Here is a 103,388-nt window from a genome sequence, read left to right as displayed (position 1 = left end):
TGGAGGACCGGGCCGCCGTCGCCCGCGGAGCCAGCCTGGACGCTGAGGGAACCGCCCCTGCCGACGCCGCCGAGCCGGGCGCGGCGCTGGCGCGACGACCGGCTGGGGCAGCTGGTGGCCGGCCGGCTCCACCTGGAGATCGGCCAGGAGGATGTGCTGGTGGGGCGTGCGGGGCTTGAACCCGCGACCAAAAGATTATGAGTCTTCTGCTCTGACCAGCTGAGCTAACGCCCCGGATCGGTCACCCTTCCCGACGCCTGGGCGTCGGGCGGAACCGAGGACATCCTATCGGGTGCGCCGGCGGCGCGGGCGGCGAGCCGCCGGACGCCACCCCTGAGCCTTGCCGTACTGCCCGGGGTCCACCCAGTCGGCACCGCGATAGAGCTGCTCGAAGGCCTCCATGGTCTTGGTGATGCTGTGGCGCGAGGCGATCTCCCGGCTGCGCCGGCCCATCGCCTCCCGCTGCTCTGAGCTGCGGGTGACGATGTCCTCCAGCTTCGCCGCCAGGTCTGCGGCGTCCCCCGGGGCGAACAGGTGCCCGTTGACGCCAGGCTCCACCAGATGCGGCAACGCCAGGGCGTCGGCCAAGACCACCGGGCGGCCGGCCGACATCGCCTCCAAGGAGACCAGCGACTGCAGCTCGGCGGTGCCCGGCTGGCAGAAGACGTCGGCCTCCAGGTACGCGAGGCGCAGCTGGTCCTCGTCGACGTGGCCGCGCATGCGCACCCGGTCCTGCAGGCCCAGCGCCAGGATCTTCTCCGCGAGCACATCACGCTGCTCGCCGTCGCCGACGATCTCCAGTCCGATGTCGAGGGCAGGATCGGTGGCGGCGACCGCGTCGATGAGCACATCGACGTTCTTCTCCACGGCCAGCCGACCCACGAACAGCACGGTGGGCCGCTGCCCAGGTGCGATCTCCTCGCCCGGCCGCAGCTGATAGTGGTCCACGTCGATGCCGTTGGACAGCGGCAGCACGTGGTCGAAGCCGGCACGCTCGCGCATGGTCTGCGCGGCCAGAGGCGTCGGGGTGGTCACCACCGAAGCCTTGCCCATCAGCCGGCCCATGTCCCGCCAGGAGTTCTCGGCCACGATGCGGCAGAACCAGTCGGGGAACGGCAGGAACGGGTCCAGGTTCTCCGGCATGAAGTGGTTCGTTGCGATCGTGCGGATCCTCCGCCGCTCAGCGGCCTCGATCGCGGCCTTGCCGATCATGTAATGGCACTGGACGTGGACGACGTCGGGCTGGACCTCCTCCATCAGCCGGTCCATGGCGGGTTCCACCAGCCAGGGCAGGCACAGCCGGTAGTACTCGTGCGTGGGAGCCTTGAAGGACCGGAACCGGTGGACCGTCGCATCCTCGGTGTGCTGGACCAGGTCCGGTCCGGAGTCGTTCCGGGCCGCTGCGATATGGACCTCGTGACCCATGCGGGTCATATGCCGAGCCAGCCGATGACAGAACACGGCCGCCCCGTTGACGTCCGGCGGGTAGGTGTCCGCCGCGATGAGGATGCGCAGCGTGTCCTGGGTCCTGGGCATGAGCCGCTCGTGTCCTCCTGGGATAGTCACCCGCCCGACTCCCGCGCCCACTGGGCACGATCGCGGGGCCTGATGCCCCGGCTTCGGAGCTGGCGCGCTTTGCGGTGCGCCTTCACAAGATAATCGATGGACGCCAGGATGTGCATCAGACATCCTGCCGCGAGCACTAGCTCCGCCGTGATGACCAGCACAGTGCCCTCCAGCTGCGGTGTGCGGCCCAGGAGGATCAGCGGCGCCCCCACCAGCAGGCAGGCGGTGCGGATCTTGCCCAGCACCGAGACGGTCAGCTGCGGGGAGCCGGAGAAGCGCACGGCCGCGTGGACGAACAGCACCAGATCAGGGATCACCACAGCGAGCACCACCCACAGCGGCGCCACCGAGAACACCACCAGCGTGATGGTGACGATCACCAGCGAGAGCCGGTCCGCCAGCGGGTCCAGCCACTGCCCCACTGTGCTGAGCTGGTCGAAGCGCCGCGCGATGTACCCGTCCACCCAGTCGGTAGAGCTCAGCACCGCCAACACCCAGAACGCCCCGAGATAGGAGCCGGTGGCGACCAGCCACACGAAGACCGGAAGCAGCAGAAAGCGCACGACCGTGACGACATTCGGAACGGTCCAGAATGTCTCATGCAGGGTGTACTCGAAACCCTCCCGGGTTCCGGCACCGATGAATCTCACAGGGTCCTCTGCTGGTCTCGGCGGGGAACCCCGTCGACGATCGCCGACGGGGACGGGTCGTGTGAAGTTGTGGTCAGAGGCAGCGCGACCGTGTCACGCGAGCTCGAGTCTGCCAGGTCCGCCTCAGCCGAGTCCCGAGCTCAGCGCTTGGTCAGTTCACGCAGGAACACCGCGCCGGCAGCCGCGGAGGCGCCCAGCACCGCCAACGGCTTCCACCGGGCCGCGACGAAGTCTCCTGCCGACGGTCCCTCGTGGCCGGCGCCCGAGCCCTGTGGGGCGTCACCGGCATCGGCGTCGCCCGCGGAGCGGCCGGCGCCGCGCAGCTTCTCCTTCAGGCCGGCCACGCCGCCCTGGGCCTCGGACTTGAGCGACTCCTTGTCGCTGCGCTCACGGATCTCATCATGCAGGGACCCCAGGTGCTCCCGTCGCTGAGCGGTGCGCCGCAGCAGCTCCCGGTAGCTCGGCTTCTTCGGGCTGCCCTCGCCGGGAGTCTTGGCCTGCTGCTTCTTGCGCTCCTGGGCCTCCCGCTTGGCCTCCTCCTTCTTCCGGCGACGCTCGGCATCCTGCCGGTCCAGCGTGCGCGGGTCGAAGCTGCTGCCCTCCTTGGCCACCCCCAGGTCCAGTCGGAGCCCTCGAATCGCGTCCTCGGGCATCAGCGGCATGGCCTTCTTCAGGCGCAGCAGGCCGATGAGCACGAAGACCGCCGCGATCAGCAGGAAGATCCCGGCGACGATCAGGCGGCCGCCCAGAGCTCGAAGATCAGTCCGAAGGCCGCCACGGCGGCGACGATCAGGGCGACCACCAGGAAGGTCAGAAAGACCAGGCCGACGACCATCAGGGCGGCGGCGATGCCTGCCGCGATGCCCTTGGTCTTCATCTGGCCGATGGCCAGCTGGATCTCGTCATTGATCTGCTTCGGCCCCAGGCGCAGGACGACCTTGATCAGGTCGACGAGCGATGGGCGGGGGGCAGCGGTGCGGGTGTGCCCTGCTCCTTGCTGAGCCAAGACAGCGCCTCCATCCTGAAATGACTGGTCGGACCTGTGGGACTGGCACAGCGGGCTGCGCAGCCTTCCGTGACCAAACTACCACCAACGCCCCTGGTGACCGGGACAGGGCTCCGCCGCCACCATCCCGTGCGCCGAGCGCTGGGCGGCGGGCACTACCATGGAGGCATGCCCGAGCAGCTGGACCTGGACGAGCTCTACGCGAACACCTTCACTGCGGAGGATCGCGCCGCCTTCGAAGCGCAGCCCACGTCCGAGAAGAAGTTCCTCGTCGCATGGGCGTTGGCGCTGTTCCTCGGACCGATGGGCGCCCAGCGCTACTACCTGGGCCGACTCCCCACCGGGGTTCTCAAGACCCTGATGTTCGGCACCGCGATGGTCGGCTTCGCCACGGGCGCGGTCAACCTCGGCTTCATCTTCATGGGCGTGGTGGGCGCTTGGACGATCATCGATCTGTTCCTGCTGCTCAGCGGCACGATGTCCGACCGTCAGGACGTGCGGCTGGACGGCTTCCGCCGCTGGGCCGGTCCCTGTGCCGCCGTGACGGTGCTGTTCCTGGTGGGCCTGCTCATCGCCGCCCTGGTCATCGGCACCAGCTCAGCGGTCAGCGGCTGAACATCCTTCGTACGCCGGCCCCGGTCAGGCCGGGTCGATCTGACCCACCGGGGTCCGCTTCTCCGCCTGGAACTGGTCCTCCACGCACCCGAAGGCCCAGTAGGCCGAGAGCGACATCCCCCGGCGGGGCAGTCCCCGCTCCTCGACCAGCAGCCGTCGCATCCGCTTCATCTGCTCACGCTCTCCGTGGACGAAGACCTGCACGTCCCCGGCAGGGATCTCCAGGCTCGCCACCGCCTCGACCAGCCGGGTGCTCTCCGGCGTGAACTCGCCGCCGCGATGCAGCCAGCGCACCTCCACCCCGTCCGGCGCAGCAGCGACACCTGGTCTTCGACGGAGGGCACTTCGAGCACGACGACGCCGCGGGCGTCGGCTCCAAGGCTTCGACCGCCGCCGCGATGGCCGGCAGGGCGGACTCATCCCCGGCCAGCAGGTGCCAGTCGGCCTCCTCCCGCGGCGCGTAGGCGCCCCCGGGCCCGAAGAAGCTGATCAGCTCCCCCGGGCGGACCTGCTGGGCCCAGCCGCCGGCGAGGCCCTCCTCGCCGTGGGTGACCATGTCCACCCACAGCTGGCCGGCGTCGTGATCGATGTGACGGACCGTGTAGGTGCGGGTCACCGGCATCTGCTCCATCGGCAGACGCTCCCGCAGGGCATCGAGGTCATAGGGCCGATCGAGCCCCAGCGCCGGATCAGCGAAGAGCATCTTGATGTACTGGTCCGTGGCGTCCTTGAACTCGAGGGCTGCGAACCCCTCGCCGCCGAGCACCACACGCACCAGGTGCGGAGACAGCCGCCGCACCTGCTGGACCGTCAGCACATGCTGGACCCGGGGCTTCCGGGCACCGCCGGCGTCGGGGCGCACAGGCGCCGGCTGATCAGGCGCCGGCTGATCCGGTGCGGACGGTGGGGTCTGAGGAGACATACGGCAGGTCCTTTCCACGGGTTCTGCACCGCGGAGTCTACAGGAAAGGCATGCCTCACCTGCCTGGCCCCGATAACGTCACTCAGCCGTAATGGAATCCATGCCCGTCGGGCCGTCGCTCAGAAGACGATGGTCGTCTGGCCGTTGCGGATGACGCGGTCCTCGCAGTGCCACTGCACCGCCCGGGACAGCACTGCACGCTCCACGTCAGCGCCGAAGCGGGTCAGCTGCGCGACGTCGTCCTCATGGGAGACCCGGATGACGTCCTGCTCGATGATGGGCCCCTCGTCCAGGTCCTTGGTCACGTAGTGCGCAGTGGCGCCGATCAGCTTGACCCCCCGCTCCTTCGCCTTGCGGTACGGTCCGGCTCCGATGAAGGCGGGCAGGAAGCTGTGATGGATGTTGATGACCGGGGCGCCCACCTCACGGAGGAAGTCCTCGGAGATGATCTGCATGTAGCGGGCCAGCACGATGAGGTCCACATTGCCCTTCAGCAGCTCCAGATGCCGGGCCTCGGCCGCTGCCTTGTCACCCTTGTCCACCGGCACGTGGATGTAGGGAATGCCGAAGGGCCGGACGTCGTCGGCGAGGTCCGGGTGGTTGGAGATCACCATGGCGATGTCCATCGGGATCTCCCCCCGGCGGTGCCGCCACAGCAGATCCAGCAGGCAGTGGTCCGCCTTGGAGGCGAAGATCGCCACACGCTTGGGCGTGCCGGCGTCGGTGAGACTCCACTCCATGTCGAAGCGCGCCGCCAGACGCGTCTGGACCGCCTCCTCGATGCTCGGCCGGGCGGCGGCGAGTCCGGGCAGGTGGAAGACCGTGCGCTGGAAGAAGCGCCCACCCGCGACACCGGTGCTGTACTGGTCCAGCGAGATGATGTTGCCGCCGAGATCGGTGATCACATCCGAGACGGCGGCGACGATCCCCGGCTGGTCCGGGCAGCTGATGATGAGCCGGGCGATGTCGGTCGGCGACGCGTCGACGGAGGTCATGGTCACTCCTGAGGTGAAGGCGGCGGGGCGGTCCGAGGACGACGACGGCGGCGACTCCCCGATGAGGAGCGGCCCGACCGGCGTCGGGGGTCGTGGGAGAGGATAGCAGTCACGCCGAGGGCGACGGCCTCAGGCTTCCGGCGGTGTCGGCTCCAGTGACACGAACGCCCGCAGCCCTGTCGGCGAGACGTCCCGGACCTCGGTGAACCCCAAGGCCTCGTAGAAGGCCCGCTGCCCGGGCTCGGAATCGGTGAGCAGGACCTTCTGCCTCACCTGACGCACCGGCGCCAGCACCTCCTCGACCAGTCGTCGCGCGATGCCGCGACGGTGCAGCTCCGGCCGCACCAGCACGTCCTGCAGATAGGCGATCGTCTCACCGTCGCTGAGGATCCGGGCCAGGCCGACCAGGCGGCGTCCTCCGTCTGCTCCGTCAGCTCTGTCGGCTCCGTCGGCTCGAGGAGCTGAATCGGAGGCCCAGGCGGTGGCCACCGCGAAGGAGCCCGCCACCGCTCGATGCAGCCGGGCGGGGTCCCCGGTGTAGGCGGTCCATCCGACGGACCCGTAGAGGTTCTCCAGCTGGGCGGCCTCGGGGACCTCTCCGGCGAGGATCTCCACCTCCGGGTCGGCCATGGGACTCAGACCTCCGTCAGATCGGTCGCGGAGGCGGCCAGCCTGTCCACAAGTTCTGGGACCTGATCGTCGACGATCAGCGCTCCCGCCGGGGAGGGGTGAGGAATCCGGCCTCGACCATGTGGTCCACCATGGCGAGCAGCGGCTGCCAGAAGCCTCCGACGTCGAAGAGCGCGACCGGCTTGCGGTGGAGGCCCAGATGCTGCCAGGTCCACACCTCGAAGAGCTCCTCCAAGGTGCCGGCGCCGCCCGGCATGGCCAGGAAGCCGTCGCCCAGCTCGGCCATGCGGCGCTTGCGCTCGTGCATGTCGGCGACGACGTCCAGACGCGTCAACCCGGGGTGGGCGATCTCACGGTCCACCAGCCCCTGCGGCATCACGCCGTGGACCTCTCCCCCGGCCCCCAGGGCGGCGTCGGCGAGGACGCCCATGAGCCCGACGTTCCCCCCGCCGTAGACCACCGTGATGCCGCGGCGCCCCAGCAGAGCACCGAGACGGCGCACCGCACGGGCGTGGGCCGGGTCATGCCCGTGGCTGGACCCGGTGAAGACGGTCAGGGATCTCACGCCCTGGTCTCCTCGCCCTTCAGCGCCGGGAGGACCTCCTCGGCCAGCAGGGGGGCCAGGTCTTCCGGCATCGGCTCAGCAGCCGGGGAGAGCCAGCGCAGCTCGGCGATCTCGGACGCCGGGGCGGCGTCGACGGCGGCAGGTGCGGCGTCGTGGAGGAAGATCTCTCCGGTGACCAGCCGACCGGGCTCATTGGCCGCTGCGGCGTGGAAGGTCCCCAGTTCGCGCAGATCCTCCGGCCAGAGCTCCACGCTGAGCTCCTCAGCACATTCACGCACCGCGGTCTGCACGGGGGTCTCGCCGGGCTCCGGCTTGCCGCCGGGCAGCATGAACCGGTCGGTGCCGCTCTTGCGCACCGTGAGCACTTCGCCGTCCGAGTTGCGGATGACCACCGCACTCACATGGATGGCGTCGGCGGACTCTGCCCGCCCCGGAACGGGCGCCGTCAGCGCCACGTCCGAGAGGGCCGCATGCCTCGGCGGGGAGGCGTCCTGGGGATGTTCAGTGGTCAGCACGGCGTCCATGGTAACCACGGATCATGCGAGGTCAGGCCTCCTGCCGCCCACAGACCCGTCGTAGAACGTGATCAGCGGCACGGTGGCAGTCCGCCGCCGCCGCGTGATTCCGCGGGTCTCGACCCTCGGCAGAGGCTCGGCGAACCCCAGCACCCCCGCCCGGCGTGTTGTGATGTGCGCCTCCTCGGCCCGTCCGATTTCCCTCGGCCGAGATTCGACTGCTACACTCTTTCAGTCGCAATCCTCCATAGCTCAACGGCAGAGCACTCGACTGTTAATCGAGGGGTTGCTGGTTCGAATCCAGCTGGGGGAGCTCATCGCATGAGGGCCTCGACTCGCCACGAGTCGGGGCCCTCTGCCATTGCCGCTCGCTGACACCGTCGCCCTCTGCTCTCGTCATCGTCGGCGCCTATCGCCGCCGGGACTCCTCGCATCGCCGGTCAGAGCCGAATAGCCACCCCATCGCGGATCCGTCGGACGGACACCGTCCCCGGGCAGGCGGTCGCCACCACATCCCCGTGAGGGATGATCTGAGTCTGCGGGTCCAGACCCCGCTCGCGGCATATCCGGGTGCACAGCTCGATGGAGATCTCGTAGGTGTCCTCGCTCGGCGCCCGCTCCGGGTCCGCAGAATGCTCGATGCCGATGCTGCGCCGATTCATCGCCAGGTCCCCCGCATGCCAGGCGGTGTTGATCTCGCTGACGTACTGGTGCAGAGCGCCTTCACCGATGCCGTAGTGAGCGCTGACCCCCGAGCCCGGGTCGGCGAACGTCGCATCCGCCGCGGCCAATGTGCCGACGATGTAATGGATGACGATGCGGTCCACCGACGTGCCCTCGCGTCCCGCCGAGTAGTTCTCCGTATGCTTCCACACCGGCTCCATGGCTCAGTCCCCTCGGCCCAAGGGGCACCCCAGGGCGTTCGCCGGATTGCGGCGCCGCCCGTCCTCGTCATACGCGGTGGGCCGGATCAGCCCCTCAGCGCCCTGACCCGGATCCGTCGAGGAGCTCGCATCGGACGCACGGGCGGGGGCAGCCCCGACGCTGAGCCCGACGGCCGCCGCTCCGGCACCGCTGACGAGGAACAGAGTTCGCCGTGTGAGATCCATGGGGTGCAAGCTACTGGAGCGTTGCGCAGGGATCAAGGGGCCAGGAGGCGCGTCACGACGGATCATCGGGCGCGGAACGTCGCCGGCACGTCCCCGTCGCCGGTCGCCGCGGCCAGGACCAACTCTCCGAGCAGCGGGGCGAACTTCGCCCCATGACCTGAACAGGGCGAGACCACGGTGACCCGCTCATGCCGGTCGATGAGGAAGTCCTCGTCGGCGGTGGTGGTGAACAGGCAGGTGGTCTCCGCATACGGGGTCGGTTCCACCCCGGGCAGCCTGTCGGCCACGAACCTGGTCACCCGGGCCCGTCCGGCGTCGTCGATCCTGCCGTCCTGATCCGCGGCAGACCCGATGACCTTGCCGCCGTTGAACTCGGCGACCTTCTGGCCCCTATGGTCGGCGTCGCGCCCGCCGGGCAGCCCATAGACGGTGATGTCACGGTCCCCGTGGATGAACGTGGGCCGGGCGGAGGCCTCCGCCGCTCCCCCGCGGTAGGGGTAGTGGAAGGCCTGCTCCTGCCGGACCGTCAGCCGGCGGTTCGCCGGGAGGAAGCCGGCGGGCAGCGGCAGCTCCCCCAGAAGCCGCGGAAGCCAGCCGCCCGCGCAGACGACCAGATGCTCGGCATCCCAACGGCGCCCGTCCGAGGAGGTCAGCCGGACCCCGGAGGCGGTCTCCTCCACCCGGCTGACCTCCCAGCCGGTCTGCAGCCGCGCACCGGCCCGCTGGGCCATCCGCAGCATGGCGGCCACCGTACGTTCGGCGTCGAGCACCCCTGCCCCGGGGTGCCACAGCACCTCCGAGTCGAAGGCGAACATGGGCCACCGGTCAGCGGCCTCGGCGGCGCCGAGCAGCTCGTGGTCGACTCCGGCCCCGGCGAGCACCTGTGCCAGCTCAGCGGGCCTGCGCGCCTCCCCGTGGTCCACCGCCCCGGTCAGGGTCAGCAGCGGCTCCTCCGCCTCGCGCTCCAGCTCCTGCCAGCCCTCGGCCGCCTGCACCACCAGATCGGCGTAGAACCGGTCCGGATAGGCGTAGCGAAAGATGCGCGCCGATCCGTGGGAGCTGCCCAGAGGCCCGGCGGGCACGTCCCGCTCCAGGACGGCGAGCTCGTGCCCGGCCTGCGCCAGGCGCCACGCCGCCGAGGCCCCGGCCAGACCCGCCCCGATCACCACGTGACGGCTCGACTCCCCCATACGTCCCAGCTCCCTTCACCGTCGCCGGCAGACACACCCCGGTGAGACCGGTGTGCCTCCGGCCGGTCACAGGAACCGGCCCAGGGTGACCACGTCCTGCTCGGTATAGTCCAGACGATCATAGAAGGCATGCACCGCCTGGTTCTCCCGGCGCACCATCAGCATCAGCTTCGGGATGCCCCGGGCACGGAGCCAGTCCTCGGCGGCTCTGACCAGACGCTCACCCAAGCCCTGACCCCGCAGATCATCACGGACGGCCAGATAATAGATCCATCCCCTGTGCCCGTCGTGGCCGACCATGACGGTGCCGCGCAGCCGACCTCCGCTCGCCTCGTCAGAGGCCCTCGACGTCGGCAGGCACAGCACTGTGGACTCTTTGCCCTCGAGGGCGCGACGGCAGTCCCCCTCCGGGTCGTTCCACGGTCGGGTCAGACCCGCCTCATGCCACAGCGCAACCGCGTCCGGCACGGCGTCGGTCGGGAGCTCGACGACGTCTCCGGGAGCCGCTCCCGCCGGCTGACCGGTCACCGGTGCACCGGCCGGATGGAGAGCTCCTCCACCATCGAGGCCTCCGGCATGTCCACCGCCAGTCGAACGGTGTCCGCCACGGACTGCGGGGCGATGTAGATGCTGCCGTCATAGTCCGTGTTGCCCATCTGGGTCTGCAGGTCACGTTGCATGTCCGTGTCCACCCGGCCCGGATGGATCGAGGTCACGCGCACCGTGCCGCGCTCTTCGTCACGCAGCGCGTCGGTCAGCGCCCGCAGGGCGAACTTGCTGCCGGAGTAGATCCCTCCCCCGGCCCGGGACGAATAGCCCGCGCCGGAGTTGATGGCGATGACCTGGCCGCGGGCCACCCGCAGGGCCGGCAGAGTCAGACGGGTGAGCTCCGCCACGGCGAACACGTTGACCTCGAACACGTGCCGCCACAGCTCCGACGTTGCCGTGCCGACCTCTCCGGAGTCGGCGACGCCGGCGGAGTGACCAGCACGTCGAAGCGCTTCGAGCCCGGCCGCCTCGACGGCGGCGGCCACCGCGGCGGAGTCGGTCAGATCCGCCGCGAAGCAGAGGCGCTCGCAGCGCGGCGACCACGGCCCCACACGATCGGGCGTCGTCCCGCCGACCAGCACGGTGATGGTGCGGCCGAGGTCCTCGGCGATGGCCCGGCCGATGCCGCGCGTCGCGCCGGTCACCAGCGCAGGGGACGTTCAGTGGCTGCTGCAGTCGATGTGCTCATGGGCCTCAGCCTATCGAGCTGGACTGACCCGTGCTCACGGCATGTCAGGCGCGGGCGGCGCCGTGGTCGGCCGGGTCCGTGCCGTCGGAGACGCCGCGGCTCGAGTCGGAGGCCGCCCCGGGCCCGCGCGAGGCCCCGCGACGCACGATCTGCATGATCACCGCGAGACCCATGGCGGCCAGCCCGGACATGGAGACCAGCAGATCCGGATAGATCAGCGCCAGGCCGCCGCCGACGAGCAGGAACCGTTCGGGCAGCGTGCCGCGCACCACCAGATGCCCGGCCAGCCCCGAGGAGACTCCGACCATGCCCACGATCACCGTGCTCAGGGCGATCACCAACTCCTGCCAGGAGCCCTCCAGCAGCAGCGCCGGCTGGAGGATGAACACATAGGGGATGAGGAATCCCGCGATGGCTATTCGCAGCGCCGAGACGCCCGCCGCCATCGGATTGGCGTTGGCGATGCCCGCACCCGCATAGGCGGCGAGACACACCGGTGGCGTGATATCGGCGAGGATGCCGAAGAAGAACACGAACAGGTGGGCGGCGATCAGCGGGACGTCGAAGTTGTTGTAGAGGATGGGTGCGGCCACCGTCGCGGTGACCACGTAGTTCGCCGTGGTGGGCAGCCCCATGCCGAGCACGATGCAGGCCACCATGACCATCACCAGGACCAGCAGGAAGCTGCCTCCGGCGATGTCCACCAGGCCCCGCCCCAGCTGCCCTCCCAGCCCGGTGGCGGTCACCGTGCCGGCCACGATGCCAGCAGTGGCACAGGCCGCGATCACCGGCAGGGCCGTGCGCGCACCGGCCACCAGCAGCTCCACCATGCCCCGCGGCCCCAGCCGTGTGGAGGAGCGCAGGAAGCTCAGCACGAACGCGGTGGCGATGCCCAGCAGGGCCGCCCGCATCGGCGACATCCCCGAGAGCAGCGTGCCGATGATGACCGCCAGAGGCAGCAGCAGGTCCGCCCGGGTGATCAGCGACCGCAGCGAGGGCAGCTCATCGATCGGCAGTCCCTTGATGTGGTTGCGCTTCGCCTCGAAGTGGATGGAGAGGAACGCGCCCAGGAAGTACAGAAGGGCCGGGATCACGGCGATGACGATCAGGTCGTTGTACTCCACATCCGGCACGTTCTGCGCCATGATGAACGCCGCGGCGCCCATGATCGGCGGCATCATCTGTCCACCGGTGGAGGCCGTGGCCTCCGTCGCGGCCGCCACATGAGGCTTGAACCCGGCCTTCTTCATGATCGGGATCGTGAAGGAGCCCGACGCCACGGTGTTGGCCACCGAGGAGCCGGAGACCATCCCCTGCAGCCCCGAGGCCGCGATGGCCGCCTTGGCCGGCCCGCCGGTGAATCGGCCGGCCGCGCGGAAGGCCAGGTCGTTGAAGAACTGACCGATGTTGGTGCGCAGCAACACCACGGCGAAGAACAGGAACAGGAAGATGAAGTTCGAGGACACCTGGATCGGCGTGCCGAAGACCCCCTGGCCGGTGGACAGGAACGTGCTGGTGGCGAAGTTCTCCACGGACATGCCCCGATGCGGGAACAGCGGGCTGTGGTTGCCGAAGATCGCATAGACCATCGCCAAGGTCGCGATGATGACGATCGGCAGGCCCACGCAGCGCCGCGTGGCCTCCAGCACCAACAGGATGCCGGCGACGGCGACGACGTGGTCCAGGTCCGAGTAGCCCAGGATCTGCACGGCGTTGCCGGTCAGGCGCTCATACTCGACGAAGATGTACAGGTTGCAGTACACGCCGGCCGCGGCCAGCAGTGCGTCGTACCACGGCACTCCGCGGCCCCGCCCGAGCAGCGTGTCCTTCCAGAGCACCCCGGTGGCGGGGCGGTCCAGCAGACGCCTGCTCGCCGGGTACAGCAGGAAGATCAGCGACGTCGCCCCCGCGAGATGGAGGGAGCCGTGCATCCAGTTGTTGAACGGTCGCTCCAGCGCCGCGTACAGGTGGTAGAGGGTGAAGACGACCGAGATGGCCCCCACGAGCCAACCCCACCAGCCCAGGTCCGTGCGGAACCGGCTGGAGGTGTCGTGCTCGCGGAGGACCTTCTCGGCCTTCGCCTCTGCGGCAGGATCGACCTGCCCACCTGCCGGGAGGGCGTCCCGACCAGGTGCGTCGCTCACGGCAGGTCGATGCCCTGCTCGTCGTAGTACCGCTCAGCACCGGGGTGCAGCGGCACGTCACCGATGCCCAGCAGGGCCTCCTCCATGTCGATCGACTCCCCGACATCCAGGGTGATCTCGTCCGCGTGCTCGAAGATCGCCGCGGTGATCTCGTAGCCGAGGTCCTCGCTGACCTGGGTCGTGGAGGCGGCCAGGGCGGCGAACACCGACACGGTCGCGACATCCTCGTCGAGGAAGTCGTAGGCCTCGGCGGAGATGTCATACGGCTCCGCACCGGAGTCGCCGGAGATCTCGTCGGCGATCGCGTCGTCGAGGCCCAGCAGATCCACATCCGTTGACGCGGCCAGCTGCGTCAGCCCTGCCACCGGGGTGCCGACGACGAAGATCGAGGCGTCGATCTGGTTGTCGGCCAGCATCTCGGTGGAGGCCCCGAAGTCGGTGACCTCCGGGGTGTAGTCCCCTTCCTCCAGCCCGTGGGCCGCGAGGATGGCGTCGGAGATCGCGCGCGTGCCGGAGCCGGCGTCGCCGACGGCGATGGTGGCGCCCTCCAGGTCATCGACCGAGTCGAAGCCCGAGTCCGCCCGCACCACGATGTGGGCGGCCTCCGGGTAGAGGTTGGCGATCCAGCCGATGTTGTTCAGCTCGACGCCGTCGAGGTCGTCCAGCTGACCGTTGACGCCGTCGTTGGCGGTGTCGTTCTGCGTCAGGCCGAGCTGCCACTCCTCCTGGAACATCTGGCCCAGATTCTCGCCTGAGCCCCCGGACTCGACATAGTTCACCGAGTCAGCGCTGGTGTTGGCCTCGAAGATGTCCGAGAGCTCACCGCCCAGCGGGTAGTAGGTCCCTGCGGTGCCCCCGGTGCCGAAGGTGAGATCGGTGACGAAGTCCTCCTCGCCGCCGACCTCCACGTCCTCACCGTTTCCCTCAGCGTCGTCGCCGCAGGCGGACAGGGCGACCATGGCTGCGGCCGCTGTGACAGCGGCGGCAGTGCGTCGGATCCTCATGGGGTGTCCTCCTCATTCACGTGTGCGAGCAGGTCAGAACGGGGGTCCCCCTTCTGACCTCGTCCAGTAAGGCTATGCGGACACAGCGCTCTGCAGGAGGATGGGAGGCCCTGGTTACGGAATCGTTACCTCCGCCACATCGGCCCCGACGGGATCGTCACCGTGCCAGGTCAGACGGATCGGCGCTGTCGGTCCGGCCGACACGCCCCAGACGTCCCGGTCCCCAGAGCAGCCGGCGACTGGGTCCTCAGAGCAGCCAGCGGCGCATCGACGCCAGGCACGCCCGCAGATCTCCGGCCGTGACGTGCTCGTCGTCGGTGTGGGCCAGCAGCGCGTCGCCCGGGCCGAAGTTCACCGCCGGCACGCCCAGCGCGGAGAACCGGGCCACATCCGTCCATCCGTACTTCGGCTTGGGCTCCCCGTCGACGGCGGCCAGGAAGGCCTCCGCGGCGGGATGCTCCAGGCCCGGCCGGGCCCCGGGAGAGGAGTCGGTGACCTCGATGAGCTCCTCGTCCACGCCGGCGGCGCGCAGCACCTCACGGACGTGGTCGTGGGCCTGCGCCTCGGTCTTGTCCGGGGCGAAGCGGTAGTTGATCTCCACGGTGCAGGCGTCCGGGATGACATTGCCGGCGATGCCGCCGGTGATCGAGACCGCGTTGAGGCCCTCCCGATACGCCAGGCCGTCGACGTCGACCGTGCGCGGCTCATACGCCTCCAACGCGGCGAGCACCGGCGCGGCGGCGTGGATCGCGTTGCGACCCTTCCACGCGCGGCCCGAGTGCGCGGCGACCCCCGGCACGGTGACACGCAGCCGGCACGTGCCATTGCAGCCGCCCTCCACGGCACCGTGGGTCGGCTCCAGGAGCACCGCGAAGTCAGCCTCCAGCAGCTCCGGAGTGCTCCGCAGCACCCGCCCCAGGCCGGATTTGGCGGCCTCGACCTCCTCGTGGTCGTAGAAGACCCAGGTGACGTCGCATGCCAAGCTCTGTGCGGCCGTCATCGTCCGCAGCCGGTCCGCGACGTCGGCGGCCAACGCCAGCTGGACGGCCACCCCGCCCTTCATGTCGGTGGCTCCGCGACCGTAGAGGACGTCGCCGTCGGGGCGCTCGCCGTCATCGGCGGATGCGTCCGCACCGTCTGCGGCGACCCACTGCGGCGGGACCGTCCCGCGGAAGCCGGGGTGCCACGGGTCTCCGGGTCGCTGGGCAGCGGCACCGTGTCCAGGTGCCCGGCCAGCACCACCCGCTGGTCCGCGCCGGTGTCGGTGCGGGCGATCACCGTGTCGCCGTCCCGGTGCACCCGCAGGCCGCCCAGGCCCAGCAGGGCAGACTCCACCGCATCGGCCAACCGGGTCTCGTTCCCGGAGACCGACTCGCAGGCGATCACCTGTTCGGTCAGCTGGGTGATCTCTGCGGTGAGGTCCAGCATCAGCGGAGCGGCGGGGGCGGAGGCACCGCCGGGAGCAGAGTCGGAGGACGTGGCGGAGGAGGTGCCGGAGGTTCTGTCAGCGGAGGTCTCATCGACGGGCATGACCCCACTGTAATCCGTAAGATGGGCGGCATGACTTCGACCGACACTGCTGCATCCGCCTCCCGCATCGCCTCCGGCCACGGCCTGGCCACCGTCACCGCCGACGGGACCGTGCTCGACACCTGGTTCCCTGCCCCAGTGCTGGCGCCGCTGGCCCAGAACGAGGACGCCGCGCTGCTGGCCTCCCTCGAGGCCGCCGTCGGCGAGGACAGCGACCGAGGAGTGCGCACCGAGGTGGTCTCCGTCGAGGCGGACCTCGACGCGCCGGCCGCCGGCACCTCGGACGTGTGGCTGCGTCTGCACCTGCTCTCGCACCGTCTCGCCCAGCCGAACACCCTCAACCTGGAGGGCATCTTCGGCCACCTGACCAACGTGGTCTGGACCAACTTCGGGCCCTGCGCGGTGGACGGCTTCGAGGCCACCCGTCTGAAGCTGCGCTCGCGCGGTCACGTCACCGTGCACAGCATCGACAAGTTCCCGCGCCTGGTGGACTACGTGACGCCGGTGGGCGTGCGCATCGGTGACGCCGACCGCGTCCGTCTCGGCGCACATCTGGCTGAGGGCACCACGGTCATGCACGAGGGCTTCGTGAACTTCAACGCCGGCACTCTCGGGGTCTCCATGGTGGAGGGCCGCATCTCTGCAGGCGTCGTGGTGGGCGACGGCACTGACGTCGGCGGCGGCGCCTCGATCATGGGCACCCTCTCCGGCGGCGGCACGGAGCGTGTGGCCCTGGGTGAGCGGGTGCTGCTCGGCGCCAATGCCGGCGTCGGCATCTCCATCGGCGATGACTCGGTGGTGGAGGCCGGCCTGTACGTCACCGCCGGCACCAAGGTCTCCGTGCTCGACGACCACGGCAACGTGGTGGAGGTCGTCAAGGGCTCTGCCCTCTCCGGCGTCCCGAACCTGCTGTTCCGTCGCAACTCCGTGTCCGGCCGCCTGGAGGCCGTGCCGCGCAAGGGCCAGAAGGTGGAGCTCAACGCGGCCCTCCACGCCAACTGAGCCGCAACGTCGTGACGCCGGACCGCCCGCCCCTTGGGCGTCCGGCGTCACGACGGTGGGCGGTTCCTGACACTGCGGCGGAGACGGATGAACACCTGATGGTGAAGCAGAGATGATGAGCAGACACCGGGCGGAGCGCCCGATCGTGGCGACCCGCGAGATGGTCCGCCGCCGGCGCCGTCGCCGCGCCCTGGCGGTGCTTGTCCTGCTGGCGATGGTCCTGGCGGGCGTCGTCTGGGCCACCTGGCGTCACATCGACGAGCAGGAGTATCTGCTGGACGCCCGCTGCGAGGTGCAGGTGGGCGGGGAGCTCCACGTGCTGACCCCGCACCAGTCGGCGAATGCCGCACTGGTGGCGGCACTGGCGGTGGACCGGGGACTTCCCCGGGAGGCCGCCGCCGACGCTTGGCCATCTCCCTGCAGGAATCTGACCTGCAGGTCCTCGAGGCCACCGACGAATACGACGCCCGCGAGCTGTTCCGCAGCGGGTCACCCAGCTGGTCGGACGATGACGGCCCGGTGGAGGTCGCAAGCTCCGTGGAGGGCTTCTACGACGCCCTGGAGTCGGCTCGGGACCACGAGGACGACCCGTGGACGCCTGAGCTCAGCGTCTCCGAAGCCGCCGACGTGCTGGAGCGTCCCATGGACCCCAGCTTCTACTCACGCCACGCGGAGCGCGGCAGGGCCTTCGCGGCGCCGCTGACCGGTGCGCAGCCGATCGGCATGACCTGCCGCCTCACCCGCAAGGACGCCCCCAACCCGGACCCTGACGGCCTCGCCCACGAGGTGGCGGGGGTCCTGGGCACCGCCCTTGAAGTGCCCGACGACGCCCAGGAGGCACTGGAGGCTCTCGGGTCCGAGGACGAGGACGAGGGCGCCGATGAGGACGAGGGCGCCGATGAGGACGCGCGGGACGAGCTCGAGGAGTTCGGGCCGATCCTGATCGACCGCAGCGCCGCCGCCGGTGATGACGCGGACGGCGCCGGTCCGGAGGCCGGGACCGTCGTCACGGTGAGCATGCCCGGCGGCGATGAGGACGACGAGCAGGCCGACACGACCCGGGAGCTGTGGACCCTGGCGCACTGGGCCGTGGCCACCGCCGACGTCTACGGCACCCAGACGGTCCACGCCGGGGCCTTTGAATGGAGTCGCGACTCCGGACGCTGGTCACGGGTGGAGGAGATCTCCGACGACGCCGTCGTCATCGGCTTCTGAGCGGCCCCCACCACGCAGACCGAGTCGTCACTTTCCCGGACATCTCCTGGTACTCAAGCGCTTCGCCTGGCGTGCGATCTGCGGGCAGATGACTCCTCGTACAGCTCCCTGCGGCGGCTCTGCCGCAGGCCCCACCCAGACCGCGGCCACCCGCGCGATACCCGTGCGACTCACGACAGCAGAAGACCCCGCCGCCGTGCTCCGGTTGCGGGGTCCTGCACTGACGGCGCCTCGGCCTCGGGTCAGGCGCCCGGGTAGCTGCGCTCCGGCTCACCGATGTAGAGCTGACGCGGTCGCCCGATCTTGGTGGAGGGGTCCCTCATCATCTCGCGCCACTGGGCGATCCAGCCGGGCAGACGACCGAGGGCGAAGAGCACGGTGAACATCTTCTCCGGGAAGCCCATCGCCTTGTAGATGAGGCCCGTGTAGAAGTCGACGTTCGGGTAGAGCTTGCGCTCGATGAAGTAGTCGTCCTCCAGCGCCTTCTGCTCGAGCCGCTGGGCGATGTCGAAGAGCTCGTCGTCGCCGCCGAGCTTGGCCAACATGGAGTCGGCGATGCCCTTCACCACCCGGGCACGCGGGTCGTAGTTCTTGTACACGCGGTGGCCGAAGCCCATCAGGCGGACGCCGTCCTCCTTGTTCTTGACCTTCTCCATGAAGGCCTCGGGGCTGACGTCGCCCGCCTGGATCTGGCGCAGCATCTTCAGCACCGCTTCGTTCGCGCCGCCGTGGGCCGGGCCGAACAGGGCGTTGATCCCCGCGGAGATGGAGGCGAACATGTTCGCCTGCGAGGAGCCCACCAGACGGACCGTGGAGGTGGAGCAGTTCTGCTCGTGGTCGGCGTGCAGGATCAGCAGGGTGTCCAGCGCTTTGACGATCTCGGGGTCCAGCTCGTACTGCTCGGCGGGCACACCGAAGCAGCCGCGCAGGAAGTTCTCCACCAGGTCCAGGTTGTTGTCCGGGTAGAGCATCGGCTGGCCGATGGACTTCTTGTACGCGTAGGCGGCGATGGTGGGGACCTTCGCCAGCAGTCGGTAGGTGGAGCGCTCGACGTGCTCGTCGTCGAAGGGGTCGAGCGAGTCCTGGTAGAAGGTCGACAGGGCCGAGACGGCTGAGGACAGCACCGGCATCGGGTGGGCGTCACGTGGGAAGCCGCCGAAGAAACCCTTGAGCTCCTCGTGCAGCAGCGTGTGGCGGCGGGTGACGTTGTCGAAGGCGTCCAGCTGCTCCGCGGTGGGCAGCTCGCCGTAGATGAGCAGGTAGCTCACCTCGAGGAAGTTCGAGTGCTGAGCGAGCTGCTCGATCGGGTAGCCGCGGTAGCGCAGGATCCCCTCGGCACCATCGATGTAGGTGATCGCCGACTTCGCGTTCGCGGTGTTCATGAATCCGGGGTCGTAGGTGACCGCCCCGGTGGTCTTCAGCAGCGGAGCGATGTCGAGCCCGTCATTGCCTTCCACGGCATTCTCGACGGGTAGCTCGAGCTCCTGGTCCTGATAGCTCAGGCGGGCTGCTGTCTGCTCAGTCATGCGGTCTCCTCATCAGAAACACTCGTACGCAACTCTGACAACCTACCTGGTCGTCACGTCGCGTCGCCAGTTGTGTCACGTTTCACGTCGGGCGCCGGGACGGGCCCGGCGCGGGGTCATCTCAGCCGTGCAGAGGCGGCGGCGATCCGCTCATCGGAGGCGGTCAGCGCCACCCGGATGAACCCGTCCCCGTGCTCCCCGTAGAACACACCAGGGCCGACGACGATGCCGCGCGCGGCCATCTGCTCCACCAGCGTCCACGAGTCGGAGGCGCCGTCGGTGCACCACAGGTAGAGCCCGGCGTCGGAGTGCTGCACCTGCAGACCGGCGGCCTGCAGGGCAGGCAGCAGCCGCTCCCGTCGCCGACGGTAGACCTCCCGCTGGGCGTCGACGTGCGCGTCGTCGCTCAGCGCCACCCGCAGCGCCTCCTGCACGGGTGCCGGCATGATCATCCCCGCATGCTTGCGGGTGTTGACCAGTCCGGCGATCAGCTCCGGGCAGCCGGCGACGAACGCCGCACGGTACCCGGCCAGGTTCGACTGCTTGGAGGCCGAGTAGACCGCCAGCAGTCCCGCGTGATCGCCGGCGCTGACCCGGGGATCGAGCACGGAGGGGACGTCGTCGACCATCCACGGCAGCTCGGCGTAGCACTCGTCGGAGGCGACGACGGCGCCGAGGCGCCGAGCCAGCCGAACCACCGCGGCCATGCTCTCGACGCCCGTGACCGCCCCGGTCGGGTTCGACGGCGAGTTCAGCCAGATCAGCTTCACCCGTGACAGGGTCTCCTCGTCCACCTCGGCCGGGTCCTCGACCGCCAGCGGGGTGGCCCCGGCGATCTGGGCCCCGATGTCGTAGGTCGGATAGGCGACCTTCGGCCGCAGCACGACGTCGCCCTCCCCCAGCCCCAGCAGGGTCGGCAGCCAGGCGACGAACTCCTTGGAGCCGATCGTGGGCAGCACGGCCTCCGGGTCCAGGCCCTCGACGCCGCGGCGCCGAGCGAACCAGGAGACCACCGCCTCGCGCAGCTCACGCCGTCCGTGGGTGGTCGGGTATCCCGGTGCATCCGCGGCGGAGGCCAGTGCCTCGCGGATCACTGCGGGAGTGGGATCCACGGGGGTCCCGATGGAGAGGTTGACCGCGCCGTCGGGGTGGGCGGCCGCCTGCTCCAGGTACGGAGCCATGGCGTCCCACGGGTAGTCAGGAAGCGTGAGCATAGGCGGCAGTCAGTGCTCCTGCGGAGGCAGTGCGGAGATGACCTCGTGGTCCTTGGCGATCATGCCGACCTTCGCCGCACCGCCCGGAGAGCCGATGTCGTCGAAGAACTCGACATTGGCCCGGTAGTACTCGGACCACTCCTCCGGGACGTCGTCCTCGTAGTAGATGGCCTCCACCGGGCAGACGGGTTCGCAGGCGCCGCAGTCTACGCACTCGTCGGGGTGGATGTAGAGCGACCGTTCGCCCTCATAGATGCAGTCCACCGGGCATTCCTCGATGCAGGCCTTGTCCTTCAGGTCCACACAGGGAAGGGCGATGATGTAAGTCATGGACTCCTCTGTCTCTCCTGGCCACCGGACGGTGACCCGGGAATGCCGGTCGGTGGGCGAGGCGACCGGCGACTGTACTCAGGTGCACGCGGCACATGGCGTGCCGGTGGACTCCAGTCTACCGATCCGGAGCTGCGGATGTCCCAGCGGGCGCCGGTCTCTGCGTCACATGAGGAAGCCCTCGCCCGGGGTCGGGCGGGAGCGGGCGACGGCGGCGTCGCGGGCGAGGATCCACTTCACCAGCACCATGGACACCAGCGTGATGCCCGCACTGCCCAACCACCAGATCAGTGAGGCGATCGTCGGCCCGGGCAGCAGCTCCATCGCCTCGGCGCTGTAGGGCACCATGAGCTGGTCCGGACCCGGCCAGAGATAGGCGACGGTGGCCACGGTGAAGGTGGTGATGCCCATGACGGTGGGCTCCAGCAGCGAGTCGGCCCGCAGGCCGGCCCAGAGCTGGGCGAGCAGGCACAGCAGCAGCGCCACCGCCGCGCCCCAGGGGATCACGAACCCGCTGTGGGTCTCCCCCAGCATCCACAGGTTGCCGTGCACCGCAGTGCCCAGCACTCCGATGACGGCTCCGGCGGAGAAGCAGATCCCCATCAGCACGGGGCGGTTCCGCGGGCGGTTGCGCGCTATGCGCTCGGGACCTGCCGGGTCCGAGGTCGCACCGTGGGCTGATCCGTCCGCTGCTCCGTGCTGATGGGGAGGGGTGGTCACTGGGCCGCGCTCTTCTTCTTCCGGGATTCCTTCAGGCGGTCCGAGGCGTTGAGGGTGACCTTGCGGATCCGGATGGACTCCGGGGTGACCTCCACACACTCGTCGTCGTTGGCGAACTCGAGGGACTCCTCCAAGGTGAGCTTGACCGGCGGGGTCAGGCCCTCGAAGCTGTCAGCGCTGGCGGCGCGCATGTTGGTCAGCTTCTTCTCCTTGGTGATGTTGACCTCCATGTCCTCGTTGCGGGAGTTCTCCCCCACCACCTGGCCCTCATAGACCTCGGACTGGGCCTCCACGAAGAAGGTGCCGCGCTCCTGAAGGTTGATCATGGCGAACGGAGTGGCCGATCCGGCGCGGTCCGCCACCAGAGAGCCGGAGATCCGGTACTCGATCTCGCCCTTCCATGGCTCGTATCCGGCCGCGTAGGAGGAGGCGATGCCGGCCCCGCGGGTCTCGGTGAGGAACTTGGTGCGGAAGCCGATGAGCCCGCGGGCGGGAACCATGAACTCCATGCGGATCCAGCCGGTGCCGTTGTTCGTCATGGTGGTCATGGTGCCCTTGCGGGCGGCCATGAGCTGGGTGATCGCACCCATGTGCTCTTCGGGGGCGTCGATGGTCATGTTCTCCATCGGCTCGTGGAGGACTCCGTCGATCTCACGGGTGACCACCTGCGGCTTGCCCACGGTCAGCTCGAAGCCCTCACGGCGCATCTGCTCCACCAGGATGGCCAGGGCGAGCTCGCCGCGGCCCTGGACCTCCCAGGTGTCAGGACGCTCCGTGGGGAGCACCTTGATGGAGACGTTGCCGATGAGCTCCTTGTCCAGTCGGTCCTTGACCTGACGGGCGGTGACCTTCGCGCCCTTGACGCGGCCGGCCATCGGGGAGGTGTTGATGCCCACCGTCATGGAGATCGCCGGGTCGTCCACGATGATGTTCGGCAGCGGCTTCGGGGACTCCAGGTCGGTGAGGGTCTCTCCGATCATGATGTCCTCGATGCCGGCCACTGCCACGATCTCGCCGGGCCCCGCGGACTCGGCGGAGACCCGCTCCAGCCCCTTGGTGGCCAGCAGCTCGGTGATCTTGACGGTCTTGACCGAACCGTCCTTGCGCGCCCAGGCGACCTGCTGGTTCTTCCGCAGAGTGCCGTTGAAGATGCGCAGCAGCGCCAGACGGCCCAGGAACGGCGAGGCGTCCAGGTTGGTCACGTGGGCCTGGAGGACCTCGTCGGCGTCGTAGCGCGGAGCGGGGACGTGCTCCAGGATGGTGGAGAACAGCGGCTCCAGGTCCTCGTTCTCCGGCAGACCGCCGTCGGCGGGCTGCTCGGTGGAGGCCCGGCCGGCCTTGCCGGAGGCGTAGACCACGGGGACGTCCAGCACGGAGTCCAGGTCCAGGTCAGGGTTCTCCTCGGCGACGTCGGAGGCCAGCCCCAGCAGCAGATCCATGGTGTCGGAGACGACGCCCTCGATGCGCGCGTCCGGTCGGTCTGTCTTGTTGACCACCAGGATGACGGGCAGCTGGGCGTTGAGCGCCTTGCGCAGCACGAAGCGGGTCTGCGGCAGCGGGCCCTCGGAGGCGTCGACGAGCAGCACGACGCCGTCGACCATGGACAGCCCGCGCTCGACCTCACCGCCGAAGTCGGCGTGGCCGGGGGTGTCGATGACGTTGATGGTGACCTGGTCGGTGCCGGCGTGCTCTGCCGCGGCGGGACCGGAGTAGAACACTGTGGTGTTCTTGGCCAGGATCGTGATGCCCTTCTCCTTCTCGAGGTCCCCGGAGTCCATGACTCGGTCCTCGAGGTCGCCATGGCCACCGACGGCCTTGGTCTGACGCAGCATGGCGTCGACCAGGGTGGTCTTGCCGTGGTCGACGTGGGCGACGATCGCGACGTTGCGCAGGTCCTGACGCTCGTCAGTGCCTGCTTGTGCGCGTACGGCAGCAGTGGTCATGTCGGGGCAGCGCCTTCCGGAGTAGAAAGAGGTGTGGATCGGGCGCCGCACCGCCGCTGAGCGGCGCAGGCACCCGATCCAGTGTACTGCCCCGGTGCAAACCGCCGGTGCGGCGTCGATCACCGCCCCGACGACACCGCAGCGTCAGGAACGCGGAGGCGGCCCGGTGGTCGCACCCTGTCCCACCGGGCCGCCGGTCCATGGACCGGCACGGTCGCAGGTCAGCCGGGCAGCTTCCCCTGGTCGGCGAGCAGACGGAGCCGTGCGGCGCGACGTTCGGCCTGGGTCACCGGGTCCGGGACGGGCGCGGCGGCCAAGAGACGCTGCGTGTAGCCCTCTCGGGGATACTGCAGAACCTGGTCGACCGGGCCCTGTTCCACTGTCCGACCGTTCTGCATGACGAGCACGTGGTGCGCGAGGGTGTCGATGACGGCGAGGTCATGGCTCACGAATAGGCACGCGAACTCGTACTGTTCCTGCAGTTCTCTGAACATGTCCAGCACCGCCGCTTGAACTGAGACGTCGAGGGCCGAGGTGGGCTCATCCGCGATGAGCAACGTCGGGCTCAACACCAGCGCCCTGGCGATGCTGATGCGCTGACGCTGCCCACCAGAGAGCTCGTGGGGGTACCGGTTGATCACGCCCGACGGAAGCCTCACGGCATCGATCAGCTCTTCGGCCCGGCGAACCCGCTCTCTCGACGTCCCGACCTGATGCACGACCATGGGCTCAGTGATGATGTCGCCGATCGGGAATCGCGGATCCAGAGACGCTGCCGGGTCCTGAAAGACCACCCCGATCTCCTTCTTCAGGGTCTTACGCTCCCTTGCCGGCATGGTGGGCATGTTGCGTCCCCGAATCAGGAGATCCCCTTCGGCGACGTCGAGCAGACCGAGGACTGCCTTGGCCACCGTTGACTTGCCGGACCCGGACTCCCCCACGAGCCCCATGATCTCGCCCTTGTTCACCGTGAAGGAGACGCCCTCAACAACACGCGTAGCCTTCCGACGGAACTTGTACTCCAAAGCGAGGTCCCGAGCCTCAAGGGCTGGAGTCTCCTCGAGGCGAACATCGTCCAGCGACCCTTCCGGCTCCGGCGAAACCTCTCCGACGTGAATCTCGGGATCCCGCAACAACGGCATCGCGTCGAGAAGTCTCCGAGTGTACGCATGCTGAGGCCGCGACATCACCTGCTGGACGTCACCAGTCTCAACAACTTCACCATTGAGCATCACGACCACACGGTCCGCCATATCGGCGACGACGCCCATATTGTGGGTGATCAGGAGGATCCCGGTGTCGAGTTCCTCCTTCAGCCTCCGCAGAAGATCCAGAACCTCGGCCTGGACCGTGACATCCAAAGCGGTGGTCGGCTCATCGGCGATGATGACCTTCGGCCCGCAGGCGATCGCCATGGCGATCACGATGCGCTGCCGCTGCCCTCCCGAGAACTGATGAGGATAATCTCTGATCCGCCTTCGGGCGTCGGGAATCCCGACCTTCTCGAGCAGGTCGACGGCTTTCTCCAACGCCTGGGCACCGAACGCCACGTCATGGACCTGCAGCGCCTCGACGAGCTGATCAGAGACACGCAGAACGGGATTCAGCGCCGTCATCGGCTCCTGAAACACCATTGAGATGTCCTGCCCACGCAGCCGACGACGTTCGCCGGCCGACATCTTCATGACATTCCGGCCGGCGAGGAGGACTTCACCGTCGACGGTCGCATTGTCAGGGAGCAGCCCCATCGCGGTAGAGGACGTCACCGACTTGCCCGACCCAGATTCTCCGACGACGGCCACAACCTCGCCAGACGCGATGTCGAAACTCACACCTTTGACGGCGTCCACTTCACCGAACTCTGTGGCGAAGGAGACTCGGATGTCCTTGTAGCTGAGAACGGGAGTGCTCATCGGTCATCATCCTTCTGCGGGTTCGGCGTGGGGCCGAGGTTCAATGTCTCGTCGTGCGTGGAATCATCGTCAGGCGTCCCACCGGTCCGGGCTGCGAGACGCTGCTGGGCCGTCGCGCTTCCCCGGAACCCGAGCACACCGCGCAACGTCGGCCTCTTATCACCCGTACGCTTCTGCCGTGGATCGATCGCGTCCCGAAGTCCGTCGCCGATGAAGTTGACACTCAGCGCAATCGCAATGATGAACAGGCCGGGGAACCAGAACAGCCACGGACGTGTGGTGAAGGCATTCTGGTTCAGGTCGATCAGCAGTCCCAACGACGATTCCGGTGGCTGGATGCCGAAGCCGAGGAAGGACAGTGAGGTCTCGAGGAGGATGGCCGCGGCGATGGCGAAGGTCGCATTCACGATGATCACCCCGACGCTGTTGGGGAGCATGTGCTTGACGATGATCCTGGCGGGGTGAGCCCCCATGGCTGCAGCGGCTGCCACATACTCCTTCTCCCGCAGCGAGAGGACCTCAGCACGCACCAGACGAGCCATCCCGGTCCAGGTCACGCAGCCCAGGAGGAGCGCCAACGTCAGGGTCCCTCCCGGCAGGTTCTGTGCGTAGCTGCCGAAGACGGCCGCCAAAGCCAGCAGGGGAACGACGATCACCGTATCCGTGAGCCGCATGAGCAGGGACTCGACCCATCCGCGGAAGTACCCGGCAAGGGCTCCGACCAGGACACCGATGACGGTGGAGGAGAGCGCGACCCCGAAGGCGACGATCAGCGACTGCTGGGCGCCTCGCATCACGAGAGCAAAGTAGTCTCGGCCGTTGTTGTCCTGCCCGAACGGATACTCTCCGAGGAAGCCGTCCCGGAACATCGTCGGGCGGCCGCCGTCGACGACCGGGTTGGTCTGGAGAAAGCTCTTCCCCCACCACCCGCCCTCACCGGTGGGGCCGATCGACGTGAACGCCACCACGATGATGGACAGCAGCACGATCATCGAGATGACCGCCGGCTTATGGGCGAAGAACCGTCGCCGGACCAGCTGTCCCTGGGAGTAGGACTTCTCCCGTTGCGCCAGGCGGGCATCCTCCATCTCCGCAAGGTCGGCAGCCGGCGCAGGATCATTCTGGGGGTCTCGGTTCATACTCATACTCGAATCCTCGGATCCAACACTGCGTAGAGCAGGTCAGCGATCAGGTTGAACAGCACTGCGGCCGCACCGGTGACCAGGACGAACGCCATCACCGGTGCTGGATCGGAGTTGCCGAGTCCGGTGGCGAAGAGCTCACCCATGCCTCTCCAGCCGAAGACGCGCTCGACGATGACGGATCCTCCGATCAGTCCCGCGAAGTCAAAGGCGACGATGGTGGTGACAGGGATCATCGAATTGCGGAACGCGTGCTTGAAGATCACCGTCCGCTCGTTGACACCCTTGGCCCGTGCCGTTCGGATGTAGTCCTGGTTGATGGATTCCAGCATCGACGCCCGCGTGTAGCGCGTATAGGTCGCCACTGAGACCACCATCAGCAATGTGGTGGGCAGCAGCAGCTGTGTCCCATGGTCCAGGGACACCTCCCAGAAGTTCCCGTCGAAATTCGGCGACGACGAACCGATCGTCGAGATGGGGCGCGGCTTCAGACTCAGGAACCCCGGCCAGTGGCGCATGAAGTGATCCAGCAGTACGAGCCCAGAGTACAGCGCCGCAGTCAGCACGCTCACCGCCGTGGCCTGCCCCTTGGCATGGCCCCCTACCGTTCGCCCGACGCCGACCGCCAAGCAACGGCCACGGCGAACAAGCCAATGATGGTCCACCATCCGCCAGGAGGGTCCAGCAGGAGCCAGAAGGTGGCGTAGTACGAGGCCAGGCCCAGGCCGACGATGATCAGCGCCGAGTAGAGGACTCGCCGATTCTGCAGCCCTGCAAGCAACGCGGTGAGGCCGAAGGCGAAGGCGACCCCGAGAAGCGTGATCACCAACGGCCCCATCTGCGGGTGACGGGCGTAGTTGAGCCAGTCGAACACCGGCATGATCAGCGCGACGAAACCGAACATCACCGCACCCGTGAAGACTCGACGGTGCAGGGACCCGCCGATGATGCCCGGCACGATGATCGCCGCCGCCGCGGCAACCACGATGATCTCCGCCCACGCGAACGAAGGATCAGCGATCCAATTGTTGAACCGAATCCCCATCCACTCCTTGGCGAGGACCGCAGCCCAGAAGACCGGGAGAGAGAAGAACAGGAAGATGATGAAGGAGACTGCATAATCCAGAGTGGAGTACTGACGGATCGCCGTGATGATCCCTGTCAGGACACCGATGATGATTGAGAACAGCGTCGCCAAGAACACGAGGCGCAGCGAGGCACCGGCTGCCTGCTGGACGAGGGCACCGACGTCCTGCCCCTGCATGTTGGTGCCCAGGTCACAGGAACCGACGACGCAACCGGCGACGCCGGTCAGCCACGTCCAGTACCGGGAGTACCACGGCTGATCGAGATTCATGAACTCGATGCGCTGCTGAATGAGGAACTCGACGTTCTCTGCATTCGACTCCCGCAGCTCCTGCAGCGGATCGCCGGAGTTGATGACGAGAACGTAGACGAGGAGAGATGATCCTAGGAGGACGAGCGCCGAACTGCCCAGGCGCTTCAGAGCATAGGTAAGCACGGGTGAGAACTAGCCTTTGTCGCGAGTCTGGTGACATGCCGGTGGGATCCGGCGACGGCGACCGCCGCCGAATCCCACCGGTCATCTGGGCCTGCCTATACGGCAAGAGTCATGCGTCGGGTTGCGCAGCTCACTCTGCCCGCTGCCACTGCTCAGCATTCCACGTGATCTGGTCCTGAGACGCTGTGTCACGGACGTTGTAGATCGTCGCGTCAGAGCCGGACAGCTGGGGGTGGACGTAGAGCGGGATGCCGTGGAGATCATTCCAGAGCTCCTGCTCAATCTGCGTCACCAGTTCATGCTGTTCGGCTTCGTCCTCCGAGGCCGCTACCTGGTTCCACAGGTCGTCCACGGTCTCGTTCGAGTACTCCCCATAGTTCTGCGGCAGATCCGTGGAGTAGATGTTGCGGCCGGAGACGACCTGACCGGAGCCAGCCCACGCGAAGAGCGCAATCTCGAAGTCTCCGGTCTCCTGCGCACCGCCCGGTGCGAAGAAGTCGTCCGCACCGTCGTCGATGATCTCGAAGCCAGCCTCATCACAGGATGCCTTGATCTCAGCCACCGTATCGGTGCGACGCGGGTTCGGGGCCTGATAGCCGATACGGATCTCGGTACCTTCAGCACCTTCGTTCTCGATGATCTCGCGGGCTGATTCGAGATCGACTTCATCATAGCGACCGTCGTAGCTCTCGGAGACGATCTCCTCGTAGTGGTCCTCGAAAGTCAGCACCTCACGGGCGTTGAGCACGGTGGCGTCAGGATTGATCGGTGCGATCAGGTTGTCCACGATCTGCTGCCGCGGCACACACATCGCGAATGCCTCTCGCAGCTCGGGGCTGTCGGAGAAGACCGAGCTGTCAGCGAAGTTGAAGTCCAGGTGCTCCCATGTGGCGGCTTCGCCCTCATGCATCACGAACTGCCCCTCCAGCCGCTCAAGCTGGCCGCGGGTGTCCACGGTGGCCTGCGGTCGGATGACGTTGAGGTCGCCGTTCTCGAGAGCCTGGACGTGAGCACCGTCGTCGACGAAGCGGAAGACGAGTCGCTCAGTACCCGCTGGAGTTCCCCAGTAGTCCTGGTTGGCCGAGAGGGTGATCGACTCCCCCGCCTGCCAATTGTCCAGCACATACGGCCCGGAACTCGGGATGAGCTCCTCGTCTGGGAGGTCGCCGGGATTGGTGAACCAGTCTCCGTCGTTCCAGAACTCAGCGGCCTGTTCGACCGTGTCCATGTCTTCGTCACGGATCGCCGTGACAAGCTCGTCAAGCTCAAGACCGGCCTCTTCGGCCACGACGTGAGCCGGCAAGGCCTCGGTCCCGAGGAAGAGCTCCCAGTCGGCGTAAGGCTCACCGAACTCGATGGTGAAGGTCTTTCCGTCCCATTCACCCTGGGGCCCCTCCGGAACGAACTCACCATAGGTGTGGGACACCGCGTTGAACAGCGGGGAGTCATCATCACCCGTGAACTCCGGGTTCTGTGATGCCCATTGCAGCACGTAGTCCGCCACTGTCACCGGAGTTCCATCGGACCACTGGACCTCGTCATTGATGGTGTACTCGACGGTGAGGGGGTCCTCTCCCACCACTTCGTAGGTACCCCACTCCTCGTCCGGGTAGAACACATTGTCCGTCCCCCAGTAGCCGAAGCTGCCGAAGAGATGGTTCGTCACCGTCGAGTTGTAGACGTTGTAGGTCTCCGGCGTCAGTCCGTTGTAACTCGTGAATTCAGTGTCGCCGAGCGACACCGAGATCTCGTCATCGAGAGTCTCCCAGTCGTCACCGAGGTCGGCCTTCCCCGTATCCGTGGGCTCCACCGTGTACTGCTGGCCTTCCGCGGTGATCGGGTCCTCTACCCCTCCGTTCTCCCCGCCATTGCCGTCGTCGCCGTTGCCGTTGCCGGCGTCGGGAGCACATGCCGTCATGACGAGCGCTCCAGACGCCAACAACGCCACTGCACTCGAGAGTCTCTTGAGCTTCACAGCTTCTCCTCACTACAGGTGCAAGTCATTACCGGGAAATGCCGCCACCACATTTGTGACGCATCTGACACCGGATCAAGGTGTGCACCAGAATACGGGCGCCACAGCACTCGCCAGCACCTCCCCAGGGCACGTGATCGAATTGTTACTGCAGTCACATTTCGGACTAACAGGCCTGATAGGACGCGGGGCGTCACTGTCAACTCCACCCCGTCAACATGCGCGAAACACCCCGCTGCCAAGCGGACGTGCAAGACATCTTTCAGAATTCCGCGTCGTTCCGCGGATCTGCGCATCCAGGTCATGACCAGGACCTGCACAGCCCGTGTTCACCATCACATTTGTCCCATCAGCAGGCGAAACATCGCCGTCACAGCAGCGGGGCCCCGGAGAGTTCTCCGGCCCCGCTGCTGTGACTGAACATGTCAGTATGTTACGAACCGGTCGGCAGCTTCAGGCCGACCCTGACGCCGATGCCACCCGGAGAGGGCGCTCACGCCGTCACATCCTCGTTGGCCTTGGCGTAGTGACAGGCCGCCTGCTGAGTGATGCCCGGCCGGGTGATGAGCTCCGGCACCTGCGTCTCACACAGGTCTGTGGCCATCCAGCACCGGGTGCGGAACCGGCACCCCGAGGGCGGGTTCGCCGGGTTCGGCGGATCGCCCTTCAGGACGATCTGCTCCCGCTGACCACGCAGTGTCGGATCCGGCACCGGCACCGCCGAGAGCAGCGCCTGGGTGTAGGGATGCGCCGGGGCCTGGTAGATCTCCTGCTCCGTCCCGATCTCCGCCAGCTTGCCCAGATACATCACACCCACGCGGTCGGAGATGTGGCGGACCACCGAGAGGTCATGGGCGATGAAGATGTACGAGAGCCCCAGTTCGGACTGCAGGTCCTCCAGCAGGTTCATCACCTGAGCCTGGACGGACACGTCCAGTGCGGAGACCGGCTCATCGCAGATGATCACCTCCGGGTTCAGGGCCAGGCCGCGGGCGATGCCGATGCGCTGCCGCTGACCCCCAGAGAACTGGTGCGGGTAGCGGTTGATGTGGTCCGGGTTCAGGCCCACGAGGTCCAGCAGCTCCTTCACCCGAGGCCGGATCCCCTGCGCCGGTTTCGCATCGGGGTGCAGCCGGAAGGGCTCCCCGATGATGTCGCCGACCGACATGCGCGGATTCAGCGAGGTGTAGGGGTCCTGGAAGATCACCTGGATCTTGCGGCGCAGCTTCCGCAGCTCCTCCCCCTTCACCGCGAGGAAGTCCTCTCCGCCGAAGCGGATTGAGCCCTCATCCGGCTCCTCCAGGCGCATCAGGAGTTTGGCCAACGTGGACTTGCCGCAGCCGGACTCTCCCACGATGCCCAAGGTCTCGCCCTTGCGCAGCTGGAAGCTCACACCGTCGACGGCTTTGACCGCCCCGATCTTCCGCTGGAAGATGATCCCCTGCGTCAGGGGGAAGTGCTTGACGAGGCCGTCGACGTCCAGGACCACCTCTGCGTCCGCGAACGGATCGGCCGGGCGGCCAGCCGGGCTGTGGTCATACAGGCTCATTCTGGGCCTCCTCGAGGGTGTGGATCTTCTCCGCGTAGTGGCAGGCCGAGGTATGGCCCGAGGCCACCTGACGCAGCTCGGGCCGCTCGGTGCGGCACCGGTCCGTGGCGAACTCGCAGCGGGGGTTGAACGGACAGCCGGGCGGCATGTCGGTCAGCATGGGCGGGAGCCCGGGGATGGCCTTCAGACGGTCCTCCTGGCCGTCCACCCGGGGGATCGACTGCAGCAGGCCGCGCGTGTACGGGTGGGCCGGCTGCCGGTAGATCTCATAGACGTCGGCGGTCTCCATGACGCGGCCGGCATACATGACCGCGATCTTGTCGGCTACATCCGCCACCACGCCGAGGTCATGGGTGATGAGGATCAGCCCCATGTTGTACTCCACCTGCAGCTCCTTGAGCAGCCGCATCACCTGCGCCTGGACCGTCACGTCCAGGGCGGTGGTGGGTTCGTCCGCGATCAGCACGTCCGGGTCCAGCGCGATGGCCATGGCGATCATGATGCGCTGCCGCATCCCGCCGGAGAACTGGTGGGGGAAGTCCCCCACGCGCTCCTCCGCGGCCGGGATCCCGACTCGGCGCATCATCTCGATGGACTTCTGACGGGCCTCCTTGCGCTTCATCCCCCGGTGCACGCGGAACATCTCCGCGATCTGCCAGCCGACCGGCAGCACCGGGTTCAGCGAGGACAGCGCGTCCTGGAAGATCATCGAGATGCTGGCGCCGCGCAGCTTCCGCCGCTTCTCGGCCGGCATCGTCAGCAGGTCCTCGCCGCGGTAGCGGATCTCTCCGCCGGCGATGTGCCCTGGGGGCATGTCGAGGATCCCCATGATCGTCTGGGCGGTCACGGACTTCCCGGAGCCCGACTCCCCCAGGATCGCCAAGGTCTCTCCGGCGTTGAGGGTGAAGTTCAGGCCGTTGATGGCCTGGGCGACCCCCGCTTTGGTGCGGAACTCGACCTGCAGGTCCTTGACCTCCAGCAGGGGGCCGTGGCCGTTCTTGGCCTGCCCGGTGGCAGGCTGTGTCTGATCCATGCTCATGCTCTCCTGCCTCACTTCTTGCCCTTGGGATCGATCGCGTCCCGCACCGCATCGCCCAGCGTCATGAAGCCGAAGACGGTCAGCCCCACGAAGATCAGCGGGAACAGGATCAGGTGCGGATGCGACTGCAGGTACGGCTGGGCGTTCTGCAGCTGCAGGCCCCAGGAGATGGAGGGCAGCTGAAGCCCGACGCCCAGATAGGTCAGCGTCGCCTCCGCGCCGACGATGATCCCGACGAACACCGTCGCGTAGCCGATGACCGGACCCAGCGAGTTCGGCAGGATGTGCCGACGCATGATGGTCAGATGCCCGGCACCGAGAGCCCGGGCGGCCACCACGTACTCGCTGTTGACCACCGAGAGCACCGAGCCTCGCATCAGACGCATCATGGTCGGCCAGGTGAAGAAGATCAGGATCCCGGCCACTTCCGTCACGCCGCGGTCCTCGATGGAGTTCAGGAAGACCAGGGCGCCCAGGATGTAGGGCACGGCGAAGACCATGTCCGCCGTGCGGGCGAGCACGGTGTCCACCATGCGGCCGAAGTAGCCGGCGAGCAGACCCATGACCACCGCGACGACGAACACGCCGATGGTGGTGATGAAGCCGATCGCGATGGAGTTCCGGGCGCCATAGACCACGCGGGTGTAGTAGTCGCAGCCCTGGACGTCGGTGCCGAACCAGTGCGCGGCCGACGGGCTCTGACGGCTGCGGCTCAGCAGGCATTCCCGCGGATCCGTGTTCGTGAAGAGCTGGGGGAAGATCGCCATGGTCAGCAGCACCACCAGCAGCGCCGCGGCCACGATGAACCAGGGGTTCTTCCGCAGCGTGCGCCAGGCATCGGCCCAGAGGCTGGCCTCTTCGGTGTGCTTCGCGTCCTGCACCTCAGCCTGGCTGGGCTGGTGGGGGTCGCGGGAGGGGTCCTGGGTGTGCAGTGCAGTGTCACTCATAGCGGATCCTAGGGTCGAGCAAGCCGTACAGGAGGTCGACGACGAGGTTCACGACGACGAAGAACATCACGAACAGCGTCACGATGCCGACGACGACGGTCCCCTCCTGCGCCTGGATGGACTGGAACACCTGATTGCCCAGGCCCGGCAGGTTGAAGATCGATTCGACCACGATGGAACCACCCATCATGGTGGCCAGGTCGGCGCCGAGGAACGTCACCACCGGGATGAGCGAGTTGCGCATCGCATGACGTCCCACGACGCGGCCCCGCTTCATGCCCTTGGCCGTGGCGGTGCGCACATAGTCCGAATGCAGGGCGTCCATGAGCTCGCCGCGCAGCAGCCGCGCCACCATCGCAGTGGAGACCGCGGCCATGGTGAGCCCAGGCAGGACGAAGCTGACCAGCCCCTCGCGGGCCCCAGCGATCGGGAACCAGCCGAGGTTCAGGCCGAAGACCAGCTGCAGCAGGAAGCCGATGGCGATGACCGGCAGCGCCACGACCACGACCGTGGAGACCTGGACGAGGCGGTCGATGAACCGGTCACGGTAGATGGCGGCCAACGCGCCGGCGATGATGCCGATCACGGCCTGGATGATCAGGCGACGGCGGCCAGCTGCAGCGTCACCGGCAGGCGCTGCTGGATGATCTCCAGCACGGGACGCCCGGTGAAGGTGGTGCCGAAGTCGGCGGCGGTGAAGACTCCCCAGATGTACTTGCCGTACTGGACGAGGAAGGGGTCGTTGAGGTTGTACTGCTCACGAAGCGTCTCCCGGACCGCGTCGCTCATGGGCCGGTCGCCGGCCAGGGCGCGGATCGGGTCTCCCGGCATGAGGAACACCATCGCGTAGACCAGCAGGGTCGCGATGAGGAGTACCGGGATGAACTGGAGCAGACGCCGAATGATGTAGCGGGTCATTGGTGTCCTAGGGTGGGTGCGCTTACAGAGGGCTTGTCAGGCGGAGGCCCGACGTCTCAGACCGCGAAGGGTCCGTGACGCCGGGCTCGGCCGCGAAGGTCAGGTGGTCTCTCAGTCGGTCACCGTCACATCCTCGACACGCACGAAGCTGCGCAGATCCATGTCCACATCAGTCACACGGTCGCTGTGCACGATGAAGTAGTCCTGGAACCAGAGGGGAATGACCGGCAGATCCTCCAGAAGCACGTCCTCGGCCTCCTGATAGATCGTGTCGGCCTCCTCGACGTCGGCCGCGTTGGCCTGGTCGATGAGCTCATCGAACTCCTCGGAGGCGTACCCCGAATAGTTCGACGGCGCCCCGGCGGAGTACAGCGGCTCCATCGCGTACTGCGGGCTGGGATAGGCCAGCAGCCAGCCCAGCCGGTACGGACCCGTGACGCCCTCGGACTCGTGCAGGTCCAGGTATTGGGCGAAGTCCAGCGACTCGTAGCGGATCTCCTCGATGCCCAGGTTCTGCCGCCACTGGTTGCCGATCGCCTCGACGTACTCATCATGTCCGGTGCCGGAATCGGTGTAGAGCGTCAGCTCGGACGGCCCTCCGGCGTTCTCGTACAGGTCTGCCGCCGCGTCGGGATCGAAGTGACAGTGCTCGCAGGCGTCGTCGCGCCCCTGCGGCAGCACCGGCGGCAGGATGGAGCGGGCCGGGGTCTGGGAGCCGTCGAAGATGTTCTCGATGATCTCCTCGCGGTCGATCGCCATGGACATCGCGTGACGGAGGTCCGGGTCCTCGAACTCCTCCTGGTACAGCGGGAAGCCCATGTACACGAAGCGTGAGGACTCGTGCTGGGACCAGTTGTCCCCGAAGTCGTCCTCGACGCCGGCGATCCGGTGCGGGGGAACCTCACCGAGGATGTCCAGGTTCCCGGCGAGCACATCGGTGTAGGCGGTGTCGACGTCGTTGTAGATCATCCACTCGATGCGCTGCGGGGCACCCGGGTCCTCCCCCGGCCACTCCTCGTTGCGTTCCATGGCGATCTCGACGTCGTGGACCCACTCGCCGTCCATCTGGTAGCGGCCGTTGCCGATCGGGGAGCTCTGGAACGCCTCCATATCGTCGAAGGCGACCTCAGGCATGGGGAAGAACGAGGTGTAGGTCAGCACGACAGGCAGCTGGCCGAACGGCTCGCTCAGCTCTAGTTCGAGCGTGTGCTCGTCGACGGCGCGCACCCCCTCCATCTCCTGAGCCTCCCCTTCGACGACATCGTCATAGCCGACGAACTTGTCATGGAACGTCGCGCCGGCCTGGGCGTTGTCCGGATCCACCACCCAGTTGAAGGTGTCCACGAAGGTCTGCGCGGTGACGGGGTCCCCGTTGTGGAAGGTGAAGTCGTCCCGCAGGTGGAAGGTCCAGGTGGTCTGGTCCTCGGTCTCCCAGCTCTCGGCGACCGCAGGCACGGCCTCGTAGGTCTCGTAGTCGATCTGGGTGAGCCCGGTGAACAGCTGCTCCAGGACCCGGGAGCCGCAGTTCTCGGTGTTGTTCCCCGGCATCAGGTTCTGCGGCTCGCAGTTGTAGATGCTCAAGGTTCCGCCGTCCTCGGCGGACGCGGTCTCTGCGCCGTCGTCGCCACAGGCGGTCAGCAGCAGGGCCGCGCCGGCTCCGACGGCGGCGAGGCGGGAGCCTCCGGTATGCGTCCTCATCAGGTGGTCGCCTCCTTCAGGCGTGTCACTCGGTGACCGTGATGGACTCGACGCGCGGCAGCCCTCGCGGGCTGACCTCGACGTCGGTGATGCGGTCAGTGTGGACCACGTGCTGCTGGTTGAACCACAGCGGAATCACCGGCAGATCCTCAAGCAGCACGTCCTCCACCTCGTGGTAGAGCGGCTCGGCGTCCTCGACGTCGGCCGCATTGGCCTGCTGGATCAGCGAGTCGAACTCCTCGCTGGAGTATCCCGCGTAGTTGCGGGAGGCCCCGGTGGAGTAGATGGGCTCCATCGCGTACTGAGCGCTCGGCGAGGACAGCGTCCAGCCGAGTCGGAACGGCCCGGAGGCGTTCTCCTCCGCGAGATCGTCGAGGTACTGGGCGAAGTCCAGGGAGCGGAAGGTGATGTCGTCGATGCCGAGATGCTGCTGCCACTGATTCGTCACAGCCTCCACCCAGTCGTCATGCCCCGCCCCCGAGTTGTAGTAGATCTCCATCTCGGAGGGCCCGCCGGCAGCCTCATAGAGGTCTGCGGCTGTCTCCGGGTCATACTCGCAGGCGTCGCAGGCGTCCTCGCGACCCTCGGGCAGCACAGGAGGGATGATGGACCGGGCCGGCTGCATGCCGCCGTCGAAGATCGTCTCCACGATGGAGTCGCGATCGATGGCCATCGACAGCGCCCGGCGCACGTCCGGGTCCTGGAAGTCCTCCTGGTACAGCGGGAAGCCCAGATAGGTGAAGGTCCCGGTCTCGAAGGCTTCCTGGTTCTCGCCGAAGTCGGCTTCCATATTCGGGATCTGCTCCGGCGGAGCCTGCTCCAGCAGGTCGAGCTGACCCGCCTGGACGTCCATATAGGCGGTGCCGACGTCGGAGTAGATCCTCCACTCGATGCGTTCGGCATTGCCAGGCACCTCACCCGGCCAGTCCTCGTGGCGGGTGACGGCGATCTGCTCGTCATGCACCCACTCGCCGTCCATCCGGTAGCGGCCGTTGCCGATCGGCGCCTGCTCGAAGGCGTCCATGTCCTCGTAGGCCGCCGAGGGGATCGGCGAGAATCCGAGCAGTCCCAGATGAACAGGAAGCTGACCGAAGGGGTCGGAGAGCTCGATCTCCAGGGTGTGGTCATCAATGGCTCGCACGCCGGAGAGCTCGTCGACGTCGTCGTCCTGCAGCTCGTCATAGCCGGCGATGATCTCGTAGAACTCCGAGTTGACCTGGGCGTTGGACTCGTCGGCCGTCCAGGTGAAGGTGTCCACGAAGGTGTGGGCGTCGATCTCCTCACCGTCGTGGAAGGCGTAGTCGTCGCGCAGGTGGAAGGTCCAGGTGATGTTGTCCTCGGACTCCCAGGACTCGGCCACTCCCTCGGTGGCCTCGAAGGTGTCGTAGTCGATCTCGGTGAGACCGGTGAAGAGCTGCTCGAGCACACGGGCTCCGCAGACCTCCGAGGTGTTGCCGGGCGTGAGGCTCTGCGGCTCACACGTATAGGCGGTGAACTCGCCGCCGTCGGCGGAGGCGTCTTCGCCGCCGCCTCCCTCGGCACAGGCGGTCAGCAGCAGCGCGGTGCTGAGCCCCGCGCCGGCGAGCAGACGGCCGCGGGCGGGCGTTGGACTCGGCGTCGGCTGAGATCGCTGGTCGGAGGCGGACAGTGCGGTCGCGTGCGGCTGAACGTTCGGCTCGGGGTTGTTCACGGGGCTCCTCGCTGGGTCCGGCTTGTGGCCGGCCCGGTCGGGGTCATCGGTGCGTGGCGGGCATGGTGTGCCGCGGATGACGCCGCGGCAGTGCGGCAGTGGTGCCGGAGAGGCGTGAAGGGTGGACACCTCCCCGGCATGGGACGCGGCCCGCACGGGCTTCTGGGCCGGTACGGGCCGCGTCCTCAGGGGTGCTGCGGTGGCTGGCTCAGTCCTCGGTGACGACGAGCTGCTCGACGCGCAGGAAGGTGCGCGGGTCCATCAGGACGCTGTCACCATCGATGTTCTCGCTGTGGACCACTCCGAAGTTCTGGAACCACAGCGGCATGACCGGCATGTCCTCCAGGAGGATGTCCTCGGCCTGCTGATAGAGCTCGGCCGCTTCGTCCTCCTCCAGTGCCCCGTTGGCCTGGTCGATGAGGTCGTCGAACTCCTCGTTGGAGTACCGTGCGTAGTTCGAGGAGACACCAGTGGTGTAGATGGGCTCCATCGCGTACTGCGGCGAGGGGTACGAGAGCACCCAGCCCAGACGGTACGGACCGGTGACCTCTTCGTTGTCGTGCAGGTCCAGGTACTGCGCGAAGTCCAGCGACTCGAAGCTCACGTTCTCCACGCCCAGGTGCTGCTGCCACTGGTTGGTGATGGCCTCGACCCACTCCTCGTGACCGGCGCCCGAGTTGAAGTAGACCGTGACGTCGGTGGGACCGTCGGCCTCCTCATACAGGTCCGCGGCGGCCTCCGGGTCGAAATCGCAGTACTCGCAGGCGTCCTCACGGGCCTCCGGCAGCATCGGCGGGATGATGTTCGACGCCGGTGTGAACGCCCCGTTGTGGATGGTGTCGATGATCTCCTGGCGATCGATCGCCATGGAGAGCGCGTGGCGGACGTCCGGGTCCTGGAACTCCTCCTGGTAGAGCGGGAAGCCCATATAGGTGAAGGAGGAGGTGTCGAACGTGTGCTGGTTGTCGCCGAAGTCGGCCTCCATGTTGGGGCGCAGATGCGGCGGCACGGTGTCCATGATGTCCAGGTTGCCGGCCTGCACGTCCATGTAGGCGGTGTCGATGTCCGCGTAGATCTTCCACTCGATGCGCTGCGGCAGCCCTGGGTCCTCGCCGGCCCAGTCCTCGAAGCGCTCCACGGCGATCTCCTCGTCGTGGACCCATTCGCCGTCCATCTGGTAGCGACCGTTGCCGATCGGCGCCTGCTCGAAGGCGTCGATGTCCTCGTAGGCCTCCTCCGGCAGCGGATAGAAGCCGGTGTAGGACAGCATCATCGGCAGCGGGGAGAACGGCTCCGTCAGCTCGAGCTCGAGGGTGTGGTCGTCCAGCGCACGGACGCCCTCCATCTCCTCGGCGTCGCCCGCGGCGACCTCGTCATAGCCGACGAACTTGTTGTGGAAGCTCTCGTTCTGCTGGGCGTTGTCCGGATCCACGACCCAGTTGAAGGTGTCCACGAAGGTCTGGGCGGTGATCGGCTCGCCGTTGTGGAAGGTCCAGTCCTCGCCGAGCTCGAAGGTCCAGGTGACGTTGTCGTCCGTCTCCCAGCTCTCGGCCACGCCGGGGCCCGCCTCCATGGTGTCGTAGTCGACCTGGGTGAGACCCGTGAACAGGTTCTCCAGGACCCAGGACCCACAGACCTCGGTCGAGTTGCCCGGGACCAGGAACTGGGGCTCACAGTTGTAGGCCGAGACGGTGCCGCCGTCAGCGGCCGCCTCGCCGTCGCCGGTGTCGCCGTTGCCGCCGCATGCGGTCAGCGTCAGGGCCGCCGCCGCGGAGACGGCCACCGCCCCGCGGCTGAACGTCGTATGTGTTCGCATCTGCGATTCTCTCCTCATGGGGTGCGAGCGGCGGAGCCTGAACAGACTCTGCCGCGACTGCGGTCGGGCGAACCGTCGGTGCGGCGGCTCGCCCAGGGGTGCGGTGAGCTACGCCGTCCTGCCACGCGTCATCGCGTCACGATGTTGCGTACGTCACCTGGTGCTCGGAGTCTATCAAGCAAATCTTTCACAAGTGTTTCAGGACTGCACCATCAGCCATGACGCAGGTCACGATCTGGTCACCGTCGCCAGACCTCGTCCGGGTCCGAGGTCTGCCCTCCGCTCATCCGCAGCGCCTGCCCCTGGGCCACCATGCGTTCATGCTTGGCCGCGGCCTTCTCGGCGGCCTTCACTGCCCGAGGCGAGAGCATCAGCGTCCGTTCCGCCTCGATGCCGGCCTGCAGCTGCCGTCCGCGCTCCAGCTCAGAGTCGAGTTCAGCGCCGAGGAGGAGCACCACGTTCATGATGTAGATCCAGAACAGGAAGATGATGATCCCGGCCAGCGCTCCGTAGGTGGCCTCGTAGTTCGCGAAGTTCCCGATGTAGAAGCCGACACCCATGGTGGCCAGCACCATCACCAGGATGGCGACGACGGCGCCCGGCGCGATCCACAGCGGGCCAGGCTGCCGGATGTTCGGCGTGGCGTAGTAGAGCAGGCCGATGCAGGCCGCCGCAACCAGCAGCAGCGCCGGGTAGGTGGCATAGTCCCAGACCACTACGGCCGTCTCCCCCAGACCCACGGTGCTGCCGATCGCCTCCGCCAGCGGCCCCGAGACCACCAGCATCACCGCCGAGAGTGCGACCAGGACGATCAGTCCCACCGTGACCGAATACAGGATCGGCCGCAGCTGCAGCATGGAGCGGCCCTCCTCCACCTGGTGGATGCGGTTCATGGCGCGGGAGAAGGCATTGACGTAGTTCGACGCTGTCCACATCGCCACCAGGATGCCGACCGCCAGACCCAGCCCCGCCCCGGGCGCCGAGGTCACCACGCCGACGATGTTCTCCACCGTCTCCATGAACTCGTCCTCCACGAGCTCGTCGAGCGTGCCCAGGATGAAGTCCTGCGTGCGCTGGGCCTCTCCGATCAGCGAGAGCAGCGAGACGAAGGCGATCAGCGCCGGGAACAGCGAGAGCACCGCATAGTAGGTCAGTCCGGCGGCCAGATCGGTGCACTGGTCGCGCCCGAACTCGGACAGGGTCCGTCTCAGGCTGTACCGCCAGGTGGACCCCGTCAGCCGCCACGGGGCGCGAGGCCTGACCGGGACGTCGTCGGACTCGGCGAACTCCAGACGCTGGAGGTCCTTGACACGATGCGGCTGATCCGCGGCCGCCGCCACCGTGCCGGGCCGTGCGCCGTCCTCATAGGTGGCCTGCTCGTCCGCGACGTCGGAGGGTTCCTCCTGCGTCCGCCGCACGCGGTGCGGGGGCAGGCCGTCATCGGAGGTCCGGGTGTCCTGCTGCGACTCCGTGCTCATGGGGCCACACTAGCGGCAAAGACGCCCCAGGTCAGCGGGTGATGCCGAGTTCCTGATCGTACATCTGCTCGAGGAGTCAGTCAGCGGTGGCGTCCCGCCGCGTCAGGCGCAGCTCATCGATGTGCGTGATGGCCGCCGGCAACGAGTTGTTGAGGTAGCCGGACCGGGCGATGGCCATGGATCCCACCGCTGAGGTCAGCAGCTGCGCGATGACCGCGATGAGCGCCTTGACGAGGTTCAGCCAGGAGAAGTCGATCAGCAGTGCGCCGACCACGATGGTCGCCACTCCCATGCCTGCGGACGTGCCCACACCCGAGGCCCGCAGGTACAGGTCCGGGAGCTTGAAGAGGCTGATCGCCGAGACCATGATGATGAAGATCCCGAGGAAGACCAGCACCAGTCCCACCACGTGGGCGCTCATGTCGAGGATGTGCAGATCCATCAGCGCTGTCCCCCCGATCCGAGTCGTGCCATGGAGATGGCGGCCATGAAGCCCAGCAGCGTGGCGATGAGGATGATGTCGAACAGGGCCTCGATGTCGATCCTCAGCCCGATGAGCGCGATGAAGCCGATCATCGCGAAGAAGATGAGGTCCGAGGCGACCGCGCGGTCCGAGGTGCGGGGCCCCAGGAACCCGCGGACGCCTGCGATGAGCATGGCCACGCCGAGCAGGACGAGGGCCAGCTCCAGAGTGATCTCCGTGATCACAGCGGATCACCTGCCTCGTTCTCGTCAACGTCCACCGGGGTCACCACAGGTGCCTCCAGCGGACGGGTCAGGTCGCCGACGTCGCGACGGGTCGCATGCAGCAGACGGTCCTCCATCTCCTGGATCTCGGTGACCAGCGATTCGCGGGTCTCCACGAACATGCCGTGCACGTAGAGGATGCCGTGCTCCTTGGACAGGGTGATGGTCAGCGTGCCGGGCGTCAGCGTGATCAGCGTCGAGATGAGCGTCCACTCGGTGTCGGTGCGGGATGCGGCAGGCACGGCGACGATCGCCGGGGTCATCCGCATCCTGCGGCGCGGACGCAGCACGTCTGCGGTGACCTTGAGGTTCGCCAGGAGAAATTCCTTGGCGTACCAGAGCAGGAAGCTCAGGATGCGCAGCGGCCAGGGCTGCCGGGAGAGTCTCTGGATGCTCATGCGCCGCTCACCGCCCTGACGTACTCGATCGGGTTCAACAGGTTCTCCGCCGCCGTGGCCGAGAGACTCATCAGCAGCTCCGCGCCCAGCCCGAAGAACAGCGTGACCGCGGCCAGCAGGGCTCCCGGGATGATGAGCTTCGGCGGGATCTTCACCGCACGCTCACCGGCCAGGACCTTCGTGGTGGTGGTCGTCGGCGGCCCGATGCTCAGCGTCGGCGTCTCCGCCTGGGCCTCCACCCGCAGGTATCGCCTCCCATGGGTGCGCTGCTGGTGGATGAGAGCGCGCTTCTCCAGGTTCTCCGGCTCGGAGCCCATGAACACCCCGGTCCAGATCTTCAGCATGGAGAGCAGCGTGAACACGGAGACCACGACGGCGGTGGCCGCCACCCAGTAGTGCGACTGCTCCAGCGTCCCCTGGATGATGGTGAACTTCGCGACGAACCCGGAGAACGGCGGCAGGCCCGCCAGGGACAGTGCGGCGACCATGAAGGTGATCGCCACCAGCGGCTCCCGCTTGAGCATACCGCCGAGCTTGTCGATCTCCCCGGTGCCGTAGGTCTCCTCGATCGCCCCGGTGGAGAGGAACAGCGAGGCCTTCACGATCATGTGGTGCAGCAGGTAGAAGATCGCCGCGGTCAGCCCCAGCATGGTGAACAGCCCCACGCCGATGAGGATGTAGCCGATCTGGCTGATCATGTGGAACACCAGGATCGAGCGTGTCGTCTTCTCCCCGATCGCGCCCAGCACACCGATGAGCATGGTGAGGCTCGTGATGAGCAGCGCCACCCACAGGAAGCGCTGGTCGCCGTCGAAGAGCAGCGAGTAGATCCGGTAGATCGCGTAGATGGCGACCTTGGTGTGGATGCCGGAGAACAGCGCGGTGACCGCCGGAGAGGTCAACGTGTAGGTGCGGGTCAGCCAGCCGTGCACCGGCACCACGGCGGCCTTGATGGCGATCGCGGTCAGCACTACGCCGCCGCCGACCGCCACCGCGGGGTCGTCCACGGCCGCACCGTGCAGCTCAGCCAGGTTGACCGTGCCGGCGGTCGCATAGACCAGCCCGACCCCTGCCAGCAGCAGCGTGGAGGCCATCAGGTTCACCGAGACGTAGATGCGGGCCCCGTGCGCCCCGAGCTTCGCCCCCATCATGGAGAGCAGCCCGTAGGAGGGCAGCAGCATGACCTCGATGAAGACGAACAGGTTGAAGATGTCGCCGGTCATCAGCGCCCCGGAGACACCGGCCATCAGGACCAGGACGAAGGGGTGATAGAACCGGGCGCGAGCCTCGTGGGTGGCCATCGCGAACAGCACCGAGGCGATGCCGAGGATGGAGATGATCATCAGCACCAGGGCGGAGAGCGCGTCGACCACGAAGGGGATGGAGACCCCGTAGTCCCACAGCCCCACCTGGTGGGCGATGACCGTGCCGTCATGGGTGACCACGACCAGCAGGATCGAGAAGGCGAAGAGGGCGGCCAGAGTTCCGAGGCTGATGATGTGGCGGACCAGCTTGTTCTGCCGGAACAGCGCACCTAGGCGCCCAGGAACAGCGGGATGCCGACCAGCAGGGGCAGCAGCGGGGCCAGAGTCTCGCTCATCGGGGACCTCCGTCTCCGCGCTCAGGGGCGCCGTTGCCGTGCCCGGGGAGCGCGTCAGGGAGATCCTCCGGGCCCTCGAAGTCGTGGACCGGGCTCAGCGGGCTGGCGTGTGCCCCGCCCGTGCCCGCGCCCGCGGCACCGGTGCACTCGACGTCGTGGCGCATCATGCCGGCGTCGTTGATGTCGCCGGTGCCGCCGGTGAGCACCATGATCGGCGACTCCTCCTCGTTCTCGGTGTCGTCGTCGGTGGTGGTGGTGATCGCCAGGGTCACCATGAACATGGTGATGGAGAAGGCGATGACGATCGCGGTCAGCACGAAGGCCTGGGGCAGCGGGTCGGCCTGCTCCCCCACCTCACCGGAGCCGATGTAGGGCACACCGCGGTAGGCGACGTTGCCGGCGGAGAACAGCAGCAGGTTCGCCGCATGCGAGGCCAGCACGAAGCCCAGCACGATCCTGACCATGCCGCGCTGCATGAAGAGGTAGACGGCCGCTGCCGTCAGGACCCCGATGGCGATGGCGATGCTCATCGGTCGCTCACCTCCTGCATGCTCGTCGTATCCTCTCCGGCCGTCGGATCCACCTCGAGGGGCACATCTCCGGGGTCCACGTAGCGATGTTCCGAGTTGTGCGGCTGGCCCTCCGGTGTGCCGAAGGCCTTGCGGTGGGCCCGCAGGAGCTCGGCCGGGTAGCGCTGGGCCTGGCCGAGCCGATCCAGCGCCACCAGGACCGCACCGATGACGGCGAGGTAGATGCCGACGTCGAAGATCAGCGCCGTGGTGAAGGTGAACTCCCCGCCCCAGGGCAGCGGAATGTCCCACATGATCGGCCGCAGGTAGGAGCCCTCCAGGAAGCCGAGCAGGCCCACCGCCGCGCCGGTCATGATGCCCCCGACGATGACCATCGCGTAGTCGAAGCGCAGCTTGACCGCGGAGTCCGACGGCGCCACCAGGTACCGCAGGGCGAAGAAGCCGCCGGCGACGAGCGCGGCGATGAACCCGCCGCCGGACTCGTAGTGGCCGCGGACCAGCAGCACCACCGAGAGCAGGATGATGAACGGCGCCATCCAGTTGAACACCATGCGCATCGCCGTGGTGTTGTCCTCGGCGTTCGAGATCGGGGTGCCGACCCACAGCCGGGAGGCCGCTGGGGCGTTGTCCGAGGTGGAGAACGCGGAGTTCAGCAGTGCCAGGATCGCGAACCCGGCGACGCCGAGCACCGTCAGCTCGCCGAACGTGTCCAGGGCGCGGAAGTCCACCAGGATCGAGTTGATGATATTGGTGGCCTGGGCCTCCTCGTAGGTGTTCTCCAGGTACCACTCCGCCACCGGGGACTGGCCGCGGCGGCCCGTCAGAGCGAAGGCTGCGATGAAGGCCATCACACCGAAGGCGATGGCGACGGCGGCCGAGACCACGGTGCGGGTGCGGGAGACCTCGTGGAAGCGCTTGGGGAGTTTGCGCATCACCAGCACCAGCACCACCACGGTGAGGATCTCCACCAGCAGCTGCGTCATGCCGACGTCGATGGCGCCGAGCAGGAAGTACCAGGCGGCCACCACGAAGCCGGCACCGCCGACCAGCACCACGGCCGCGGTGCGGCTCTGGGCGACGACGGAGCCGATGAGGAAGGCGACCAGCAGACCGATCAGCACCCAGTCGGTCATCCGCGTGTGCCCGGGGGTCAGCTCTCCCACGAACGGGGCGGCCAGGATGCCGGCGACGAAGATGCCGCCCAGCAGGATGCCGGGCACGGTCAGGTGCAGGCCATGCACATCGGTGCGGGTGATGTCTCCGACCCGACGCCCGAAGGCGATGGAGCCGGTGCGCAGCCGCTCAACGACCTGCACCCCGGTGAAGGGCAGGATGGTGCGCGGGATGAGTGAGTCCACCCTGGTCCTGGAGAGCACCAGCACGACGCCGACCACCATGACCGTGGCCGAGAGGGCCAGGTCCACGGTGAACCCATGCCAGAGGAGGAAGTGCGCCTCATACTCCACCGTGGAGGCCGCCGAAGCGGCCGCGCTGACCAGCCCGTCGAAGATCTGCGGCGTGAAGCCCAGCATCAGGCCGGCGGCCGCCGGAAGCAGGGCTGGCAGGTAGAACGACAGCGGAGCCTCGTGGCTGGCCTCGGGCCGCATGGGCTCCAGCACCTCGTCCTGACGGCCGGCGCCGGTGTAGGAGGTGAACGAGCCCAGGACGATGCGACCGCAGTAGGCGAAGGTGCCGACGGCCGCGAGCACCATCAGCCCGGTGATCAGCCACGTGAGACCGGCGCCGAACTCGGCGGAGAGGAAGCCGGCCAGCAGGTGTTCCTTGGAGACGAAGCCCATCAGCGGCGGGATGCCCGCCATGGACAGGCAGGCGATCAGCGTGATGACCCCGGAGACGCGCATCGTCCGATGCAGGCCGTTGAGCTTGCGGATGTCCCGCGAGTGCGCCTCATGCTCGATGATGCCCACCATCATGAACAGCGAGGACTTGAACAGGGCATGGGCGATCACGTGGATCGTCGCAGCCGCCAGCGCCGTCGGGGTCCCGACGCCGATCACGGTGACCAGGAAGCCCAGCTGGCTGACCGTGGAGTAGGCCATGATCTCTTTGATGTCGTGCCGCTGCATGGCGAACAGAGCACCGATGAGCGCGGTGATGAGTCCGCAGACGATGAGCAGGGTCTGCCAGATGACCACTCCCTCGAACGCCGGGGAGAACCGCAGCAGCAGGTAGATGCCGGCCTTCACCATCGCCGCGGCATGCAGGTAGGCGGACACCGGGGCGGGTGCCACCATGGCGTCCGGGAGCCACAGGTGGAACGGGAACTGCGCAGATTTGGTGAACGCTGCGAGGACCACCAGCACCGCCACGACCGAGGTGAACACGCCGTCCTGCTGCCAGACCTCATGCTGCAGGGCCTCGGAGATCCGCGTGGTGCCGGTGGCCACGATGGTCAGCAGCACCGCGGTGAGCAGGCCCAGCCCACCGGCCATGGTGATCAGCAGCGTCCGCTGCGCCGGTGCAGGAGCCTTGTCCCCGGACCGGTTGATGAGGAAGAACGAGCAGAGAGTGGTGAACTCCCAGAAGACGAACAGCAGGATGAGGTCATCAGCCATGACCATGCCGCTCATCGCAAAGACGAACAGCAGCATCCAGATGTAGTAGTCATTGGTGCGTTTCTGGGCTGAGAAGTACCGGGCACTGTAGGCCATGACCAGCGCCCCGATGAACAGCACCAGCAGCAGGAAGACCATGCCGAGGCCATCCAGCCGCAGGGAGATCCCGACGTCGACGGTGGGGATCCACGGCAGGTGTTCCTCGAGGACCTCTCCCTCGACGATCGGACCGATCCATGGCAGCGCCGCGGCGCCGAGGCCGATGAGAGCGGCAGCGGCGAACCACCCGGTGTCGCGGCCCAGGACACGATGCACGGCCGCGGAGACCGGCACGAGGACCAGCGAGAGGAACAGCAGCACCATGACCGTCATCAGCAGCCCACCGCCCGGATCCGCCCCGGCCTGCGCTCAGCGACAGACCCGCAGGGGGCCTGAGGTGCGCAGGAGGGTGGCGTGCAGAGGGGCAGGTGCATGGTGCGAGCCTCCTGTCGGTGCGGGGAACATGTCGCCAGCGGTCCAGGCGTCATCATCGTGCGGGAGCGTCCGTGGGCAGGACCGGCACGGGTGACGAACCGGTTCTGCACCCACTCGTCCCAGACCACGCGCTCTGCACACAGATTCTGCTCTTCGCCGACCAGTCTTCCCGGCACACCGAAGGCGACTATATCGAGCGCGGCAGAGCCCGAGCAATTCCCCGCACGGGCCGTCCCGGCCTGCGAGACCCATCGAGGTCGGCCGGCCATGCCCGGCATGACGCGGGTGAGGGCGACCACAGGCCGTCCCGCCTGCCCCTCTGACATGGGCGGGGGCCTATGGCAGAGGTCACAGGAGGACCGTGCTCACGATCCCTCGACGACGCCGCAGGCGCTCCGCTCACCGGCATCTCCGGCGCCGCGGGTCTCCTCATCCGGCCCCTGCGGGGCGTAGCGCTCCGGAATGTTGGCATGGTTGTCGGCACCGGCGTGGATGATGACCGCCGTGCCGTCCCCCTCCAGGAGCAGCTCAGGGTCCAGCCGGTCCGTGACGACGCTCATCCGGGCGGTGCCGTCCTGGGCCACGAGGAGGTTCGGCAGGTCCCCGGCATGTCCCGGGTGATCGGCACCGGCCTGGACATCCTCAGCGTCCTGCGGATCCCCGTCCGGCGCCTCGGCCTCCTCGGCTCCCTCGGCGTCGTCGGTCTCCGGCGCCTCTTCGCCCTCGACCAGACCGTGGTCCTCCTCGCCCTCCCCGGGCAGGTGACCACCCGCGGAGAGGAAATCGCCGATGTCGCCGTCGTCGTTCGTGGACTGCGGTTCGCAGGCACCGTGCTCGTGGATGTGGAAGCCGCGGAATCCGGACTCCAGGTCCTGCACCTGCACCTCCACCAGGACTCCCGCGTCGACCTCGCTGAACGTCACCTCGCCGACCTCATTGCCCACAGCGTCGGCCAGATCGGCGGAGGCGAAGGGTTCCGCAGAGGTCTCATGCTCGCCGGACTGCTCTCCATCGTCGGTCGACGCGTCGGCAGGATCCTGATCCGCGGCGTCCTGGCCTGCGGCGTCCTGGTCCGCGCCGGGCGATTCCTCGCCGCCGCAGGCGGTGAGTGCCAGCCCCAGGCTCAGGGCCAGCCCCACCAGCACACGAGGCGATGCGGCACGCAGGCCGCCGTCGAGGGGGTACGTCACGTCAGGGATCATCCGGTCACTCATGATGACATGATAGGGGGTCGACATCTGCTCCTGGCAAGCAGGTCCCCCACACGATGACACTCACGGCGCATCAGCCCCGGATCGGGCACGGCGCACGCAGGGTCCTCGACCACTGCGACACCCCGTGGATCCCCGCCATGACGGGGATCCACGGCTATGATGGTGCTGTCATGAGCACACAGCACACCTTCTCTGTCGACCGGCCCGGCCTGCCGCCCCGGTCCTACCGTCTGCCGCCCTCCTGGCCGCACAGCGTCGGTGACCTCGTCCCCCGCCGTGCCCTGCACGCCGTGCTGCGCGTGGACCACATGCCGCTGGTGCCCCGCATCGCCTATGTGGGCATGCTGGCCATGACTCTTTTGACCCTGGTGTTCCTGGTCCCGGGGTTCCTGATCTACCTGACGGGTCTCCACACGATCTCGCAGGTCGCGGGCCTGGTGCCGGGGCTCGTCGGCCTGGTGGTCATCATGGTGTCCCTGGTACTGGGGATCCTCCAGGTCGCTCTGGTGCTGAAGATCCCGGAGCGCCTGGAATGGGTCCGATTCCTGCTCACGATCCTGTTGGCGGTCTCCGTCCTGGAGGCGCTGCTGCGCAGCTGGGCGTACCCGTCGGTGCTCGCCATGGGCATGCGCTGGGACCTGGTGATCATCGCCGCGATGGTGGCGCTGCTGTGGCTGCCCTCCTCGAATCGGTGGTTCGTCGGCCGCTGACGGCCGCATGCACCGGCAAGGAGGCTCCGCTGCTGGGAATGCCTCTCAGAGGCAGTCGCAGCTTGGGCGTCTCGGTCCGCCTCTCCTTATGCTGGGATCCCGCTCGACACAGCGAACAGCCAGCAGAAGGCACAGGAGGACGGCGCCGATGGGCTCCCACCATGGACACAGCCATGCCGAGGCGTCCACCCACCGTGGGAGCCTGGCGGTGGTGTGCGGCATCACCGGCGTCGTGGTCATCGCCCAGTTCGCCGGCGCCTGGCTCACCGGCTCCTTGGCGCTGCTGACGGACGCGGTCCATTCGCTCACCGATTCGATCGGACTCCTGGTGGCCCTGCTCGCCGCCGTGCTGATGGGCCGCGCCCCCACCTCGACCCGCACGTGGGGCCTGCGACGCGTCGAGGTGCTGGCCGCCGTCGTCCAAGCGCTGCTGCTGCTGGGCATCGGGGTCTATGCCGCCGTGGAGGGCGTGGCTCGTCTCAGCGCGGCCCCGACCATTCCGCCCCTCGAACTGCTGATCTTCGGCGCTGTCGGACTCGTCGGCAATGTCATCTCCCTGCTGGTGCTCCGCGCGGGACGCCGCAGCAGCCTGAACATGCGCGCGGCCTTCCTGGAGGTCGCCGCCGACGGACTGGGATCGCTGGGGGTGATGGTGGCCGCCGTCGTCATCGCACTGACCGGCTGGCACCAGGCCGACGCAGTGGCCGCCCTGGCCATCGCCGCGCTGATCCTGCCGCGAGCCGCGCTGCTGCTGCGGGAGGCGGTGCGCATCCTGCTGGAGTTCACACCTCGCGGCATCGACCTGGAGGAGGTGCGCGAGCACATGCTCACCCAGCCGCATGTGCGGGAGGTCCACGACCTCCACGCGTCCACCGTGGCCTCCGGACTCCCAGTGATCACCGGCCATGTGGTGGTCGATGACAGCTGCTTCCGCGACGGCCACGCCCCGGAGATCCTCGAACACCTGCGCACCTGCGTGGCGGAGCACTTCCCCGTGAGCCTGGAGCATTCCACCTTCCAGATCGAGACGGCAGCGGTGGCCGCCCGGGAGAGGCACCGACACCGCTGAGCTCGCCCGCATCGCCCGCCGCACCTGGTCCAGCGGGCGCGACCTCGGCGCCTCGGCCTCAGGACCAGACGCCCGAGGACCCCCGGCGATGAGACCCGACCACGTGGGTGTCCACGATGCCGACGGCTTCCATGAGCGCGAACATGGTGGTCGGTCCCACGAACCGGAACCCGGCCGCGCGCAGCCGCGCCGCCAGCGCCTCCGACTCCGGCGAGCGCGACGGGACCTCCGCCATGCTCCGCGGCACCGGGGTGGCCTCGGGCCGGTGGGACCAGATGACCTCGGGCAGCCCTCCCTCGGCCCGCAGCGCCACCGTGGCGCGGGCGTTGCCGATGGTCGCGGTGATCTTGCCCCGGTGCCGGATGATGCCGGCGTCCTGCACCAGACGCTCGACGTCGGACTCGTCGAAGGCGGCGACGACGTCCGGCTCGAAATCCGCGAAGGCTCGGCGGAAGTTCTCCCGTTTGGCGAGGATGGTCGCCCAGGAGAGACCCGACTGGAATCCCTCCAGACTCAGCCGTTCGAAGAGCCCCCGCTCGTCCCGCACCGGCATGCCCCATTCGGTGTCGTAGTACTGCCGCATCATCTCGCTGCCCATCGCCCAGGCGGTGCGGGCCAGCCCGTCCTCACCGATGGCCAGCCCTTCGTCGCCCTCCCCTGAGCCAGCCCCCGCCACGGTGCTCTCTCCCGGGACTCTGTCGGCATCGAGATGATCCTCCGCGGACCGCCTGAGATCGCGCTGCTGTGCTGCCTGTCGCTGTGCTGCCTGCTGCTGTGCTGCCTGTCGCTGGTGTGCCATGTCCGCACAGTAGCCCAGACCGGGGACATCTCCCTGGCCTCAGGCCGGGTGGATCTCCAGACGGCGCCCGTCAGGTCCTGCACCACCAAGGCGGAGACCGGGCCCTCCGCTCGATGGACGGGGTGGCCGGCGGCCTCGAGACGTGCAGCCAGTGCGTCGAGCTCCTCAGGGGTCTGGAAACCCAGCAGCACCGGGGCGTTGAGTCCGGCCGGATTGTGTCCGCCCGGAGGCGGTTCGACCGCCGGTCCCGGCTTGTCTCCGCCGGGAGCGTGAAGACCGATCATCCCGCTCGGAGCCTCCGGCACGGCCAACGGCACCCACCCCTCGGCCTCCTGGCCCGGAATCGGCTCGTAGCCCAGATGCGAGAAGAATGCGACATCCGCACCCGGGTCCTCAGAGCTGCGCACCGCCACCACGGTCAGACCGTCCACCGCGCCCACCGGCGGTCCCGCGGTGCAGAGATCAGGCTCCTCGTGGAACCAGACGCCCTCCCCGGACGGCCCGGTGACCCCGGCGTGGCGTCGCTCCGCGTGCTCCCACCACAGACTGCGCAGCCCATCCTCCTGGAGTCGGGCCGCGGTGTGACGCGCGTCTTCGGCCAGGAAGACCAGATGGGTCTCTCCGTGCACGGCCCCGGTGACGGCCGGACGATCCGGGGCCAGCTGATGGAGGGCCACGCGGCCGGCAGCGGCCCTGAGGATGCCGGCGTCGCCTCCCGGGAGGGCCTCTGCGGCGTCATCCCGAGCAGCTCCAGGAAGTCGGCCATCGCCGCGGGCCGTTCGGTGAATCGGCGCAGGCACAGCGGATGGGCCGGTGAGCCGTTGGCATGGTGCGTCATCGCAACTCCTCCTTGATGTGGCCGGTTCGTGCCGTCGCCGGATCTCCCCGTCCTGATGTCACAGCTGCGCCCGACCTCCGGCGCAGAGGGCCGCCGCGGGGCGGCCGGCCCGCCGACTCACCCACCATCGGTTGCGTCACACAACATTCTGGCGGCGTTCCGGTGATACAAAGTTCCCATGACCGACGCCGCAGAAGAAGACTTCCACGACCTCGACCGCTACGTAGCCCTCCCCCGGCTTCAGGGTCTGACCATGAGCCCCGACGGCCGCCGCCTGGTCACCACGGTGACCACGCTCGATGAGAAGGGCACGGGCTACGTCAATGCGCTCTGGGAGATCGACCCCCTCGGCGAGCGCGACGCCCGGCGGCTGACCCGCAGCGCCCGGGGCGAGGCAGGCCCAGCGTTCTCGGCCTCCGGAGACCTCTGGTTCACCTCCGCCCGCCCCAGCGAGGAGGGCGACTCCTCGGACACGGCGCTGTGGCGCCTCCCGGCCTCTGGCGGCGAGGCCGCCCTGGTCAACCGGCGTCCCGGCGGCGTGAGCCGCGTGCACTGCGCTCCCGGCGGCCGACGTCGTCGTCGTCACCGCACCGCTGTTGACCGGCGCAGCAGATGAGGACCAGCACGCCGCCCTGCACGCAGCCCGCGAGGACGCCTCGGTCAACGCGATCCTCCACACCTCCTATCCGGTCCGCCACTGGGACCACGACCTGGGCCCGGCACGGCCCGCACTCTTCACCGTGGACGAGGAGCAGACGCCGACGGCCTCGCGCCCTCGCACCGGAGACGAGCTCCCCCGTCGGCTGCGCCACGTCACCGAGGGCCTCGGCTCCCTCTACGGTGAGGAGGTCACGCTCAGTCCCGACGGCACCTGGGCGCTGATCTCTGTGCACGTCCCGGAGGCTCGCGCGGACCGTCGCACCGCCCTGGCCCTGGTGGACCTGGCCAGCGGAGAGCGCCGCATCATCGCCGACGACGTGGAGCATGATCACACCCCGGGACCCATCAGCCCTGACGGACGCACCGCCGTGGTGACCATGACCCGGCGCCCGGTGCCCTCCCGGGCACCCGTGCCCCGCCTGCACCTGATGGACCTGGAGACCGGCGAACTCAGCCCCACCGGGCACGCCGACCTCGGGCTGGCTCCCTTCGACTGGCTGCCGGACGGATCCGGATTCATCGCCGGAGCGGACGCGGACGGGCGCGGCCCGCTGTTCCGCGTGGACGTCGCCGACGGTCGCGTCACCCAGCTGACCCACGACGATGCCACCTATTCGACCGCCGTCGTCGCCCCTGACGGATCCGCCGTCTATGGCGTGCGCGCCAGCTGCGCCTTCCCGCCCGAAGCGGTCCGGGTGGCTCTCACCGACGGCGCCGTGAACCGGCTGAAGAACCCGGTGCCGCGTCCGGAGCTTCCCGGTCGACTCACCGAGGTGGAGACCACCGCTGCCGACGGCGTGCGACTGCGCGCCTGGCTGGCCCTCCCGGAGGGCGCCGACGCCGAGGCTCCCGCCCCGCTGCTGCTGTGGATCCACGGAGGCCCCTTGAACTCCTGGAACGCCTGGTCCTGGCGGTGGAACCCCTGGCTCATGGTCGCCCAGGGCTACGGCGTCCTGCTCCCTGACCCGGCCCTGTCCACGGGCTACGGCCAGGAGTTCGTCCAGCGAGGCTGGAACTCCTGGGGAGACAAGCCCTTCACGGACCTGATGAGCATCACCGACGCCGCCGAGGCCCGAGAGGACGTCGACGAGACCCGCACCGCCGCCATGGGCGGGTCCTTCGGCGGATACATGGCCAACTGGGTGGCCGGGCACACCGATCGGTTCTCCGCGATCGTCACCCACGCCTCCCTGTGGGCACTCGACCAGTTCGGACCCACCACGGATGCGTCCTTCTTCTGGCGCCGGCAGATCGACGCCGCCATGGAGGAGAAACACTCGCCGCACCGCTTCGTGGAGGAGATCGTCACCCCGATGCTCGTGATCCACGGGGACAAGGACTACCGCGTGCCCATCGGCGAGGGCCTGCGGCTGTGGTACGAGCTGCTGGAGCGCTCCGGGCTCCCGGCCGACGCCGACGGCAGCACCGTCCACCGGTTCCTCTACTACCCGCAGGAGAACCACTGGATCCTCACTCCGCACCACGCGAAGATCTGGTACGAGGTGGTGCTCAGCTTCCTGGCCGAACACGTCCTGGGCGACGAACGGGCGCTGCCCGTCCAGCTCGGGCTGACTCCGCCGCCGTCGGGCGCCGAGGCGCGGAGCAGGGAGTCAGCACCCGAGGACGACGCCCTGCCGCACGCGGCCTCCAGCTGACCTGAGACTGCCCCGATCAGCCTGACGGGCCGGGGCAGACTGACGGGCCGGGGCAGGCTGACGGGCCGGCGCGGAGCCCCGTCCCCTCAGCGGCGGATCTCGAACCCGGAGTCCGGGAGGGCTGCCAGCTCGTCAGCGGTGGCCGCCCGTTCCTCCACCTGGTCCACGCGAGCGTTCTTCGGCCCGTGGTGGCACCAGCGGATCAGGGCGTCCACGGCAGGGCCCTGGCCTCCGACGACGATCTCGACCGCGCCGTCCTCCGTGTTGCGCACCCAGCCGGTGAGGCTGAGGTCCTCGGCCTCCGCCTGGGCGGAGGCCCGAAAGAACACTCCCTGGACCCGGCCGGTCACGCGCAGCATCCGACCGGTGGTGCATCGGCTCCGAGGAGTCTGGTGGTCTGCCATGTCACCAGTGAACCAGGCCGTCCCGCGGACCACCACCCCGGTGGTAATGTGCCGCACATGTCATCGCTGTCTGAGCTGCTGAGCCCTGAGGGCATCCGCCTCGACGCCGAGGTCGCCGACTGGCGGGAGGCCGTCCGCACCGCCGGAACTCTGCTGGAGGCCCAGGGAGTCGCCGACGCCGACTACACCCGGGCCATGATCACCACGGTCGAGGAGAAGGGCCCCTACATCGTGGTGGCCCCCGGCTTCGCCCTCCCCCACGCCCGCCCCACCAACGGCGTGGCCCGCACCGGGCTGGCCTGGCTGCGGCTGGCCACGCCGGTGCCCTTCGGACATGACTCCCACGACCCGGTCTCGCTGGTCGTGGCCCTGGCCGCCGTGGACTCCTCGGCCCATACTCGGGCCATGGCGCAGCTGGCCCGCAGACTGGCCGAGCCTTCGACGCGGGAGGCGCTCGACCTGGCAGGATCCGCGCAGGAGGTCCTCCACGTGCTCGACGGCGGAAAGGCCTCCGGAGAACGGCACCACCGCAACACCCCGGACACGGCCGCAGAGGCCGAGGACCAGCATCTCATCCTCACCGTGTGCGGCAACGGACTGGGCACCTCCCTGTTCCTCAAGAACACCCTCGAGCAGGTGCTGGACACCTGGGGCTGGTCCCGGCATGTGACCGTCGAGGCCACCGACACGATCTCCGCCCGGGGACGGGCGTCCGAGGCGGCGGCGATCCTCACCTCCGGGGAGATCGCGAAGACGCTCGGCGACGTCGGCGTGCCCGTCCGTGTCGTGGAGAACTTCACCAGCACCGGCGAGCTCGACGCCGCCCTGCGCGACCTCTACGACATCTGATAAGGACCCCGCATGGATCTTCTGATCACCGCCGCCCAGTTCCTCGTCAACGAGATCCTCAGCGTGCCCGCGTTCCTCATCGGCATCATCACCGGCGTGGGGCTGGTGGCGCTGCGCCGCTCCGCCGGGCAGGTCATCGGCGGGGCGCTGAAGGCCACTCTCGGCTTCCTGCTCATCGGCGCCGGAGCCACACTGGTGGTCGCCTCCCTGGACCCGCTGGGGGTCATGATCCAAGATGCCACAGGTGCTCACGGCGTCGTCCCCACCAATGAGGCGATCGTCGGCATCGCTCAGGAGCTCCATGGTGCGCAGGTGGCCTGGTTGATGATCCTCGGCTTCGCCGTCTCCCTGGTGCTGGCTCGGTTCACCCCGCTGCGCTATGTGTTCCTGACCGGTCATCACATCCTGTTCATGGCCACCCTGCTGACCATCGTGCTGGCCACCGGCGGGTACTCCGGCGCCGTCACCGTCATCGTCGGCGGTGCGCTCCTGGGCATCCTGATGGTCTCCCTGCCCGCCTTGGCACACCCCTGGACTCGCCGCATCACGGGGGACGACTCCATCGCCATCGGGCACTTCGGCACCGCCGGCTATGTAGCCGCCGGAGCGGTCGGCCGGCTGGTGGGCGGGCGGTCCAGCCGCTCCACCGAGGAGCTGAAGCTGCCGGAGTCGCTGCGCTTCCTCCGCGACTCGATGGTGGCCACGGCACTGTCCATGGTGCTGATGTATGTGGTCGTCGCCGCGATCTCCGTGGCCCGCGAGGGCGAGTCCGCGTACGAGGCCTTCGACGGCGGGGCGGAGAACCTGGGCAACTTCCTGATGCAGGCGGTCACGCAGGGGCTGCAGTTCGGGATCGCGGTGGCGGTGATCCTCTTCGGGGTGCGCACCATCCTGGGCGAGATCGTGCCGGCGTTCCAGGGCATCGCGGCCAAGCTGGTGCCGGGCGCGATCCCGGCGCTGGACGCTCCCATCGTCTTCCCCTACGCGCAGAACGCGGTGCTGGTGGGCTTCCTCTCCAGCTTCACGGGTGGGCTGCTCGGGCTGGCTGTGCTCTCGCTGTGGCTGAACCCTGCCTTCGGCCTGGCCCTGATCCTCCCCGGGCTGGTGCCGCACTTCTTCACCGGCGGCGCGCCGGGGTCTACGGCAATGCGACCGGCGGACGTCGGGGTGCGGCCGCCGGAGGCTTCGTCAACGGGCTGCTGATCACGTTCCTGCCGGCCGGGCTGCTGCTGGTGCTCGGTGACTTCGGCGAGGCGAACACCACCTTCGGCGACACCGACTTCGGCTGGTTCGGGATCCTCATCGGCTTCGGCGCCTCGATCGGCTCGGTGGGCGGGCTGGTCGTGGTCTCCGCCCTGGGCCTGCTGGTGCTGGGCTCGGCGATCCTCGTCCAGAAGAAGGTCGTCGACGTCGGCTGGGACCCCTCCCCGCATCGCAGCCGACCGGGTACAGCCCTGGACGGCGAGACAGACTCCTCGGCCGACGCCGACACAGCGACGACCGACTCAGGGGCATCTGCCGCGCCACCGCCGAAGATCGCTCCGCCGCGTGGGGCCCCGGCGCCGCCGCCGCGCCCGTGAGCACGACGGCGGGCGGGTGACGTCGGCCGGTGCCCCGTGACGTCCGATCTGCCCGACGGCCCGCCCGCCGCTCACCAGCGTTCCAGCACCGTGCCCGTCCGGGTCTGCTCGTCGTAGCTATAGACCTCCCGGCCGTCGATCCAGGTGCGCAGCACCCGGTGCCGGGTGTCCAGCGGGTCGCCGGACCAGAGGACCACATCGGCGTCCTTGCCGACCTCGAGGGAGCCGATGCGCTCGGCGGCGCCGATCACCTCCGCCGGGTTGATGGTGACCGCCTTCAGCGCCTCGGCGGGGTCCATCCCTTCGCGGACAGCCAGCGCTGCCTGGTGCATCAGAAAGTCGATGGGCACCACCGGGTGGTCGGTGATCAGGGAGACCTTGACACCGGCCTCCGAGAGGATGCGCGGGGCCGCCGCCGTGCGGTCCCGCACCTCGACCTTGCTCCGGGAGACGATCATCGGCCCGTAGAGCACCGGGATGCCGCGGGCGGCGATGACATCGGCGATCTTGTAGGACTCGGTCCCGTGGTCCAGCACGAGCTCATAGCCGAACTCGTCGGCCAGCCGGATGGCCGTGGCGATGTCATCGGCGCGGTGGCAGTGCTGCCGCCACGGGATCTCGCGGTCCAGGACCTTCACCAGAGCCTCTGAGATGAGGTCGGCGTCGCGCTCACCCTGGGGCTTCTCCGCCCACCGCCGGGCCTCGGTGAACGCCTTGCGCATGGTCATCGCGACACCCAGGCGGGTGTTGGGCGTCTTCTTCTGCTCGCCGTACACCCGCTTGGGGTTCTCGCCGAGGGCGGCCTTGAGCCCGGACGGCGACCGCAGCACCATCTCATCGACGATACGCCCGTGGGTCTTGATGGCCACAGCGAGGCCTCCGATGGGGTTGGCCGATCCGGGGTTGACGTTGACGCTGGTGATCCCACCGGCCAGGGCGTCGTCGAAGCCGACCTCGGTGGGGTTGATGGCGTCCAGGGCACGGGCCGCGGCGGTGACCGGGTCGGTGGTCTCGTTGACGTCGGCGCCGGCCCACCCTTCGCCCTCCTCATGCACGCCGAGGTGGACGTGGGCGTCCACGAGACCGGGCAGCACCCAGCGGCCGGCGGCGTCGATGACCTCATGGCCTGCGGGGATCTCAGCCTCAGCACCGAGCGCGGCGATCCGACCCTCGGTGACCACGATCCGACCCTCGACCGGCGCGGAGGTGACCGGCACGAGGTGGGCATTGTCGATGACATAGTTTCTCTCTGCAACCATAAGGGAACTCTAGCATCGACGGTTGCAGCGAGGAACTGAGCTGTTAGGGTCCGTAGGTGGCGGCGCCGTAGCTGCCCCATCGGCAGGCGCCGCACCGGCCGCCCCTCTGACAGGAGGCGGCCCCTACGGAACGTCCCACGATGAAGGAGGTCTTCGCATGACGACCACCGTCCACGACGTGACGGACCAGTACCCCACCCGCCAGGGCGACGCGCCCCGGGTGATCCCCCGCCAGGACCCGGTGGTGCAGGGCACCGCCGACCAGGGCCCGATGGACGCCGCCACACTGCGCGGCTTCGACGAGAAGGGCTACCTGACCATGGAGAAGCTCATCAGCGACGAGGAGCTGACGCTCTTCCGCGACGAGCTCGCCCGCCTGGCCGACGACCCGGAGGTCAAGTCCGACGAACGCACCGTCGTCGAGGCCACGTCCCAGGAGGTCCGGTCGATCTTCGACATCCACCGCAGCAACGAGGTGTTCCGGAGGATCGCCCACGATCCGCGGATCGTGCGGAGGGCCGAGCAGATCCTGGGCTCCCAGGTGTACATCCACCAGAGCCGGATCAACTACAAGCCCGGATTCGTGGGCAAGGACTTCACCTGGCACTCGGACTTCGAGACCTGGCATGCCGAAGACGGGATGCCGACCCCGCGGGCGGTGAGCATCTCGATCTCCCTGACCGACAACTACTCCTTCAACGGCCCGCTGATGATCATGCCCGGATCCCACAAGCACTACATCAGCGCGGTGGGCACCACGCCGGAGGACAACTTCAAGCAGTCTCTGGTCATGCAGGGCGCCGGTGTGCCCGACCCGGAGACGCTGACGGAGTTCGCCGACCGTTTCGGCATCGATGTGCTGGAGGGTCCGGCCGGCGGAGCATCATGTTCGACTCGAACTGCATGCACGCCTCCAACGGCAACGTCACCCCGTACCCGCGGTCCAACGTGTTCATCGTCTACAACTCGGTGGAGAACGCTCCGGCAGAGCCGTTCGCCGCCCCGGCGCCACGACCCGAGTTCCTCGGAAGCCGCGACGTCACCCCGATCGGCTGAGTACTCAGAACCCCTCCCCGGGACCCGCTGACCGGCCCTCGGGACGGGTGATGGCCCCATCGCGCCCGCGGTGGGGCCATCGCTGTGCTGACGTCGCCACGACGCCAGGCCCATGGACTCGCAGGCGCCACTCAGCGGGGTCGCTGCAGGGCGATGACCGCGTCCATGTCATCATCCGGGGCCAGCCGATTCCGGTCCGTGACCCCACAGGCGGTGCACCGGTGGATGAGGATGAAGCCCTTCTTCCCGGAGTGGTCGACGCCGACCGGCGCCATCACGGCCCCGCAGTCGGCAGACCGGTCCCCCGGCACGACGTCCACATGCCGTGAATGCAGGCAGAACGGGCAGTGGTTGCGGTAGCTGCCCCCGGAATGTCGGCTGACCTCCCGGCCGCAGTGCCCGCAGACGAATCCGGTGTTCTCCACCTCTCGACCGCCGGGCGCGTAGCTCATGGAGTCTCCCCCACGGCACCTCCGGCCTCAGCGCGCGCCATGGCTGAGGCGTAGAGGCACACGGTGGCCGCGGTGGCGACGTTCAGCGACTCTGCCTGCCCGTAGAGCGGGATGGAGACCCGACGATCGGCGAGCCCACGCTGCTCGGAGCTGAGCCCGTGGGCCTCATTGCCCAGCAGCCACAGCGTCGGGGATCCGAGATCCTCCATCTCCGGCAGCGGGACCTCTCCTCCGCCGTCGGCGGCCAGCACCTGCAGCCCCGCGCTCCTGGCGATGGCCACCAGCCGCTGCGGGTCCGTCCCGGTGAGCAGCGGGAGGTGGAAATGCGAGCCCGCAGCGGAGCGGACCACCTTCGGCGCCCAGGGATCCACGCTGCCCGGCGTGAGCACGACGGCGAACGCACCGGCGGCGTCGGCGGTGCGGATGATGGTGCCGGCATTGCCCGGGTCCTGGACTCCGAGCAGGCCTGCGACCAACCCAGCCGGCGCTCCTGAGCTCTCGGGCCCGCCGAGCAGGGACTCCAGCGGATCGGCCCCGCCGTCGCTCGCCCCCGTCTGCGGGATGCGGCACACGGCCAGCACTCCCTGAGAGGTCTCGGCGTCTCCCATGGCTGCCAGGACCTCCGCAGTGGCCTCGCGCAGGAAGAACCGCGCCGGCCGCGGAAGGGCGGCCTGCGGGTCGAAGAGAACACCCCGGGCCTGGTCCAGCAGCGCCTGGAGATCCGGATGGGCGCTCAGCGCCTCGGCGTCGAAGAAGAGCGCGTCCAGCTCCGGCAGGCCCTTGACGGCGGAAGCCGGGTGACGCGCCGCGCCGTCGGGGACGCCCTCCCAGCGGCGCAGCCACAGGGTCAGCGCCTCCCGCACAGGCTGAGGACCTTCGGCGAGGAAGAGCCGCTGACGACGCCGGCCCGCCCGGGTCGCCAGCGAGGCCACCTTCTTCACGCGGTCCGCATGGGGGTTGTTCAGCACTGCAGGATCAGTCATGGTCCTCATTCTTCCTCACCGGTGGCCGCAGCGGCCCCGACGTCGCCGATCCGTCAGAGCTCCCTGCGCGGACATGACGACGGCGCCCGCCCCTGGTGTCCAGGGGCGGGCGCCGTCCACAGCTGGTCTCAGCCGATCAGGCTCAGGCGGCCTTCTTGGCGTTGACGTCCTGCGGCAGAGCCTTGCGCGCCACGTCCACCAGGGTCTCGAAAGCCTTGGCGTCGGAGACGGCGAGCTCAGCCAGCATGCGACGGTCGACCTCCACCTCAGCGGCCTTCAGGCCCTGGATGAAGCGGTTGTAGGTCAGACCGTGGGCGCGGGACGCAGCGTTGATGCGCTGGATCCACAGGCGGCGGAAGTCGCCCTTGCGCTTCTTGCGGTGCTGGTAGTTGTAGGTGTAGCTGTGCAGCAGCTGCTCCTTGGCCTTCCGGTAGAGGCGGGAACGCTGACCGCGGTAGCCGGAGGCCCGGTCGAGGACCTTGCGGCGCTTCTTGTGGGCGTTGACGGCCCTCTTCACTCGTGCCACGTGAAATCTCCTAGTGCAGTGAGTCTTCTGGTGTTCATAGGCCCGGGAGGCGGCATGCTCATCGGCATGCCACGCCGCCCAGAGGCCCGGTCATCGGGATCGAGGTCGCAGGACGCTCAGATGCCCAGCATCCGCTTGATGCGCTTCTCGTCGGCCTTGGTGACAATGCGGTCACCGGCCAGACGACGCGTCAGGCGGGAAGACTTGTGCTCCAGGTAGTGGCGACGGTTGGCCTGCTGGCGCTTGATCTTGCCGGAGCCGGTCAGCTTGAATCGCTTCTTGGCCCCGGAGTGGGTCTTCATCTTCGGCATGGTGCCGTTCTCCTTACATCGTGCGGACCTGCAACGCCTACGAGGCCCGTCCGTCGACCCCGGAACGTATCCGAGGCCCCGGCCGGGCAGCGGCGCAGAGGTGGGGCCGACCGGCGTCGCGTCTCCGAAGTCCCGGCGAAGGACGCCGTGGACGAGGGTGTCGCGGGCCTCGGCCCCCTTGTCATAGGAACGACAGGATGTTGACGCGTGACGCGCAGGCACATCCTGCCGTGAACCCGAAGAGCCATTCTACGCCATGCGGCACCGGAAGGCATGTTGGGCATGCAGAGGCCCTCCGTCGCAGATCCGACGGAGGGCCTCTGTGATGATCTTCTGCGGCGGACCGCAGAGATCTAGAGGTTCTTCAGCTCGTCCGGGAGGTAGTCAGCCATGGAGTTGGACAGCGGCTTGACGTCCTTCTTCTCCGTGGAGACCCGCTCCTGGTTCTTGCGGGCACGCTTCGAGGGGGTGCCCTTGGGCTCCGCCTCTGCGGCCTCGGCCGCTGCTTCGGCGGCCTCCTGCTTCTTGACCTCTGCCTTGGTCTTCAGCGGTCCGACGACCATCACCATGTGACGCCCGTCCTGACGCGGGGAGGACTCGACCGAGCCCAGGTCCCCCACGTCCTCCGCGAACCGCTGGAGCAGTCGGACACCCATCTCCGGGCGCTGCTGCTCACGACCGCGGAACTGGATCATGGCCTTGACCTTGTCACCGGCGGAGAGGAATCCTCGGGCGCGGCTGACCTTGGTCTCATAGTCGTGGTCGTCGATCTTGAGACGAAACCGGACCTCTTTGAGCGTGGTCGTGGTCTGGTTCTTCCGGGATTCACGAGCCTTGACAGCGGCCTCGTACTTCCACTTGCCGAAGTCCATCAGCTTGCAGACGGGAGGCTTCGCGCGGGGCGCGACCTCGACCAGGTCCAGACCGGCCTCGGAGGCCAGCCGCTGGGCGTCCTCGATCCTGACGATGCCGACCTGCTCCCCCTGCGGGCCGACCAGGCGGACCTCCGGAACTCGGATCCGTTCGTTGATGCGTGGTTCGCTGATCTGTCCAACTCCTGTTTGATGACGATGGCGAGTGGGCGTCGTCGGTGTGGAACCCCGATGGCGGGGTGCGAGATGACGCCCGCTTCGGCGCTCAGGGCGCGCATCGCGCGCCTACCGAGACATGTGACAAGCTTACCAGCATGCAGAGTGACCAGAACAACCGTCCCGACGCCACCCCCTCCTCCGAGGGGCCCGACGTCGAGGGGATCAAGCAGGCCGTGGACCAGCAGGCCCGGGACATCGCCGAAGTCCCGGCCGTGGAGCTGATCAACACCGTGGCCGTGCACCTGATGAGTGCGGCCGCCGTCAAGACCGGCCTCGCCGACGACCCGGAGGCCGAGGCGCTGAAGGACCTGGACGAGGCACGCAAGCTCATCACCGCCCTGGCCGGCCTGGTCACGGCGGCCGCCCCGGAGGTCGGCTCCACCCACGCCGCGCCGCTGCGCGACGGCCTCCGCTCGCTGCAGCTGGCCTTCCGCGAGGAGTCGCTCGTGCCGGACGCACCGGGCAAGGGCCCCGGCGAGAAGTGGACCGGTCCGGTCAACTAACCCGACGCCGCTGACCGTCCCAGCGCAGCGCCCACCCGGCCCGAGGGCCGACTCAGGAGGGAGCGCCGTCTCCGGCGGCGAGCCATGCCTGAGTCGGCCCCACGAAGGCCAGCACCAGGGCCACGGCGGCCGGGACGAGGAACAGCGCACCGACCTGCCACACCCCCGAGGCGAAGAAGCTGAACGAGAGCACCACGATCATCAGCTGCAGGACCATCGCCGGAGTGCGGGCACCGGGCGCCCCCATGAACAGCCGGAAGCCCAGCAGGATCAGCACTGCCGCCAGCAGCAGATAGAGCACCAGCATCGCGATGTAGCCGACAGTGTCGAGCTGCTCAGGCTCCGAGGCGACGAACTGCGCCACGGAGCTGAAGCCCACGGCGAGCCCCTGCATCAGCAGGATCAGGAAGATCAGCCACACCGGCCACGGCCGCGGCCTGGCCTGGGTGAAGCGTCGGGGCCCCTGCGGGGCGTTGAAGTCCGGCTGGGGAGAGTCCTTCTCGGGCATGCCCACCATTGAACCACCCGGGCCCTATGAGCGCCCGGCCGGGGAGTCCCTCCGGCGGCATTCCGTCCAGTCCGCCCGCGCTGCCGGACCGCCGACATGGCCGCACCCGACGTCCGACCTCTCCGGCAACCCTGCCGATGCTCGGGGGCCCAGGGCCGTCCACCAGACTGTGACGCCCCTTGAGGACCGCACGCGGGGCACACGCAAGTCGCCCCAGGTCAGCCCGGGAGGCCGCCGAGGCGACCTCTCTGCGCCCGCCGGATCACACTTTCTGCTGTGAGCAATGCCACAGCGTTTCGGGCGTATTTCTGCCCTGCGAAGTCTTGTTTGCATCCTGTTAACGTGTCAGCCTTGAACACGTACTTCTCCGGGCTGGCAGTCCTCTGACTCTGCCTGCGCGACTGCGCCCTACGGTCAGGTCCCGCACCGACAACTGAAGCTTCTGCCTTCCGGAGGCGGCACGGACTCCCCGAGGCCTACCCCTGGGCCCCGGGTCGAGGAACTGCCGCAGCACCCCACCCGAGCAACAGCGTCCCACCACCGGACGCAAGGAGTAGTGATTCCCATGGATTGGCGCAGCCGAGCAGCGTGCCTGGACAAGGACCCCGAGCTCTTCTTCCCCGTGGGCAACACCGGCCCCGCCCTGCTCCAGATCGAGGAGGCCAAGAGCGTGTGCCGCCGGTGCCCCGTGATGGACACCTGCCTGCAGTGGGCGCTGGAGACCGGCCAGGACGCCGGCGTCTGGGGCGGCATGAGCGAGGACGAGCGCCGAGCGCTGAAGCGTCGCGCCGCACGCGCGCGCCGGGCCTCCTGAGGCCCGCGTCCGGACAGGACGCCGCAGCAGCCCACCACGGACGACGGGGCGGGACTCTCCTCTCGGAGCAGTCCCGCCCCTTCGTCTGTCGTTCGCCTGTCGTACGTCTGTCGCTGCACACCGCAGCGCCCAGGACGGATCAGTGGTGCTGCGGGCCCAGGATCGGCGCCTTCAGCACCGCACGTGTGCCGACCGGTTCGCCGTCGGGTCCCTCACCGTGGTCCCAGTCGATCACCCCGGAGAGCTCTCCCCGCACCAGCGTCCTGACGATCTGCAGGCCCAGGCCCGGCTCCCAGTCCGTCTCCGGCAGCCCGACGCCGTCGTCGACGATCTCCAGCTCCAGCCGCTCCCGGCCGGCCGCGTCCGCTGAGCGACTCACCACCATGCGTACGGTCAGGCTGCGCCGGGTCGGATCCGGGCCGAAACCATGCTCCACGGCATTGGCCACCACTTCGGTGATGACCAGCGCCAGCGGAGTCACCATGTCCGGCGGCAGCTGGCCGAAGCTCCCCTCCAGGTGCGTCTCCACCCTGCGCTCGGACTGGGCCATCTCCGCGGCGAGCCTCAGCTGCCGGCGCATCAGCTCATCGACGTCGACGCTCTCCTCCAGCCCCTTCGACAGGGAGTCGTGGACCATCGCGATGGTCTCCACGCGACGCATCGCCCGACGCAGCCCGGCCCGGCCCTCCTCCGAGTCCATGCGCCGCGACTGCATCCGCAGCAGCGCCGAGACCGTCTGGAGATTGTTCTTCACCCGGTGGTGGATCTCCTTGATGGTCGCATCCTTGCTCATCAGCTGGCGATCACGGCGCCGCAGCTCGGTGACGTCTCGGCACAGCACCAGGGCGGCGAACCGCTCGCCGTCCTTGTACAGCGGGATGGACCGCAGCGTCACCGCGGCCCCGTGGGCCTCGAGCTCAGCACGCATCGCCCGGCGACCCGTCAGCAGCAGCGGCCGGGTCTCATCCACCACACCACCGGTGGAGCGTTCGAGCTCCGCCCCGATCCCGGCCAGGGAGCGGCCCTCCAGCGAGTCCGCCACTCCCAGCCGGGACAGCGCGGAGACGGCGTTGGGGCTGGCGAAGGCGATCTTGCCCTCGACGTCCAGGCGCAGCAGCCCGTCCCCCACCCTCGGGGCGCCGCCGTAGGCGCTGAACTCCACGTGGGTCTCCGGCCACCGCCCCTGGCCCACCATGACCAGCAGATCGGCGGCGCAGCGCCGGTAGGTCAGCTCCAGCCGGGACGGGGTGCGCAGGGCGGTGACCGAGAAGTGCAGGGTCATCACCGCCAGGGTGCGACCCCCGCGGATCAGCGGGATCGCGGTGACCCGCATCCGGGCCGGGGCGGGCCGGCCCTCATCCGAGGAGTTCGTCTCCACCTGATAGCGCCAGGCCCGTTCCACCATGGGTTTGAGGTCCGCACGGATCCTGTCCCCGACGACGTCACGGTGCACCACCGTCTGTGTCGTGGAGGGGCGCGCCTGGGCCAGCGCGATGAAGGACCTGTCCTCCGCGGAGACGAATCCCTCCACGGTGTGAGGAAACCACAGGACCAGGTCGGAGAACGCCAGGTCAGAGAGCATCTGCCAGTCCGCGACCAGCGCATGCAGCCAGTCGGCATCCCCGTCATGCAGGTGCGGGTGGTCGATGAGCGGATCCTCGAAGACGGCCACGGCTCAGGCTCCGATGAGACCGCGCAGGTGCCGCAGCAGCACCGTCAACGACGCGATGTTGTCCGTCTTGAGCTGGTCCACCTCCGCCACCAGCCGCTCTGCCCGACTGATCTTCGCCTCGTTCTCCCGGCGCCAGGCCGCCATGCGCTCATCCGGCGTGCCCGGTTCGGTGCTCTTCAGCACCGAGGTCGTGACATCCCGGATCGCGTGGTAGAGCTCGTCACGCTGCGCGCCGCGGGCCAGCGCCTGCCACTTGTCCTTCCGCGGCAGCCCCGTGATGCGCTCCAGGAGCGAATCGGCGCTGAACTCGTCGTAGACCGTGTAGTACACACCCGCCACCTCGGCGGAGTCGACGCCGAGCTCCCGGGCCACGTCGGCGACGTCGAGCAGCGAGAACGTCTCGAACAGCTCGGAGACCCAGCGTGCCAGGTCCTCCGGCATGCCGGTGGCCAGCACCTCCTCCTTCTGCTGCAGAACGCGTTCCCGGTCCCCGCCCCGCAGGTGCTCCGAGAGGTTGCCGTACAGCGGTCGCAGGTGCTCGGCGAACAGCTCGACATCCTGCTGCACCGTGGTGCCCCGGGGGGCGTGGTTGACGCACCACCGGACCGCGCGGTCCAGCAGGCGCCGCATGTCAAGGTAGGTCAGCGCCCACCGCTCGCGGGGGAAGCTCACCGGCAGGCTGCGCATCGCGGCGTCGAACTCATCGAGGCGGAACAGTTCCCGCACCGTGGCGAAGGCCCGCACCACCTGAGCCTCCGAGGCGAAGGTCTCCTCCATCGCGCGGAAGACGAAGGTCGCCCCACCCATGTTGATCACGTCGTTCGCCAGCACAGTGGCGATGATCTCCCGATGCAGCGGATGCCGTGGCAGCTCCGAGGCGAAGCGGGAGGTGATCTCCTCGGGGAAGTAGTCCTCCAGCAGGGAGGTGAACCAGTCGTCGTCGGGAAGGTCCGAAGCCACCAGCGCACCCTTGAGCTGGATCTTCGCATAGGCCACCAGCACCGCCAGCTCCGGGGAGGTCAGCGGCTGGGACGCATCCCGCCGCTCCTCGAGCTGAGCGTCGGAGGGCAGCACCTCCAGCTCTCGGTCCAGTCCGGCAGAGTCCTCCAACCAGCCCATGAGCCGCTGGAAGCTCGGCGACCAGTCGCCCATCCGATGCCGGTCGGTCATGAGCAGGATGTTCTGGTCCCGGTTGGTCTGCAGGACCAGCTCGGCGACGTCGTCGGTCATCTCCCGCAGCAGCTCGTCCCGCTCCTCGGCCGCCAGGTGGCCCGAGGAGATCAGCTGGTCCACCAGGATCTTGATGTTGACCTCGTGGTCCGAGCAGTCCACGCCGGCGGAGTTGTCGATGGCGTCGGTGTTGAGCCGCACCCCCTGCTGGGCCGCCTCGATGCGGCCGGCCTGGGTGAGACCCAGGTTGCCGCCCTCGCCCACCACGCGGGCCCGCACCTGCCGACCGTCGACGCGGATGCCGTTGTTCGCGCGGTCGCCGACCTCCTCGTGGGTCTCGTGCGAGGCCTTCACATACGTGCCGATCCCGCCGTTGTACAGCAGGTCCACCGGGGCCTGCAGCAGCGCATGGAGCAGCTCCGGCGGCGTCATGACCTCGACGCCGGCCGGAAGGTCGAACCGCCGTCGCATCGGCTCCGTGATGGTGATCGTCTTCGCCGTGCGGGAGAAGACGCCGCCGCCGGCAGAGATCAGCGACTCGTCGTAGGCGTCCCAGCCGGACCGTCCGGCCGTGAACAGCCGCTGGCGCTCCCGGAAGGATGCGCCGGAGTCGGGGTCCGGGTCGATGAAGATGTGCAGGTGGTTGAACGCCGCCACCAGCCGGATGTGCTCCGAGAGCAGCATTCCGTTGCCGAACACGTCCCCAGACATGTCACCGATGCCGATGACGGTGAAATCCTCGCTCTGGGTGTCGTGGCCCAGCTCCGAGAAGTGCGACTTCACCGACTCCCAGGCGCCGCGGGCGGTGATGCCCATCGCCTTGTGGTCATAGCCCACTGAGCCGCCCGAGGCGAAGGCATCGCCCAGCCAGTGCCCGTACTCGGCGGAGACCGCGTTGGCCGTATCGGAGAACGTGGCCGTGCCCTTGTCCGCGGCCACCACCAGGTAGGCATCGTCGCCGTCGTGCCGGACCACGTTCTCCGGTGCCACGATCTCCATCTGCCCGTCGCGCTCCAGCTGGTTGTCGGTGATGTCCAGCAACCCTCGGATGAAGACCTTGTAGGCCTCGCGACCGGCTTCGAACCATGCCCCGCGGTCCTCCGCCGGGTCGGGCAGCTGCTTGGCGTAGAAGCCGCCCTTAGCGCCCGAGGGCACGATCACCGCGTTCTTCACCATCTGTGCCTTCACCAGACCGAGGACCTCCGTGCGGAAGTCCTCCTGACGGTCCGACCAGCGCAGACCGCCACGGGCGACCTTGTCGAAGCGCAGGTGAACCCCTTCCACCTGCGGCGAGTACACCCAGATCTCATGGGCCGGACGGGGCTGCGGAGCCGAGTCGATGGTGCCCGGCGTCAGCTTCAGGGACAGCCAGTCCCGGCCCTGGTAGGCATTGGTCCGCTGCGTGGAGTCGATGAGGTTCAGGAACGTGGAGAGCACCCGGTCGGCGTCGAGGGTGCGCACATTCTCCAGCGCGTCCAGGATCCGCTGACGGGTCTCCTCCATCCGCTCGGCGCGGTCTTCGTCCAGCTGCGGGTCGAAGCGGGCCTCGAAGTAGGCCACCAGCGCGGCCGAGACCTCCGGATTCTGCAGCAGCGCCTCCGCCAGGAAGGCATAGGAGTGCGCGGACCCCAGCTGACGCATGTACTTCGCGTAGGCGCGCAGAACCGTCACCTTCTGGATAGACAGCCCGAGCTGCAGGACCAGGCGGGAGAAGATGTCCGACTCGGCGGTGCCCACCAGCACGTGGCTGTAGGCCTCCTTGAGCAGCTCGATCGTCGTGTGCGGATCCACTCCCGCCGGGTAGCAGAGGCCCAGGTCGTACAGGTGGAAGGTCGTGCCGTCGTCGCAGGTCAGCGTGTAGGAGCGCTCGTCCAGGATGGAGAGGCCGAAATCGTCGAGGATCGGCAGCGTGTCCGTCAGCGTCTTGGGCTCGGAGAGGTAGAGCTTCAGCCTCATATGCGCCGAGTCGTCCCCGCGAGGCGGGTAGAACTGCATGCGTGGGCCGTCCTCGGGGTGCCGCTCCAGCGTCTCGAACTGAGTGATGTCCGCCAGGGCGTCGGAGACCTCGTAGAGCACCCGGTAGTCCTCCGGGAAGGCGTCGCCCCACCGGCGGGTCAGGTCCTCCGCCCGACGGCCGGAGTACCGTTCCTCGGCCTCCTGGGTGATGCCCTCGGCCCAGGAGCGGATGGCCCGGGCCAGCCTGTTCTGCAGCTCGTCGACGGTGATCCCCAGCTCGGCGGCATCGCCCGAGAGGCGCATGCGGAAGAACACCCGAGCCAGGACGGATTCGGTCAGCAGGACGTTGAAGTCGATGGACTCCGCGTCGATGTGGCGCCGCAGCTCCTGCTCCACCCGTTGACGCACCGCCGTGTTGTACCGGTCCCTGGGCAGATACAGGATCGCCGTCATGAACCGCCCGTAGTGGTCCTTGCGGAGGAAGAGCTTCACCCGCCGGCGCTCCTGCAGCTGCAGGATCTGCCAGGCAGTCTCCTCGATCTCCTCGATGTCCATCTGCAGCAGCTCGTTGCGCGGATAGATCTCCAGGATCTGCATCAGGTCCGAGCCGGAATGGGAGTCCGGGCTGAACCCGGAGCGTGCCAGGAGCTGCTGGGCCCGCGAGCGCAGCAGCGGGATGTTCTGGATCGACTGCGTGTAGGCCCGCTGGCTGAACAGACCCACGAAGCGGCGCTCTCCGCGCACCGACCCGTCCGGACCGAAGGTCTTCACCGCGACGTAGTCCATGTAGGTGCGGCGACGCACCGTGGAACGGGAGTTCGCCTTGGTGATCACCAGCGCCCGGCGCTCCCGGGCCCTGGCCCGGCCGGCCTCGGAGAGCTCCGTGGTCCGGTGGAGGGTGCCCTTGCCGCGCACCTGGGAGAGGATGCCCAGCCCGGTCTCCTCCAGCGGCTGCAGGTGCACCGAGTCGTCATCGTGCTCATCGAGCTCGTACTCCCGGTAGCCGAGGAACAGGAAATTCCCATCGGCCATCCAGTCGAGCAGGTCGGCCGACTCCTGGGACTCGTGAAGGCCTTCGGCCTCGCGCAGCAGCCCCGCTGCCCCGCGGGCCTTGCCGATCATGCGGTTCTGGTCCCGGTGGCTCGACTTCACGTCGTCGACGACGCTGTAGAGGCCCTCCACCAGCGCCTCCACCTGCTCGGCGGTGATCACCCGGTCCAGCTCCACGGCGATCCAGGACTCGACGTCGGTGCGCTGCCCCTCATCGGTCAGCACGGAGAGGTCCGGCAGGGTCTGGGTGTCGCCCGAGGACATGCCGCGCTGCGGAGCCGGGACGGAGCGCACACCCAGGACGTCGGAGCCTTCCGGGGTGCGGCTGACCAGGAAGATGGGGTGGACCACCAGGGACATGGCGTGCCCGTTCCGGGAGATCTCGGCAGTCACCGAGTCCACGAGGTGAGGCATGTCGTCGGTGACGACCAGCACGACGCTGCGGCCCTCCACGGTGACGACGTCCGCCTGCGGCGAGGAGTCCCTGCGGCGGCGGGCGAGCTCCAGATGACGAGCCACCCACTCTCTCTGATGCTCCGAGCTGACGGACCACAGATCCTCCGGAGCGACGTGGGCGAAGTACGCGCTCTCCAGAGTCTCCAGATCATCGCCACCACGAGTCCAGAGGGACTTCTCACCGGTCATGTGCACTCACTCTTTCTGGGTCATCGATGCCCCGGTCATGGGCCGGACCACGGTGTCCGACCGCCCGCACCCAGCCTACCGCCTCAGCAGGCGCCTCCGGCGCGTCGGAAGGGTCGCCCCGGCCAGGTCCGCGATCGCGTGGCGCAGGGCCGACTGGGGAGCCGACTCCGCCAGGACACGGCCGGTGAGCAGGGCGTCATCGCAAGCTGCACGGTCCCAGGGCAGGAAGGTCTCCAGCGCCTCGCCGGACCCGAACCGGTCCCAGGCCTCACGCAGCTGGTCCTCGGGGGCGCGGCCGACCGCCTCGCGCCGAATCTGGTTGATCAGCACCTGAGGCTCAGGGGCCTGCGGCAGGTTGAGCCGCAGGTCGTCCAGCGCCTTGACGAGGCGCGGGAAGGAGACGGGATCCGGCCCTCCGACCGCCAGCAGCGTGTCCGCCTCCTCCACGGCGGTGATCGTGGCCGCGTGACGCTGCGGGGCGCGGGTGTCGAAGGTCAGCTCCTCGTCGTGCTCCGTGGGTGCGGCGACGTCGACCACCACGTGGGAGAAGTCACGGGCCGCCCGCTGCAGGACCTGGCGCAGGGCCCCGCCCCGCAGTTCGGGCCACCGATCGGCGCGCGGGAGTCCGGTGAGCAGGTGGAGCCGGTAGCCGCAGATGTCCACCACGGTCAGGGCCCGCCGCAGCCGTGCCGCATCGAGCCGCCCGAGGTCCGCCTGGCGGCAGGCCTGCGCCAGCCCTGCCGACTCCTCGAGAAGGCCCAGATGCGTGGCGGCCGAGGATGCGACGGTGTCAGCATCGATCAGCAGCACACGGGCGCCGGTCAGAGCCAGCTCTGCGGCCAGATTGACCGCCACGGTGGTGCGGCCCGGACTGCCCGGAGCTCCCCAGACGGTCGTGATCCCCGGACGTCGCAGCGCGGCACCGGAGTCCTCCTCTCCGGCGTCCTCCTCGGCGGCTGCCCGCAGGTCCGCATTCTGCGGTCCGGCGTCGTCCCGCCCGGTAGTGCCCCGCCGGGCGGCACCAGCTGCGCGTACGGCATCGTCGTCCCGTGCGGAACCGGTTCCGGCTGCCGCCAGGGGCCTGTCGTCCGGTGTGTGCTCCTCCTGTGTGTGCTCCTCCTGTGTGGGCTCCGCCGAGGCGGCCTCGCGCCGGCTCCGGGTCGTCTCGGCCGCGCTGAGCAGTTCGGCCAGCTCTGCGTCCAGCGGGTGCTGCCCTCCAGGAGCGCCCTCACCCTCCTGTGTGCGCCCCGGAGGCGCCTCCGACTCCGCACCGGAGTCGTGCACTGCAGCAGCCTGTACGTCCGCCGGGTCGACGGGGACGTCATCGAGCTCCTTCCCCACCGCCGCTGGAGCGCCCAGGAGATCCTCATCGGCCGACTGCTCGGGGACCGGCAGTCCCCGCAGCGCGTCGGTGAGCGTCTTCGCGTCCACGGTGTCAGGCAGCGCCACGATTCCCAGAGCCCGCAGTCGGGCACGTTCCTCGGAGACGTCGGACACCGCCACCACGACCAGCCCCGGCTCGGTGAACTCCGTCAGCAGGCTTCCCGTGATGGTCTCGGTCTCCCCGATGATCAGAACCGCATCGGCCATTCCTGTCCGTGCGGCGGCCACCAGCTCTGCGAGGTCTGCGCACCGCCGATCGATAGTCACCGGACCATGGAGTCCCTCGACGGCGGCGATGTGATCCCGCTGAAGGTGACCGGCGGTGATGACCGAGCAGCGCCTCATGGCGCCTCCTCCTCGCCGCCCTCATCCTCATCGGCGTCCTCGCCCTCCGTGGACTCGCCGTCGGGGGCCGATTCGCCCTCATGGTCGCGGCCGCCGGGGCTGCGCCCGCGGGCACGAGGGACAGAGCCGCCGCCGAGCTCCGCGCAGCGAGCACCTCGGGAAGGTCGTCGGGGGCCACCAGCAGCTCCACCGTGACCGCCGACTGGGCGCCGAAGGTCGAGCTGGACTCTGTCACCGCGGAGACCTCGGCCCCGGCGACCACCTGGTCCACGCGGGCACCGGCGTCCTCGCCGATCGCGCCGGGGGTCGCGGCCCACAGGTCCACCGCCCGACCCGGCTCGACCGCACGGGCGAGAGTGTCCTCGATCTCCAACGTGACCGCCTGCCGTCCCAGAGGGTCGACCGCGTCGACGCTCGCGCGGGCACCAGCTCCCCCTCCTCCACCACGGAGACGAACTGCAGATCCGCAGGAGGCTCCCGGTCAGCGCTCAGGTACTGACCCGAGACGTCGTCCAGTCGCACGTCCACAACACGGAGGTCCTCAGCCGAGACCGGTTCGCCGACCGAGATCGTGCGGTCAGCCGCGTACACCGGGGCGGTGCGATCCTGGGAGCCGACCAGCGCCACGACGCCCGCCATCGAGACCACCACCAGGAGGACCCCCACGATGAGCCGCGGGTCCTTCCAGCTGGGCCGTCTCAGCCGATCCGCAGCCTCTGCCGCGGAGCGCGGCGCGGCGTCTGGGTGCTGTTTCTCTGAGGTCATGGATGTGCCCCTCGAAATCCGTTCCGTGCGAGTGGATGCGAGATGCCGTCGACATGGCATCGCCTCGCCTTCAGCGTACCGAATCCACCATCACCGCCGGGCTGCGCATGACAAGCTGTGGATATCCGCATCAACTGTGGACGAATCCCATCGAAGCCCACCGTCTGTGAGAGAATCACCTCATCGGGACGCGGCCGACAGGCCTGTCCCGACTGTCCGTGACGCCGTTCGAGTGAAGGAGACCGATGCGTCGCTTCCTCACCCTCCCCGACGTGGCCGAGATTCTGAACATCTCCATGGACCAGGCCCGCAGCCTCGTGCGCAGCGGAGACCTCGAGGCCATCCAGGTCGGAGGCCGCGGTCAGTGGCGGGTCGAGGAGGCCAAGCTCGATGAGTACATCGAGCGCCAGTATGAGGCCCAGCGCCAGGCGCGTCAGCAGCGCCGACGCACGACCCGCGCCGACTCGGAGTCCTCCGCCTGAATCAGACCGGGGGTCGGCCCTCCGCCCGAATCTCCGACATCGCAGCAAACGGCACGGTCCGCAGCCCGCGGGCTCCACGAAGCCGAGGCACCTCACCCGCGATGGTGAGGGCGACCTCGCAGTGGTCCCGGCCCACGCTGAGCAGCAGCCCGTGGACGAGTACCTCACCCGCTGTGCCTCGGATCTCCACGACGAGGCGATCGCGCGCCAGCCGTCGAAGCACCGCAGCCATCCCCAGACGTCGACGCACCGAGCTGCGCTCACGCTCCGCCCGCCGAGGCAGACCGTCGATCGCCTGGACTGCCACCCGGGGGATCACCACGCCATGATGCCCCTCGGCTCCGGCGATCCACTCCTCGCCCACGGCTCCTAAGCTCAGCTCCACCACGCGCCCTCCGGGCAATGTCACGGCCACCGTCTCCCCGAGGGCCGCCCGGAGACGATCTCCGAGGTCCACCGAGGCCGTCTCATGACGTGTGAACTCCGCGATGTCCCGGCCCAACTCAGCTGCGGCCTCCCCCGCCCACTGGCTCTCGAGGTCGGCGAACAGCGCGTCCCATCGCATGTGATCCCCTCCTCAGGCCCCACCGCCCCTGTCGTTGCGGGACCACACTATCCGAATCGGCCTGTCCCGTGTAACATTCAAGACCACCAAACCACATCAAATCGCATCATCTGATTACACTCGACGTCATGTCCTCCAGACGGCGATGAGGAGATGTGGATGAGCAGAAGGGATCAGGAAGGCCCATGAGCACGGCGACGCCTCTACGACGACGAGATCTTCACCGACCCGATCCACGGGGGCGGGCTGCACGGCGTGAACCGACCCGCAGCTCTGCCCGCCGCACCCGGCCCACCCGCACACGGACGATCCGGCGCGACGCCGGGCTGGAGGTGCCCGCACGGAGCGACCGCCTGCAGGACATGGTCCTCACGCTGCTCACCGTGGCGCTCGGCCCGGTCCTGCTGATCAGCGGTGCGGCCATCCTCGGGGTTCCCCTCGCGTCCATGCTCACGCCCCAGGCCCCGACGATCATGATGGAGAACCTTCCACGACTCGACGCCGGCCTGCGGGACGTCGAGCGAGTCGTGGGACTGGGCGCCGCGGCCGTGGGGCTGCTCCTGAGCGTGGCCTCACTGATCGCCGTGCTGGCCACAGCGCTGCTGGTGGCCCTCAGCCGGCTGGGGCGCGGCGAGGGCGGCCCCGCCCGGGCGCTGTTGGAACGACTCTCCCGGGCTTCATGCGACGCAGTCTCGTGGTGGCTCTGACCGCCCAGCTCGCCGTCGGCGGCGCGGCCGTGGCGACCCACCTGCATCATCAGCCGACCGACCAGACACCCGTGGCCTCCGCTCCGCAGGAGACCGGAGGACCCGAGTCCGGACCGATCCATGACGACGCACGAGGAAGCTCGGACGGACAGACGCCGCTGGATGAGACGCGCTCGGCAGCCTCAGACCGCCAGAACGCTCCAGGCGACTCAGGAGATCCCGGGTCCGGCGGAGACCTGACGGACGACAGGCCCGACGCGCACACCACCGAGCACGAGACGACACAGGAGGAGGACGTCGTGAGTCCACTGTTCACCCCGGACGCCCCTGGTCCGGAGAACGACCGTCACCAGGGCGTGGAGACTCGCGAACGGTCCGCCCAGGAGGTCACCGTCCGTGCCGGCGACACCTTGTGGAGCATCGCCGCCGACCATCTGGGGCCGCAGGCCACCGAATGGGAGATCGCCGAGGCCTGGCCGCAGTGGCACGAGGCCAACCGGGAGATCATCGGTGAGGATCCGCACAGCCTCCTGCCTGGCGCCGTGCTCACGCCGCCGGATGACGACGGCCCCGCCTGAGCGGACCGCGGGAACAGATCTACTCCCGGAGGCGGGGCTGAACCCGATCGATGACGAAGACGACACGAGCTCGGAGCCTTCGACCGCCCGAGCCGCATCACCAGAGAGGACCTGACCATGACTGCGACCCTGTCCGAGCAGCACCCTGAGACCACCGTCCCGGAGCAGGCATCCGGCACCGCCCCTCACCTGAGATCCAGGCTCGCGCGCCGTCAGCGTCCCGCAGAGCCCGGGTCGGCAGAACCCCTGCTGCGACTCGACGCCACGGTGAGGGATGATCCTGAGGCCCGATGGCCCGGAACGCCGCTGCGTCGCCTCAACACGTTCCGACTGCAGCGTGAGGAGCAGGTCCAGCGTCTGCTCCGCCGACGAGAGGCCGCCGACGCGCTCTCTGCGGCCGGCGCCGAGGACACGGACGGCCGACGTCCCACAGAACTGGCCACGCTCCGCGAAGAACGGCGCCAGGTGACCGCAGTCGCGCGCCTGGTCTGCCAGGCGACCATGGAGACGCTGGCCGGACAGCGCCCCGTCCAGCAGCTGGAGCGCTGGCTGGACCCAGGGGTCTTCGACAAGGTGCGCGAACGCGCAGAGCTTCTCGCGCACGCTCGGCGAGTCGACGCCGCCGACGACGCAGTCGCGGCCGCACGGGGCCCGCTCAGCCTGAAGCGACTCCGGTGCTGCGGCGTCTCCCGAGGCGTGTGGGAGGTCGCGGTGGTCTTCGCCGGCGAATCCCGGACCCGGGCCTGCGCGATGCGGCTCGAGGCGCACCGAGGCCGGTGGCGGGTCGTGGCCCTGGAGCTGGGCTGATCAGCTGGCAGGCTGATCAGCTGGCGCTGCGGGGCTCCGTCTGCTTTCCGCCCGTCTCCGTCGGCGCGGTGAAGTTCAGCTTCACCCGGCCCGGTTCCTCCTTCAGACCCGGAACGCTGACCTCTTTGCCTGCGGCGGCCACGCGCCCGTCCTTGACACCCGGCAGCTTCGTCGCCTGGGTCTTCGCGGCCGAAGAGGTCACCTCGGCGTTGAACAGGTAACGGACCGAGTCCTCACGGATCGAGTCGGCCATCGTCTGGAACAGCAGATAGCCCTCGCGCTGATACTCCACCAGGGGGTCGCGCTGAGCCATCGAGCGGAGACCGATTCCGGACTTCAGGTAGTCCATCTCGTAGAGATGCTCCTGCCACTTCTCGTCGATCACCGAGAGCAGGACACGACGCTCGAGCTGGCGCATGGCGTCCTCCCCGAGCTCCTCCTCCTTGCTCTCGTAGGCGATCTTCGCGTCAGAGACGACCTCCCGCTTGAGCATCTTCACGGTGATCTGATCGATCCCGCCGGCCTCCTCGACGATGTCCTCCACCGTCAGCGAGATCGGGTAGAGCGACTCCAGCTCCTCCCACAGGCCCTCGAGATCCCAGTCCTCCGAAGAGTTGGCCGTGGTCTTCTCGTCGATCATCAGACCGATCGCATCCTCGATGAAGTGCTGGACCTTCTCGTGGACGTCGTCGCCCTCCAGGATGCGACGGCGGTCGGAGTAGATCGCCTCACGCTGACGGTTCATGACGTCGTCGTACTTGAGCACGTTCTTGCGGATCTCGGTGTTCTGACCCTCACGCTGCTGCTGGGCATTGGCGATCGCACCGGAGACGAACTTGTGCTCCACCGGGATCTGCTCGTCCATGGCCTTCGAGTTCATGATCCGCTGAGCTGCTGCCTGGTTGAACAGGCGCATGAGGTCATCGGTCAGGGAGATGTAGAACCGGGACTCGCCGGGGTCGCCCTGACGGCCGGACCGGCCGCGGAGCTGGTTGTCGATACGGCGGGACTGGTGACGCTCCGTGCCCAACACGTAGAGGCCGCCGAGCTCGCGGACCTCGTCGCCCTCCTTCTCCGCCTCCTCCTTGGCCGCGGTGAAGACCTCGTCCCACGTGGCCTCGTACTCCTCGGCGTCCTCCACCGGATCCAGGCCGAGCTTCTCCATCGCATGGACCGCGTTGAACTCGGCATTGCCGCCGAGCATGATGTCCGTGCCTCGGCCGGCCATGTTGGTGGCCACGGTGACCGCACCCTTGCGACCCGCCTGGGCGACGATCGCCGCCTCCCGCTCATGGTTCTTCGCGTTGAGGACCTCATGCCGGATGCCGGCCTTCGCCAGGAGCTTGGAGAGGTACTCAGACTTCTCCACGGACTCCGTGCCGACCAGGACAGGCTGGCCCTTCTCGTGCCGCTCGATGATGTCCTTCAGCACCGCGTCGAACTTCACGACCTCGTTCTTGTAGACCAGGTCATTGTGGTCCACGCGCTGTCGCGGCTTGTTCGGCGGGATCGGGACGACGCCGAGCCCGTAGGTGGACATGAACTCGGCGGCCTCGGTCTCCGCGGTGCCGGTCATGCCGGAGATCTTCTCGTAGCCACGGAAGTAGTTCTGCAGCGTGACGGTGGCGCGGGTCTGGTTCTCCGCCTTGATCCGCACACCCTCCTTGGCCTCGATGGCCTGGTGCAGCCCTTCGTTGTAGCGGCGGCCCTTGAGCATGCGGCCGGTGTGCTCGTCGACGATGTGGACCTCGTTCTTCACGACCACATAATCGGTGTCCCGCTTGTAGAGCTCCTTGGCGCGGATCGCGTTGTTCAGGTACTGGATGAGGGTGGTGTTCTGGGTCTCGTAGAGGTTCTCGATGCCCAGATAGTCCTCGACCTTGTCGATTCCGGGCTCCAGCACGCCGACGGTGCGCTTCTTCTCGTCGACCTCGTAGTCCTCGTCCTTGTGGAGCTTCTTCACCAGAGTCGCGAAGTCGGTGTACCACCGGGAGATGTCGCCGGAGGCCGCGCCGGAGATGATCAGCGGCGTGCGGGCCTCGTCGATCAGGATCGAGTCGATCTCGTCGATGATCGCGTAGTGATGCTCCCGCTGGACCAGATCGTCCAGGGACTGAGCCATGTTGTCACGCAGGAAGTCGAAGCCGAACTCATTGTTCGTGCCGTAGGTGATGTCTGCGGCGTAGGCCTCACGCCGCTGAGCCGGCCGGAGATCGTTGGTGATGGTTCCGGTGGTCATGCCCAGGAAGCGGAAGACGCGGCCCATCAGGTCCGACTGGTACTTCGCCAGGTAGTCGTTGACCGTGACGACATGCACGCCCTTGCCGGTCAGCGCGTTCAGATAGGCAGGCAGAGTCGCCACCAGCGTCTTGCCCTCACCGGTTCCCATCTCTGCGATGTTGCCCAGGTGCAGCGCGGCGCCTCCCATGAGCTGGACGTCGTAATGGCGCTGCCCCAGGGTGCGCTGGGACGCCTCACGGACGGCGGCGAAGGCCTCCGGCAGCAGAGAGTTCAGCGACTCGCCGTCCTGGTGGCGCTCACGATAACGGTCCGTCTCGGCGCGCAGCTCGGCGTCGGACAGCTCCTTGAACTCATCCTCCAAGAGGTTGACGGCGTCCGCGTAGGCGCGCAGCGTCTTGAGGATCTTCTTGTCCCCGGTCTTGAGGATTCGTTCGAGCAGAGTAGGCACGGCCGGTTCTCCATCAGGTGTGTATCGGTGCTCGGCTCATCCACTGGCGCTCCCATGTGTCGGGGACCACCTGCACGGAGCCGCGTGTCAGTCTACGCGCTGAGGCTGGACTGCGCCTAAAGACTCCCAGCACGGTCGCCGGGGCTCTCGAGCCCCGGCAGGTCGACGGGGCCCGGGCGTCTCGCCCGGACCCCGTCGTCCTGATCATTGCGTCACTGTCGACGGTGACCTTCTCCGGTCCGGCCCGTCAAGGTCGGCCGAGGGGTCCTCCGTTCAGGCCACCCCCACCTTCCGAGGGGAGGTGCCGTTCTCCGGCCGGTAGCTCCGCTCCTCCGTGATCGGCGTGTCCGTCGAGTGCTCGGCATCGAGCGAGATGACGCCGTAGGTCCACCCACGACGTCGGTACACCGCCGAGGGCTGTCCCGTCTCGGCGTCGACGTACAGGTAGAAGTCGTGTCCCACCAGCTCCATCGCGTCGACGGCGGCATCGACGCTCATCGGCTCGGCAGGAAACACCTTGCGCCGGATCTTGATCGGCGCGCTGTCCCCATCATCCTCGCCCGGCGGCTGGTCGTCCGCGGCGGCCGCGTCCAGCACCTGCTGATAGAGGGGCCGGTCGGTGGGGACAGGTTCGAGTCCGGACATCGCGGTGGCGACGTCGGGGGCTCCGTTGCGGGAGGCGTTGTGAGCGCGGGACTTCTTCCGGTCCCTGGCGCGCCGGAGACGCTCGGTCAGCTTGTTGAGCGCGATCTCGAACGCTGCGAACTTGTCCTCGGCCTGGGCTTCCGAGCGCACCACCTTGCCTCGACCGATGACGGTCATCTCGACGGTCAGCGCCGTGTCGGCGCGACGGTGGGAGTTCTCGGAGGCGACTTTCACTTCCAGGCGATGGCCCTTGTCCGCGAGCTGCTCGATCTTGTCGAGCTTGTCCTCGACGTGCTCCTTGAAGGCGGAGGGGATCTGGATGTTCCGTCCGGTGTAGCTGACCTGAAGGGTCATGGTGTCCTCCTCGTTTCCGATGACAGCACAGCGGCCGACCAGGACACTCGTCCCGTCGCCGTTGCGATGGGACCCATCGTGAAGATACCCATACTCCACCCTAGGACGAATCGCTCCATTCGTCACGGGGGAATCCGGAACTCTCCGAGGGCTTCCGAGCAGGCCCTCCCCCGGCGCTCCTGTCCCGACGCGCGGCGGCCACCACCGCGGCCCCGGAGACATCCGCGCCGACCTCGCGGAGCACGCGATGCAGCTCATGCAGGGTGGCCCCAGTCGTGAGCACGTCGTCGACGAGGAGCACCCTCGCTCCGGGCAGCCTGCGGCGTCCGGCGGCCGTCACCCGCAGCGTGCCGCGCAGGGCCCGTCGTCGAGCCACCGATCCGCGGGTCTTCTGGCGGCCGCCCGCAGCAGCGAGCGCAGTGCGCGGAGGGCATCACCGTCACCAGTCCGCCGGTGGGCCTCAGCCCGACGGCGCGCAGCAGATGATCGACAGGCCGGTGGCTGCGGCGCAGCAGGGACGCCGGCGTCGGCGGAGGTGTGACCAGCAACGGCCCAGCCTGCTGCACCCGCCCCTGGAGCCCCGCGTCCCACCCCGGATGGCCCTCACCGTCCCGTGCCCTCTGAGGTTCGCCCACAGTCTCGACGGCGGCGCGCAGCGCCGGCGCCAGCAGGCGCGACAGGCCGACCACCTCGTGGTCCTTGAACGCCAGGATCGCGCGGGCGACGACGCCGTCGTACGATGCGGCGGCGACCACGGGCAGCACACCCATCCCGTCGTCCTCCCCCGCCGACGAGGGCACCAGCGGCAGCGCCAAGGCCTGGTCCTCCGCCCGAAACGGCGAACTCGTCCTCTCGGCCAGCAGCTGAGCACAGTCGCGGCACAGCACCGTATCCTCCCGGCCGCATCCGGCGCACCAGACCGGAGACAGGACACCGGCCAGCTCACGTGCCGCGCGGCGCAGCGAGGACGTCCAGCCCGTGGGCCGTGAGGAACGGTGGGCACCCATGCCGGCATCCTCCCCGACCGCGGTCACCGGCAGGAGCCTCCTACCATGGACTGTGGAGAGTCTGGCGTGTCCTCGCCGGGCCGACCGCCGCTGGGGAGGAGCGTGCCACGCGGCAGACGACGAGCGCACCCGACCGGGGCCGCAGCACACCGGGGGCCGCAGCACACGGGGCCGGAGCGCAGGATCCGTCATCCGGGGAAGGCGTAGTCCCGGACCTCCACCTGCTCGTTGATGTCCCAGCTGTCTCCGCTGCGGGAGTTGTACGGGGCGTCCACCCGCTCGGCGAAGACCGTGCGCACCCCTTCACCGGCCGAGATGTTCTGCAGTCCCAGCAACGGGCTGCCCATCGCCTGACTGGAACCGTTGAGGTTCACCCGTTCGGCGGTCTCCGCCGAGTCCTCCGAGTTCGCCCAGGCCACCAGAGCGTCCGACTCGAGCCACCGCACATCGTCCGGGGGCGTGGTGGTCTGCAGCGCGATGGGCTCTCCCAGCCCGCGCGGCGTCCCGGAGGAGTCGCGGACCACGCCGGCCAGGTAGAGCCCGGACTCGCCGCCGTCGTCGGCCACGACCACGGCGCGCGCACCGTCCTGCGAGACTCTCAGAGCCTCGACGTCGAGCGCCTCCAACCAGTCGGCGCTGACCTCCAGCGTCGACTGGGAGAGCGTCTCGTCATAGGCGGCCACGTGGACGTGGGAGCCGTCATCGTCCCGGGAGGTCGTCCAGGTCCATCCGAAGTTGTCCATGGAGGGCCGGGTGAGGTTCTCTCCGGTGAGCACGAGGTCCGGGTCACGGTGCGGCCGCAGATGGTAGAGGCGCTCCCCCTCACCGTCCAGGAAGGCGAAGATCTCCTCCGCCTGGGCGGGCACGGCGGGCTTCTGCGGCTCCAGCTCCGAGATGTCCGGCAGGCTGCCGATCGACAGGGTCTGCAGATCCTGCACGCGGACCAGGGTGTCGTCGAGGACTCCGACCTGGGTGTTGCTGACGCTGGGGTCCCGTTCGATGTCCAACGTGTCGGTGGGCTGCTCCGGCATCTCGTACTCGGTCTGGCCGGAGATGATCTCCACCTCCCGCACCGTGGGCAGGTCGAGGAGCACCATCTCCAGCTGATGCTTCATCAGGAGCCTCTCCTGGGCCGTCGCTCCGCGCAGGTGCTCGGCGTCCAGGTCCACCACGGCTGTGCCGTCCTCCACGGGGACCGTGGGCCTCTGCAGCTCCGTGCCGTCGGAGAAGGCCGACGTCACCGCGGGCTCCAGATACGTGGCCGGGCCGTCGAGCAGCGCACTGACGATCTCTGTGGGGACGCCTGTGCGGCTGCTGCGGAACCAGCGGATGTCCGGCACGGCGTACCGCTGCTGCGGATCATAGAAGTAGAGGGTATGGGACTCGTACACCGTGGGGAACGATCCGGAGGTCACCATCGTGCCCTCGGGCGCATCGGCGATGCGCCACTCGCCGTCGACCTGCTCCAGTTCGAACTCCTCGGTCTGGGTCTGCCCCTCCGGGAACTGGGTGAGGATCCCGGTCTCGTCCACCGCAGACTCCACCTCCATCTGCACCGAGTAGCTGTCATCACCCATGGAGAGCACATTGGGGTCCCCCGAGTAGACCAAGGTGCGTGCGCCCGAGCTCCATCGGGCTCCTGCCTCGTCGGTCATGTACTCCCGGGCGACCTCGTACTGGTTGGTCGGCTCCACTCCGGCGTTGATGAAGCCCAGCACGATCTCTTCCGGATCCATGCCCTGCACCGGAGAGGCCGCCTGGATGGAATAGGCGGGGTCTCCGCCGACGTCGAGCTCGGAGGTGCCCACCGGCCCGTCGGTGGGCACCATGGGCGTGCAGCCGGAGGCCACCAGGCGGCCCCGGCCAGGGCGGCGATCAGAGCGGCCAGGCGACGGCTCATCCTCAGCTCCCCTCCTTCGGCTCGAGCAGCGACTGTTCGGCGATCCGGTCATGGTCGACCTCCCCGGTGACGGGTGTGCCGTCCACGGGGGTGGCGATGCTTCGGCGGTCGGAGGACCGATAGACCGGCGGCAGCGCCAGCGGCGAGGCACGGTACGGCTCCCCCAGCCTCCGGGGCAGGACCAGCCGGAAGCAGGAGCCCTGCCCCTTCTGGCCCCACGCGTCGAGCGCGCCCTGGTGCAGTCGGGTGTCCTCCGTGGCGATGGACAGGCCGAGCCCGGAGCCGCCGGTGGTGCGGGCCCTCGCAGGGTCCGCACGCCAGAACCGGTCGAAGACATGCGCCACCTCCGACGGGCTCATGCCGATCCCGTGGTCCCGCACGGCGACCCCGACGCAGTCGGCGAGGAGGCGATCACCAGGTCCACCGGCCGCGCCTCAGAATGCTCGATGGCGTTGTTGATCAGGTTCCGCAGGATCCTGTCGATGCGCCGCGGATCCGCCTCCACGACGAAGTCCTCCCCCTGGACCACGATCGACAGCTGCGTCCGGGACTGGTCTGCCAGCGGCAGGGCCGCAGTCAGGGCGTCCTCGGCGAGGCTGCGCAGGTCCACATCGGCGAGGGCGAGCTCGGCCGCGCCGGCGTCGAAGCGCGACATCTCCAGCAGGTCCGAGAGCATCGCTTGGAAACGCTCGACCTGGTGATAGAGCAGCTCCGCGGAACGCTGGTTGACAGGGTCGAAGTCCTCCCGCGACTCGTGCAGGACCTCAGCCGCCATGCGCACCGTGGTCAGGGGTGTGCGGAGCTCATGGGAGACGTCGGAGACGAATCGCTGCTGCATCTTGGACAGGTTCGCCAGCTGGGTGATCTGCTCCTGCAGGTTCGAGGCCATCCGGTTGAACGAGATGCCCAGCCGGGCGATCTCGTCCTCTCCACGCACGGCCAACCGCTGGTCGAGCTGGCCCGCAGCGATACGTTCGGAGACTTCGGCGGCCTGCGAGATCGGTGAGACGACGGAGCGGGTGACCCAGGCCGCCACCGCCATGTTGAGCACCAGCAGCGCCAGTCCGGCCAGCAGCATGATCCTGGTCAGGAAGGCCAAGGTGTCCTGGACGGTGGAGAAGTCGTAGAGGAAGTACAGGCCCATGATGTCCCCGGAGGCAGCGTGACCTGAGTGCCGAAGATGACTCCGGGCACCTCCACTCCATCCCGGGTGAAGCCAACGGACTGCCAGTACTGGCCGGTGCCGCCGGCCACGGCGTCGCGCAGCTCCTGGGACACCACCTCTTCAGCGGCGACCTCGTCGCCGATGGGGATCCGACCGGCCACCGCACGGGTGTCGGACTCGTCGTCCAACGGGAGCAGGTACACGTAGCGCCGCACCTGGGAGCCGGTGTCCTCCTGCTCCGAGAGGGTGGACTCCACCAGACGGTCGGCCTCGCTGCGGTCGGCGGTGGAGGCCGAGCTGAACTCATTGCGGATCCGCTGCATGCCGTTGGCGGCTTCGAGCTCCACCTGGTCGAAGCGCTCCTGGAACAGACCCGTGGTCACCTGCTGCGCCAGGAAGGCCGCCACCAGGCCCGTGCCGAGCATGGTCAGCAGGCCCGTGAAGGCCACGGCGCGGAACAGCAGCGAGCGTCCCCACAGCCGCGGGATGCGGGCCAGACGTCGACCGGCACGGCGGAACAGCCCGGCAGCGGGCTCCCTCTCCCGGACCTCCGGTGTCTCCGCCGTCGTCGGCGCTCGGTGCGGGCCTGCCGGATCACCGGGATGGATCCGGTCGTGGACGCTACTGCTCGGGAGGCGGAGGCGCGGCTCTCGTCCTCGGTGATGTCCTACCCCTGTCCGCCGGCCTTGTATCCCACGCCCCGGACGGTCTGGACGATCTCCGGGTGCTCGGGGTCCTTCTCGATCTTGGAGCGCAGGCGTTGGACGTGCACGTTGACCAGGCGGGTGTCGGCCTGGTGCCGGTAGCCCCATACCTCCTCGAGGAGCATCTCCCGATTCCACACCTGCCAGGGCTTCTTGGCCAAGGCGGTGAGCAGGTCGAACTCCAGCGGGGTCAGCGAGATCCGCGTCTCGCCGCGGCGCACCTCATGACCGGCCACATCGATGGTGAGGTCGCCGATGCTCAGCTGTTCGCTGTCGGGCCGAGTCTGCGTCTCAGCCGGGCGCAGCCGAGCCCGGACCCGTGCCACGAGCTCGGCCGGCTTGAAGGGCTTGGGCACGTAGTCGTCGGCACCGGCCTCAAGGCCCCGCACGACGTCGGCGGTGTCCGACTTCGCGGTGAGCATGATGATCGGGGTGTCGGCCTCGTCGCGGATCTCGCGGCACACTTCGATGCCGTCCTTGCCGGGGAGCATGAGGTCCAGCAGCACGACGTCGGGCTTGGTGCTGCGGAACTCGTCGAGGGCGGCATCTCCTGTGGTGCAGAAGGTGGGTTCGAAGCCGTCGTTGCGCAGCACGATGCCGATCATCTCGGCCAGCGCCTCATCGTCGTCGACGACCAGAATCCTGGCTTTCATCAGCTCTCCTGTTCCTCTCGTCCAGCCCGCGCACGGTCCGTCCCGCCAGGATATATGACGGGGCCCTCACGACCGACCGCCGTGCATGTCATAGGGGTGTCAGCCGAGGGGCCCGGGCTATAGGGTGAAAGTCTCAGCCTAGTCCGCAGATGTGATCGCAAGGGGACCCATGACCGCACAGTGGAGCACCGAGGAGCCGACGCCCGCCCGGCCAGGGACGGTCTTCCCGATCCGTCGCATGACCCTCGGCGAGGTCCTCGGCGGCGGGTTCACGATGATCAGACACTCCCCCAAGGCTGTGGTCGGCGTGCCGTTCGCGGCCGGCATGATCAGCTTCCTGCTCTCTCTGGTGATGTACGCCACGATGCCCATGGGCGGATTCATGCGACTGATGTATGACCCCATGGCCTTCGAGGACGAGGAGCTGCTGTTCTCGCTGTTCTCCAGCATGGGGTTCTGGAGCGGGATGATGGCGATCTCCGTGGTCCAGTACCTCGTGCTCACGGTGGCCTTCGCACTGATGGTGATCCCGACCCTCCGCGCCGCCTACGGCTATCGGACGGGTTTCATGCAGGTGCTGCGCCTGCGCGCTGACAGGATCGGCTGGCTGCTGCTGCACATCGTGGTCATGAACGTCCTGCTCTTCGTGGTCGGTCTGGCGGTCATCGCCACGACGGTGATCACCGCCGTCGTCACCATCGGGTTCGGTCTGATCGTGGCGTTCCCCGGCCTGCTGCTCCTGGCGGCCTGGCTCACGGCGGGACTCATGTACGCCCCCCTGGTGGTCCTGGTGGAACGTCGGGGCCCTCTGGCGGCGATCGCTCGCTCCTGGCGGCTGAACCGCGGCCGGTGGTGGATCAACATCGGCACGGTGGCTCTGATCTATCTGCTCCTGGTCGTGATGACCCTGGTGGCCTCCCTGCCGATGGGCATCGTCGCCGGCATCGGCGGAGAGATGGCGATGACCTCTCCGGAGGGAGGCACCGGTGCCTCGACGGTGCTCTTCGTGCTCGCCTCCTTCTTCGATTCCGCGGTCAGCGCGATCTTCCTCGGCCTGGCTGGTGCTCTGGTCTCGGTGATGTATCTGAACTGCAGGATCCACCAGGAGTCCGCGGACGTCACCCTGCTGGCCGCCGCCGAGGGCGCCTCCGACGACGGCACGGTGATCCCTGCCTCATTGGAGCATCTGGGCGAGCCGACCGTGACCTCGGGGCCCCCGTGGGGAGCGCCGCAGCCGGGGTGGGCGGGCTACGGACAGGGGCCCTTCGGCCAGCCGCGCCCCGGTCCGGACCCGTACGGGCAGAACCCGTATGGCCAGTCTCCGTATGGCCAGTCTGCGTATGGCCAGTCTCCGTACGGGCAGAACCCTTATGGCCAGGACCCCTCCGGCCAGGCGCCTGCTGGCCAGAATCCCTACGGGCAGAACCCGTATGGACAGAACCCGTATGGACAGAGCCCTTATGGACAGAACCCATATGGACAGAACCCTTATGGACAGAACCCGCACGAGCAGGATCCCTCGGGCGGGGACCCTTACGGCAGGCCGCCCCAGGACCCCCGCGGCCAGCCAGGGTCCGACGACTCCGGCCGTGACGGGCAGGGCCCGGACTTCGGGCAGCCGAGGTGAATCCCGCCCATGCTCCTGGTCGCCATCACTCCTCCGACGGACCTGCCTGGTCCGGTGCCGTCGCCGCTGAGCGCCTCCACGCCCCTGACGCCCAGCCCCGATGAGGGGCGGGAACTGCTGGAGCGCGAGCTCGCGGACCCGACGTACCAGAGGGAGTTCACCGGGCCGGTGCGACAGGCGATCGAGGACTTCCTCGCGTGGCTCAGTGACCGCATGGGCTCCATCGGCGGCGTCGACATCCCCTATGGTCCGCTCATCATCATGGTGCTGCTCATCGCGGCGATCGTGCTCATCATCCTGCTCGTCCGACCGCGGCTGCAGCGGACCGGCGGCGCCGACGAGGCGCTGACGATCGAACCGGGCATCAGCAGCGACGAGCTGCGCGCTCGGGCCGAGGAACACCGACGGGCCGGCCGCACCGACGAGTGCTTCCGGGACCTGTACCGTGCGGTGGTCCGGGCTGCCGAGGAGCGAGAGATCCTCACGGAGCTCATGGGACGCACCGCCACGGAGGCGGCCCGTGAGCTCACCGCTGTCTTTCCCTCCCATGGGCCGCGGATCGGAACCGCCGCCGAGCTGTTCAACCTCTCCCGCTATGGCGGCCGCTCACTGACCGCCCAGGACTGTGAGGACCTGAGTGGGCTCGACGCCACGCTCGCTGCGGCCGAGCCCCAGACATCCCAGTCCCCGGCAGCGCCTCAGGTGGTGGCGCCACGATGACCGCACCGATCCCGCAGCGGTCCGGAGCCCCGTCCTCCCCCGTCCTCCCGGCGCCGGACGACGCCGCGCCCCGTGAGTCCCAGACCCGGCCGCCCACGGTGCGAAACCTGTCCGCCGCGCTGCGCTCGACCCTGCGTCGCTGGCAGTTGTGGCTCCTGCTCGTCATCATCGGGGTGCTGTTCTCCGTCGTGGTCCAGCTGCTGTCCGTGGAGGACCAGGAACGTTACGGGCTGAACAACACCGAGCTGGACGGCTATGCCGCGATCGCCGCGGTCCTCCAGGACCAGGGAGTGGAGATCCATCCTGCCTCCACAGCAGAGAGCGCGCGCGCTCTGCTGGAGGACATGCCCGAGGCCTCGATCGTCGTCCACGAGGACCGCTGGGAGGCCAGCCGCTCGCTGACCCGCGATCTCCGTTCCCAGGATCGGCCCCGAGTGTGGATCACCCCGTCGGCCGCCACCCGCGAGGAGGCGCTCGGCGGGTTGGCCCCCGCCCGGGCGATCCCGCACTCCTCCACGACGGACGTGCCCGAGGTGCTCGACGCCGGGGAAGACTGCACGGTGCCCGCGGCTCAGCGCGCGGAGACGATACGCGCCCCGGGCCAGCTGTACGACGTCAAGGCGGGGTGCTTCCTGGGGCGGCCCGACCCCACGCAGGACGACGTCGGTCGCGTGCTCGCGGCCACCGACGCCGGCCTGGTCTTCGGTGCTCCCGATGCCTTCACCAACCGCCACATCACCTCCGAGGGGAACGCGGCGCTGGCCCTCGGCCTGTTCGGCGAGCAGTCCGATCTGATCTGGTACACCCCGTCCGGCGTGGACACGCTGTCCGCCGACGAATGGGCCTCCCCCTGGGACTTCATGCCGGACTGGGTGGACATGCTCACCTGGTGGCTGTTCGTCTGCGCGCTGCTGCTCATCCTCGTGGCCGGACGCCGCCACGGCCCGGTGGTGGTGGAGCCGCTGCCCGTGGAGGTCCCCGCCTCCGAGTCCGCCGAAGGGCGAGGCCGGCTCTACCAGCAGGCGGACGCCTCCACGGAGGCCTCACGGACGCTGCGCTCCGCGCATCTGCTGCGCCTGGCCCGACTCCTGCGACTCGGCCCGGGCACTCCGGAGCAGCAGGTGATCGGCGCCGTCGCGGCCCAGACCGGACGGAGCGAGCAGGAGATCGCCCGCACCGTGGACGCCGCTGCCGTCAGCGGCAACACCGCCATGGTGAGATATGCCCAGGGGCTGGCCGCCCTGGAGGACGAGGTCCGGATCCGGCTCGGCCATGGGCCGCGTCAGATCCTCCGTCCGTCGCAGACGCCGCCCGCCCCGCAGGATGCCGCAGCATCACACGACGGCCCGACACCACACGAAGACCCCACACCGCCGACCACGCCGAGGGAAGAAGCACCGTGATCCCACACCAGTCCGACCAGACTCCGCCACAGGCCCCCGCTCCCCAGGCCCCTGCTCCCCAGGGCTCCACCCCGCACCCGGCCGCAGCGGCCAACTCCGGGGTCGGCGCCATGGACACGCTCCGCGACCGTTTCCACCAGGTGCGGCACGAGGTCGCCAAGGCCGTGGTGGGCCAGGACGGGGCGGTCACCGGTGTGCTCATCGGGCTTCTGGTGCGCGGCCATGTGCTGCTCGAGGGAGTGCCGGGCGTGGCCAAGACGCTGCTGGTCCGGGCGATGTCGGCGTCGCTGTCTCTGAACACGGCCCGGGTCCAGTTCACCCCGGACCTGATGCCCGGAGACGTCACCGGCTCGCTGGTCTACGACTCGGCCACCGGTGACTTCACCTTCCGGGAGGGGCCGGTCTTCACCAACCTGATGCTGGCCGACGAGATCAACCGCACTCCGCCGAAGACACAGGCCTCCCTCCTGGAGGCCATGGAGGAACGGCAGGTCTCGGTGGACGGGATCGGACGCCTTCTGCCGGACCCCTTCCTGGTGGCCGCCACGCAGAACCCAGTGGAGTACGAAGGCACGTACCCGCTGCCGGAGGCGCAGCTGGACCGCTTCCTGCTGAAGATCACCCTCGAGCTGCCGCAGCGCGGCGAAGAGATCGAGGTCATCCGCCGCCACGCGGCCGGCTTCAACCCCTCCGACCTGGCCGACGCGGGGGTGCGTCCGGTCGCCTCCGAGGAGGACGTCAGGGCCGCCCGCCGGGAAGTCTGGGCCTGTCCCTGGCTCCTGAGGTGATCGCCTACATCGTGGACATCGCCCGGGCCACCCGCCAGGCGCCCAGCTTCCAGCTGGGGGTCTCCCCGCGCGGAGCGACCGCGCTGATGAACTCCGCGAAGGCGTGGGCCTGGCTCTCCGGGCGGGACTTCGTCACTCCCGACGATGTCAAGGCGCTGGCGCTGCCCTGCCTGCGGCACCGCGTCTCGCTGCGCCCGGAGGCTTCCATGGACGGAGTCCGCGTCGACGATGTGCTGCAGGGCATCCTCGCCACCGTGCCGGTGCCCCGCTGAGCCCTCGCCGCCCTGTGCCCTTCTCCCTCCGACCACCTGATGTGAGGATCCCTCCATGGTGCTGACCCGCCGCCTGCTGTACGTCGCTCTGGCGCTGAGCGTCGTGGTCGTCGCGCTCCCCGTGGCCTGGGCATGGTGGACCTGCCTGACGCTGCTGGTGGGGCTGGTCGTCGTCGACATGATGCTGGCCGGCTCCCCGCGGCAGGTCCGGGTGGAGAGGGTCCCCGGCGCGGCGGTCCGGCTGAGCCGCACGACGACGGCGGAATCGGTGCTCCATCACAGCGGCCGCCGGCGGCTGCGCGGCTCCGTGAAGGACGGCTGGCAGCCCTCGGCCGGGTCGCTGCGACCGGTGACCCCCGTGGACATCCCGCCGGGCGGACTGCGGCGGGTCAGCGTCCCGCTGCGCCCGAGCCGCCGCGGCGACCTGGCGAGCCAGCACGCTGGCGGTCCGTTCCCTGGGCCCGCTGGGGCTCGCCGGCCGGCAGGTGGTGCACCGTTCCAGGCACCTGCAGCGGGTGCTGCCTCCGTTCCGGTCCCGCAAGCACCTGCCGTCGAAGCTGCAGAGGCTGCGTGAGCTCGACGGCCAGACCGCGGTGCAGATCCGCGGGGCCGGCACCGAGTTCGACTCGCTGCGGGACTACGTGCGAGGTGACGACGTCCGCTCCATCGACTGGCGCGCCACCGCCCGTCGGCGCACCGGCGCCGGGCACAATCTGGTGGTGCGCACGTGGCGCCCCGAACGTGACCGGCGGGTCATCCTGTGTCTCGACTCCTCCCGCACGTCCGCAGCCCGCATCGACGACGAGCCGCGGCTCGACACGGGCATGGAGGCCTCCCTGCTGCTCGGGGTGCTCGCCGCCGGGGCCGGAGACCGGGTGGACTTCATCGGTTTCGACCGCGGCATCGTGGCGCGCGCCCGCTCGTCGTCGTCGGGTGACTTCCTGCACCAGATGGTCAACGCGATGGCCACCATGGACCCGGAGCTGGTGGAGGCGGACTTCTCCCAGCTGCCCTCGCATGTGGAGGCCATCAGCTCCCAGCGCGCCCTGGTGGTGGTGCTGACCTCGTTGGAGTCCGGCTCCCTGGAGGAAGGGCTTCTGCCGGTGCTGCCGGCCCTGACGGCCAAGCATCTGGTGCTGTTGGCCGCAGTGCGCGATCCCGACCTGGACCGGAGGACGGTGGAACGGGCCACCGCCACCGAGGTGTACCGCGCGGCTGCCGCCGAACGGGAGATCATCGAGCGAGAGGCGAAGAAGGCGCAGCTGGTCTCGATGGGGGTGGAGGTCGTGGACGCGACTCCGCATGAGCTGCCGCCTCAGCTGGCCGACACCTACATCCGGCTCAAGGCCACCGGTCGGCTGTGAGCCTTATGTCCGCCCCACCTCAGCGGACCCTCACCGCCCCTGCTCCTCCGGACTGGGAGCGCACCGGGCGGCTGTGAGACCCTGGAAGGCGTCATGAAGGTACTTGCTGCGATGTCCGGAGGCGTGGACTCGGCCGTGGCGGCCGCCCGCGCCGTCGACGCCGGCCACGAGGTGGTCGGCGTCCATCTTGCCCTCTCCCGCATGCCAGGGACCCTGCGCACAGGCTCCCGCGGCTGCTGCACGATCGAGGACTCCTCCGACGCGTGGCGCGCCTGCGAGAAGCTCGGCATCCCGTTCTACGTCTGGGACTTCTCCGAGCGCTTCAAGACCGACGTGGTGGACGACTTCATCGCCGAGTACGCGGCCGGTCGGACCCCCAATCCGTGCATGCGTTGCAATGAGAAGATCAAGTTCGAAGCGCTGCTGGACAAGGCGATCGCGCTGGGCTTCGACGCCGTGGCCACCGGCCACTACGCCTCGATCGTCGACCGCCCCGACGGTACCCGGGAGCTGCACCGGGCCGCCACCTGGACCAAGGACCAGTCCTATGTGCTGGGCGTACTGACCACCCAGCAGCTGGCGCACTGTCTGTTCCCGCTCGGCGACACCCCGTCGAAGGAGCTGGTGCGCGCCGAGGCCGCCGAGCGTGGCCTCTCCGTGGCGAAGAAACCGGACTCCCATGACATCTGCTTCATCCCCGACGGCGACACCCGCGGCTGGCTGGCCGAGCAGATCGACCTGCAGAACGGCCCCATCCTCGATCCGGCCGGTGAGCAGATCGGCGAACATGAGGCTCCCAGGCCTACACCGTGGGTCAGCGGCGCGGGCTGAAGCTCGGCCGCCCCGCCCCCGACGGCAAGCCCCGGTTCGTGCTGGAGATCCGGCCGAAGGACAACACGGTGGTGGCCGGCCCCCAGGAGCTGCTGGAGATCGACCGGCTCACCGGCATCCGACTCTCCTGGGCCGGCCCCGCCGTGCAGGAGGCCGAGACCGGTGACTGGTTCCCGGTGGATCTGCAGATCCGGGCCCACGCTGACCCCGTCCCGGCCCGAGCGCGGGTCCAGAGGGCCGACGACGCCGTCGGCTCACCCGACAGCGACGGCCTGGACAGCGACGCAGGCGGGAACAGCGTGGAACGGCTGGTGGTCGAGCTGGAGGAGCCGCTGCGCGGCGTCGCTCCGGGACAGACCGCCGTGATGTACCAGGGCACGCGGGTGCTGGGCCAGGCGACGATCGACACCGCCCGGTCGAAGAACTACCAGCCCGCCGTCGGCGCCTGAGGCGGTTCTCCGGCGTGTCTGAGGGCAGATCCCGACCGTGGGCGCCGCCGGATCGACGTAAGCTGGAACCATGACTTCGAGCCCTGATCAGCGCGCCGGCGACGCCGCCCAGCACGTGGACCCGGAGGTCCTGGAGGATCTGTTGGCGATGCGCGCCAGCATCGACAACATCGACGCCACGCTCGTGTATCTGCTGGCCGAACGGTTCAAGGCCACCCAGCGGGTGGGGGTGCTCAAGGCCCGTCATCAGCTGCCCCCGGCGGATCCGGCCCGCGAGCGAAACCAGATCGCCCGGCTCAAGCGCCTCGCCGAAGACGCCCAGCTGGACCCGGAGTTCGCGGAGAAGTTCCTCAATTTCATCATCGAGGAGGTCATCCGCCACCATCAGGCGATCTCCGCCTCCGAATCGACCCCCGACCCGTCCCGCCCCGGCGGCTCCCGTGAGGTTCGATGAGCGGGCGTACCCGACCCGAGGCTGAGCAGGCCGAGGACACACGCCCACAGGCGGTGCTCGCCACGGCCGACGGCGTGATGCCCGGCGACCAGTCCCTGGTCTCCTCCCAGCGGTTGGAGGAGGAGCTCTCCGGCCACCTGCCGGCCCTGGCCGAGCTGCCCGCCCGCGGCCACCACGCCACCCTGCGCGGACGCGCTATCGCGATGCTGGCCGAGCTGCCTGCGGAGCTGACCTCCTACGGCTGGCGGCTGGTGGACCGGCCCGGGGCGGACCATCGGCGTGCCGTGCAGCTGCTGCGCGCCGACGTCGACACTCTCGCCGACGTGCGAGGGGCGCGCGCGGAGGACGGCGGCGACGACCAGCCCGCGGAGCTGGTGCTGCACCTGCTGGGACCGGTCAGCCTGGCCGCCCAGCTGGCGCTGCCGGGCGGGGAGAAGCTGCTGGTGGACCACGGGGCCCGCCGGGATCTGGCCGACTCGCTGGCCGCGGGAGCCGCCGAGCACCTGGCCCACGTGCGCCGGTCCTGCGCTCCTGCCGCGCTGCGGGTGGTGCTCCTCGAGCCTGACCACCAGCGGGTGCGCACCGGCTCGGTGCCCACGGTCAGCGGCTACCGGACCATCCGCGCCCTGCCCCGGGATGAGACCCGTCGCATGATCGGCGTGGTCGTGGAATCGCTGCGCGCCGCCGGGGCTGACGAGGTGCTGCTGGACCTGGGCGAGGCGCCCCTGCTGGAGCATGTGGAGGACCACCGAGCCCCCACCGGCACCCGGGTGGACGGCTTCGGCCTGCCCGTGCCGGCCCTCACCACCGGCGACTGGGAGCGGGTTGCCGGGCTCGTCGAAGAGGGCACCCGGTTCCATGCCGGACTGCTGCGCTCCGTCCCCCGGTCGATGCAGGAGACGCCGCAGGTCAGCGTCCTGGCCCGGCGGCTGAGCGAGCCCTGGCAGGCGCTGGGGATGCCGTCGTCGTCATTGGCGGCGCTGTCCGTGACGCCCCTGGCCTCCGCGGCCCGGGACCAGCTCGCCGCGGTGAGCGAGACCGATGCCCTGCGGCTGGTCAGCCGCACCCGGAACGCCGCCGAGGCGCTCACCGACCAGATGACGGCATGACCAGATGACGGCATGACCAGATGGAGGCATGACATGAGGACGCCCACCAGCACTGATCTGCGCGACGAGATCCTCCTGCGCTTCATCCTGCAGAAGTTCGACCAGCTCGTCACGCTGGTGGGGTCCCTGGAGGAGGCCGACGCCGGCCGCGACCTCGGCGAGCACACGGGCCCCGAGGTCTCGACGAACTCGGCGGTGCAGCTGCTGGTCCATGTCTGCGGCGTCATGCGTCGCTGGTCGTCGTCGGTGAACCTGGGCGTGCCGGTGCCCCGCGACCGGGACGGGGAGTTCACCACGCAGATGCCGGCCGCCCAGGCACTGGAGCTCGCCGCACAGGCCCGGGAGGCCTTCCTCGACGACATCGCCGCCACCGACTGGTCAGCGGCGCCCGCCGCCCTCCCTGCGGGCCGGGACGAGCAGTGGACCGTCACCTGCCATGGTGTGCTGCTTCATGTCTTCGAGGAGATCTGTCAGCACCTGGGCCACGCCGAGATCACCCGTGACGTGGTCACCGCCCGGCGGCCATCCCTGCCGCCCGAGCCTGCGCGATGATTCTCGGCAGGGCGGCGGCGAGCGCCTCGACGTCGTCGGCGGTGGTGGTGTGCCCCAGAGTGAGGCGCTGGGCGCCGCGAGCCTGATCCTCGCTGAGCCCCATGGCCAGCAGCACATGGGAGGGCCGCGGCACACCGGCGGTGCAGGCAGACCCGGTGGCGGTGTCGAAGCCGGCCATGTCCAGCATGAACAGCAGCGAGTCCCCTTCGGCGCCGTCCACGGTCAGGTGCAGGTTGTTCGGCAGGCGGCGCTCCGGGTGGGTGCGCGGGTCCGGACCGCGCAGGGTCACCCCCTCGACGTCGATCACGGCCTCCAGCAGCGTGTCCCGCAGCGCGGCGATCCGGGCCGACTCCTCCACCCGCTGGGCGACGACCTCCTCGGCGACGGCGGCGAAGGCGCACAGTCCGGCGGCGTCCAGAGTCCCGGAGCGGATGTCCCGTTCCTGTCCCCCGCCGTGCAGCACCGGAGTCAGGGGGACGTCCCGGCGCACCCAGCAGCGCGGCGATCCCCACGGGGCCGCCGATCTTGTGCGCGCTGACCGCCAGCGTCGCCGCGCCGCTGGCGGCGAAGTCCACCGGCTCCGCTCCGACGGGCTCGCCGCCGAAGGCCTGGACGGCGTCCGAGTGCAGCGGGATGCCGTATGCGGCGCAGGCTCGGGCGAACGGGGCCACCGGCTGCAGGGCCCCGGTCTCGTTGTTGGCCCACATGAGGGTCGCCAGCGCCACGGACTCCGGCTCCTCGGCGATCAGCTCCTCCAGCAGGGCGCAGGAGGCCTCGAGGTCCAGCACACCGTCAGCGCCCACCGGCAGGAGGACCAGTTCGGCGTCCTCCTGGGACTCGAGCCACTCGGCGGTGTCGAGCACGGCATGGTGCTCGATGCCGGGCAGCAGCACCCGACGACGGCGGGGATCCTCCGCTCGGCGGCTCCACCAGAGGCCCTTCAGCGCGAGGTTGTCCGCCTCGGTGCCGCCGGAGGTGACGATCACCTCGCTGGGGTGGGCGCCGAGCGTCGTCGCGAGACGGGCCCGGGCCTCGTCGACCTCCAGGCGGGCACGGCGTCCGGCCCCGTGCAGCGAGGCCGGGTTGGCCAGCCGGGGCATCATCTCGGTGAGCACGCGCACTGCGGTGTCACGGACCGGTGTGGTGGCGGCATGGTCGAAGTACCGGGAAGGACTCGTCATCGTCCCCTGATTCTACGAGCTCCCCGGCGACCGGGCTGGCAGGGCTCTCACCGCCGATGTCCGCGGTGGGCTGATCCGTGGCCGCCGACGGGCGGGGCGGCAGGATCAGGCGCTATCGTGAGGGAGCGATGAGCAACCAGTCCTCCCCCGGAGTCCCCGGCGCAGACCTCTACGGCGTGCTCGGCGTGCCTCCGGAGTCCGATCTGAAGACCATCCGGATCGCCTACCGGCGCCTGGCCCGGGACAACCATCCGGACAGGGGCGGCTCCGCTGAGGACTTCCACCGGATCCAGGCGGCCTGGGAGGTGCTGCGCTCCGCGGAGTCCCGGGCCGCCTATGACCGGACCCGCCGCGACGGCGGCACCGGCACCGGGGAGTCGACCGACGACGTCGACGCCGTCCGCTACGGTCCCTCCGGCACCTGGGCGGCTCCCAGCGGCCGGAACCGCGGCAGTTCGGAGCGGGGGGCCCAGCGCACCGCCTCGGGCGCTGCGCATCTGCCTCCGGAGTACCGGCCGGCGCTCTCCGATCCCCGGCCGCTCTCCCTCTCTCTGACCAGCCAGCGCGTCCACGGCGAGTTCCGGTCCCACGGGCTGTTCGGGCGCAGCCGGGTCCAGCGCCGCCACGAACGGACGATCGAGGTCCTGCAGCGCCACGTGCTCGACGAGCTGCCGGCGGCCCGGCTGTTCAACGACGTCCACCTCGACGCTCCGACGGTGGATCGTCGGGGGCGCCGTCGCTCCTCAGGAGGCGAACGCGCCGAGCATGTGGTCGTCTGCGGCGACCGGCTCACCGTGGTCTTCGCGCTCGAGGTGCCCACCCCGGCCGCGTCATGGGACGGGCAGGTGCTGCGCGCCGCCGGACGCAGTCTGGCCCTTCCGGATGTCGGCGCTCAGGCTCGCCGGCTCCGGGAGACGCTGACCCAGCGGCTGCTCGACGAACGGGGTCACGAGGTGGTGCTGACCGTGGATCACCAGGTGATGCTCCACTCCCCCGACGGCAGCCTGCTGTCCCCGGTGGTGGAGGCCTCCCGCGGCGGCGCTTCGGCCCCGTCGGCGGCCGGACGCGCCGCGCGAGCGATCGTGGGCCAGCTCGGCACCTCACCGCGGGCCAATGTGGTGGACCGCCATCTGCTGGGGGTCCTGCGAGACCAGCTCGCCTCCCCCGACGAGACGTAGCGGGCGGCGCGCCGGGCCGCCGCACGCGTCGTAGGATGGTCGCCGTGGAGAATCCGATCCGAGTGCTCGTGGACCAGCCGGAGATTCCCGGGAACACCGGGAACCTCATCCGCCTGGCGGCGGTGACCGGCATGCAGCTGCACCTCGCCGAACCTCTCGGCTTCGACTTCGCCGATGCGAAGCTGCGCCGTGCCGGACTCGACTATCACGACCTCGCGGTGATGACCGTCCATCCGAGCCTGGAGGCGGCCTGGGAGGCGCTGGCCCCCGAGCGGGTCTTCGCGTTCACCGGAGACGGCGACACCGGGCACACCGCCGTCGACTACCGACCCGGCGACGTGCTGCTCTTCGGCCGGGAGTCCACCGGGCTGGACGACCACGTCAAGGACGACCCCCGCATCACCGCGAAGGTGCGCATCCCCATGCTGCCCTCGCGGCGTTCCCTGAACCTGGCCAACTCGGTCTCCATCGCCGTCTACGAGGCCTGGCGTCAGCACGGCTTCGACGGCGCCCGCTGAACCTCCTCCGGACTTCCGTCCAGCGGTCCGCCGGCCGACATCCCGCCGACTCCGAGCGTCGGTCCCGGGCGGGGGCGGTCCCGGTCGCTAGACTCACGGAACATGGAGACTGCTTCCCCGCGCCGTGACGGCGACCAGCCTCACCCCGAGGACCAGGAGACGTCGGGGGTGTCCGTCGCGCCTGACGACGCCCCGGGACACGATCCGCGGCAGGATCCCGGCGCACACACCGGGGAGCCTTCCCGGAGCGCCGAGCCGACGACGGCGCCGCAGCTCTCCGAGGACCCGACGCTGGGCGAACTGCTGACCGCCACCGCCCATGGGGATCAGGCCTCCTTCGCAGCCTTCTACGAGGCCACCGCCGACGTCGTCTACGGTCTGGCGCTGCTGATGCATGAGGATGCCGCCGGCGCCGACGCATCCTTGGTGGCCGTCTATCACCACCTGTGGGACCAGGCTGACGTGCGGGCTCGCGACCTGCGGCTGCAGACCGCCGCCTCCGAGACCCTCACCGACGAGCACGCCGAGGCGGAGGCCGACTACCGCCCCAGCGAGTACGAGCTGGTGTTGGAATGGCTGGTGCCGCTGGCCCACCGGATCATGGTGGACAGGTTCCGGGACGGCTCCGTGGCCCCGATCAGCCTCGCGGCGATCTCCGACGGCGGCGGCGTGGCCGGGCTCCCCGAGGAGATCCTCGGCGACTTCGAGGTGCTCTCGGACTCTCAGTCCCAAGCGCTGGCGCTGAGCTACCTCACCGGGCTGACCCACCGACAGATCGCGGAGACCGTCGGCGCCGCCATCCCCGCGGTGAAGTCCCGGCTGCGCGACGGCATGACCCGGCTGCACACCCAGCGCAGCGCCCGCGACGAGGAGTTCGATCCGATCCTCCGGGCCGCCGTCACCCGGCGGGACCTGGAGCGCGGCACCGGGGTCAACCGCAACTTCACCCGGGAGATCGCCGCAGACCTGGACAAGGACCTGCTGGTCGAGCTCGCCGAGGTCTACGCCCTCGACGCCGTCGACGACCGGGAACGCTCCCTGCTGGACGAGATCGTCCTGGATGCTGACGAACGCACCGCCCAGCAGTGGGACACCAGGGTGCTGGCCGCGCGCCGCACCCTGGCGGAGATCTTCACCGCCCACCCGACGGTGCCTCCGGCCCACCTGCTGGAGGAGGTGCTCCTCGACCTCGGGGATCAGGAAGTCGGCATGGGCATGGTGGAGGAGTTCTCCACCCACACGGAGGAGACCGCCAAGCGCGAACCGATCATGAAGCGCTGGATGGTGCTCACCGGACTCGCGGTGGTGGTGCTGCTGGCCGTCGTGCTGGTCTGGCGGTTCACCGGCGGCCAGGACGTGGTCGCCACCGCCGACGGTGCCGAGGACGCCCGGGTGCTCGACGGGCTCGAGCTCGCGGAGGGCGGGACCGCCGAGGCGGTGCTCTCAGCCTCCGAGGACGTCGGCTATGTGGACTTCCAGGATGTGGCGGACCTGGATGGGCTCTCCTACCAGGTCTGGCTGCTGCCCTCCGACGAACGTCCTCCCAGCTCCCTGGGAAGCTACAGCGCCGAAGAGCTGGAGGAGGAGATCATCACGCTGCGCGCCATCGGCGGCTATGAGCAGCTGTTGGTCACCGCGGAGCAGATCCGCGGGGAAGAGAGGCCCACCGGCGAAGTGATCGTGGAGATCCCGCTGCGCGACCGCATCACCGAAGGCCCCCAGTACGGGGGCGGCACGTCCGCCGGCGAGGACGAAGACGACGAGGAATGACCTCCAGGAGGAGTCGACGATGACCGCTGAGTTCACCACCTGCGATCTCTATGACGCCGATGAGAGCCTGCAGTCGGTCTCCCTGCAGATGCAGGACCTGGGCGGGCGGACCCGCTTCGCCGGACCGGTCCGCACCATCCGCTGCTTCCGCGACAACGCCCTGGTCAAGACCACGCTGAACAGTCCGGGCGACGGAGCGGTGCTGGTAGTCGACGGCGGCGGCTCCCTGGAGTCCGCCCTCATGGGCGACATGATCGCCGAGGCGGCAGTCGCCCACGGGTGGGCGGGGGTCGTGATCAACGGCGCCATCCGCGACCGGACCGCCGTCGCTCAGCTGGACCTTGGTGTCAAGGCGCTGGGATCGAATCCGCGCAAGTCCTCGAAGGAGGGCACCGGCGAGCAGGATGTGCCGGTCGAGTTCGGGGGCGTGGTGTTCCGTCCCGGCGCGATGCTGCACGCCGACGAGGACGGCGTCCTGGTCGAGCCCTGATCCTCGGTCGAGCACTGTTCCTCGATCGAGCTCTGCTCCTCCCGGAGGGGCCGGGCAGTGTTCAGAAGCCGGCGAAGGTGTCCGGCCCGTTGACCACGACCCAGTGGAAGTCCTCAGCCAGCCCCCCAGCCAGTCCCTCTGCCGGTCCCTCGGAGGACGTGTCGACGATGCCGGCGGCGGCATGGATCCGCCGCAGACGGGTGAGCACGAACTCCTCCATCCGCGCGGGATCAGGGTGCTGGCTGAAGTGCTGGCGCAGCGCCTCCAGCTTCCTGTCCTCGTAGCCGCTGACTTCCACGCGCAGATTGACCCGCTCCTCCGGGGCGGCCATGAGCATCAGGTGTCGGATCTTGAAGGCCTCCAACCCCTCCTGCTCCGCCAGCTCCGGGAACGCGAAGGGGTTCTCCACCGCCGGATAGCAGGCACGAACCACCGCCTCGCCGCAGGCCAGATGGTCCGGGTGGGACTTCTGCATCCTGTCCCAGGCCCGCTCCGGGTGCGGGGACATCACGACGTCGGGCCGCACCTGCCGCATCACCCGTACGATCTGGCGGATCAGGTCAGCCGTCGGCTCCACCCAGCCGTCCTTCTCGTCCAGGAGGATCACCTCGCGGACCCCGAGGACGGCGGCCGCCTCCTCCTGCTCGGCCTGGCGACGACGCGCCATCTCGACTCGGTCATGCCCGGTCTCGAAGCCGCCGGCATCGCCCGCGGTGAGCAGACAGAGGGTGACGTCCACTCCACGCTCGGCCAGCGCCGCGACGGTGGCGGCCGCGCCGAAATCGACGTCGTCGGGGTGGGCGCCGAAGGCCAGCACGCGGCGGACACCCAGCACGTCGATCAGGGCGTCCGGGCTGTACAGGGTGGAGCGCCGGTCAGAGGTCATCGGAGCCTCACATCCCGCCGAGGGTGACCTCGGCCTCGTGCTCGTCGCCGTCGCGCAGATAGGTCACGGAGACGGTCTCCCCTGCCCGGTACTCGCGGACCGTGGCGGTCAGGGTCAGGCTGTCGTCGATCCGACGGTCATCCACGTGGGTGACGATGTCGCCCTCCTGAAGCCCGCCCTCAGCCGCCGGGGACCCGTCAGCCACCTCCTCCACGTAGGCACCGGTGGTGAAGCTGCCGCCGGACTCCAGCGGCTGCTCGCCGGCGCCCGCGGCGTTCACGGTGACGCCCAGCAGCCCGTGGGAGGCCTCGCCGTCGGCGATGATGTCCTCGGCCACACGCTGGGCGTAGTCGATGGGGATGGAGAAGCCGACGCCGATGCTGCCGGCCTCCGCCTCGGAGATCCCGCCGCCGGTGGAGGCGATGGCCACGTTGACGCCGATGACCCGTCCTTCGGAGTCGACGAGGGCCCCGCCGGAGTTCCCCTGGTTGATGGCGGCATCCGTCTGGATCACGTTGAGGTGGATGGACCCCTGGGACGGCGAGGTCTCCAGGTCGGGGAAGTAGAACTCGAAGCCCTCACCGTCCTCTTCCTCCTCGGGCTCGGGGGCGTCCGGGGTCTCCTCCTCCACGGCGGCGGAGGCCACCGAGATGGTCCGGTCCAGGGTGGAGATGATGCCGTCGGTCACGGTGCCGTCGAGCCCCAGTGGTGCGCCGATGGCGATCGCCTGGTCGCCCACGTTCAGGTCGGAGGAGGCGCCCAGCTCTGCGGGCTCGATGCCTTCGGTGTCCTCCAGCTGGACCACAGCGAGGTCGGAGAGCGGGTCCGTGCCGACCACCTGAGCGGTGCGCACCGAGCCGTCATAGAGCTTGACGTGGATCTCCGCCTCGGCAGTGGCCCCACCGAGGGTGACCACGTGAGTGTTGGTGAGGATGTGGCCCTCGTCGTCCAAGATGATGCCCGAGCCGGAGCCGGCCGCAGTGGAGCCGGCCACCGACAGCGTCACCACCGACGGCGAGGCCTTGGCTGCGGCCGCGGTCACCGCCGTGGCACTCTCCGGGTTGTTGATCTGGATGCCGGAGCCGCCGACGTCGACCTGCTGGTCCCCGCCGAGGAGTCCGACGGCGCCCGCACCTACTCCCCCGCCGATCAGGCCGGCCGCCAGCACGCCCACCAGGAACAGCGGCATGCCGACTCCGCGACGACTCTTCTCCGGCTCAGCGGGAGCCCTGTGGTGGCCAGGGCCTCCTGGACCACCGCTGCTGCCACTGCCACCGGGGCCGCTGGGGCCGCCGTACCATGGCTGGCCGGAGTGCGGGGACTGGCCAGCGTGCGGGGCTGGCCGGAGTGCGGGGACTGGCCAGCGTGCGGGGACTGGCCAGCGTGCGGGGACTGGCCAGCGTGCGGGGACTGGCCGTAGGGGGCCACCTGTGCCTGGTGCGGGTGGGCGGCCGCCCCCGCAGAGGACGAAGCGGACGGCGCTGCCGGAGGCGGGAATCCGGGCTGGGCAGGGCCAGCCGGCCGATAGGGCTGCATCGCCGGGCCGGACGCGTAACCATGCGCCGAAGATGCCGGAGACCCCTGCTGGGGAGAGCGGGGCGCGGCCGTTCCGGGCGCGGGCACGGATCCCGCG

The 103,388-nt window shown here is 68.9% G+C and carries 90 protein-coding genes, 2 tRNA genes and 8 pseudogenes; 29 read left to right on the top strand and 71 right to left on the bottom strand.

From position 1 onward, the window contains the following. Positions 1-157 precede the first annotated feature (157 nt). The 4 genes and pseudogenes from BCY76_RS03775 to BCY76_RS03760 form a co-directional block, all read right to left on the bottom strand. Positions 158-234, bottom strand: a tRNA-Ile gene (locus tag BCY76_RS03775). Between the two features lie 51 nt (positions 235-285). Then, positions 286-1,536: a glycosyltransferase gene (locus tag BCY76_RS03770; RefSeq protein WP_083277389.1), complete on the bottom strand. Its 1,251-nt coding sequence runs from the start codon at positions 1,534-1,536 to the stop codon at positions 286-288. Positions 1,537-1,562: 26 nt separating this feature from the next. Beyond that, a complete protein-coding gene (locus tag BCY76_RS03765; RefSeq protein ID WP_070159319.1) occupies positions 1,563-2,216 on the bottom strand; it encodes a CDP-alcohol phosphatidyltransferase family protein in 654 nt (217 codons plus the stop codon). 140 nt (positions 2,217-2,356) lie between these two features. Continuing rightward, a pseudogene (locus tag BCY76_RS03760) lies at positions 2,357-3,222 on the bottom strand (phage holin family protein). A gap of 168 nt (positions 3,223-3,390) precedes the next feature. Here BCY76_RS03760 and BCY76_RS03750 point away from each other — a divergent pair. Continuing rightward, positions 3,391-3,837: a TM2 domain-containing protein gene (locus BCY76_RS03750; protein WP_085437175.1), complete on the top strand. Its 447-nt coding sequence runs from the start codon at positions 3,391-3,393 to the stop codon at positions 3,835-3,837. Positions 3,838-3,861: 24 nt separating this feature from the next. On the opposite strand, the gene BCY76_RS20245 is transcribed toward BCY76_RS03750, so the two are convergent. The 6 genes from BCY76_RS20245 to BCY76_RS03725 all read right to left on the bottom strand — a co-directional run bounded on the left by BCY76_RS20245 (position 3,862) and on the right by BCY76_RS03725 (position 7,464). Then, a complete protein-coding gene (locus BCY76_RS20245; protein WP_336581892.1) occupies positions 3,862-4,131 on the bottom strand; it encodes a siderophore-interacting protein in 270 nt (89 codons plus the stop codon). Further along, on the bottom strand, positions 4,013-4,759 hold the full coding sequence (locus tag BCY76_RS03745; RefSeq protein ID WP_336581891.1) for a siderophore-interacting protein: 747 nt from the start codon (positions 4,757-4,759) through the stop codon (positions 4,013-4,015). The genes BCY76_RS20245 and BCY76_RS03745 overlap by 119 nt, the downstream gene beginning before the upstream one ends. Before the next feature lie 119 nt (positions 4,760-4,878). Beyond that, the gene (purU, locus tag BCY76_RS03740) at positions 4,879-5,754 is read right to left on the bottom strand and encodes a formyltetrahydrofolate deformylase (RefSeq protein ID WP_070159315.1); all 876 of its coding nucleotides are present in this window, start codon (positions 5,752-5,754) and stop codon (positions 4,879-4,881) included. Positions 5,755-5,883: 129 nt separating this feature from the next. Then, a complete protein-coding gene (locus tag BCY76_RS03735; RefSeq protein WP_070159313.1) occupies positions 5,884-6,384 on the bottom strand; it encodes a GNAT family N-acetyltransferase in 501 nt (166 codons plus the stop codon). Positions 6,385-6,460: 76 nt separating this feature from the next. Next, complete coding sequence (locus tag BCY76_RS03730) at positions 6,461-6,949, bottom strand: TIGR00730 family Rossman fold protein (protein WP_070159312.1); 489 nt, start codon at positions 6,947-6,949, stop codon at positions 6,461-6,463. Continuing rightward, positions 6,946-7,464 (bottom strand): NUDIX hydrolase, encoded by a 519-nt coding sequence (locus BCY76_RS03725; RefSeq protein ID WP_336581890.1) that lies wholly within the window; start codon positions 7,462-7,464, stop codon positions 6,946-6,948. Before BCY76_RS03725 ends, BCY76_RS03730 begins: the two co-directional genes overlap by 4 nt. Positions 7,465-7,705: 241 nt before the next feature. Between BCY76_RS03725 and BCY76_RS03720 the strand changes: the two genes are divergently transcribed. Continuing rightward, positions 7,706-7,777, top strand: a tRNA-Asn gene (locus tag BCY76_RS03720). Between the two features lie 127 nt (positions 7,778-7,904). On the opposite strand, the gene BCY76_RS03715 is transcribed toward BCY76_RS03720, so the two are convergent. From BCY76_RS03715 to dapE, 8 genes and pseudogenes are all read right to left on the bottom strand, one after another. After that, positions 7,905-8,339: a peptidoglycan recognition protein family protein gene (locus BCY76_RS03715; protein WP_170922571.1), complete on the bottom strand. Its 435-nt coding sequence runs from the start codon at positions 8,337-8,339 to the stop codon at positions 7,905-7,907. 12 nt (positions 8,340-8,351) lie between these two features. Further along, the gene (locus BCY76_RS17935) at positions 8,352-8,573 is read right to left on the bottom strand and encodes a hypothetical protein (RefSeq protein WP_170922570.1); all 222 of its coding nucleotides are present in this window, start codon (positions 8,571-8,573) and stop codon (positions 8,352-8,354) included. A gap of 62 nt (positions 8,574-8,635) precedes the next feature. Beyond that, the gene (locus tag BCY76_RS03710) at positions 8,636-9,763 is read right to left on the bottom strand and encodes an FAD-dependent oxidoreductase (RefSeq protein ID WP_070159307.1); all 1,128 of its coding nucleotides are present in this window, start codon (positions 9,761-9,763) and stop codon (positions 8,636-8,638) included. Positions 9,764-9,829: 66 nt separating this feature from the next. Further along, a complete protein-coding gene (locus BCY76_RS03705; RefSeq protein ID WP_083277386.1) occupies positions 9,830-10,291 on the bottom strand; it encodes a GNAT family acetyltransferase in 462 nt (153 codons plus the stop codon). After that, the gene (locus tag BCY76_RS03700) at positions 10,288-10,956 is read right to left on the bottom strand and encodes an SDR family oxidoreductase (protein ID WP_237089945.1); all 669 of its coding nucleotides are present in this window, start codon (positions 10,954-10,956) and stop codon (positions 10,288-10,290) included. The genes BCY76_RS03705 and BCY76_RS03700 overlap by 4 nt, the downstream gene beginning before the upstream one ends. A gap of 88 nt (positions 10,957-11,044) precedes the next feature. Next, positions 11,045-13,144 (bottom strand): TRAP transporter permease, encoded by a 2,100-nt coding sequence (locus tag BCY76_RS03695; RefSeq protein WP_070159304.1) that lies wholly within the window; start codon positions 13,142-13,144, stop codon positions 11,045-11,047. Next, positions 13,141-14,148, bottom strand: a complete 1,008-nt coding sequence (locus BCY76_RS03690) for a TAXI family TRAP transporter solute-binding subunit (RefSeq protein ID WP_070159302.1) — start codon at positions 14,146-14,148, stop codon at positions 13,141-13,143. Before BCY76_RS03690 ends, BCY76_RS03695 begins: the two co-directional genes overlap by 4 nt. A gap of 247 nt (positions 14,149-14,395) precedes the next feature. After that, positions 14,396-15,576: pseudogene (gene dapE / locus BCY76_RS03685) on the bottom strand (succinyl-diaminopimelate desuccinylase). A gap of 132 nt (positions 15,577-15,708) precedes the next feature. Here dapE and dapD point away from each other — a divergent pair. Together dapD and BCY76_RS03675 are read left to right on the top strand one after the other, a co-directional pair. Then, a complete protein-coding gene (gene dapD, locus BCY76_RS03680) occupies positions 15,709-16,680 on the top strand; it encodes a 2,3,4,5-tetrahydropyridine-2,6-dicarboxylate N-succinyltransferase (protein WP_070159333.1) in 972 nt (323 codons plus the stop codon). Between the two features lie 405 nt (positions 16,681-17,085). Continuing rightward, entirely contained in the window at positions 17,086-17,895 is an 810-nt protein-coding gene (locus BCY76_RS03675; protein ID WP_070159301.1) for a hypothetical protein, read from the top strand. 242 nt (positions 17,896-18,137) lie between these two features. Here the strand turns inward: BCY76_RS03675 and BCY76_RS03670 are convergent, their stop codons facing one another. From BCY76_RS03670 to BCY76_RS03555, 26 genes are all read right to left on the bottom strand, one after another. Further along, on the bottom strand, positions 18,138-19,421 hold the full coding sequence (locus BCY76_RS03670; protein WP_070159300.1) for a citrate synthase: 1,284 nt from the start codon (positions 19,419-19,421) through the stop codon (positions 18,138-18,140). A 116-nt stretch (positions 19,422-19,537) separates the two neighbouring features. Further along, a complete protein-coding gene (gene dapC, locus BCY76_RS03665) occupies positions 19,538-20,635 on the bottom strand; it encodes a succinyldiaminopimelate transaminase (protein ID WP_085437173.1) in 1,098 nt (365 codons plus the stop codon). Between the two features lie 9 nt (positions 20,636-20,644). Continuing rightward, on the bottom strand, positions 20,645-20,965 hold the full coding sequence (gene fdxA / locus BCY76_RS03660) for a ferredoxin (RefSeq protein WP_070159298.1): 321 nt from the start codon (positions 20,963-20,965) through the stop codon (positions 20,645-20,647). Positions 20,966-21,130: 165 nt separating this feature from the next. Further along, positions 21,131-21,574, bottom strand: a complete 444-nt coding sequence (locus tag BCY76_RS03655) for a hypothetical protein (RefSeq protein ID WP_070159296.1) — start codon at positions 21,572-21,574, stop codon at positions 21,131-21,133. A gap of 107 nt (positions 21,575-21,681) precedes the next feature. Next, positions 21,682-23,628, bottom strand: coding sequence for a translational GTPase TypA (typA, locus tag BCY76_RS03650; protein WP_070159295.1), 1,947 nt, complete (start codon positions 23,626-23,628; stop codon positions 21,682-21,684). Positions 23,629-23,849: 221 nt separating this feature from the next. Next, entirely contained in the window at positions 23,850-25,541 is a 1,692-nt protein-coding gene (locus tag BCY76_RS03645) for an ABC transporter ATP-binding protein (protein ID WP_070159293.1), read from the bottom strand. After that, the gene (locus tag BCY76_RS03640) at positions 25,538-26,686 is read right to left on the bottom strand and encodes an ABC transporter permease (RefSeq protein ID WP_083277384.1); all 1,149 of its coding nucleotides are present in this window, start codon (positions 26,684-26,686) and stop codon (positions 25,538-25,540) included. Before BCY76_RS03640 ends, BCY76_RS03645 begins: the two co-directional genes overlap by 4 nt. After that, a complete protein-coding gene (locus BCY76_RS20240; protein ID WP_336581884.1) occupies positions 26,683-27,255 on the bottom strand; it encodes an ABC transporter permease in 573 nt (190 codons plus the stop codon). The genes BCY76_RS03640 and BCY76_RS20240 overlap by 4 nt, the downstream gene beginning before the upstream one ends. Positions 27,256-27,284: 29 nt before the next feature. Continuing rightward, positions 27,285-28,205: a hypothetical protein gene (locus BCY76_RS20235; RefSeq protein ID WP_336581883.1), complete on the bottom strand. Its 921-nt coding sequence runs from the start codon at positions 28,203-28,205 to the stop codon at positions 27,285-27,287. Positions 28,206-28,335: 130 nt separating this feature from the next. Then, a complete protein-coding gene (locus BCY76_RS03630) occupies positions 28,336-30,123 on the bottom strand; it encodes an ABC transporter substrate-binding protein (RefSeq protein ID WP_237089944.1) in 1,788 nt (595 codons plus the stop codon). Positions 30,124-30,673: 550 nt separating this feature from the next. Beyond that, entirely contained in the window at positions 30,674-31,729 is a 1,056-nt protein-coding gene (locus BCY76_RS03625) for an ABC transporter ATP-binding protein (RefSeq protein ID WP_070159288.1), read from the bottom strand. Continuing rightward, positions 31,716-32,762: an ABC transporter ATP-binding protein gene (locus BCY76_RS03620; RefSeq protein WP_396954316.1), complete on the bottom strand. Its 1,047-nt coding sequence runs from the start codon at positions 32,760-32,762 to the stop codon at positions 31,716-31,718. The genes BCY76_RS03625 and BCY76_RS03620 overlap by 14 nt, the downstream gene beginning before the upstream one ends. Before the next feature lie 17 nt (positions 32,763-32,779). Continuing rightward, complete coding sequence (locus tag BCY76_RS03615) at positions 32,780-33,715, bottom strand: ABC transporter permease (RefSeq protein ID WP_085437171.1); 936 nt, start codon at positions 33,713-33,715, stop codon at positions 32,780-32,782. Then, positions 33,708-34,301: an ABC transporter permease gene (locus BCY76_RS20230; protein WP_336581882.1), complete on the bottom strand. Its 594-nt coding sequence runs from the start codon at positions 34,299-34,301 to the stop codon at positions 33,708-33,710. The genes BCY76_RS03615 and BCY76_RS20230 overlap by 8 nt, the downstream gene beginning before the upstream one ends. 11 nt (positions 34,302-34,312) lie before the next feature. Next, on the bottom strand, positions 34,313-34,633 hold the full coding sequence (locus tag BCY76_RS20225) for an ABC transporter permease (protein WP_336581880.1): 321 nt from the start codon (positions 34,631-34,633) through the stop codon (positions 34,313-34,315). Positions 34,634-34,744: 111 nt separating this feature from the next. Then, positions 34,745-36,331: a peptide ABC transporter substrate-binding protein gene (locus BCY76_RS03605; RefSeq protein ID WP_070159285.1), complete on the bottom strand. Its 1,587-nt coding sequence runs from the start codon at positions 36,329-36,331 to the stop codon at positions 34,745-34,747. A 25-nt stretch (positions 36,332-36,356) separates the two neighbouring features. Continuing rightward, positions 36,357-38,021, bottom strand: coding sequence for a peptide ABC transporter substrate-binding protein (locus tag BCY76_RS03600; RefSeq protein ID WP_170922569.1), 1,665 nt, complete (start codon positions 38,019-38,021; stop codon positions 36,357-36,359). A gap of 208 nt (positions 38,022-38,229) precedes the next feature. Further along, positions 38,230-39,837 carry a peptide ABC transporter substrate-binding protein gene (locus tag BCY76_RS03595; protein WP_070159280.1) on the bottom strand — a complete coding sequence of 536 codons (1,608 nt, stop codon included), beginning with the start codon at positions 39,835-39,837 and terminating at the stop codon, positions 38,230-38,232. 239 nt (positions 39,838-40,076) lie between these two features. Then, positions 40,077-41,315, bottom strand: a complete 1,239-nt coding sequence (locus tag BCY76_RS03590) for a YihY/virulence factor BrkB family protein (protein WP_139827597.1) — start codon at positions 41,313-41,315, stop codon at positions 40,077-40,079. A 76-nt stretch (positions 41,316-41,391) separates the two neighbouring features. Further along, on the bottom strand, positions 41,392-41,757 hold the full coding sequence (locus BCY76_RS03585; protein ID WP_237089943.1) for a cation:proton antiporter: 366 nt from the start codon (positions 41,755-41,757) through the stop codon (positions 41,392-41,394). Beyond that, positions 41,757-42,023, bottom strand: a complete 267-nt coding sequence (locus BCY76_RS03580; RefSeq protein WP_083277381.1) for a monovalent cation/H+ antiporter complex subunit F — start codon at positions 42,021-42,023, stop codon at positions 41,757-41,759. The genes BCY76_RS03585 and BCY76_RS03580 overlap by 1 nt, the downstream gene beginning before the upstream one ends. Continuing rightward, positions 42,020-42,460, bottom strand: coding sequence for a Na+/H+ antiporter subunit E (locus tag BCY76_RS03575; protein ID WP_070159278.1), 441 nt, complete (start codon positions 42,458-42,460; stop codon positions 42,020-42,022). Before BCY76_RS03575 ends, BCY76_RS03580 begins: the two co-directional genes overlap by 4 nt. Further along, the gene (locus BCY76_RS03570; protein WP_237089947.1) at positions 42,457-43,941 is read right to left on the bottom strand and encodes a monovalent cation/H+ antiporter subunit D family protein; all 1,485 of its coding nucleotides are present in this window, start codon (positions 43,939-43,941) and stop codon (positions 42,457-42,459) included. Before BCY76_RS03570 ends, BCY76_RS03575 begins: the two co-directional genes overlap by 4 nt. Before the next feature lie 115 nt (positions 43,942-44,056). Further along, positions 44,057-44,590, bottom strand: a complete 534-nt coding sequence (locus tag BCY76_RS20220) for a sodium:proton antiporter (RefSeq protein WP_070159276.1) — start codon at positions 44,588-44,590, stop codon at positions 44,057-44,059. Then, positions 44,587-47,529, bottom strand: a complete 2,943-nt coding sequence (locus BCY76_RS03560; RefSeq protein ID WP_237089942.1) for a DUF4040 family protein — start codon at positions 47,527-47,529, stop codon at positions 44,587-44,589. The genes BCY76_RS20220 and BCY76_RS03560 overlap by 4 nt, the downstream gene beginning before the upstream one ends. A gap of 476 nt (positions 47,530-48,005) precedes the next feature. After that, positions 48,006-48,854, bottom strand: coding sequence for a superoxide dismutase family protein (locus BCY76_RS03555; protein ID WP_201791071.1), 849 nt, complete (start codon positions 48,852-48,854; stop codon positions 48,006-48,008). Between the two features lie 170 nt (positions 48,855-49,024). Here BCY76_RS03555 and BCY76_RS03550 point away from each other — a divergent pair, with 170 nt between their 5' ends. Continuing rightward, a complete protein-coding gene (locus BCY76_RS03550; RefSeq protein WP_139827596.1) occupies positions 49,025-49,564 on the top strand; it encodes a hypothetical protein in 540 nt (179 codons plus the stop codon). A 148-nt stretch (positions 49,565-49,712) separates the two neighbouring features. Continuing rightward, complete coding sequence (locus BCY76_RS03545) at positions 49,713-50,633, top strand: cation diffusion facilitator family transporter (RefSeq protein WP_070159272.1); 921 nt, start codon at positions 49,713-49,715, stop codon at positions 50,631-50,633. Positions 50,634-50,691: 58 nt separating this feature from the next. Here BCY76_RS03545 and BCY76_RS03540 read toward each other — a convergent pair whose 3' ends face one another. Together BCY76_RS03540 and BCY76_RS18485 are read right to left on the bottom strand one after the other, a co-directional pair. After that, entirely contained in the window at positions 50,692-51,231 is a 540-nt protein-coding gene (locus BCY76_RS03540; protein WP_201791070.1) for a DNA-3-methyladenine glycosylase I, read from the bottom strand. After that, the gene (locus BCY76_RS18485; RefSeq protein WP_201791069.1) at positions 51,216-52,109 is read right to left on the bottom strand and encodes a hypothetical protein; all 894 of its coding nucleotides are present in this window, start codon (positions 52,107-52,109) and stop codon (positions 51,216-51,218) included. The genes BCY76_RS03540 and BCY76_RS18485 overlap by 16 nt, the downstream gene beginning before the upstream one ends. A 339-nt stretch (positions 52,110-52,448) precedes the next feature. Between BCY76_RS18485 and BCY76_RS03530 the strand changes: the two are divergent. Further along, a pseudogene (locus BCY76_RS03530) lies at positions 52,449-54,501 on the top strand (alpha/beta fold hydrolase); the annotation flags it as partial. 170 nt (positions 54,502-54,671) lie between these two features. Here BCY76_RS03530 and BCY76_RS03525 read toward each other — a convergent pair. Further along, entirely contained in the window at positions 54,672-54,989 is a 318-nt protein-coding gene (locus BCY76_RS03525; RefSeq protein WP_083277390.1) for an acylphosphatase, read from the bottom strand. A 57-nt stretch (positions 54,990-55,046) separates the two neighbouring features. On the opposite strand from BCY76_RS03525, the gene BCY76_RS03520 reads away from it, so the two are divergent. Continuing rightward, positions 55,047-55,838, top strand: coding sequence for a PTS sugar transporter subunit IIA (locus tag BCY76_RS03520; protein WP_070159266.1), 792 nt, complete (start codon positions 55,047-55,049; stop codon positions 55,836-55,838). Positions 55,839-55,850: 12 nt separating this feature from the next. Then, positions 55,851-57,418: pseudogene (locus tag BCY76_RS03515) on the top strand (PTS ascorbate transporter subunit IIC). Between the two features lie 71 nt (positions 57,419-57,489). Here the strand turns inward: BCY76_RS03515 and BCY76_RS03510 are convergent. Beyond that, positions 57,490-58,677: an amidohydrolase gene (locus BCY76_RS03510; RefSeq protein ID WP_070159264.1), complete on the bottom strand. Its 1,188-nt coding sequence runs from the start codon at positions 58,675-58,677 to the stop codon at positions 57,490-57,492. Positions 58,678-58,834: 157 nt separating this feature from the next. Here BCY76_RS03510 and BCY76_RS03505 point away from each other — a divergent pair, with 157 nt between their 5' ends. Then, positions 58,835-59,764, top strand: a complete 930-nt coding sequence (locus BCY76_RS03505) for a phytanoyl-CoA dioxygenase family protein (protein WP_237089941.1) — start codon at positions 58,835-58,837, stop codon at positions 59,762-59,764. Between the two features lie 100 nt (positions 59,765-59,864). Here the strand turns inward: BCY76_RS03505 and BCY76_RS03500 are convergent, their stop codons facing one another. The 5 genes from BCY76_RS03500 to infC form a co-directional block, all read right to left on the bottom strand. Continuing rightward, positions 59,865-60,185, bottom strand: coding sequence for an RNHCP domain-containing protein (locus BCY76_RS03500; RefSeq protein ID WP_070159262.1), 321 nt, complete (start codon positions 60,183-60,185; stop codon positions 59,865-59,867). Next, positions 60,182-61,168 (bottom strand): TrmH family RNA methyltransferase, encoded by a 987-nt coding sequence (locus tag BCY76_RS03495; RefSeq protein WP_085437165.1) that lies wholly within the window; start codon positions 61,166-61,168, stop codon positions 60,182-60,184. The genes BCY76_RS03500 and BCY76_RS03495 overlap by 4 nt, the downstream gene beginning before the upstream one ends. A 142-nt stretch (positions 61,169-61,310) precedes the next feature. Next, positions 61,311-61,694: a 50S ribosomal protein L20 gene (gene rplT, locus BCY76_RS03490; RefSeq protein ID WP_070159259.1), complete on the bottom strand. Its 384-nt coding sequence runs from the start codon at positions 61,692-61,694 to the stop codon at positions 61,311-61,313. Positions 61,695-61,810: 116 nt separating this feature from the next. Continuing rightward, the gene (gene rpmI / locus BCY76_RS03485; protein WP_070159257.1) at positions 61,811-62,005 is read right to left on the bottom strand and encodes a 50S ribosomal protein L35; all 195 of its coding nucleotides are present in this window, start codon (positions 62,003-62,005) and stop codon (positions 61,811-61,813) included. 353 nt (positions 62,006-62,358) lie between these two features. After that, positions 62,359-63,003, bottom strand: coding sequence for a translation initiation factor IF-3 (infC, locus tag BCY76_RS03480; protein ID WP_237089946.1), 645 nt, complete (start codon positions 63,001-63,003; stop codon positions 62,359-62,361). Between the two features lie 188 nt (positions 63,004-63,191). On the opposite strand from infC, the gene BCY76_RS03475 reads away from it, so the two are divergent. Further along, complete coding sequence (locus tag BCY76_RS03475) at positions 63,192-63,599, top strand: DUF1844 domain-containing protein (protein ID WP_083277377.1); 408 nt, start codon at positions 63,192-63,194, stop codon at positions 63,597-63,599. A 52-nt stretch (positions 63,600-63,651) separates the two neighbouring features. Here BCY76_RS03475 and BCY76_RS03470 read toward each other — a convergent pair whose 3' ends face one another. Further along, positions 63,652-64,107, bottom strand: a complete 456-nt coding sequence (locus tag BCY76_RS03470; RefSeq protein WP_085437163.1) for a hypothetical protein — start codon at positions 64,105-64,107, stop codon at positions 63,652-63,654. Positions 64,108-64,672: 565 nt separating this feature from the next. Between BCY76_RS03470 and BCY76_RS03465 the strand changes: the two genes are divergently transcribed. Then, the gene (locus BCY76_RS03465; protein ID WP_070159252.1) at positions 64,673-64,921 is read left to right on the top strand and encodes a WhiB family transcriptional regulator; all 249 of its coding nucleotides are present in this window, start codon (positions 64,673-64,675) and stop codon (positions 64,919-64,921) included. A 139-nt stretch (positions 64,922-65,060) separates the two neighbouring features. Here the strand turns inward: BCY76_RS03465 and BCY76_RS03460 are convergent, their stop codons facing one another. The 4 genes from BCY76_RS03460 to BCY76_RS03445 form a co-directional block, all read right to left on the bottom strand. Next, positions 65,061-66,593 carry a sensor histidine kinase gene (locus BCY76_RS03460; protein WP_070159250.1) on the bottom strand — a complete coding sequence of 511 codons (1,533 nt, stop codon included), beginning with the start codon at positions 66,591-66,593 and terminating at the stop codon, positions 65,061-65,063. Positions 66,594-66,596: 3 nt separating this feature from the next. Further along, positions 66,597-71,414: an NAD-glutamate dehydrogenase gene (locus tag BCY76_RS03455; RefSeq protein WP_085437162.1), complete on the bottom strand. Its 4,818-nt coding sequence runs from the start codon at positions 71,412-71,414 to the stop codon at positions 66,597-66,599. 75 nt (positions 71,415-71,489) lie between these two features. Beyond that, positions 71,490-73,142 (bottom strand): AAA family ATPase, encoded by a 1,653-nt coding sequence (locus BCY76_RS03450; RefSeq protein ID WP_070159248.1) that lies wholly within the window; start codon positions 73,140-73,142, stop codon positions 71,490-71,492. A gap of 231 nt (positions 73,143-73,373) precedes the next feature. Continuing rightward, on the bottom strand, positions 73,374-73,907 hold the full coding sequence (locus tag BCY76_RS03445) for an SAF domain-containing protein (protein ID WP_139827595.1): 534 nt from the start codon (positions 73,905-73,907) through the stop codon (positions 73,374-73,376). Between the two features lie 245 nt (positions 73,908-74,152). On the opposite strand from BCY76_RS03445, the gene BCY76_RS03440 reads away from it, so the two are divergent. Beyond that, positions 74,153-74,389 carry a helix-turn-helix domain-containing protein gene (locus BCY76_RS03440; RefSeq protein WP_070159245.1) on the top strand — a complete coding sequence of 79 codons (237 nt, stop codon included), beginning with the start codon at positions 74,153-74,155 and terminating at the stop codon, positions 74,387-74,389. A gap of 1 nt (position 74,390) precedes the next feature. Here the strand turns inward: BCY76_RS03440 and BCY76_RS03435 are convergent, their stop codons facing one another. Next, positions 74,391-74,954: a hypothetical protein gene (locus tag BCY76_RS03435; protein ID WP_070159243.1), complete on the bottom strand. Its 564-nt coding sequence runs from the start codon at positions 74,952-74,954 to the stop codon at positions 74,391-74,393. A gap of 332 nt (positions 74,955-75,286) precedes the next feature. On the opposite strand from BCY76_RS03435, the gene BCY76_RS03430 reads away from it, so the two are divergent. The 3 genes from BCY76_RS03430 to BCY76_RS03420 all read left to right on the top strand — a co-directional run bounded on the left by BCY76_RS03430 (position 75,287) and on the right by BCY76_RS03420 (position 77,046). Continuing rightward, the gene (locus BCY76_RS03430; RefSeq protein WP_070159241.1) at positions 75,287-75,661 is read left to right on the top strand and encodes a hypothetical protein; all 375 of its coding nucleotides are present in this window, start codon (positions 75,287-75,289) and stop codon (positions 75,659-75,661) included. After that, complete coding sequence (locus BCY76_RS03425) at positions 75,634-76,239, top strand: LysM peptidoglycan-binding domain-containing protein (protein WP_139827594.1); 606 nt, start codon at positions 75,634-75,636, stop codon at positions 76,237-76,239. The genes BCY76_RS03430 and BCY76_RS03425 overlap by 28 nt, the downstream gene beginning before the upstream one ends. A 117-nt stretch (positions 76,240-76,356) precedes the next feature. After that, on the top strand, positions 76,357-77,046 hold the full coding sequence (locus tag BCY76_RS03420; protein WP_070159238.1) for an Rv3235 family protein: 690 nt from the start codon (positions 76,357-76,359) through the stop codon (positions 77,044-77,046). 16 nt (positions 77,047-77,062) lie between these two features. On the opposite strand, the gene secA is transcribed toward BCY76_RS03420, so the two are convergent. The 9 genes from secA to mtrA all read right to left on the bottom strand — a co-directional run bounded on the left by secA (position 77,063) and on the right by mtrA (position 86,163). After that, the gene (gene secA / locus BCY76_RS03415; protein WP_070159237.1) at positions 77,063-79,735 is read right to left on the bottom strand and encodes a preprotein translocase subunit SecA; all 2,673 of its coding nucleotides are present in this window, start codon (positions 79,733-79,735) and stop codon (positions 77,063-77,065) included. 273 nt (positions 79,736-80,008) lie between these two features. Beyond that, on the bottom strand, positions 80,009-80,734 hold the full coding sequence (gene hpf, locus BCY76_RS03410) for a ribosome hibernation-promoting factor, HPF/YfiA family (RefSeq protein WP_070159321.1): 726 nt from the start codon (positions 80,732-80,734) through the stop codon (positions 80,009-80,011). A gap of 100 nt (positions 80,735-80,834) precedes the next feature. Next, complete coding sequence (locus tag BCY76_RS03405; RefSeq protein ID WP_237089940.1) at positions 80,835-81,017, bottom strand: hypothetical protein; 183 nt, start codon at positions 81,015-81,017, stop codon at positions 80,835-80,837. After that, positions 80,989-81,741 carry a hypothetical protein gene (locus BCY76_RS18845; RefSeq protein ID WP_237089939.1) on the bottom strand — a complete coding sequence of 251 codons (753 nt, stop codon included), beginning with the start codon at positions 81,739-81,741 and terminating at the stop codon, positions 80,989-80,991. The genes BCY76_RS03405 and BCY76_RS18845 overlap by 29 nt, the downstream gene beginning before the upstream one ends. Positions 81,742-81,929: 188 nt before the next feature. Next, positions 81,930-83,570, bottom strand: coding sequence for an LpqB family beta-propeller domain-containing protein (locus BCY76_RS03400; protein WP_070159235.1), 1,641 nt, complete (start codon positions 83,568-83,570; stop codon positions 81,930-81,932). A gap of 73 nt (positions 83,571-83,643) precedes the next feature. Continuing rightward, the gene (locus BCY76_RS17385; RefSeq protein ID WP_139827593.1) at positions 83,644-84,000 is read right to left on the bottom strand and encodes an ATP-binding protein; all 357 of its coding nucleotides are present in this window, start codon (positions 83,998-84,000) and stop codon (positions 83,644-83,646) included. After that, a complete protein-coding gene (locus BCY76_RS17380; protein ID WP_139827592.1) occupies positions 83,997-84,785 on the bottom strand; it encodes a sensor histidine kinase in 789 nt (262 codons plus the stop codon). Before BCY76_RS17380 ends, BCY76_RS17385 begins: the two co-directional genes overlap by 4 nt. Beyond that, positions 84,728-85,255 carry a hypothetical protein gene (locus tag BCY76_RS17375; protein WP_139827591.1) on the bottom strand — a complete coding sequence of 176 codons (528 nt, stop codon included), beginning with the start codon at positions 85,253-85,255 and terminating at the stop codon, positions 84,728-84,730. The genes BCY76_RS17380 and BCY76_RS17375 overlap by 58 nt, the downstream gene beginning before the upstream one ends. Before the next feature lie 218 nt (positions 85,256-85,473). Continuing rightward, positions 85,474-86,163 carry an MtrAB system response regulator MtrA gene (gene mtrA / locus BCY76_RS03390; RefSeq protein WP_070159230.1) on the bottom strand — a complete coding sequence of 230 codons (690 nt, stop codon included), beginning with the start codon at positions 86,161-86,163 and terminating at the stop codon, positions 85,474-85,476. A gap of 169 nt (positions 86,164-86,332) precedes the next feature. Between mtrA and BCY76_RS18480 the strand changes: the two genes are divergently transcribed. The 9 genes and pseudogenes from BCY76_RS18480 (at position 86,333) to BCY76_RS03345 (ending at position 95,732) form a co-directional block, all read left to right on the top strand. Next, positions 86,333-87,790, top strand: a complete 1,458-nt coding sequence (locus BCY76_RS18480; protein ID WP_201791068.1) for a hypothetical protein — start codon at positions 86,333-86,335, stop codon at positions 87,788-87,790. A 9-nt stretch (positions 87,791-87,799) separates the two neighbouring features. Continuing rightward, positions 87,800-88,510 (top strand): DUF4129 domain-containing protein, encoded by a 711-nt coding sequence (locus BCY76_RS03380; RefSeq protein WP_085437159.1) that lies wholly within the window; start codon positions 87,800-87,802, stop codon positions 88,508-88,510. After that, the gene (locus BCY76_RS03375) at positions 88,507-89,913 is read left to right on the top strand and encodes a DUF4350 domain-containing protein (protein WP_070159225.1); all 1,407 of its coding nucleotides are present in this window, start codon (positions 88,507-88,509) and stop codon (positions 89,911-89,913) included. Before BCY76_RS03380 ends, BCY76_RS03375 begins: the two co-directional genes overlap by 4 nt. A 110-nt stretch (positions 89,914-90,023) precedes the next feature. Then, positions 90,024-90,973: pseudogene (locus tag BCY76_RS03370) on the top strand (AAA family ATPase). A gap of 55 nt (positions 90,974-91,028) precedes the next feature. Further along, a pseudogene (locus BCY76_RS03365) lies at positions 91,029-92,337 on the top strand (DUF58 domain-containing protein). Positions 92,338-92,430: 93 nt separating this feature from the next. Next, a pseudogene (mnmA, locus tag BCY76_RS03360) lies at positions 92,431-93,617 on the top strand (tRNA 2-thiouridine(34) synthase MnmA). Between the two features lie 70 nt (positions 93,618-93,687). Further along, entirely contained in the window at positions 93,688-94,071 is a 384-nt protein-coding gene (locus BCY76_RS03355; protein ID WP_070159221.1) for a chorismate mutase, read from the top strand. Next, a complete protein-coding gene (locus BCY76_RS03350) occupies positions 94,068-95,180 on the top strand; it encodes a hypothetical protein (protein ID WP_070159220.1) in 1,113 nt (370 codons plus the stop codon). The genes BCY76_RS03355 and BCY76_RS03350 overlap by 4 nt, the downstream gene beginning before the upstream one ends. Before the next feature lie 33 nt (positions 95,181-95,213). Next, positions 95,214-95,732 carry a mycothiol transferase gene (locus BCY76_RS03345; RefSeq protein WP_070159218.1) on the top strand — a complete coding sequence of 173 codons (519 nt, stop codon included), beginning with the start codon at positions 95,214-95,216 and terminating at the stop codon, positions 95,730-95,732. On the opposite strand, the pseudogene BCY76_RS03340 reads toward BCY76_RS03345, so the two are convergent. Further along, positions 95,689-96,913: pseudogene (locus BCY76_RS03340) on the bottom strand (cysteine desulfurase family protein). The gene BCY76_RS03345 and the pseudogene BCY76_RS03340 sit on opposite strands and share 44 nt — an antisense overlap. Positions 96,914-97,041: 128 nt before the next feature. Between BCY76_RS03340 and BCY76_RS03335 the strand changes: the two are divergent. The 4 genes from BCY76_RS03335 (at position 97,042) to rraA (ending at position 100,869) form a co-directional block, all read left to right on the top strand. Next, positions 97,042-98,091 carry a J domain-containing protein gene (locus tag BCY76_RS03335; protein ID WP_070158828.1) on the top strand — a complete coding sequence of 350 codons (1,050 nt, stop codon included), beginning with the start codon at positions 97,042-97,044 and terminating at the stop codon, positions 98,089-98,091. A 44-nt stretch (positions 98,092-98,135) separates the two neighbouring features. Then, positions 98,136-98,609 carry a tRNA (cytidine(34)-2'-O)-methyltransferase gene (locus tag BCY76_RS03330; protein ID WP_237089938.1) on the top strand — a complete coding sequence of 158 codons (474 nt, stop codon included), beginning with the start codon at positions 98,136-98,138 and terminating at the stop codon, positions 98,607-98,609. 102 nt (positions 98,610-98,711) lie between these two features. Then, positions 98,712-100,379: an RskA family anti-sigma factor gene (locus tag BCY76_RS03325; RefSeq protein ID WP_139827590.1), complete on the top strand. Its 1,668-nt coding sequence runs from the start codon at positions 98,712-98,714 to the stop codon at positions 100,377-100,379. A gap of 19 nt (positions 100,380-100,398) precedes the next feature. After that, entirely contained in the window at positions 100,399-100,869 is a 471-nt protein-coding gene (rraA, locus tag BCY76_RS03320; protein WP_070158831.1) for a ribonuclease E activity regulator RraA, read from the top strand. 61 nt (positions 100,870-100,930) lie between these two features. Here the strand turns inward: rraA and BCY76_RS03315 are convergent, their stop codons facing one another. Both BCY76_RS03315 and BCY76_RS03310 read right to left on the bottom strand, forming a co-directional pair. Further along, complete coding sequence (locus BCY76_RS03315; protein ID WP_085437158.1) at positions 100,931-101,755, bottom strand: PIG-L deacetylase family protein; 825 nt, start codon at positions 101,753-101,755, stop codon at positions 100,931-100,933. 7 nt (positions 101,756-101,762) lie between these two features. Beyond that, positions 101,763-102,944 carry a S1C family serine protease gene (locus BCY76_RS03310; protein ID WP_070158832.1) on the bottom strand — a complete coding sequence of 394 codons (1,182 nt, stop codon included), beginning with the start codon at positions 102,942-102,944 and terminating at the stop codon, positions 101,763-101,765. Between the last annotated feature and the right edge of the window lie 444 nt (positions 102,945-103,388).

This window comes from Nesterenkonia sp. PF2B19, assembly GCF_001758425.2.
In the GTDB taxonomy this organism is placed as follows: domain Bacteria; phylum Actinomycetota; class Actinomycetes; order Actinomycetales; family Micrococcaceae; genus Nesterenkonia; species Nesterenkonia aethiopica.
This window is presented reverse-complemented; position numbering and strand designations above follow the sequence as displayed.

Excerpts from the sequence above, each read along its gene's own strand:
- BCY76_RS03375 (WP_070159225.1), top strand. The coding sequence starts at position 88,507 with ATGACCGCACCGATCCCGCAGCGGTCCGGAGCCCCGTCCTCCCCCGTC.
- BCY76_RS03500 (WP_070159262.1), bottom strand. The coding sequence starts at position 60,185 with ATGAGCTACGCGCCCGGCGGTCGAGAGGTGGAGAACACCGGATTCGTC.
- BCY76_RS20225 (WP_336581880.1), bottom strand. The coding sequence starts at position 34,633 with ATGACCCGCTACATCATTCGGCGTCTGCTCCAGTTCATCCCGGTACTC.
- BCY76_RS03380 (WP_085437159.1), top strand. The coding sequence starts at position 87,800 with ATGCTCCTGGTCGCCATCACTCCTCCGACGGACCTGCCTGGTCCGGTG.
- BCY76_RS03690 (WP_070159302.1), bottom strand. The coding sequence starts at position 14,148 with ATGAGGATCCGACGCACTGCCGCCGCTGTCACAGCGGCCGCAGCCATG.
- BCY76_RS03560 (WP_237089942.1), bottom strand. The coding sequence starts at position 47,529 with ATGGTGCTGCTGTTCCTCTCGCTGGTCCTCGTGCCGGTCTCCGCGGCC.
- BCY76_RS03315 (WP_085437158.1), bottom strand. The coding sequence starts at position 101,755 with ATGACCTCTGACCGGCGCTCCACCCTGTACAGCCCGGACGCCCTGATC.
- BCY76_RS03420 (WP_070159238.1), top strand. The coding sequence starts at position 76,357 with ATGACTGCGACCCTGTCCGAGCAGCACCCTGAGACCACCGTCCCGGAG.
- BCY76_RS03615 (WP_085437171.1), bottom strand. The coding sequence starts at position 33,715 with ATGAGTGACACTGCACTGCACACCCAGGACCCCTCCCGCGACCCCCAC.
- BCY76_RS03590 (WP_139827597.1), bottom strand. The coding sequence starts at position 41,315 with ATGAGCACGGAGTCGCAGCAGGACACCCGGACCTCCGATGACGGCCTG.
- BCY76_RS03550 (WP_139827596.1), top strand. The coding sequence starts at position 49,025 with ATGAGCACACAGCACACCTTCTCTGTCGACCGGCCCGGCCTGCCGCCC.
- BCY76_RS03505 (WP_237089941.1), top strand. The coding sequence starts at position 58,835 with ATGACGACCACCGTCCACGACGTGACGGACCAGTACCCCACCCGCCAG.
- mtrA (WP_070159230.1), bottom strand. The coding sequence starts at position 86,163 with ATGAAAGCCAGGATTCTGGTCGTCGACGACGATGAGGCGCTGGCCGAG.
- BCY76_RS03355 (WP_070159221.1), top strand. The coding sequence starts at position 93,688 with ATGACTTCGAGCCCTGATCAGCGCGCCGGCGACGCCGCCCAGCACGTG.
- BCY76_RS17385 (WP_139827593.1), bottom strand. The coding sequence starts at position 84,000 with ATGAGCCCGTCGGAGGTGGCGCATGTCTTCGACCGGTTCTGGCGTGCG.
- dapC (WP_085437173.1), bottom strand. The coding sequence starts at position 20,635 with ATGCTCACGCTTCCTGACTACCCGTGGGACGCCATGGCTCCGTACCTG.
- dapD (WP_070159333.1), top strand. The coding sequence starts at position 15,709 with ATGACTTCGACCGACACTGCTGCATCCGCCTCCCGCATCGCCTCCGGC.
- BCY76_RS03670 (WP_070159300.1), bottom strand. The coding sequence starts at position 19,421 with ATGACTGAGCAGACAGCAGCCCGCCTGAGCTATCAGGACCAGGAGCTC.
- BCY76_RS03595 (WP_070159280.1), bottom strand. The coding sequence starts at position 39,837 with ATGCGAACACATACGACGTTCAGCCGCGGGGCGGTGGCCGTCTCCGCG.
- BCY76_RS03645 (WP_070159293.1), bottom strand. The coding sequence starts at position 25,541 with ATGAGCACTCCCGTTCTCAGCTACAAGGACATCCGAGTCTCCTTCGCC.
- BCY76_RS03525 (WP_083277390.1), bottom strand. The coding sequence starts at position 54,989 with ATGGCAGACCACCAGACTCCTCGGAGCCGATGCACCACCGGTCGGATG.
- BCY76_RS03400 (WP_070159235.1), bottom strand. The coding sequence starts at position 83,570 with ATGGTGCCCACCGACGGGCCGGTGGGCACCTCCGAGCTCGACGTCGGC.
- hpf (WP_070159321.1), bottom strand. The coding sequence starts at position 80,734 with ATGACCCTTCAGGTCAGCTACACCGGACGGAACATCCAGATCCCCTCC.
- BCY76_RS03555 (WP_201791071.1), bottom strand. The coding sequence starts at position 48,854 with ATGAGTGACCGGATGATCCCTGACGTGACGTACCCCCTCGACGGCGGC.
- BCY76_RS03750 (WP_085437175.1), top strand. The coding sequence starts at position 3,391 with ATGCCCGAGCAGCTGGACCTGGACGAGCTCTACGCGAACACCTTCACT.
- BCY76_RS03450 (WP_070159248.1), bottom strand. The coding sequence starts at position 73,142 with ATGAGGCGCTGCTCGGTCATCACCGCCGGTCACCTTCAGCGGGATCAC.
- BCY76_RS03310 (WP_070158832.1), bottom strand. The coding sequence starts at position 102,944 with ATGCCGCTGTTCCTGGTGGGCGTGCTGGCGGCCGGCCTGATCGGCGGG.
- BCY76_RS20220 (WP_070159276.1), bottom strand. The coding sequence starts at position 44,590 with ATGAGCATCGCCATCGCCATCGGGGTCCTGACGGCAGCGGCCGTCTAC.
- BCY76_RS03605 (WP_070159285.1), bottom strand. The coding sequence starts at position 36,331 with ATGAGGACGCATACCGGAGGCTCCCGCCTCGCCGCCGTCGGAGCCGGC.
- BCY76_RS18480 (WP_201791068.1), top strand. The coding sequence starts at position 86,333 with ATGACCGCACAGTGGAGCACCGAGGAGCCGACGCCCGCCCGGCCAGGG.
- BCY76_RS03770 (WP_083277389.1), bottom strand. The coding sequence starts at position 1,536 with ATGCCCAGGACCCAGGACACGCTGCGCATCCTCATCGCGGCGGACACC.
- BCY76_RS03350 (WP_070159220.1), top strand. The coding sequence starts at position 94,068 with ATGAGCGGGCGTACCCGACCCGAGGCTGAGCAGGCCGAGGACACACGC.
- BCY76_RS03745 (WP_336581891.1), bottom strand. The coding sequence starts at position 4,759 with ATGTCTCCTCAGACCCCACCGTCCGCACCGGATCAGCCGGCGCCTGAT.
- BCY76_RS03335 (WP_070158828.1), top strand. The coding sequence starts at position 97,042 with ATGAGCAACCAGTCCTCCCCCGGAGTCCCCGGCGCAGACCTCTACGGC.
- BCY76_RS03325 (WP_139827590.1), top strand. The coding sequence starts at position 98,712 with ATGGAGACTGCTTCCCCGCGCCGTGACGGCGACCAGCCTCACCCCGAG.
- BCY76_RS03465 (WP_070159252.1), top strand. The coding sequence starts at position 64,673 with ATGGATTGGCGCAGCCGAGCAGCGTGCCTGGACAAGGACCCCGAGCTC.
- BCY76_RS03425 (WP_139827594.1), top strand. The coding sequence starts at position 75,634 with ATGCGACGCAGTCTCGTGGTGGCTCTGACCGCCCAGCTCGCCGTCGGC.
- BCY76_RS03455 (WP_085437162.1), bottom strand. The coding sequence starts at position 71,414 with ATGACCGGTGAGAAGTCCCTCTGGACTCGTGGTGGCGATGATCTGGAG.
- BCY76_RS17935 (WP_170922570.1), bottom strand. The coding sequence starts at position 8,573 with ATGGATCTCACACGGCGAACTCTGTTCCTCGTCAGCGGTGCCGGAGCG.
- rraA (WP_070158831.1), top strand. The coding sequence starts at position 100,399 with ATGACCGCTGAGTTCACCACCTGCGATCTCTATGACGCCGATGAGAGC.
- BCY76_RS03520 (WP_070159266.1), top strand. The coding sequence starts at position 55,047 with ATGTCATCGCTGTCTGAGCTGCTGAGCCCTGAGGGCATCCGCCTCGAC.
- BCY76_RS03435 (WP_070159243.1), bottom strand. The coding sequence starts at position 74,954 with ATGCGATGGGACGCGCTGTTCGCCGACCTCGAGAGCCAGTGGGCGGGG.
- BCY76_RS03445 (WP_139827595.1), bottom strand. The coding sequence starts at position 73,907 with ATGACCTCAGAGAAACAGCACCCAGACGCCGCGCCGCGCTCCGCGGCA.
- BCY76_RS03575 (WP_070159278.1), bottom strand. The coding sequence starts at position 42,460 with ATGAGCATCCAGAGACTCTCCCGGCAGCCCTGGCCGCTGCGCATCCTG.
- BCY76_RS03545 (WP_070159272.1), top strand. The coding sequence starts at position 49,713 with ATGGGCTCCCACCATGGACACAGCCATGCCGAGGCGTCCACCCACCGT.
- BCY76_RS03345 (WP_070159218.1), top strand. The coding sequence starts at position 95,214 with ATGAGGACGCCCACCAGCACTGATCTGCGCGACGAGATCCTCCTGCGC.
- BCY76_RS03585 (WP_237089943.1), bottom strand. The coding sequence starts at position 41,757 with ATGGATCTGCACATCCTCGACATGAGCGCCCACGTGGTGGGACTGGTG.
- BCY76_RS18845 (WP_237089939.1), bottom strand. The coding sequence starts at position 81,741 with ATGGGTGCCCACCGTTCCTCACGGCCCACGGGCTGGACGTCCTCGCTG.
- BCY76_RS03735 (WP_070159313.1), bottom strand. The coding sequence starts at position 6,384 with ATGGCCGACCCGGAGGTGGAGATCCTCGCCGGAGAGGTCCCCGAGGCC.
- BCY76_RS03470 (WP_085437163.1), bottom strand. The coding sequence starts at position 64,107 with ATGCCCGAGAAGGACTCTCCCCAGCCGGACTTCAACGCCCCGCAGGGG.
- BCY76_RS03620 (WP_396954316.1), bottom strand. The coding sequence starts at position 32,762 with ATGGATCAGACACAGCCTGCCACCGGGCAGGCCAAGAACGGCCACGGC.
- BCY76_RS17380 (WP_139827592.1), bottom strand. The coding sequence starts at position 84,785 with ATGGGCCTGTACTTCCTCTACGACTTCTCCACCGTCCAGGACACCTTG.
- purU (WP_070159315.1), bottom strand. The coding sequence starts at position 5,754 with ATGACCTCCGTCGACGCGTCGCCGACCGACATCGCCCGGCTCATCATC.
- BCY76_RS03475 (WP_083277377.1), top strand. The coding sequence starts at position 63,192 with ATGCAGAGTGACCAGAACAACCGTCCCGACGCCACCCCCTCCTCCGAG.
- BCY76_RS03710 (WP_070159307.1), bottom strand. The coding sequence starts at position 9,763 with ATGGGGGAGTCGAGCCGTCACGTGGTGATCGGGGCGGGTCTGGCCGGG.
- fdxA (WP_070159298.1), bottom strand. The coding sequence starts at position 20,965 with ATGACTTACATCATCGCCCTTCCCTGTGTGGACCTGAAGGACAAGGCC.
- typA (WP_070159295.1), bottom strand. The coding sequence starts at position 23,628 with ATGACCACTGCTGCCGTACGCGCACAAGCAGGCACTGACGAGCGTCAG.
- BCY76_RS03625 (WP_070159288.1), bottom strand. The coding sequence starts at position 31,729 with ATGAGCCTGTATGACCACAGCCCGGCTGGCCGCCCGGCCGATCCGTTC.
- BCY76_RS03540 (WP_201791070.1), bottom strand. The coding sequence starts at position 51,231 with ATGGGCAGCGAGATGATGCGGCAGTACTACGACACCGAATGGGGCATG.
- rpmI (WP_070159257.1), bottom strand. The coding sequence starts at position 62,005 with ATGCCGAAGATGAAGACCCACTCCGGGGCCAAGAAGCGATTCAAGCTG.
- BCY76_RS03440 (WP_070159245.1), top strand. The coding sequence starts at position 74,153 with ATGCGTCGCTTCCTCACCCTCCCCGACGTGGCCGAGATTCTGAACATC.
- BCY76_RS03640 (WP_083277384.1), bottom strand. The coding sequence starts at position 26,686 with ATGAGTATGAACCGAGACCCCCAGAATGATCCTGCGCCGGCTGCCGAC.
- BCY76_RS03495 (WP_085437165.1), bottom strand. The coding sequence starts at position 61,168 with ATGACTGATCCTGCAGTGCTGAACAACCCCCATGCGGACCGCGTGAAG.
- BCY76_RS03510 (WP_070159264.1), bottom strand. The coding sequence starts at position 58,677 with ATGGTTGCAGAGAGAAACTATGTCATCGACAATGCCCACCTCGTGCCG.
- BCY76_RS03630 (WP_237089944.1), bottom strand. The coding sequence starts at position 30,123 with ATGACGGCATGTGCTCCCGACGCCGGCAACGGCAACGGCGACGACGGC.